The following is a 115,343-nucleotide window of genomic DNA, read 5'->3' on the forward strand; positions in this document are numbered from 1 at the left end:
GATGCTATTTTTGCAAAAGCAGCTTGTTTGATCACCTTATTCCGATTTTGAACAAGCAAGGGTATAATAATATCGTGTATGGCGTGATTGCGGACGACATGAATGAATTCCGTCCGGGGATGAAAGCGGCGAAAGAAAAAAATATTCGTGGTCCGTTGCAGGAAGCGAACTTATTTAAGGAAGAAATAAGAGAGCTGTCCCGTAGTTTTGATTTACCGACGTGGGATAAACCATCCTTTGCCTGCTTGTCTTCCCGCATTGCCTACGGTGAAACGATCACAAAAGAAAAGCTGACAAAAGTGGAAAAGGCAGAGGCCTATCTAAAATCGTTATCAATTCGGCAAGTACGAGTACGGACGCATGGAGATACGGCCCGTATTGAAGTGGAGCCTGGGGATATGCTACGTGTACTTGAGTATCACGCGGCCATAGCCAAAAGACTGCAGCAATTCGGCTATAAATATGTGTCACTCGATCTTGTTGGCTATACAAGCGGCAGCATGAACAAAGCACTAGAAAAGGATGAACAACATGTCTAAAGAATACGTTATAGGACTGGATATCGGCACGACCAGTGTCAAAGCAGTCGTCTTTGACCGATGCGGAAAAGTGACTGCCGAATCCGAACAGTTAACTAAATCATTTTATCCGCAGCCAAACCACGTTGAGCAGGATCCAGAAGCACTTACATCCGCTTCTGTTTTCGTTTTAAAAGATGCGATTCAAAAAGCGGGTGTGACGCCAGATCAAGTGGCGGGTATCGGCTTTTCATGCGCGATGCATTCCCTTATTTGTGTTGATGAAAACGGCCGGGCGCTGTCACGCGCCATTATTTGGGCGGACGGACGCGGCAGTGATCAAGCAGAACGTCTGATAAGTGAGAATGGGATGGCACTATATGAAAAAACAGGTACGCCCATTCATCCGATGTCTCCCCTTGTCAAGCTTCTGTGGATGAATGAAACGGGTTACGAACCGTTCCAGAGAGCGGCTTATTTTATGTCTGTAAAAGAATATTTGCTTTTGCAATGGTTTGGCAAGCGCATTGTCGATTATTCGATGGCTTCTGCTACTGGTTTGTTCAATGGTGAAACACTCGATTGGGACGTGGAAATTCTTGAATTAGTGAACGTGAAAAAAGAGCAGTTGTCGCGTCCTGTGCCTCCGACAGAAATATTGAAAGGCTTAAATAAAATCATTGCCGACTACATCGGTATACCTGAAGATATTCCATTTGTCATTGGTGCAGCGGACGGACAGCTTGCCAACCTTGGCAGCGGGGCCATTTTGCCAGGCGAGGTGGCGATCACTGCCGGCACAAGTGGAGCAGTCCGTCAGTGGGCGAATGGGTTCCGTGCAAATGAAAAACATGAAACGTTTTGCTACATGTTTACAGAAGAAACATCGATCATTGGCGGTCCGACAAATAACGGTGGGATCGCGCTTGAATGGCTAAAAAACTTGTTAAACTATCAAGGAACGTACGAAGAGTTTACGAAAGAAGCGGGACGCGTCGGACCGGGTGCAGATGGCATTCTATTCCTGCCATACATTAATGGCGAGCGGGCACCGCTTTGGAATCAACACGCACGCGGGAACTTTTTTGGAATGTCTATTACGCATCAGAAAGAACATTTCGTTCGCGCGGTACTAGAAGGAATTACATTTAATTTATATCAAATTAGCGAGGCGCTTGAACGTTTGGCAGGTCCTTCTGAGAAGATTTATGTAAACGGGGGTCTTGCACGGTCGCCGATCTGGCTTCAAATGATGGCTGACGTATTTGGGAAAAATATTTATGTATCTGAAAGCCACCATAATGCAGCCTGGGGAGCAGCCTGGACAGCGCTTGTAGCAGTCGGAGAAGCTGATTCCTTTGAAGACATTAAGAACAACTTGCCGATGGGTGAAGTAATTGTACCAAATGTAGAGAACCATAAAGTGTATCAGGACATTTACGAAAAGTACGTACGACTCGCTGCGGATGTAACGAAGTATTTCTAAAAAAGGTGTGTGGTCCAAATAATCGATCGTATTTTAGAACAGGTCCAGAATGGGACGTTAACGGCAGCAGAAGCAAAGGAAAAGCTGTCAACGTATGAAAACTTAGGATTCGTGAAAATTGACCACCATCGGAAAAACAGACAGGGATTTCCGGAAATTGTATTTGGTGAAGGGAAGTCAGCTGAACAGATTTTAACGATTGTCGAGTCACTCCGGGCGCGTAATGACTCTGTGCTCGTGACGCGCATTTCGCCTGAGAAAGCAGCATTTGTGCTCCAGAAATGCCCGGAGTTTGAATATAATGAAATCGCAAAGACGCTTGCCTGGACGGAAGAAAAGCCGAGAACAAATGGATACATAGCGATTGTGTGCGCAGGCACATCCGATTTATCGGTAGCCGAAGAAGCAGCCGTGACAGCTGAAACGCTTGGCGTCAATGTTCGGCGTATTTACGATGTCGGAGTGGCCGGACTGCACCGTCTGCTTGATAATATTGAAGAAATTCAAAACGCAGACGTCTCTGTTTGTGTCGCCGGCATGGAAGGCGCGTTGCCGAGCGTGCTCGGTGGACTTGTCACAAATCCAATTATTGCGGTGCCGACAAGTGTCGGTTACGGAGCGAACTTTAACGGTTTATCCGCTCTTTTATCGATGCTCAATTCATGCGCGTCAGGTGTTAGTGTTGTGAACATAGACAATGGATTTGGAGCGGCTTATAACGCCGTGCTTATTCACCGCCTGGCGCATAAAGGGGAGAAATAATATGACGACACTTTATTTTGACTGCTTCTCTGGCATGAGTGGAGACATGGTCATCGGTGCGCTCCTTGATGCGGGCGCTGATCCAGTAAAAATGGAAGCTGAATTAAAGAAACTGCAAATGGAAGAAGAATATACATTATCGTGGAAAAAAGTTGTGAAAAATGGCATTACGGCGACAAAGTTTGATGTGAAGTTGACAGCTGAAATTAGTCATAGCCACGCACATGATCACGACCACACACACAGTCATGATCACAGCCATGACCACGATCATACGCATAGCCATGACCACAGCCACGATCACGAACATACGCATAGTCATCATCATTCACATGATCAACACCATCATCACGCCCACCGCTCGTACAAGGATATTGTCGAGATGATTAAAGTGGCGGGCTTTAATGAAGAGGTTACACGTATGTCACTTGCGATTTTTAAAAAGATTGGTGAAGCAGAAGGGCACATTCATAGTATGCCGCTTGAAAAAGTTCATTTTCATGAAGTCGGTGCGGTCGATTCAATTATCGATATTATTGGCGCAGCGATTCTCATTGATCAGATGGGTATCACATCGATTAAATCGTCGCCGATACCTGTAGGCACGGGCAACATTCAAATTGATCATGGCGTCTATCCGGTTCCTGCTCCTGCGACACTCGAAATGTTAAAAGGGGTGCCAATCGCAAAAAGTGATATTCGTTTCGAGTTGACAACACCGACGGGCGCCGCGATCGCATCTGTTCTCGCAGATGCGTTTTGTTCGATGCCATCGATGACGATCGATGCGATCGGTTATGGCGCTGGGACAAAAACATTTAAAGATCACCCGAATGTATTGCGTGTAGTCATTGGAAAAGAATAATTCAGATGACTAATCAGCGTCCTCCAGATCAGGAGCATATCGATGATCAAATGGTTAAAATGGAAGTGAATCTTGACGATATTTCAGGTGAATGGCTCGGTTACGTAATGGAGTTGTTATTTGAGGCGGGCGCGAATGATGTCTACTACACGCCTATCTTTATGAAAAAGAATCGTCCGGGTGTGCTGCTTCAGTTGCTTTGTTCAAGCGGTTCAGTCGAGAAAATGAAGGACATTTTATTTACTGAAACGACGACACTCGGTGTGCGTTATTATCCATTGATGGTACACCGGCTCGAGCGGGCGTTTATAAAAGTGGAGACGCCGTGGGGACCGGTGACGGTAAAAGAAGGTTCTCATAACGGAGAGACGGTACAGCGAGCGCCAGAGTTTGACGAGTGCCGGCGAATTGCTGAGGAACAAGGAATTCCACTCAAGCGTGTGTACGAGGAAGTGTGGAAGCGTCTTGGCGGGAAGTACGGTTGAAAATACTTTGAAGCAATTCAAAGAAATTTTAAACTAACATAAAAGAGGGTCGTGTCCTAAACGTCGGTGAATAATTGACTGGGGCAGCCCTGTTTTTTTGTTTGAAAAGATATTTTAGTCTTTTTTATGATGAGTTCGTCGCGAAAATGAAACGTTCACGGCTACAATCATCTTATCCAGAATGATGAGGCTCTCTTTAGAAGGTGCATAGGATTGAATTATATGTCGGATACTTATTGAATGGTGAATGGGGCTTATTTTAAATGTACCTTGTATGAGGTTCTATTTTATTTAGGTTTTTTGAATTGAAAGAAAGAGGGGCACTAAATGAATGATCAACAGTTGGCTAAGAAAATCCTTCAACACGTTGGGGGAGAGCAAAATGTGTCGAGTCTTCACCCCAGTGCAACACAGTTAGGAATTGAGGTGAAAGACAAGACAAAAGCAAATAAATCCGCATTGGAAAATATGAAAGCCATTATAAATGTAGAAGAAAGCAACGAACAATTTCAAATAAAAATTGAGGGCTCCGTCGAAGATCTTTATAAAGAAATCAAAAAATTAGGGGACTTTACGAACGATTCTACTTCAGAAGAGAAAGAAAAAGAGTCGATGATGTCAAAGATTTTAGGAATAATCTCAGGAAGTTTTGCCCCTATACTAGGTGTGCTTGCTGGGTCCGGGCTGTTAAAAGCATTATTAACTGTTTTAACTATGTTAGGATGGATGTCTACTGAAAGCAGTACATATGCGATTTTGTCTGCTGCGGGACATGCCATTTTTTATTTCCTGCCTATATTTCTCGGGATTACGCTTTCCATTAAACTCGGTGCCAGTCCATATGTCGGTGGAACCATTGGTGCAGCACTTTTGGAGCCGAGCTTTACGAATTTAGCAGCGAATGGAGCGAAAAGCGTAGATTTCTTAGGGATTCCTGTTGTGTTAATGAGCTATTCTTCTACAGTTTTCCCAATCTTCATTGCTGTTGCTATTTATGCAGTATTAGATAAATTCTTGAAAAAGGTTATTTATAAAGACATTCAAATGTTTGTGAATCCGATGATCTCATTACTCATTATTGTTCCGTTAACGGTGCTCATTTTCGGTCCTTTTGGTGTGTATGTCGGAGAGGCAATCGGCGCAGGTATCGAATTCCTAAGCTCAAAAAGCGGTCTTTTAACAGGAGCAGTGTTAGGAAGCGCTTGGACCTTTCTTACTATTATGGGGCTTCACTGGGCGATTATCCCTATCGCCATTGCTAATCTTGCCATTGGTGAAGACCCTATCATCGGGATGGCAGCGGCAGCGCCATTTGCTCAAATCGGGATGGCACTCGGAATTTTCTTGAAAACAAAAGATAAAGATTTAAAAGGTCTTTCTGCAACGGCGATTTTGCCAAGTGTACTGGCAGGTACGACAGAATTGATCAACTATGGGATCATCTTACGCTATAAACGAACGATGCTTTATGTAGCGATTGCAGGAGCTGTAGGCGGCGCTATTAATGGCAGCTTGGGAGTAAAAATGACCGTATTTTCTTTTCCAAGTTTATTGACGATCCCTGCATTTTCGCCGATGTTACAATATGTAATCGGTATCGCAGTTGCCTTAGTTTTAGGAATGGTTCTTACGTATATATTCGGATATGAAGATAAAAACGAAAAAGCTTCTTCAAAAGTAAAGTTCGACACAGATCAGATTAGTGTGGAAAGGGAAACGATTGGAAGTCCGTTAAGTGGGGAAATCATTCCGTTATACAAGATCAGTGAGCCGCTTTTCGCTACACAAACAGTAGGGAAAGGGATTGCGATTGAACCAGAGAAAGGTGAGGTCGTTTCACCAATGGACGGGGTCGTCACCACCTTATTTCCAACAGAACATGCGATTGGAATCACATCAGAGGGTGGTGCAGAAATTTTAATTAATATCGGGATTGACACAGTGAATCTGAAAGGACAATTTTTTACCTCTCATGTCAAACAAGGGGATAAAGTGCGGCAAGGTGACTTGCTTATTGAATTTGATATTGAAAAAATTAAAGCTGCCGGGTATCAAGTGACAACACCGGTTGTGATCACGAATACAAGTCAATACCTTGATGTTGTAAAGACAAAGAATTCATTTGTAAGCGCTAAAGACGATTTATTAACAGTCGTTGTATAGTACACAAGGAGAACTCAAATCCTGCCGGCTTTGTAGCAGGATTTTTGCAAGGTTTAGTCATGGATTGAAAAATCAAAAAGAAGAAAGATTTTATATTGACAAAAAGAAAATAGGATGATAAGCTATCTTTAATTAGTTTGTTTAGTACATAAACTAACTAGCTGATTAAAAAAACCACACACATATTATATCTTTTCCTCCTCGAAGATCAAGTTTTCAGAAAGGAGGAAAAAGATTAGAGCGTTTTGAAAACGCATACTAATGCCGATAAAATGAAATGGCTGTTCCACCGGTAGAATAAAATAAAGAGAGTGTCCCTACCTCGTCAGTGACAACTGACGAGGTAGGGACACTCTTCTTTTTCGCCGTTATGACCAAGGTGACTTGCTTAAGAGACAGATTTTTATCTGACATGAACGAGCAGTAAGACCTAGGCTTCAACATATTACAAAGAAATTTCACTTTATTATACGGTTCGATCGTTTCGCCAATCACTCGGTGTCTGTCCGGTTATTTTTTTAAAAACACGTGCAAAATAAGAAGCGTCTTCAAATCCGACAGCACCGGCAATCCAGTCGATTGATGAATGCTCTTTTTTCAGCAGCCGCTTCGCTTCCTTGATGCGCAGATGCTGAAGATAAGCGGTCATCGTCATATTGGTTTCTTTTTTGAATTGGCGAGCAAGATGAGAGGGATGGGTACGTAGCGAATCCGCAATTGCCTGTGCATCAAATGGATCTTTCAAATGAACATGTAAATACCGAAGTGCTCGTTGAATGAACTGGGAGTAGCGAGACAGCTCATTTTCTTTCACAAGTGTACAATACTCAGCGCCCATCGACTCACTGAGCTTCGTCAAAGCATTGATACTGTCAATTCGTTCAATGGCGAGTGCGAATTTTTCCGATAATTGATGTAGTAAAAAAGGAGGTACACCGCCCCGCTCCGCTGCAATCCGGAAAGTTGTATTTAAAATGATCATCATATTTTTTGTTGCACGCACAGGACGGTTGGGGAACCGCTCGGAGAAATCGAATAAAATCCCGCTTTCTTTTCTGATTTCAAGCAGTTTTTGGGCATTCCCGTGTTCAATTGCATGCATCATGTCATTATTCAGCTCATAGCGCAAATTCACCAGTTCCACATTGGCAGACTCTGCAAATAAATCAGCCGTTTGATTAGGAATGTCATGATGTTCAATAAATGAAATCGGTGCTTGCCGTAAAGACCGGACCTGATGCAGGATGTTGGCCAAACTTTGCTGTTTCGGTCTGCTCATCAGCGGCAGATCGCGGATGAACGTTTCATCTAGCTGAAAGGACGTACGTAATGTAGAGAGGTCGGGCATCTCGATGAGAAAAGGTCCGGCGATTATCGCCGTCTCATCATCGAAAATATTTGCCGCAAAGGTGAGTCTGGCTGCGTTTGTATGAAAGTGACAGCGCTCCGGATGTTGAAAAGCGGCTTCGCTCAACAAACGAAAGGATTGAGTCTGTAAGGGAATGGGTCCTCCCGAAGGCACATGGGGTTCGTGTGACGTCACCACTATCCCAGAACGCTCGACTGCAAATACATTCATATTCGTTAAATGAAATAATGTCATAAGGGCGGAAGATAAACGGACTGGCGGCTGTCTCATATTTTCCCTCTTTCTTTTTTATGAACAGGTGTTAATCGTGTCCTTATAAAGCAATTATAGTCCTATTTATAAAAAGAGAAAAGTCATATGATCTAAATGTAATCACTTACAAAAGGAGTGCTGAAAACATGTTATATCCAATCATCACAGATACGAGAAGCATTATTGACCTTAACGGTATCTGGAATTTTAAATTAGATACAGGCAATGGCCTTGAAGAAAAATGGTATGAAAATGTATTGACAGACACGATGAATATGGCTGTGCCATCTTCTTATAACGATATTGGCGTAACAGCGGAAATCCGCAATCATGTCGGATGGGTGTGGTACGAGCGTGAATTTACCGTACCATCTATTTTTTCATCCGAACGTATTGTGCTTCGTTTCGGATCCGCGACACATCAAGCAAAAGTATATGTAAACGGCGAACTCGTTGTGGAACATTCTGGCGGATTTATGCCGTTTGAAGCGGATCTTAAAGGATATTTGCAAAGCGGAAAAAACCGTTTGACTGTCGCAGTAGATAACATTCTTGATGAAACAACGCTTCCGGTTGGAAAATATGTGGAACGCGATGTGCCAGGTGTCGGCAAAGTGATCCGCAATCAGCCGAACTTTGACTTTTTCAACTATGCAGGTCTCCATCGTCCGGTGAAAATTTATACAACACCAAACACGTATGTACAAGACGTAACAGTCGTGCCAAATATCGACGGTGCTGTTCAGTACAAAATCGACGTAGCAGGAGAAGCTGATGTGAAAGTAAGCGCGGTGGATGAAGAAGGTGTCATCGTAGCGGAAGCATTCGGTGCAGAAGGAACGATCCAGATTCCAGACGTAAAACTGTGGGAGCCGATGAACGCATACTTGTACACATTTAAAGTAGAGCTGACAAAAGACGGCAGCACTGTGGATGTATATGAACAGCCAGTCGGCGTTCGCTCGGTGGAAGTAAAAGACAGCCAATTCCTCATCAACAATAAACCGTTTTATTTCAAAGGATTTGGTAAACATGAAGACACAGCCGTTCATGGCAGAGGATTTGATGAAGCGGTTAACGTAATGGACTTTGAATTGATGAAATGGATCGGTGCCAACTCATTTCGTACTGCTCATTATCCGTACTCTGAAGAAATTATGCGTCTTGCGGACCGTGAAGGCATTGTCGTGATTGATGAGACTCCAGCTGTCGGCGTTCATTTAAACTTTGCGGCAACATTGTTTGGTGCCAGTGAAAAACGCAACACATGGGAACACATCGGGACTCACGAACAGCATCGTCAAGTGATTCAAGAACTCGTTGCCCGCGATAAAAATCATCCATGCGTCGTCATGTGGTCTGTAGCTAATGAACCGGCATCTGAAGAAGAAGGAGCACGCGAATACTTTGAACCGCTCGTTCAATTAACAAGAGAATGTGATCCACAAAAACGTCCAGTCACCATTGTTACACATTTATGGTCCACACCGGACACATGCCACATCGCTGAAATTGTGGATGTACTCGCATTGAATCGTTACTACGGCTGGTACGTAGAAGCAGGCGAGTGGGACATCGTCAAAGCACAGCTGCGTGAAGAATTTGACGGCTGGTTGAAACGCTGCCCGGGCAAACCAATCATGTTCACTGAATACGGTGCTGACACCGTTGCCGGCTTGCATGATGTTGCACCGGTTATGTTTACGGAAGAATTCCAGGTTGAATACTACCGCGCTAATCACGAAGTTTTTGACGAATACAAAGAATTCATCGGAGAACAAGTATGGAACTTCGCCGACTTCGCTACAAGCCAGGGCGTTATGCGTGTACAAGGCAACAAAAAAGGGATTTTCACACGTGATCGTAAACCAAAAGCATCTGCACATGAACTCCGCCAGCGCTGGACAGAAATTCCAGACTTCGGATATAAATCGAAATAAGCAAAACCCATATATAAAGAGCGCACTGCAAAACACTTATATGTAAAGGAAGCATCCGAAAGAATAAGGTCTCTTTCGGGTGTTTTTCTTTTGATCTTTTCATAGTAAGCTATTAATAATATACAAAAAGAAAGCACCATTAGATAACTTTCAGTAAAATATAGACAGATTGCAGTCGTGTAATTACTGCTTTTTTTAATGTACTAAAATAGTTTAAATGAAAGGATGTTGTTTGGTGAGAATGTCGACTGTCTTAATTACTGCCTATGCAAAAGCACCTCAAAATACAAGCATGTACGAGAATTATAAATATGTGGGTATAGTACTTGAAATTCATAAAGAGAGCCACATCATTATTAATGCAGAGTTTACGTTCGTAACGAATCTTGCACAAGACTTTTTTAAACGGATGATTGTTGGCTACGATTTCAGTAAAGATATTAGCCCACTCATTGAAGAGATTGCGAACGATTATTTGGCACCGTCCCAGCAAGCCGTAATCGTTGCCTTAAAAGTCGCTCATCAGCGATATAAAGATCGTTTGGAAGTAAGAAAACAAAAGGATTAGGTAACAACGACCATACAGAAAAAAAGCTTCCCCATTAAAGGGAAGCTTTATAAATGGCTTCATATTTCTCAGCTGCAGCTAAATGAGAGTATTCATCTTCAATTTTCTTTCGGGCAGCGGCTGCAAACTGCTTGCCTTTTTCTGGATTGTCGAGCAAATCAATCATTGCGTCAGACAATTCTTCTACATTTTTCTCCGCTACGAGCAATCCATCAACACCGTGATTGACGATTTCTTTCAATCCGCCAACTGCACACGCAATTAAAGGAGAGCCGGAGCCCATTGCTTCAAGTGCTGAAATCGATGTCGCTTCTTCCACGCCTTCTGAATATACACTTGGCACTAATACAACGTCCGCTAGCGCATAATATTCTTTAATGACGTGATGAGGGATCGCGCCTAACAATTCAACGCTCGCACCAATGCCGCGTTCAGCGATTAATTTTTTCATTTCATCCATCGCTTCACCCGTTCCTGCATAAATAAGCTTCGCATTCGGGTATTTCTCAAGCACGGCAGGCAAAGATAAAATCGGGTAAATGACCCCATTTTTCTTCGTTAAACGGCGCGGGACAAAAAACACAGGCGCATCAGCCGGCACATGATGCTTCCCGCGATAAGCTAATTTATTTTCCGCATCCGGTTTAAAATCATCGACATTAATAAAATTACGAATCGCCGTTCCCTCGATGCCTGCTTCACGCTTCACATAATCTTTAATACGTGTATCGACTGTAATGATCGAGCGCGTTTTTCGGTACGCTTCAATTTCCTGAGCAAGCAAAAACGTCTCTTCCGGGCTGCCTTTTAAAATATTCCCAGCCGATAACGCTTCATATGTCAAATAGCCATGAACCGTTGACACAACAGGAAGTCCTGCATCAAGTGCCGCGAATGTCGCATACACTTCCTGTGCATTCACGATGTCATAATTTTTCTCTTTTTGCGCTTCCATCAGCTTTTGAAGCATTTTCTTGCGCTGCTTCAAGCCGTATACAAATCCTTTTCCTTTTGACACTTTATTCATTAAAAAGCCCGGTCCGCGCACAGCTGCTTTTTGTTGAAATTCTGGAATATCGGTAAACGATAAAATATCGACTTCGTGTCCGCGTGCTTCAAGCCCGGCTTTCAGCGTCGCCACGTGCACAGACAGCCCGCCCGTATGCGGATAATGGTACACCGTTGCAAGCAAAATCTTCATTCCGACATCTCCCTACATGAAATACTTTTTCAGTAATTCAATATTTTCAATCGCTTCATCCCGCATAACCGCCGCATTCTCAGCAACTTTCGTACTCAACTCGGCCCGGTTATTCAATACATAACGCGTATTTTCGACCAATTGATCCCGGTCAAGATCTTCTAAACGGAACGAATACTCCCACATTCCGCTCCGCTTTAATAAACTTTCCACCTTTTTATCATAACTGATTCCGACGTGTGGAACCGCTGTGAGCGCCGAGAAAATTAACGAATGCAAACGTAAACCAACCGTTGCTGCGCATCCTCCGATAAAGTTCAAATACTGATTTGGCGTAAAATCACCCGCTAGTAAATGACACAGGGGTGCGTTCTTCATCTTTTGAAGCACCCGCTTCGATGCGTCCACGTCGTGATGACCTTCCATCGGCACAAATACAGGCGTCACACCATCGCTCTCGATCAATTCATCAAGTGCAGATGCAAGCTTGTCCTCATAATCACTATGTTCAAACCATGGTCGAACGGACACAGCGAGGAGCTTTTCACTGCCTGTCAAATTCAAACTTTGCAAACATGCTTGATCTTCTTTTTTCTGAAAAGCAAACACGATATCTGCGGTCACAACCGTTTTCGGGCGAGTGACGCCAAGATCATGAAGATAGTCCTTTGAATATTGGTCGCGCACAGTAATGAAGTCCGCTTTGTTCGCGAAACGTCTCATTAAAAACTTGCCCCATGAGGACGTGACAGGACCGATGCCTTGCGAGAAAAACATAACGCGTGCGCCACATATTTTCGCGAGCATGGCGATGATTAAATAGTAGGGAAGAGGGCCGAACAAAAACTTCGTCGGATACGTATCCTGTAATAATCCGCCGCCGCCGGAAATTAAGACATCCGCATTCCGGAGCACTTTTATTTTTTCTTTGTTTTCACGCCGCCACGCACGGTACACGGTTTTTACATTGTGCGCGCGTGCTGTTTGTTCAGGTGATAGGGAAAATACTGTTATATCAATATTGGGAACTTCTGAACGTAAATTATCGACAATCGACTCAAGGATCGCTTCATCCCCAGTGTTGCCAAGTCCGTAAAAACCGGAAATCACTACTTTCAAACGGATAATCCTCCTAGTTTGTACTTGAAAACTAACCTTCATTTTATCACCGAAACGTGGCGTATTCAAATCGAATTTGCTATACTATGAAAAGCTATTGAAGAAAAGAGAGGGTCCTTAGAGATGCAGAAAATATGTATTATTGGATTAGGATATATCGGACTGCCCACTGCAGCCGTCTTTGCCCGCGCCGGTTATGATGTTGTCGGTGTGGACATAAATGCACAAGTGATTGAGCTGTTAAACAAAGGTGAAATTATAATAGAAGAAAACGGTTTACCAGAAGTCGTGAAAGAAGCAGTTGAATCTGGTAAATTGCGTGCAGCACTCGCACCGGAAGCAGCGGATGCGTTTATCATTGCCGTGCCGACACCGGTTCATGAAGATCATAGAGCGAATGTTGACTACGTTGTGAGCGCAGTGAAACAAATTGTGCCACACGTGAAAAAAGGCGATGTCATCATCGTTGAATCGACGATCCCGCCGCGGACAATTGATGACGTTGTTGCACCGATTTTTAAAGAAGCCGGCTTTGATCCGGAAAAAGACATTCATCTGGCACATTGTCCGGAACGCGTATTGCCAGGCCGCATTTTGATCGAGCTCGTTGAAAATGCGCGCATTGTCGGTGGTCTTACTCCTGAGGCCGCTGAAAAAGCGGCAGACGTCTACCGCCGCGTTGTGACAGGTGATATTTTAGTAACCGAAGCGGTGACGGCTGAAATGTCGAAGCTAATGGAAAATACATTCCGCGATGTAAACATTGCGCTTGCGAATGAATTGTCAAAAATTTGCGGTGCACTCGGCGTTGATGCGCATAAAGTAATCGAACTTGCGAACCGCCACCCGCGTGTGAATTTGCACCAGCCGGGTCCAGGCGTTGGCGGGCACTGCTTGGCCGTCGATCCGTATTTTATCGTGGAAAAAGCGCCAGAAGAAGCGCAAATAATTAAATTGTCACGTGACATTAATAACTCGATGCCAGATTACGTCGTCGATCAAGTGCTGCGCATGACGGGCGATATTGAAAAGCCAACTGTTGCGCTGTTTGGTTTAACGTATAAAGGAAACATCGATGACGTCCGTGAAAGTCCAGCCATCGAAATCGTTGAAAAAATGATCGAGAACCCGCGCTTTGACGTGCGCGTCCACGATCCACACGTCCGCGGGGAACAAGTCAAATTCCCGCTCGTTTCATTTAAAGATGCAATCGCAGGCGCCCATTTAGTCGTTGTGCTCGCGGATCATAATGAATTTAAAGAATTGAACAAAGAAACATTAGTCACCTCAATGGCCCGTCCAGTCGTGTTTGATACGAAAAACTGCACAGGCTTAAGCAGCGAAAGTGGCCTAACTGTACACAAAATCGGTGACCTACGCGGTTTGTAAATGTTCGGAAGCTGAGTAAAACAACTCGCAAACGGAGTAAATGATCAATGAAAAAGGTGAGATAAACGGTGAAAAAGGAACAATATTTAGGTGTGTCGGTATCGCCGCTCACGTATGATCAAATTATCAGAGATATGAAGACACGCATCCAAGCAGGCGAACAGTCGACGGTCATCGCTGTTAACCCTGAAAAAGTGATGACCGCAAGACGCGATCCGCTCGTCAAAGACCTTATTAACAATTCAACGTACCAGATCGCAGACGGCGTCGGTATGATCATTGCCGCTAAATTAAAAAAAGGTCAGCTGACAGAACGGGTGACAGGCGTTGATATGATGGGACGCATTCTTGAGATGGCAGCGGCCGAAAACCTCGGTGTCTTTTTCTATGGCGCGAAAGAAGCGACAGTGAAGAAAGCCAAAGAAAATCTAGAGGCCACGATTCCAGAATTACGCGTCGTCGGATATGAAAATGGCTACGTAAAAGATCAGGACGCTCTTCTCGAAAAAATTCGTGAGTCCGGTGCGCACATCATTTTTGTTGCCCTCGGCAGCCCGCGCCAAGAACTATGGATTCGTGAAAATATGCCGAAATTGCCAAAAGTAAAAGTATTTCAAGGCGTCGGCGGCAGCTTCGATGTATACTCTGGTAACGTACAGCGCGCACCGGAGCTTTATCGGAAAGCCGGGCTTGAATGGCTGTACCGGCTTATGAAAGAACCGAAACGTCTGAAACGTCAAATGGCGTTGCCGAAATTTCTTGCAGCAGTCATCATGTCGCGGGAGGACAAAAAATGAAGGTGCTTCATTTAATTAGCGGCGGCGAAACAGGCGGGTCGCGTAAACACGTTATTACGCTGCTTGAACAATTTGAGCCGTCGGAAGTGACGCTTGCCGTTTTTCAAGAAGGTGCACTCGCAGAAGAAGCGCGTGCAGCTGGTATTCGTACTGAACTGTTCGCGCAAAAATCACGCTACGATCTATCCGTTCTAAGAAGACTTGCGAATTTTATTCAAGCGGAGCAGTTTGACATTTTGCATTCGCACGGCCCGCGCGCTAACCTGTTTGGCATTTATTTGAAGAAAAAAACGGGCATTCGCTGGGTGACGACTGTTCATAGCGATCCCGCGCTTGATTTTGTAAAAGGCGGAGTCAAAGGCACGATTTTTACAAAATTAAGCATGTACGCGATCCGGCAAATGGATCATTATTTCGCTGTATCAGACCGTTTTAAACAAAACTTAGTCTCGCTCGGGATTTCAGCTGAGAAGGTACAGACTGTATATAATGGGATTCATTTTACGGAAGAACCAGCTGAATCCGCCCTGCTGCATGTGCCGGATCACGAATTTGTCATCGCGATGGTGGCAAGACTTCACCCGATTAAAGGACATGAAATCGTGTTTGACGCTTTACGCCAGTTAGAAATGAAGCCTCACGTCCTTTTAATAGGAGATGGGCCGATTGAAGACGAACTGCACGCGAAAGCGCAAGACTTGCGAGAACACGTTCACTTTTTAGGCTTCCGGAAAGATGTCGCGAATATATATGCGGCGTCCGATGTAGCTTTGCTCGCATCGTACAGCGAAAGCTTTCCGCTCGCGCTGCTCGAAGCGGCGAACGAACGAATTCCGCTCATTTCGACTGATGTCGGAGGTGTGGGCGAGTTGATCACACCGGGCGAAACGGGCTGGATCATCCCAACAGGCGACGCACATGCACTCGCCGCCGCCATTCGCGGAGCGATGCAAGCAGATGTAAAATTGATGGGCGAAAAATTGTACGAACATGCTTCAAATAACTTTTCATTAGACCAACTTCATAAAGCAACGAAAGAAGTATACGTTAAAATCGCGTCCCGTTAACCGGCACGCGATTTTTTGTTGTGGAAACGGAGTATAAGGTTTGGAAGCTGAGTAAAACGATTATAAAATGAGTAACGCTCCGATAAATAAAATCCAATTTATGGATTGTCACAAAATTTTAATAAAAAAAATAAACATCACACATAAGGCAACTGAGATAAACATAGACTTGATTTATTGTGTTTTTAAGGTTGTTTTTGTTACAGCAGAAACCAAAATTTAATGCTTTTTAAACGGTTTCGAACTTAGTAAAGGCGCCTTTTGCTACAAAAATGACAAAATAAAAAAGCAAAATCCTTTAATTTTATCTAGTATATGGTATATAATGAATAAGCTGTTGAACAAATAATCTACTTTAACCGTTTTTTGCTAATAGTTTTACATATATTTTTCATAATGATAACAAACATTACGTTTCTAATAAATTATGGAAATATACAAAAAAAGGTTGAAAAAATTACTTTGTTTGATAGAATATTACTTGAGTTGTAATCCTGTTAAATTCTCCTTGTCTTACATAATGATTCATCCAGTGAGAAATTCGACCAGGTACTCGTATTATGTTTTACGGAACGATTGGCCACAAGCTGATCGGTTTCAAATATAAAAAAACCTTTACAAAACGGGAGGAACTTATTACATGGCTTACCAACCAAAGTCTTATCGTAAATTCGTTGCTACAGCAGCAACAGCTACACTCGTAGCATCAGCAGTAACTCCTGCTTTCGCAGCGTCATTCACAGATGTGGGTGATCGTTATAAAGAAGCAGTAGACTACTTAGTAGCAAATAACCTTACTCAAGGTGTTAGCGAAACTCAATTTGGTGTTGACCAACAAATCAAGCGTGTTGACTTCGCAGTTATGGTAGCGAAAGCTGTTCTTACACAAGAACAAATCGACAACGCGAAAGATTCTGGCTTCACTGATGTTCCAGATCGCGGTGTGAAATATGTAAACGCGCTTAAAGAAGCAGGCATTGCTAACGGTAAATCAGATACACGTTTTGGCGCAAGTGATGAAATCACTCGTGGTGAAGCAGCGTTAATGTTTGCAAAAGCTTATAAAATTACAGGCAACACTGCAAACATTGCATTCTCAGATGTGTCTGAGCGTTACGCAGCTGCAGTTGCTGCACTTGTTGACAACAAAATTACATCAGGTAAAACACCGACTAAATTCGGTACAACTGATCCAATTAAACGCGGCGAGTTTGCTATTTTCCTACACAAATTAGAAACTCTTAAAGTAGATCCAGAACAAACTGCGAAAAAAATCACGAACGTAAAAGCAATCAACGATACAAAAATCGAACTCACTTTTGACGGTGCATTTAATGCTGACATTGCGGATGAAATCGAAAAAGACCCTACACGCATTGTTGTGTTCCACGGTGGACAAACAGCAAACAGCGATGCCGATACTGTCATCAAATCATCATTCATTAGCTTCAATGCTGACCGTACAGGCGCATCTGTTATTTTATCTGATGACGTTGCGACAGTTGAAGCAGGTATCGCGTACACAGTTGCTTTGATGGATGGTACGGATAACGAGGTTGCAGATGTTGTTCTTAAATCTGAACCGACTGTATTAAAAGCAGGCGCAGACAAACCAACAGTTGAAGTAAACAAAGACCAAGATAAATTTGTTCTTAACTTCAAAAAGAAAATGAGCAGCGCTGCACTTGATCTTGATAACTACACTCTTTATGATGAAAATGATAAAGAATTGGGTCTGCTATCAGACTTCGCAGATGAAGCATCTAAGTGGGTTGACTCTACTGAAAAAACAGCAGTTGAGTTCAAAATTGCACCAGATAAATTACTAGCGGGTAAAACATATAAAGTAAAAGTGGATGTAGCTGTTGAAACAGATAAAGGCGATGCGCTTTCTAGCAGCCAACGTACAATTACAGTAAAAACACCTACTGTTTCTGAAGCTCAACCAGTAGCGAAAGTAGCGCGTATTGTTGATGACAGCATCGTTGTTACATTCGATCAAGATTTAACTGAAGGACTTGTGAGTTTTAATACGAGCTTATTCACAATTAAGAGCCCTACTGGTAAAACACTTACAATCGGAGATGGCTTAGAAGCTGTGGGAAATGAATTAATTATTCCTATTGCACAAGGTCCGAACGATATTGTGTTAGATAAAGATCTAACGTATACAATTGATTTCCCGGCAAATGTTGTTTCAAATGAAGTATTCACAAATGCAACAAACAAAGAAGTAAAAGGTCTTAAAGCTGTTGCTCAAAAAGACGTTGAAGTGAAAAGCGTTAAAGCTGAACTTGTACGTCAATCAGATGAGAAAACAAAAGCAGATCTACTTCTTACATTTGATCAACGTGTAAACTTGGCTACACTTGATACAGATGGAGTGAAGATTGAAGAGTCTGGTAAAGTCTACACACTTCAAGCAGGTGCAGATATCGAAATCTATTCTGGTGATACATCAGGTAAAACAATCAAAATTAAAGATGTTCAAGCAGCATTTGATAATGACTTCACACCTGAATCTGGAGAAACGTACACAGTTGTTATCGAAACTGGAACGGTTCAAACAGATGCTGGTGCTGGTTCGAAAGTCAACCGTGTTAAACTTAAAGCTAGTTTGACAGGTGTTGACGTTGTCGCTCCTAAGATCGACAAAGTAACAGTTGAATCTGCAGAGAAGATCGTTGTTGAGTTTGACCAAGCTATCGATGCGAAAAACTTGAAAGCATCTGATATCAAAGTTCTAGGTTTTGAAAAATACCGTGGTGGACGTTTTGAAGAACTTACTCTTCAAGGTTCTACACAACTTAAATTCAGTGCAAGCGGTGATACATTAACAATCACACCTGCTGACAGCTCTGTGAAATTCCAAACGGGTGCTGGCGATGATGCACTTGCTCTCGTAAAAATTGCAGGGGCTGCAATTAAAGGCACGAATGGCGTTGTTGCAGAAGATGAACTTTTACTTGGAGATGTATCTGACTTCATCGATAACGCTGCGCCAATCATGATCGGTGCAGATGCAATCGTACCAGATGGCCTTACTGTTACTTACAGTGAACCAGTTGAGTTCGACAGTGCTGACGCTGCTAGCGCTGGAAGCCAGTACACTGTAGAAGGTGCAGAACGTGACTCTTACGGTACAACTGCAACAGCAGCTGACAATGAAGTATCTGTAACATTCAAAGATGATGTATTCGAAGATGGTGAAGATTACTCTCAAACAAAAGTAATCTACAAACGTAATTCTACATCTGCTGTACAAGATACTGACGGTAACGAGCAAGCAAATGCAACTCTTACTGGTGTATCTAACTCTAACTAATAAAGCAAAATGCTGCTTTATAAGCTGAGTGATTCAGTAGCATAAAGGGAAATGCCCGGTGAAGTTAAACTTCACCGGGCATTTTGTTATATTCAAAGGGAAACCTCGTAGAAAGCGTCTGCTACTCTCTACTATCTTTATCAAACAAATGTTTAGAAAGCATTATGGAGCTGACCTGTAAAAAAGAGACTTAGAAAAAGGCATCTACAATGCTTGATTGCCAAATTTGATTGGCGCCAGGTCATTTAATGAATGGAGAGGTCTTTGAATCTTCTTTGCTTTAGCGATAGTGAAAGAATTCGATGAAGCAATATTTTTTGGCTACATTTGAAAAGGCACATGTAGTTTACCCTATAAGAAACATAAAATATTCAGATCATTTATGAATTTATAACTATTTCAATTTTCCTAGTATTAAGATGTGAATATAGATTAAATATATCTTTTTAACTAGTAAAAGAGACCTTATTTAGATTTCTGTTTTCAAAATAAATAAATAGAAAGAATCATAAACTTTATGCTAAAAAGTAGTGTTAAAAAGATAATTAGTCTTTTTCTCATGACACTTTTATTCGTCCAATTATTGCCGATATACTCAGCTGCAGAAGGATTTTTAGATGTGATAACAAATAAAGAAGAGATCAACAAGCTAGTAGAATCAGGCATCATCCGGAATTACCCGGATAACACATTCAAACCGAATCAGATTATTACAAGGGAACAAGGAGTTGCGGTTAGTTTAACGGCAGGCTTCATACCTGCACAAAGTTATACGGAGGAATTAGGTTTAGGCCTAATCATGATTCTATGTATCGTTCTGATATATATAAGATCAAAGTTTAGTTATCCGCTTAACGAATTGACTTACTCAGCTTCCGCTGTACCAACAAAAAAAGCAATCTAGCAATGCCCGCTGAATTCTTTTTGACAATTATCAATAGAGTAAGAGCAGGAAAAAGCAAAAACATATAGAATAAGTAAATCTGATAAAATATTAAAAATATTGTAAAGAATTTCAATAGTTGTGTAAAGTAGGATTGATTTGTTGGCAAAAATTATGTATGATTTTAGTAACATACTAGCAGGAAGATTTTTCTTAAGGAAACCTGCACAATAAATTGAAGAGGTGACAATATTGGTGAAAAAGTATCCATTTAGCAGCAAAGCAGTAAAAGCCATGATCGCAGCAACAGTTGCATTTACACCAATCGCAACAACAGCCATTGTGTTTGACGCGAATAAAGTTGAAGCAGCATACGTTCAAAACACAGCTCATTTCAACAGTGTCCCGTCTTTTGAAAAATATGCACAATCGATTGAAGAAGAAGCGAATGTGAGCACGGAAGTTCGAGACGCTTTAGAAGCGATGGATGATGCAGAATGGGAAGCAGCTCTTGCGCCAGTCCTTGTTGATGCAACCGATGATCAAAAGAAAGCCGTTGTGGGCTTGGTTCGATTACAAGTAAACTTGTATACAGGTACATATGAAAAGGGACAGCTACAAACATTCATCAAGGAAAATAAGGAATTTTTTGGAGATGAATCAACATCAAAATATTTAACGTATTTGCAAAAGGTAGAAGAAGCTGTCTACACTGAAGTAAAGGCGAATCAAGATGAATTTATTCAAAATCCAACTGTCGAACTCTTTCAAACGCTTGTAGACGCTATACGTTCAACGGATCATGCCGGCATCAAAGCGTCCATTGAAGGCGCCATTGTGTTGTCAAACGCTACGATTGCTGAGACCGTGACAAACATTGAGAATGAATTAATCCAAGGAACCGTAACGAAAGCGGACTGGAAAACTGCTGTCGTCAGTTCAGGACTTGCTTGGATGAAACTATACGGGATTGAAAAGAATCCTGGTGGCGGCGGTGGCGGTGGCGGCACACCAGGCGAAGGCGAAGGCGGAGGTACCGTAACACCTGGTCCTGGCGGTGATGTCACTGTAACACCGGAGACCGTTCAAAACGGCACACAAGTAACAGCAATCATTTCAAGTGAGCTTCAAACACGAATTCTTGCGAGCATTAAAACTCAAGCAGCTGAAATTACGATCAAACTGCCAAAAGCGGAGCCTGGTCAAACCGTATCACTTGATATCCCGGCACCACTCGTTGATGCCATTGAAGCAAAAGCGCCAAAAGCGACGATCGTTGTTGTTGGCGATGGTGCAACGTATTACTTGCCAGTAGCGGAAATAGATACAGTAGCGATCGCGGCAGATCTTGGTACAACAGTAGCAGAACTGACATTCCGTGTATCGATCAATCCGGTTCCATCTGCACAAGCGATTCAAATTACACAATTGCTGCAGTCTCGTGGTGTTAACGTTGTAGCATCCATCGTGGATATTAAGCTTGAAGCAGTTGTTGGCGACAAAGTTTATCCAATTAAGAGCCTTGGCAACGTATATGTGAAGCGTTCATTCGGCTTGAATAAAAAAGTAAAAACAAACAACACAACAGGTGCTGTATTGGAAAATGACGGCACATACCGTACACTTCCGACAAAATTTAAAACAGTGAATGGACAGCAACATGCATTTGTCAGCTCATTGACAAACTCTATTTACACAGTGGTAGAGAGCGATATTACATTCCCTGACGTAAATAACGGAAAAAACTGGGCAGAAGCCTACATTGAAACATTAGCGTCAAAATACATCATTTCCGGTACAACAGCGGGCACATATAAAGGCGACGAGTACATGACGCGTGCGCAATTCGCGGTGCTCTTAAGCCGTGCGCTTGGCTTGCCTAGCGAGCAATACGATAACCGCTTTAAAGACGTTAAAGGCGATGAGTGGTTCAATACGAATGGTGCTTTAATGTCTGCTGTTAAACAAGGCATCATTGCTGGTAAAAAAGACGGCACATTTGCACCAAACGACCGCATTACACGCGCTGAATCAGCAGCGATGATCGGCCGTGCGCTTAACCTTAAAATGATTAAATTTGATGCTGCTAAATTGGATAAAAATAAAAAATTAGCAGATTTCAAAGATGCGAAAGCAATCGGTGCGTCAACACGCGAAGAAGTATTGAAAGTGTACCAAGCTGGTATCATGTCCGGTACAGGAAAAGGCACATTTAATCCGAATGAATTCACAAAACGCGACCAAATGGCCCGTATCCTTGCTGAATTCCTGATCAAAGCGGAATTAATGGAAGCCATTACTAAATAAGAACGGCATCTTGAAGGTCTGATCCATGCAACAGCTGGATCAGATCTTCCCTATTACATAAAACTACATTCGACTCATAAAAAATCCTACCACAGAAAAATGGAGACTGCCCCCTGTTGTTGAGACAGGGATCAAAACACTTTTTAAACAACCAGTTGTCGGTATTGTACCGGCGACTGGTTGTTTAGTTTCGTTTGAATACGGATATTGTTAAAGATGATCGAGGTAGAACGATTCAGACTGTAGTGAGGAATGAAACGATTCGATGGGGGCATTATCAGCGGGCGTTCCTTTACGAGACATGCTCATGCCTTTTTCCTTGATGGGTTTTGATACGCTTTTGACGTGTAAACCGAACCTTGATCACTATACAATATACATCCTTTGGGCAAAGGGGATAACTGGCTTAGTGTGTCTAAAACAAAATCTATATCTTGACAGTTTAAAGGCCGTAACAACGGAAACTTCGACCCGCTTGCCAATGCAACGCGTGCCGAAACAAGCGTCATGCTTTACCGGATTTTGATTAAATAAGAAAGGAGGGGCTGTCTCAAATTGAGACAGCCCCTCTTGTTAAAGAATACGCCCAAAAAAAGTGTCTCAGGCTTCTTCTTTTAGCTTGAGATACTCTTTTTTTATTTATTGAAAAAACAGCATATCATCTCGGTAGTTTTGCTTTAAGTCTTTTTCCAGAAAGTTAAGAAACCGGATAATGAGAGTGGACGCTTCTGCTCTTGTCATCGTTTGATTTGAATTGAAACGATTTCTGCCATCTCCATGAATCAAACCAATTTCGGTCGCAACATATACACTGTCTTTTGCCCAATACGGGATTGTATTGTTATCGGCATAGTTCGTTTGATAACCAGGATTTGGTGCGCGCTCTTCTAATCCTAAGGCGCGGACAAGAATGGCGACTGCTTGAGCTCGAGTTAGCGAGCTTTTAGGCATAAACTTACTGGCAGTGACTCCTTTAATGACTCCTTTTTGAAAAGCACTTTCAATGTACAAATAATTAGGATCAAGGGGATCTAAGTCTGTAAAGATCGCTTTTTTAGGTGCGCGTTGCTTTTTTGGCTGTTCAAGTACACGGATGTCGGCTGACTTTAACACCCCAACGGTAAACTCGTATCGATTCATCGGAGTATTTGGTGAAAAAAATTGGCTCGATTCATCAAACACACCAAGAGAATACAAGCGTTCAATGTTGTCTTTTGCCCAATGCCCAGTTAAATCACGAAATTTAGGCACAATGAGACGTTCAATGATCGGAAGCATTTCTTCGTTTAAATGAACAGTTCCGGTTTTGCTTTTGCCGCTTCCATTAGGGATATCATACGAATACTCGCCAATCATATTTTGCTGACTGATGACGGAATGACCCCCAGTAAAGCTGGATAAGGAAGGATCATGCGGCTCATATTTCAACACTTTTGTTTTGCTGTCTGATACTTTACTTGTGATAAAGGATTTCCCTAGGCTGGATTCAATTTCATAATCGATAATCTGCGTCTCCGTAGCACCCCAGAAGTTTTCATACCCGACATTGCGGCCGCTGAAATGCACGGTAATCTTGTCGTTCGTCTTGGTTTTATATATTTTTCTGCCAACTACATTTCCAGAGTAATAGTCAGAGGCAGGGCGATTGTCTATGATCGTACCTTGGGACAATTGATAATCATCTAATGTATAGGTTACATTCTCTATAGTTATGTTCTCCGAATAACTTTTCACAGATGTTTGGGAAGTTGTCTGCCCTTTGTCTGTCCGCTCTTCCAAATTTGTTACATAAGCAATACTGCGCGATAGTTTATTTCCGCCATTTGTTAAAGTAAAGCGATACGTTTTTGTTAATTGGCTTTTTTGTACCTGTTCAGTTATCGTCACTTTTCCGCTAAATTTAACTGGGTTGCCGGATAAAAAGACGTACTCTTCATACGTATATTCGTTACGAACACCGCCATTAAAATCTGGAGATGCCGCCTCAACGGAAGATAGTATAAAGAGGGAGATAAAAAGTGCACTAATATAGATCCATAGATTTTTTGATAAACGTGTCCAGACTTTTTTCATATCCATTTCCTTTCACTCACACTCTATTATTTTTCTTCGATAAAGGATTTAAACCGGCTTAGCTAAATGCGGCATGTAAACCATGCGTTTATATGCCACACTTTTCTCTTCTATTAATTTACGAAGAGAATCCGTCCTTTTACTTTGGATTCATGGAGAATGTAGAGCCGTTCACCCGTTTTCAACTCATCTGCATCAATAATTTTGCCATCCCGAATAATGGTAGTTTGTTTAATATTCATGCTGTTGATTCTCCCGACGTCCTCCCATACGCCGCTTTGCCACTGACTGACATTACGAACGATAACCGCTGTAGGTTTACCCATCTCATATTGAGCAAATCCATCAAATCGCCCTACTGACACAATTTGAGCGGGCGAGCTGCTTGTTCCAACGATGTGAGCCCCAATGATGGTGTTATTCGCTACATAAAAGTATCCATATTCTTCAACGTGATTTATCAATTCGTTTTGTTGAGGAACGATGGTTAACACTGAACTCTTGAAATCTTCGACAGCAACAGTATCATTGCTAAAGGAAAGTTTGGATACCGTTGAGTTTTGCCAGTAATTATTAGACAGCAGCTTCGCATGTTTCAGCGAAAGCTGGTAGCCATTGGTGCTGCTGATTTGACCAAAATAGATCGAGTGGTTTGTTAAGTTCGGACTTTGGAAGCCATCATTTGTTACGTGTACTACATTCGCGTATTGACTTTTTTGAGCACCGTCCGTTACGACAAAAGCTGTTCCCCCAAGCTGTACTTGTAAACTTTTCTCATCTACTATTCTTCCATTCCGAATAAGAATAGTCCCATCATGGTAAGGGATAAGTCCGGCAGTTTTTAAATTCAGCCAATTCGAAGAAAGATTCACTGAGGTCATCGGTTCATAAAACGTGCGTTCATTATTTCGTTTAATGACCATTTTCTGAATAACTTCTTGGCCGAATTGGCTCACGGTCACAAAATAAATGTCATGATTTTTATAGAAATGAAAGCGGTCATGCTTGATGGGCTGGTTCCCTACATATATAGGTGTTTTCGTTGAGTAGGTATAACTGGTATTTCCAGAAGGGGTGGTTGGCTGCCACTTCCCATCTCGGAATACCCGTTCATTTTTTATAATAAGTTTATTTCGAATCGTATCAATTTGATGGATCGTCCCCTTATAGAGATGTTCAACTTTCATTCCTTGTGTATTGATCTCGATTGAACTTATGTAATTAGTGTTGTATTCCATAAATGTAAGCTTGACCCGGTCTCCTTCATACAAAACGCTCAGGTCTGTGAGTGTGGTTCCTTTAAAGATTTCTGTTTCATTATTTAGATAGTAGGTTTTCGATTGTCCATCATCGAGCCGGATCGAAAGGAAGGCACCATTTGGGTCAATGTGATTCACAGTTCCTGTTATGACTCTATCCCGGTGTTCGATTTCTGCGGGGAACTCACCGGATTGTCCACGAAGCTCTTTAACACGGCGCAAGTTCACATCCGCCTCTACTTCCATCCCTGGTTTAAAGGCATCAATGGTTGTGGGAAGAGTATCAACTGTTAACTTAGTAAATTGGTCGATGGCCATTGTAATGGTTCGGCCTTGCTCATTCATAATTGTAATGTTTTTTAGCCTTTTTTCTGTTGTTTCATCATCCAGCTGCACCTCTTCATAAGTCACATCTACAAACGTCCCATTCATAACCGAATTGGCTTCAGCTCGGTCAGCCGCAAATAATCCTAGAAATAGTAAAAAAATAAAAGTGAACAAAAACGAATGATATTTTAACACATATGACGCCTCCGCTATAAATTATTTTACTAGTAATATAAACCTACATAAGTAATGGGTTTATAGGTGTTATATCGTCCTGTATTATCCAAATGTTAAGCATTAATTCTCTTATTTATTCAATAACGTTTTTGTTGCTACTTGTTTATCTGATAGCGATTCAGAACTAGAGAAAGAATTGTCTACATTAGAAAGTGATGAAGATTTAAAAAGCCGGCTTGAAGCAGGAGAAGGGATTGAAAGTGCTATGGTTCAAGTGGTAGAAGGAGACGAAAATGTGGTCAATGTGGATATTCAGCTTAGTGCTGATCAAACGATGACTGCGGACGAAGTAATTGAAAAATATAGCAGTGTCATTAAAGAAAAATATCCGGATCAAAAAGTAGATCTAATCATTGCGAAGGATGACAAGTTGTTAAAACAAACTACATTAAAATAAAGGAAGAGCAGGAAGCCACTAAAAGGGGTTGCCTGCTCTTTTGTTTTTGAAGGAAAAATAATTAGCCAGCATTAGTTAATCTGAGTATTTATTTTCATATTGCGCATAGGTTTATACAAGGTACTATTACTACTTTATAGGAAGAGGGGAGTTATGTGGGTGTTAAGTTGATTAAAATTTCTGTTGTGTATTTAGTCATTGGTGTACTGCTTGGTTATTACATGTCCATCGCTCATGATTATCAGCTTACGGGTGTTCATGTGCACATCAATCTTTTCGGTTGGACGGCGCTGACTCTTATCGGTATTTTATATCATTTATTCCCGGCGCTTACTTCGAACGGTTTGGCGAAAACACATTTCTGGCTTCATAACATCGGTCTTCCGATTATGATGATTGCTTTGTTTCTGATCCTCACGATTGGGGAAAGCACTGTGCTGACCACGAGTGTCGCTACCGGAGCCACGTTAACAGTTCTTGCTATTTTCACTTTTGCGGTAAATGTATTGAAAAATTTAAGAGCTTGAATGAAGAAAACAGTCCGGCTTCAGCCGGACTGCTTTTTTATGTGTATGCAGAAAATTATCCGTGGTGCTTCGCTTCATATTCTTCACGAATCGTATCGTAAAAATGGGCGAATGTAACACTAATATACGGAACGATCCAGAGGAAACCAATCCCGAGTGTAACCAGACCAAGCAAGAACCAGCCGATAAACGTCAGCCCGAGAACGAAGGCTTCTCCTTTATGGCCATCCATCATTTTGCGTGACTCTGTAATCACTTGCAGCGGTGACAATTCTGGACGATCGCGTAAAATGTAAAACGTCATCATGTAAGAAAACGATTTTATGATACCAGGAACAATGAATAGCAACGTCCATAATAGGAGGAATAGTCCTTGTAAGAATGAAACGAAAATCGTTTTAGCAAAGATCGTTTGAAACGGATGGATCAAATGGCCAAAACGAATGTCTTTCCCGCGTGACAGATCAATCCATGCCCAAATTAATCCAACCGACATCGGAGTGAGCAGCCAAGTTGCAAGGATCACAGCGATATCTCTCCATGAAAAGTCGTATTCATTCGGATTAAAAATGAAATCAGGTAATGTGAAAATAATAGTCGTAACGACGAACAATCCAATCGCAATCAGCCAATTGCCTTTCAATGAATCGCGTGCCTTTGCCCGCAGTTTACTGTAGTACATGTGTAATCACCTCCCTCTATACTCTTTTATACGTGACGAGGCTGGAAAAGATTCATCCAATGAGAAACTTACGTAATAATACGTCTAAAGAAAGACGTTTTGCAAAAACAAGAAGTAACGCTTGATATATCTAAACCGAGATATTCGAAGAGAAGCAACGGCCGGTTATTATTTGACGGCGGTGACGTTACAGCTGAATTTCCCAGGGAATATAATGCAGGCTCTTCTTATTCATATAATGAAAGTGAACATTTTCGGATGCTGACGGTCGACCTGGGGGACATGAGTATGTACTTTTTTGCTTACACTAGGCCGGTAGATGAGACACCGGACGATTTTACGGCAAATGATTCGATGGAAACATTGATCGAACACACGAAAGAATTCGGTGAAATTGGGCTAGTCATCCGGTATCGAATCGATGCGAATGATGACAGCTAGATAAAAACGTTTGAGCAAACGATTTATAATGATAGATCACAAATCAATATTGGTCTCATGTTCGATTCAAGAGAGACATACACTCAGTATAAATCCTAGTACTTCGACTTTACGTCTTCCATTAAAAAAGAAACTAGTAGAAAAGCCCATTCTATATTGATGCGTGTAAAAGGAGAGGGAATTTTGAACTTTTGTAGACAATGCGGGCATAAACTAGACGATACCACTTTGAAGTTCTGTCCATCATGCGGTATGTCCTTTCATCCAGATCCAACAAAGACGAATCATAAACCGGTACCACCCGTCACACGTGCAAAGGCATCGACGCAAAAAAGCAAAGGGAAGCAGCTTGCTTCACTATTGATCATTTGGCTTGTTGTGGCAGGATCTGTTTTCGTCTGGTACGGAAAAAAACAAACGGATCCGATGAATCAAGTGGAAGCATTTGAAGAAGCGGCAGCTCAAAAGGATGGAAAAGCCATGGCGGCCTTACTCACCCCGGCGGTTAAAGAGATGAAGATCACGGATGATACCGGCCAGCAGCTTGTCGACTATTTAAATGAAAATCCAGATGTGAAAGAGGAGATGGTCAAGCTTTTTAAAGAGCAGGCCGTGACAAAGCGCACGGCGGATATTCCGGAAGAGCATCCACAGCTTATATTGAAAAAGGGAGAAAAGAAATGGTTTTTCTTTGACACATATCAATATGAAGTGCAGCCATATTATGCGAATATCCATGTGAATTTTAAAGGAACGGCCATCACGCTGGACGGTAAATCGTACGGGACAACAAAAGAAGATGAAGCTGTCATCAAAGCAGGGCCGTTTGCGCCGGGTGCGTATATGCTTGTCGCCGATTACAAAGGCGAATACGGGAAGGAAAAAACAGAGATGACGATTGATTTTTATGAATCGCTTTCTGCAGAAGCCTCATTTTATGTTGAAATGACTGGCAATGGTGTCGCGGTTACGTCGAACAGGCCAGAAGCCATTTTGTATGTTAACGGGGAGAGTACAGGCAAAACGATTAGAGAAATGAGAAAATACGGTCCAGTAAAACGGGATGGATCCGTTAAATTGTCTGCTGTGTATGACTATCCATTTGGTTCGGGAAACGCGGAGCCGGTTCAGGTAAAAGATCAGGAGAAGATTCACTTTGACATACATCCTGATCGACAAGATGTATATGAAGGACTGCGGAAAACGATTGTTGACCATACGTATGAATGGATTCAAGCTTTTGAAAATCAAGACACGTCTTATCTTACGCACGTTCAAGATGATGATTATTTTGCGCGGCAACGGGGCTATTACAACGAACTTTCCAGTGAAGGAAAGCAATGGACAGGTTCGTTTAATTATCTTCGTTTTGATCTTGATTCACTGGTCATATCAGAAGAAAACGGCATCACGTATGCGTCCGTTGATGCAGAAGTAAATATTACGGGAAGAGCGTATAGCGCCTCTTCGTATGAAGGTGATTATATTGATGATAGTTCGGACTTTTGGACGTATGGATTGAAGTACGATGAAACAGCGGAGAACTGGTACATTGTCAATACGACGAAAATAGACGGGTTGTCAGGCAGCAATATCGAAACCACTCGATAAAAAGAAGACAGTGGAGGGGACAAAATGAAATGCAATCAGTGTGGACATGAGCAGGCGAGCGGGAAATTTTGCGGCAACTGCGGTACATCAATGGAAGTAACAGCAGCAGACCAGCCAATTGCTACAGAAACAACGCCAGCGAACGAATCTGTCCACCGGGAAGAACCGAATATGCACGTGGAGAAAGTGAAGAACCGCTCCAGGCAATATTGGGATTATTTTGTACAATATATAAAAAAACCTTCTCTCGTTTTCGGACACGGCGAAAGGGAATTTATAAACGGACTTATTTCAATGGCGATTCTCGCCATTTTAATCGGATTGACGGGTTATACGATGACACGCAATTTCACGGAAGGCATGGGCGAGCTCTTGGGGAGTGACTATTATACGGGTCCAGGCTTTTCCTCTATCTTGAGCAGCGGTGTGATTTTTACGGTGCTGTTTACTGTCTGTGCGCTGTTTGTCCTATTTTTGACCAACTGCTTTTTCGGATCAGGGCATTCAGTTAAAGAAATAACCGGTGTGTATGGTGTTCACCTGCTCCCCTCTATTACACTAATGGCTTTTTCACTCTTATTGGTTTTATTGAAAGCATATGTGTACAGCAGTGTATTAATGGGCTTGTCTCTTAGCTTAGCACTAGTTGTCATGCCGCTTTATTTAATCAGTGCGTTGTTAACTAAGAAATCGAACGTCCTCGACCCGCTGTACGGCTATTTTCTTTATATTATTTTCTCGGTTATATTGTTTGCGATCATTGTTGGTATGTTGGCTGATTCTGCAATGGGAGAGGCGTTAAACGAATTGTTTTATATGTAACACGAAAGAAAAACAGCGCCCCCTCTCGAGCGCTGTTTTTCTATTGGATAGGTAAATGGGAATTTTTCTTACTGACCAGTAAGAAAATCAGATCGGCGCGGCCGGGCTGATTCGTTGTGAGCGAATCGGTGAAAATAGGTGTGAACCCAAAGTATCCTGCCCTGTCATTCTTATCTGGAAAGAACCTTGACGATTGTAAAAATTTGTCGTATGTTGTAGATTGGTCAAATCACTTGCAGAGGAGGATATTTTTGGACAATAGAAACTTAGTTTATCCGAAAGAAACGATTTATTTTATTATATGCTGTATGGTCAGCATCGGGCTGTATATTGCCGCTGCATTTTCGATCATCTTTCTTCTTATTAGTATAGGTCTCTTTCTTATCTCTTTATTTTTTCATGCTGTCTCAATCGGTTCGATTCGTGGCAATGGGGTGCGGGTAAGTGAGCGGCAGTTTCCAGATGTGTATGAGCGCATTCAAGCGCTATCAGATGATATGAGATTACCCCGTGTGCCGGATGTATTCATTTTGCAATCAGGCGGTGCACTTAATGCATTTGCGACACGTTTCTTTGGCCGAAATGTCGTCGTTCTTTATTCAGAAGTGTTTGAACTGGCCCGTCAAAAAGGCGATAAAGAGCTTGAATTCATTATCGCCCACGAACTAGCACATGTGAAACGCCGTCACATCTGGAAAAACTGGCTGACACTGCCAGCGATGTGGGTGCCATTCCTCGGTGAAGCATATTCGCGAGCCGCTGAATACACATGTGACCGGCACGCTGCTTATTACACAAATGATGGACAAGCCGCAAAAAATGCGTTAACGATTTTAGGCATTGGTAAAGTCCTTTACCGTGAAGTGAATGAAGATGCGTACTTGCAACAAATTCAGCAAGAATCCAATCTGTTCGTCTGGCTGAGCGAGAAGTGGTCTACACACCCAAATCTGCCAAAACGCATTCAGCACGTCGGCCAATTTATGAGAATAGCAGATACACCAACCTATCAAGCTAATAAAGGTAAGATTATCGGCGGCGTTATCGTGCTGTTCCTTGCTGCGGGCCTGTTGTACGGTGGAATTGCAGCAGGATTTGGGTATGCGCTGACGAAAATGGAATCATCGGATCTCTTTGCTTCATTGATGGCATCAGACGATTACATGCTTCAAGACGAAGAAATGACGTATGATGACAGCGAAAGTGAAGTAACAAACTACACCGATTTAATGGATGCTGCTTCTGTCGGTGACATGGAAAAAGTCACACAGCTTCTGGATAGTGGCGCTGCCATTGATGAACAAGATAGTGAAGGTACACCGGCGCTCCATTACGCTATTTACAATTCCCAATATGAAGTGGTTGAGCAGTTATTAAAGAAAAAGGCGGATCCGAATAGTGAAGACTCAACCGGCTATACACCTTTATTTCTTGCATATGACTATAGCGATACGAAAATGGCAGAGTTACTAATGAAATATGGGGCTGATCCGGATCAGGAAGACATGTATGGCGATACGCCGAGAGATCTTGCTGAACAAGATGGAAACAAGCAATTTCTGACTATTTATAATCAACAATGACTTCACACCTTGCTTACAAGCAAGGTGTTTTTTGCATAAAAGGGATTATTATCACTTAAATCTATTTACTTGTATCCAATTAAGTTATATATTGTAAGTGATATAAATAAAAAGGTTTAGGAGGATAGACTATGAGGAAAATGTTAATATTGATGTTGACTTTTCTTTTGTTGATCACACTCATTCCTGCAAAGCAGGCTGAAGCAAGTACCGGACATCACACGGTTAATGTCAAAACAACATTAAACGTGCGTGAAAATCCAAGCCCGAGAGCAAAAGTAGTCGGTTCTCTTAAAAATGGGGCAGTCGTGTATGTCTATAATACAGAACCCGGCGGCTGGTCAAAAATCAAATACAACAACAAAGCGGGTTATGTGGCATCGGGTTATTTAACGCCGAATGGATCATCTTCATCGGACAACTCCGGCGGCGAGAAAGCAACGGTCACAGCATCTCCAAGCTTAAATGTAAGAGCGAATCCGAGCCCGAAAGCCAAAATAATTGGCTCATTGAAAAAAGGAGCAATAGTATACATATACGGAACGGAGCCAGGCGGCTGGTCAAAAATCATGTATAATGGCCGATACGCGTATGTGGCATCAAGCTATCTGAAAAAAGAAGCACAAGACTCCACCTACTATTCTTATGAGGGGTATGCTTCCGCTGACGCGAATAACTTAAACGTACGGGCGACTGCGAGCAAAAAGGGGAAAGTGATCGGCCAAGTTAATAGAGGATATGAGTTTTACGTTTATGGCACAATGTCGAACGGATGGGCAGAGGTCGATTACAACGGACGGACAGCTTATGTCGCAACAGAATATTTATACTTTTACTAAAAAAACAATCCGCCATGCATTTACTGCAAGGCGGGTTCATCTCATCTTGTCATAAACATTTGTGTAAAATAGGACCCATAGTCGCCGCCTTCTACGTAACCAATTCCGATTTCAGTAAAATCCGGATTCAGTATGTTTTGACGGTGGCCGAGGCTGTTCATCCAGCTGTTCATGACACGTATGGCCGTAGCTTGTCCGGCGGCGATATTTTCTCCGGCAGACGTATAATCAAGACCGAAGTCATCCATCATTTTAAACGGTGATCCGTATGTAGGCGAAGTGTGATCAAAGTAATCAAGATCCCGCATATCTTTTGATTTCACGCGTGCCACATGGGAAAGATCGTTGGCTAGCTTAAGAGGCTGCACACCAGCGTTAATCCGTTCGTTATTTACAAGAAGGAAAATTTGCTGTTCGGTCGCATTGGATGTGAAATGCGGGTCGATATCATAAATGGGTTGATGTTCCGGCTCTTGGCCAGGACCGATGAAATTATCAATGTTGAGCATGAATATGGCCATCTGTCCGCGCGTTACAATGCCATCAGGGTTATATTTATTATGTCCAACTCCGGATGTTAGTCCGTTTGCAGCAAGAGCATGAATATAGATGGCATCCGGATGAGTACTAGGTACATCTGAAAAAGGCTTGTCCGGCGTACCGTTCAGTGCTAAAGCTTTCACAACGGTTCGAGCCATTTCAGCGCGTGTCAATGGACGGTTTGGATAAAAACGTTCGCTCAAATCAAATACACCGTTATTTACATAGTAGGCAATGTACGGGTAAGCGGCTTGCTTCGGCGACAAGTCTTTAAAGGGCAGCTCTATCTGATCGTTTACGTCAATTCCATGTACTCGTCCAACGAAGATCGCGCTTTGAGCACGTGTCACCGGTTCGTTTTGTCGGAATGTACCGTCCGGGAACCCAGAAATTGAATCTCTTTCTAGTAATTCTTCAACAGCTGTATAGGCTTTCTCATTCGGATAAACATCGGGAAACGAAGCAGCTTCTGTTGTTGGAGCCAGCAAGGAACCTGTTAAAAGAATGGTCATCGTCATAGAAAAAATATGCCTTCTTTTTTTCATCTATACTCTCCTTTACCATTATTTTCTTTTACTATATCATAAGATTAATGCTAAAAAACTCGATTTCTGGGAAAAGAATAATGAAGGTAAAGAGGAAGAGGTGATTTTCTTTGACAAAACTATTAATTGATGCAGACGGATGCCCTGTTGTTGACATTGCGTGTGAAACGGCGAAAAAGTTTGACCTGCCCGTCATCTTAATTTGCGATACAGCACATGAAATGTCACGCCCCGGAGCGGAAACGATTATCGTCTCAAAAGGAATGGACGCGGTCGATTTTGTTCTCGTGAACCGCGTGCAAAAAGGAGATATCGTTGTGACGCAGGATTACGGACTGGCGGCGATGGTGCTCGCCAAACAAGGTCTCGCTATCGACCAAAACGGCAGGCAGTATACCCCGGGAAATATTGATCAACTATTATTAAGCCGCCATACAGCGAAAAAGATCCGGCAGGCGGGCGGTCGTTTGAAAGGGCCAAAGAAACGCAGAAAAGAAGACGATGCAAAGTTTGAACAAAGTTTAACGTTCATGCTTTCTGACAATTAGTAAAAGTAACCTTACGAGGGTTTTGAAGGATTTCAGTAGGGTAAATGTAGGAGTACTATTTGTGTCTTTCGGTATTTGTAGTGACTGGTCAGTCTATGGGAAAATAAAAGAGTAATTAACAAATATTATTTCATTTGGAGGAATCATATAAATGGCTTATCAATCAAAATCATATCGTAAATTCATCGCGACAGCGGCAACAGCAACGCTTGTGGCATCAGCTGTTACACCAGCGTTTGCGGCTGGATTTACAGATGTATCCGATCGTTACAAAGAAGCGGTTGATTATTTAGTAGAGCAAGAGATTACAAACGGAATCAGTGAAACGAAATATGGCACAGCCCAAACGATTACACGTGTAGATGCAGCTGTATTGATCGCAAAAGCACTTGATCTTAATGTAGAAAATGCGAAAGATGCCGGATTCACAGATGTACCAAGCCGTGCTGTATCATACGTGAATGCATTGAAACAAGAAGGTATTATTAACGGGAAAACAGCGACAACATTTGGCTCATCGCAAAACATTACACGCGGCGAAATGGCGCTTATTATTGCTAGAGCATATGACTTGGAAGGCAACAAAGCCAACTTAGCCTTTACAGATGTATCGGATCGTTATGACGAAGCCGTTGCAGCACTTGTTGACAACAAAGTGACATTTGGTAAAACGGAAACGAAATTTGGTACGAACGATTCCGTCACACGTGGTGAATTTGCTCTCTTCCTTTACCGTTTAGCGACACCTGAAGAAGTTCAGGCTCCAGCTGTAGCAAAAGTGGAATCCGTAAACGCAAAACAAGTCGTGATCACATTCAACACAGCATTGAATAAAGAGGCAGCGGTACAAAAAACGCTTTATACAGTGAATGGTGCAAACCCAATAGCGGTGAAATTATCTAATGATCAAAAATCAATCACTCTTACATACGCTGACAGCATTGAAGCAACAGACGGCGTCGTTGTCGTTAATCCGATTACAACCGAGCAAAAAGATGAAAATGGAGCGGCGCTGAAAACAGCGAAGTATACATCCGTTTTCACATATAAAGATACGGTGAAACCTGTCGTAACGGATACATCTTATACGAATGGTGTAATCACGCTTACGTTCTCTGAAGAAATCGGAACGAAACCAACTGTTGTTCGCGTAAACGGTACCCCAGTGACAGGAGATTCAGTCAGCATCGATTCATCCAATAAAACAGAAGTAAACATTGCGAGTGATCTATCTGCAGGTTCATCTGCATCATTATACGTAGCGGGTGCGACAGATACAGCAGATGCGGCAAATGAAATGGAACTATACAACGGTTTCGTATCAGCACCGACAGCAGATACGAATAAACCGCATGTGACAGACGTACAAGTAACAGGCCAAAACAAAGCGAAAATTACGCTAAGCGAATCTGTTACGGAAGCGGAAATTAATGCAACGGTACAGCGCAGCGCGGACCAAACAGCAGTGAAACTTGTGAAAGATGCGGCAGATACGAGCGGTAAAACGTATACGTTAACCGTTGATTTAAATGGTGCTGCTGCAGGCGATGGCATTTTCGCTGGTTCATCTGTGAGCGAAACGTTCACATTATACATTCAAAAAGATGCAATGACAGATCGTTCTGGTTTGAAAAATGATCTATACAGCACACCGCTTACATTTAAGAAAGATACACAAGCACCATCACTTGTTTCTTCAAAGGTAACAGCCGGTAACAAAAAATTGGCCTTTACATTTGATGAAGCTGTGACAGTGAGCGGTTCTATTAACGCGATCGATGTCCGCAACGAAGACGGTGTGAAATTCACAGCGATTGCGGCTGAAACATCTTTGACAGAAGATAAAAAGACGTTCGAAGTTGACATTAAATCAGGAGACGCAGCAATAGACGCAGGTACGTATGCCGTCACTCTTCCTGCTAATTTCTTCTCGGATGCGTATGGAAATAAAACCGGTGCTGTGACAGACAAATTCACAGTAGGAACATCAACAAATGAAGATACGGAAAAACCGACAGCAACTGTTAAAACAACAGGCAAAAATGAGTTTACCGTGACGTATAATGAAGAAGTAACATCTTCAGCGATTAAGTTGTCTAACTACCGTCTTGACGGCCAGGCGCTCCCTAGTAAAACGGATATTTATTTTAAAGACTCTTCGAAAAAAGAAGTGGTCATTACACTTCCGGAAGGATCCGTGAATATCGGTGATCAAACAACTGGCGCACCGGCTGTACTCGGAGTTTCAGGTGTTGCGGATAAAGCAGGAAACGTCAGCACAGCCGAACACTTCGTCGTAACCGTGAAAGACAATACGCCAGCTACTGTAACGGGTGTAGAAGTATATGGAACGACCGTCGTCGTTGAATTCTCCGACGCAATTGAACTACCAGCTGCGCCAACAGATGCCAACGATGTATTAGACGTAACCGTTAATGGAACAGCCGCGGAAGCACAAAACATGACAGCTGTTGCTGGAAATGTGAAGGCATTACAATTTACACTAGCATCAGCTCCAGCAGCGAAACCAGTTGTAAAAGTAAAAGAGGGCCAAGAAGCATTGAAAGATGCGAATGGTGTCATCGTAAAATAATAGTTTAGAAGCTGAGTAACTCACCGCTCCATAATCTAGACAACAAAAAAGCAGCCATCCTAATCAAAGGATGGTTGCTTTTTATTTACATGCCTGTTACTTTGCTAAGCAACTCGCTGCGGCGGCTTTCTTTCATTGCTTCATAATCTGCTTTATATTGATTCGCATGAGATTCACTGAAGCCATTTGCTTTTAGCTCGCTTGTAAGGCCCGTGTATAACGAGTTAAAGGCAGCATCTGTTTTAGATTCAACGTTCGCAGCGGCACCGTTGTATTTTTGATAAAAATAAGCGGGATTAACCGTTTCACCGGCTGCTTTTTTCTCTACATATTCGCCTTTCGCCTGGCTAATTAACGAGCCAAGCTGTGAATCTACTTGACCTTCTAAACTTTGAAAGGAAGAATCATAGCGGGATTTAATCGCATCGACCGTCATCCCGGCAGGTGCCTCGTTCGTACCACCTGTTTCACCGTTCGATCCTGAACCAGAACCGGCATCCGTATTACCAGATCCATCAGAACCGGTACCTGTACTACCAGTGCCACCGTTAGAAGAAGCGGGATCACTAGAACTCGAACCGCCATTATTTTTACCGCCTGTCCCTGTTGATACGGCAGCCGCATATTCCGGCGAAGCAAACCAATCATCAGGACTCATAACGGATCCATCTTCTAATAGAAAGTTGCCGTCTTTATCAACAATGACAAGGCCTTCTTCATCTTTTTGCGCGCCTTCTGGGATCGGTGTTCCCTCAGGGTAGGCAATCGAATAAGGAGAATCAATAATTTCATCTACTTTTTCATCTGCTACATCGTATGTCTTAACCTTCGTAAAATAGTACAAAGTACCTCCCCCGATTAGGGCGAGAAATAAAACAACAATGAGTGCTATTTTAATAAACTTTCTCAACCGTACCAGCCTCCATCAATGAAATTGAATTACTTGCATTATAGCATGAATCATCTGCAAATTATGTATAAAATGTGGGAATTAAAGGCTGTTATTCATTAACAATTGAAAAACGTTGTTAAAAATGGCAATCTCCTGTGATATAATGTCAAAGACTATTTCACATTACAGGAGGCTTTATATGGAAGAAACTATCAGCCTGAAGGAACTGGCGGAAACACTGAAAAAACGGCTGAAATTGATCGTGCTTATTACGATCGCAGCAGCGCTTATTAGCGGACTTATCAGTTACTTTCTATTAACGCCAATCTATCAAACGTCGACTCAGTTGCTTGTGAATCAGACAAAAACGGAGCAACAAGTGTACAACACAGGCGAAGTACAGACGAACCTTCAACTTATCAGCACGTACAACGTCATCATGAAATCACCGGCTATTTTAGACAAAGTATCAGAAAATCTGGCACTTAATCTATCAGCCGCACAGCTTTCTTCTAAAATAACCGTTCAAAGTGAACAAGATTCACAAGTCGTCAATATTACTGTGCAAGATGAAGACCCTGGTATCGCTGCGGACATCGCCAACGAAACAGCGCGCGTATTCCAAGCAGAGATCGTCAATATTATGAATGTCGACAACGTTAGCATTCTTGCACCAGCCGAAGTAAAAGAAAACATGTCTCCCGTAAAACCACAGCCAATGCTGAATATCGCAATCGCCATTGTCGTCGGTTTAATGGCAGGTGTTGGCCTTGCGTTCTTACTAGAATACTTGGATAACACCGTGAAAACAGAACAAGACGTAGAGAAGTTACTCGGTCTACCTGTTCTTGGCAGTGTCACGACAATCGAGATAAAGGAAGGACCATCATCTAAACCATCTTCACAAAAAAAACAAGCAGTAAGAGGTGAAACGATTGGCTCTTAAAGGGAAAAAGAAAACACCGGCAGCACCAGGTTCTGCGAAACGGAAACTCATTACATATACCGATCCGAAATCACCTATCTCCGAACAATACCGGACGATCCGGACGAACATATTATTTTCATCTGTCGACCAGTCGCTTCGCTCCATTCTTGTTACATCAACGAGCCCGGGAGAAGGGAAATCGACAACGATCGCGAATCTCGCGGTCGTCTTCGCCAATCAAGGCAAAAAAGTACTGCTCGTTGATGCGGATATGCGCAAGCCAACGATGCACTACACATTCGGCCTTCAAAACACATTCGGCTTAACGAATATTTTAACGAAACAAACAACGTTGGATGCAACTGCGGTGCAGTCAGACATTGAAAACCTATCTATTTTAACATCAGGCCCGATTCCACCAAATCCAGCTGAACTGCTAGGTTCGGTCTCAATGAAAGAATTTCTTGAAAATTCACTAGAAAAATATGATTTCGTGTTATTCGATACACCACCCGTTCTTGCCGTGACAGATGCGCAAGTGCTCGCTAATCAATGCGATGGAACAATCCTCGTCGTGAACAGCGGCAAAACGGAAATTGAAGGTGTGCAAAAAGCGAAAGACTTGCTGCAGTCCGTCAAAGCGAAGCTGCTCGGTGTCGTCTTAAACAACCGCACGATGAAAGATTCCAGTTATTACTATTATTACGGAAAAGAATGACAATTATTTCATTTGTGTAAATTTTCTAAAAAATGCTACAATATACCAAAATCCTATGATATAATCAGTCTACATTAGAATGGGGGGTTGCGATCATCATGGTTGATCTTCACAGTCACATTTTGTCAGGATTAGACGACGGAGCGGCGGACATAGTCGAAAGTATTGAAATGGCGAAACAGGCGGAGAAGGAAGGCATTCGAATGATTGTCGCAACGCCTCATCATCAAAACGGACAGTATAAAAATGAAAAAGCGGCTGTGGAAGCAGCTGTTTTAACCTTGAATAAACATCTGTACGAATCGAGTATTGATGTCACGATCTATGCGGGCCAGGAAGTACGCATGTATGGGGAATTGTTGGAAGATTATGAAAATAATAAGCTGTTGCCTGTTGGCCAATCAACGTGTATGCTGATTGAGTTCCCATCGAATGGGATTCCGGCGTTTGCGGAACAGGTACTGTTTGACATGCAATTACACGGAATTACCCCGATTATCGTGCACCCGGAGCGCAATATAGCGATCAGTGAAAACCCGGACAAGCTGTACAAGCTTATTAAAAACGGTGCGCTTTCACAAATTACCGCAGCATCTATTAACGGTCAATTTGGTAAAAAGATCAAACATTTATCCATGCAGCTTATCGAAGCAAACTTAACACACTTTATCGCATCAGACGCACACAACACGACAACACGTGCTTTCGGGCTTAGGCAGGCATACGACGCAATCGATCCTGATTACGCCGAATACTTTAAAGAAAACGCGGAAATCGTATTAAACGGAGGCTACATCGCGAAAGAACAACCACACCACGTTGCCCACAAAAAGAAATTCCTTGGTCTATTTTGATTCACTCGTTCAATTCATGACAAGTACGTTAAAAAGAAAACGGTAATGTCTCCTCACCGCTATCAATGGAGGCACTCGGTCACACTGTGGGTTCAGCAAGACAGGCCTGAACCTTAGACGCATCCGTCGTCAATAGTGTGGTGTGAGGGCGGGTTAGATGCCCGATTTATTATTACACACAAACCATATGGAAAAGACAGCTAATAAAAGCGCATTCATAATATGTGTGTTTTTATTAGCTGTTTTTTGTTTTCTATCTATTATATGAAAGAGGTGGAGCGTATTGGCGTATCAAAAAAGAATGTCCTTTTTAATCGGACTTGATTCAGCCATCGTTTTATTTTCCATTTATATCGGCTACTTTATTTTGCATCCGTACATGAATATATACAGTCCAAGCACACTATTGATCAGTTCCATTGCGCTGATTGCCAGCCACCATTTCTTTGCAGGGATTTACCGGCTTTATCATAAAGCATGGGAATACGCCAGTGTTCGGGAACTGATTGCCATCGCCAAAGCGGTCACGTTTTCCGTTTCAGTGACAGCGGTCGTCCAGCTCGCTGCGTTTCAAGATGTTTATGTTCGTGTGCTTCTCGTTACGTGGATGCTGCACATATTGCTCATCGGCGGTTCCAGGTTTTCGTGGAGAGTATACCGCGACCGATACATACGCAAAAGTCACGACGAAAGAAAGCGGACGATGATCGTCGGCGCCGGATCAGGCGGTTCTATGGTCGTCCGTCAGCTGTTAACGAATGAAGCAGAATTTGAACCGATTCTTTTTGTCGACGATGACCCGAACAAACTGCGCCTTGAAATTCACGGTCTCACCGTTGAAGGCACGACACGTAACATTCCATTGCTCGTGAAAGAACACGATATCGATCACGTTATCATTGCGATTCCGTCACTGAAGCGCCAGCAGATTAATCACATTTACGAGCAGTGCGCCAAAACAGATGCGAAAGTGCAAATCATGCCGCTTATTGAAGATGTCATCACAGGAAAACTGTCTGTCAGTAGCCTTCGCGACGTTGCGGTAGAAGACTTACTCGGCCGTGATCCCATTGAACTCGACATTGAATCGATCGCAGAAAAGATTACGAGCAAAACGGTGCTCGTCACCGGAGCAGGTGGCTCGATCGGCTCAGAAATTTGCCGGCAAATTAGCATTTTTAAGCCGAACAAGCTCGTCCTGGTCGGCCACGGTGAAAACAGCATTTACCAGATTGATATGGAAATGCGCAACAGTCACGGAGATTCGATTGAAATTGTCCCAGTGATCGCAGACGTTCAAGACCGCGAGCGCATGTTTGACGTACTCGGTACGCATCGTCCGGACGTCGTCTACCATGCAGCTGCACATAAACATGTGCCACTCATGGAATACAACCCGAAAGAAGCGGTCAAAAACAACATTTTCGGCACGAAAAACACAGCCGAAGCAGCTGCTGCAGCAGGCGTGAAACGATTCGTACTCGTCTCAACCGACAAAGCGGTGAACCCGACGAACGTCATGGGCGCCACAAAACGCGTCGCCGAAATGGTTATCCAGCAGCTCGACCGCGAATCCGAAACAACATTCACAGCCGTCCGATTCGGCAACGTACTCGGCTCACGCGGTTCGGTCATCCCGCTCTTCAAAAAGCAAATCGAAGCAGGCGGACCGCTTACGGTCACACACGAAGACATGACAAGATACTTCATGACGATCCCAGAAGCATCGAGACTCGTCATCCAGTCAAGCGCACTCGCACGCGGTGGAGAAATCTTCGTCCTCGACATGGGCGAACCCGTCAAAATTGTCGACCTCGCCCGCAACTTAATCCGACTATCCGGATATACAGAGGACGAAATTGAAATCAAATTCTCAGGACTCAGACCAGGTGAAAAAATGTTTGAAGAATTACTTAACGAGAATGAAGTGCATCCAGAACAAATTTTTCCGAAGATTCATATTGGGAAAGCAGGGCTTGTGGAAGGAGAAATCCTTTGGCGGTTTATTAGCAGTCTGCCGAATAAAGAAGCAGATTTGTTGAAAGCGCAGTTGATTGAGATTGCGAATACAAAAGAGAGCTTGAGGAAAATAATGAAAAAAGCTATTATTTAAAGAAAAGGTTGAATAATTAGATTAATTAATGAAATTTATATTATGTAGTAGAAAAAATAATGAATTAAGAATATCAATTTAATTGGCCAATAATAGATAATAATATCCAAAAGTTAAGCGAAAACATTAAAGTTAAAGGTGAAAACTTGATATGGGAACATTAAGAAATACATTATTATTGATACTTATATTATCTTTATGCAGTAAGGGTATTGGATTTTTAAGAGACTTAATGATAACAAATTATGTCGGTTTTAATGCGAAAACTGATGCAATCTTCGTATCTATTTCTATTGTTACATTAATTTTTTCGGTTTTTAATACTACAATAAGAACGACTTTTTCGCCTTTATTTTCTTCTCGATATTTGAAAGAAAAAGCTGCTGTTCTCGAGGAATATAATAATATTCAAAATCTTTTTTTACTGCCTTTTATAATAATAAGTTTAACAGTTTATCTATTCCCGGGATTTATAATCAGTATTTTTACACCAGGTTTAAATGAAGATTCATTCAGTTATTCAGTCAACTTTTTAAAAATATTATCATTCATGTTAATATTTTATGGATTTTATTATTTATCAACAGGGTTTTTACAATCGATCAAAATATACAAAACAGTCGAGATAGGCACAATAATTAATAATTTTACTATTATAGCTTGTATAGCAATATTTTTTCAAAAATATAATATTTATTCTGTGGTAATTGGGTATGTAATAGGCTCGATCTTACAATTTATGTATGCACAGTGGGTCCTTAGAAAAAAAACAAACATAAAGTTCAAACCCAAAATAAGGTTTCGAGACAAAAACTTTAATGAATATATCAGTACATCGAAATATATTGTGTTTGGAAGTTTAGTAACACAATTAACTGTGATTTCAGATAAATTTGTTGCTTCTTTTTTTGATGCAGGAAGTATTACGGCTTTACATTATGCATCTACTGTAAAAAATTTGCCTTTGAATATTGTGATTTTAGTAGTCACAAATGTTCTATTTACCAATTTGTCTATTTTAAAAGAAGAATCGAAAGAAAAATTTGATAAGTTAATTACTTTACAAGTAAAATATTTATTATATTTAATATGTCCTATAATAGTCATTTTTATTTGCTATAGTGAAGAGTTAATCCGCTTACTTTTTTATAGAGGAGCATTCACTGAGCAAGGGATAGAAATGACTTCTCAAGCCCTAGTAGCCTATGCGATAGGGTTGTTTTTTTGGGTAATAAAAGAAGTATATACCAAAGCCGCGTATGCTTCTAAAAATATAAAAATCCCTTTCTATACTTCGATTTTGTCCTTGTTTATTAATTTAATTTTTAATGTAATATTGGGTTATTTTTTAGGGCATATAGGGATTGCTCTTGCTACTTCGCTTAGTATAGCAGTTAATTGTTTTTTTCTAATGAATAAATTGGAAAAAAACGGTATAGTAGAGAATAAAAAAGAAATGCTAACTATAACAATGAAAAATATTATATTTTTATTTATAGTGATCTTTTTTATAAATATATTAGACGAATTCTTGTTTTTCCACTTTGACTATATGATAAGAATAATAATTGGATCAATTATTATTTTCCTAATTTATATTAGTTGTGCCAAACTTTTGGGGATAGAAATTAATAAATTTATGAGGGGCAAGTAGAATGGATATAATTAATAAACTCTATTTAAATTTTTTGAAAAAAATTGATCGAAAAAAATATGCTTCATTAGTATACAGTCAAAGAATTAATCATTTAATAAAACAAGGGGTAAAGATAGGTGAAAACTGTCGAATAGAAAATGCGAAATTTGGTTCTGAACCATATTTAATTACTATAGGAAATCATGTAACCATTGGAGCCAATGTACAATTTGTAACACATGATGGTGGGGTGTGGGTTTTAAGGGATAAATACCCTGATATTGATTGCTTTGGAAGAATAGAAATAAAAGATAACTCTTTTATAGGTATAAATGCCATTATCATGCCAGGAGTTACAATTGGTAAAAATACTATAATAGCTGCGGGTTCGATTGTTACAAAAGACGTAAATGATAATACAATTGTTGCGGGAATTCCTGCTAAACAAATTAACAATATTTCGAATTATGAAAACAAAGTATTAAATAGTTGTTTGAAGACTAAATCAATGAATTATAAAGAAAAAAGAGAATATTTATTAAAGCACTTTGAAATCTAGGAGGCAATGAAAATTGTTTAATAAAATACTTATGTTTTATAAAGAAGCAAAGATTAAAAAGGCAAAAAAAGAAGGATTAATAGTCGGAGAGAAAACTAGAATTTTAGGTATCCCTCATTTTGGAAGTGAGCCTTATTTAATTCGCATTGGTAAGCGATGTACTATAACTAGCGGCGTGAAATTTATAACTCATGATGGAGGTACTTGGGTATTCAGGGAATGGTCAGAATATAAAGACGTGAAAAAATATGGGAAAATTCAGATCGGGGATAATTGTTTTATTGGAGTAAATTCCATTATTATGCCTAACGTTGTTATTGGAGATAACAGTATTATTGGAGCAGGTTCAATAGTAACTAAAAGCTTCCCAAACAATAGTGTCGTAGCGGGTGTTCCTGCAAAATTTATTATGAGTTTAGAAGAATATATGGAAAAATCCAAACTCCATGCTACACCAATAAAAATTAATGGTCCTGCAAAAAAACAAAAACTTATAGAAATATTTTGGGGAGAATAAAAAATGAAAATAGTCATGTTGATTTCCAGTTTTTACCCATTAATGGGGGGAGCAGAGGTTCAAGTTAGGAGGTTAAGTAATCATTTAATAAAGAAAGGTCATCAAGTTACAATTGTTACGAGGTGGCATGAGGGATTAAAAACTAGAGAAAATATTGACGAAATAGAAATTATTAGATTGAAAGTTTCAAAAAATTCTAAAATAGCTCCCTTAATTTACCTGTATAAATCTTTGGTGTATATTGGTAAGAACAAAAAAAATATAGATATTTTACATTCACATTCATTAAGAAGCACAGCGTTAAGTGCTGCTTTCGGAAAGCTTTTATTCAATATTCCAGCTATTTCGAAGATTGCTGGAGGCGGTAATGAGCTCGGATGTGAAGCTAAAAGATTATATCATCAAAACATAGTAGGTAAAGCAAGAATTAATTTTCTTACACATTATTTAGATGCATATATCTCAATTAGCAAAGCGATTAAAAAAGATTTACAAGAAATTAATGTTCCCACGCATAAAATTAAGTTCATACCGAATGGTATTAATATAGATCTAAAATCAAAAAATAGCGACGATAAACCGTTAGAACTACTTGAAGTGGAATCGAGAAAAAACCTATTTTTATTTGCAGGTAGATTTGAAAAGATAAAGGGTTTGGATGTTTTACTACAGGCTTGGAAAAATACATCTCCAGAATTTAAAGATAATAATCAATTAATTTTACTTGGAGAGGGAAAAATGGATATTCAGCCATTTTTAAATGATCCTTCTATTTTATTAATAGGTAGAGTGGATAATGTTTCTAGTTATATGAAATACTCTGATTTTTTTCTTTTACCATCTCGATATGAAGGTATTTCTAACGCACTATTAGAAGCGGTGGTTCATAAATTATATGTAATAGCTACTCCAGTAGGCGGAACTACGGATATTATTGATGAATCTAAAGGAATGATTATTGAAAAAGAAAATGCAACAAAATTAAGTGAGGGGTTGCATTTGGCATCTAAATTAAAGGATGAACAAAGAAAAGAAACTACGGATAGTGCATTTTCATATGTAAAAGAATACTATGATTTTTTGAATGTTACTAAAGAATATGAAAAGTTATACAGTAATCTTATAAATAAAAAACTATAGAGTTTATTTGGAGGAGGAAATGAAAAAAACAAATGTAATCAAAACATCTTTGGTTTTGATATTAATTTCTATATTTTTTTTATTAAATAAATTATTTTTCGAAGGCACTAATTTATTTATTATTATAATGATCGAGTTTATTCTTATTTTATTATGTCTTATTTTTATTATAAACAGAGATCATATGGGTAAAATCCCTTTCTGGATGACAATTACTTCAATTATTTTTTTTATTATTAAATCATTGTATTCATATCAAACGTATAAAACGATTATTTCGCCTTTCCCGGACAGTTTTAAATATTTAAGTAATCTTAATGTTTTATTGAATAACAATATAATTAATTTTAATGAAATACAGAATATTACAGGGACTTCTCAACTTTTTTATTATTACATTATGTATTCTACAATAAAGATATTTAATTCTCAGATAGCCCTTTATCTTATTAACAATTTATTTTTTAGTATTTCATGTCTTTTATTTTTTCAAATTATCCAAAAAAAATTCAACTTAAAAATTGCATATATAACTTTTTTAATAAGTTTATTCAGTTTGAATTTTTTAGTTTTTACGTCAAACATTTTGAAAGATAGTTTGGTAATATTTCTTGTTATTTTAACAATGTACTTGTATGAATTTTTTTCAAAAAGAGTATATTACTTGATTTTTATTACAATTTCATTTCTTATCATTACAAGAATTTACGCAGGATTTGCTATTCTTTTAGCCCTTTCGATTGATATGATGGTGGTTAAGTATAGTCATATCAATTATATGAAAAAATTACTGTTGTTTTTAGGAGGCATAAGCTTTCTTTACATAATTTTCAATTACACACTACTTGCAGAATATTTAACATTAAGTAAAGAGTTCGTATCTAATTATTCTTTATTTCAGAGTATAATTTCAGTTCCTACTGGAATTATATATATGTTTTTCGCACCTTTCCCATGGGGGATTTTCTCAGGGAATATAACAATTTATTCTATTATTCAAATTGACTCTGCATTCGCAATGATTTTCAGCCTGGGTTTATTACTTTTTTTCTATAAAATATTAAAATTTAAAGAGTTAAGACTTAAAATTTATATTTATCTTGTACCAATCATAGTACATTCATTGGCGCTAGGATTGGCTTATGAAGGCGGCTCTACAAGACAAAGAGCAGGAGTTTATTTTTTTATTATATTATTTTTTGTAGTTGGTATATTTTACAAACCGAATTCCGAAGAAAATTCTAAGTGTGTGTGTTAATTGGCAGGGGTTAGATTGTGTTTTCTATCTTAAGGAGGTGGTAAGAGAGTTGCCGAAAAAGAAAGTAGTCCATATTATAGTAGGACTTAATGTTGGTGGAGCAGAAACAATGCTTTTCAAACTCTTAAAAAATGCAGATAGAAAAAAGTATGAGTTTAAAGTTATATCTATGATGGATGAAGGTATTTTTGGGGGCAGAATAAAAGAATTGGGAATTCCAGTTCATTCTTTAGGAATGAAAAAAGGGATACCTAATCCTATAGCTATTAAAAGAGCCAAGTCTATTGTTAAAGATGCAGATATTTTGCAAACTTGGATGTATCATGCAGATCTATTTGGATTTTTGATTAGAAGTCGTAGCCGCTCTCAAAAACTTATTTGGGGTATACGACATTCAAATCTTGATAAAGATGCTAACAAAAAAATGCTTCTATATGTTGCTCGATTAAATGCTGCTCTTTCTAAATATGTAAATTTGATTATTAGCTGCTCTAAGACTGCTTCCATTGTGCATGGAAATTATGGTTATGATACTAGTAAAATGCTTACTATTCCAAATGGTTTTGAATTGGATACTTTTTATAAATATGTTGATGCGAAAAGCGCTCTGGCATTAGAATTGCAAATGCCACTGGCCCCCCCTTTAATAGCACATGTAGGCAGGTGGGAAGTTCAAAAGGATTACCCCAATTTAATACAATCTATTAAGTTTATTCATCAGAAAAGACCAGAAGCAATCTTTTTATTGTGTGGAAAAGGAATAGATGCGGAAAACAAGGAACTTCGTGAGTTGATGGAGTTAAATGGAGTCAATAAAAATGTTTTTTTACTAGGGCGTCGAGAGGATATACCAAAAATTCTTTCAGCAGCCGATCTTCTAATTTCATCTTCTTTAGGAGAAGGTTTTTCTAATGTCATTGGAGAAGCAATGGCGTGTGAAACTCCTTGTGTTGTTACAGATGTCTGGGATTCCGCCTATATTGTAGGTTCGCATGGTTTAGTAGTTCCTCCCCAAAACGCTGAGATGTTAGCAGAAGCAGTAATCAATTTTTTAAATAAGACTGCTGAAGAGAAAGCTGCAATTGGTCAACAGGCTAGACAACGAGTAATAAGTGAATTTGATATAAATAAAGTTGTAAAGAAATTTGAAGAACAATATGAAATAAAGTGAGGTAAAATTAAATGAAGATTTTAGTAACAGGTGCAGCAGGCTTTATAGGCTCTCACCTATCAAAGAAACTGTTAGATAATGGTTATTCAGTTATAGGCATCGATAACTTAAACGATTATTACGATGTTAACTTAAAACATTCACGCCTTTCTTTTTTAGAAAATGAAAATTTTTCTTTTGAGAAAGCGAATTTAGAAGATCGCGATGCGGTCAATTCGATTTTTGAGAAGTATCAGCCGGATGCAGTTATTAATTTGGCTGCACAAGCAGGAGTTCGTTACAGTTTAGAAAATCCGCATGCTTATATTGATTCTAATATTGTAGGATTCACTAATATATTAGAAGCGTGCCGTCATAATAAAGTAGGTCAATTGATTTATGCATCTTCTAGTTCCGTATATGGTGCGAATACGAACCTGCCATTTTCAGTTCATGATAATATTGACCATCCAATCAGCTTATATGCGGCTACTAAGAAAGCGAATGAATTAATGGCTCATACATACAGTCACTTGTTTGGTTTGCCGACAACAGGACTTCGTTTCTTTACGGTGTATGGTCCATGGGGTCGCCCTGATATGGCATTATTTTTATTTACAAAAGCCATTATTAAGGGTGAACCGATTAAAGTGTTTAACAATGGTGAAATGATGCGTGACTTTACATATGTGGATGACATTGTGGAAAGTATTTACCGCCTTGTTCAACGTAAACCAGAACCAAATCCTAATTGGGATGGTAATGCGCCTGATCCAGGAACAAGTTATGCACCATATAAAATTTATAATATCGGGAATAACAGCCCAGTTAACTTAATGGACTTTATAGGAGCAATTGAAGAAAAACTAGGTATCGAAGCGAAGAAGGATTTTATGCCGTTACAAGCTGGTGATGTGCCAGCAACGTATGCAAATGTAGATGATTTATATCGTGATATTGATTTTAAACCGCAGACGTCTATTAAAGATGGTGTTGGTAAGTTTGTAGATTGGTATATTAACTATTACGGGGTGAAGTTATAATGGATCGTAAAATTGGTGTTGTAGGATTAGGTTATGTAGGACTACCGGTTGCAGTGGCTTTCGGGCAAGAACATGATATTGTTGGCTTTGATATTAACCAGCATCGTATTGAAACACTTCTACAAGGTGTTGACTACACAAATGAAGTAACGAGTGAAGAGTTACAGGAAGCAAATATTATGTTTACGAGTAATCCATCCAGCCTAGCTGAGGTGGATTTTATTATCGTTGCTGTTCCGACTCCGATTAATGAGCATAAGCAGCCAGACTTAACACCGCTTCTTAAAGCATCGGAAACAGTCGGCGCAAACTTGCAGAAGGGCACAATTGTTGTTTATGAATCAACTGTTTATCCTGGAGCAACTGAAGAAGAATGTATCCCGATTTTAGAAGCAAAATCAGGATTGAAGGCTGGAGAAGACTTTTTTGTCGGCTATTCACCGGAACGCATTAATCCTGGGGATAAAGAACATACATTTACAACGATCAAGAAAGTGGTATCGGGCCAAAATGATGAAATCCTTGAAATTGTAGCGGATGTCTATAGTTCCGTTGTGAAAGCAGGGGTTCATAAAGCGAGTTCAATTAAAGTAGCAGAAGCAGCGAAAGTAATTGAAAACACGCAGCGTGATGTGAATATTGCGCTTATGAATGAGTTAGCTCTTATCTTTGATCGACTTGAAATTGATACATCGGAAGTGTTGAAAGCAGCGGGTACGAAGTGGAACTTTTTGAACTTTACGCCGGGACTCGTTGGTGGTCATTGTATTGGTGTGGATCCGTACTATTTAACACACAAGGCGGAATCAGTAGGGCACCATCCAGAGGTTATCTTAGCAGGTCGCCGAATTAACGATAATATGGGTAGCTTTATAGCAACATCACTTGTGAAGAAGATGATTCATAATAATCTTCAAGTACAGGGTGCGAAGGTAACAGTGCTTGGTTTGACATTTAAAGAAAACGTTCCGGATTTGCGTAACTCAAAGGTTATTGATGTGATTCGTGAACTGCAGGAGTTCGGAATAGATGTACAAATCACGGATGCACAGGCGGATAGCAAAGAAGCAGAAGAAGAGTATGGTGTTCGTTTAGTTGACTACGCTCAACTTGAAGCGGCTGATGCTGTTGTATTTGCGGTTTCTCATAGAGAGTATATTGAATCTGGCTGGGGTCAATTTGAGCGCTTATTGAAAAACGGAAAAGGTATCGTTGTTGATATTAAGAGCGCACTTGATCAATCAACTTGCCCGGATGGCATTGATCTTTGGAGATTATAAAATGGCGTCAAAAAAGATTTTGCAAATTTGCGCTATTGATTTAAGTGTAGATGCGCTTTTAAAGCCGCTTATTCTAAGGTCTATGTACGAAGGGTATGAAGTTCATAATGCCTGCACAGACACAGGAAGATTTGAACGGCTACGTCAGGAAGGATTAACGATGATTGATATTAAAATCGATCGGGAAATTAGTCCTTTAAAAAATATAAAATCGATTATTCACTTATATAAATTAATGAAAAAAGAAAAATATGATATTGTGCACGTGCATACGCCCATAGCAGCATTGCTTGGGCGTATTGCGGCTAAACTTGCTGGTGTTGAGAATATTATTTATACAGCTCATGGATTTTATTTTCATGATGAAATGTCTGCCAAGCAATATACACTATTCTATAATATTGAGAAATATGCCGCACACTTTATGACAGATTGGTTGCTTTTACAGAGCAAGGAAGATTATGAGCTTGCCTTAAAAGATCGGTTTGTTTCAGAGGAACGTACGATTCATTTAAGTAATGGTGTTAACATCACAAATAAGTTCAATATGAAGTTGTATTCATCAAAAAGATTGGCTGATTTGCGTCAAATGTTGCAGATAGAAGAAAATGACTTCGTTTTTGCGTTTATTGGACGACTTGTTAAAGAAAAAGGTGTTTTTGAATTACTGGAGGCTTTTTCAAAATTAGCTGAAGAGCAAAAAAATGTGAAGTTACTTATGATTGGCGGCTTGCTGGAAAGTGAACGGGATCAAGACAGCTATCAAAAGCTGGAAAGCTATTTAGAAAACGATCAAATTCTTCCTTTAGGTTTTCGTAAAGATATTCCAGATCTTTTAGCGATAAGTGATACATTTATCCTTCCATCCTATCGAGAAGGATTGCCACGCTCTATTATTGAAGCGATGGCTATGAAGAAGCCGATTATTGCGACAAACATAAGAGGCTGCCGAGAAGAAGTATTTGATAACATTAATGGATATTTGATAGAGAAAGAAAAAGTTGAACCATTGTATGAAGCGATGAGAAAGCTAAGCATCGAACCTCAGTTAGCTACTAAAATGGGGATCGAGAGCAGACGATTAGCAGAAGAGCTTTTTGATGAAGAAAAAGTGCTAGAGAAACAACAACAATTATTTGCAAAATTGACTGGAATGAAGAGTGAGTTAAATGAAAAGGTTATTTGATTTTATATGTTCGCTAGTGGGTATTATACTTCTTTCACCAATTATTCTAGTTACTGCTGTGTTGATTCGATTAAAGTTAGGTTCACCAATTGTCTTTAAACAACAACGCCCTGGCTTACATGGCAAGCCTTTTTTTGTTTATAAATTCCGGACGATGACGGATGAGCGGGATGAAAATGGTGAATTGCTGGCGGATTCAGTTCGACTAACGCCATTTGGTCAGCTGCTCCGTAAATTGAGTTTGGATGAGCTGCCGCAGTTGTTTAATGTATTGAAAGGTGATATTAGTCTTGTTGGCCCACGACCACTTTTAATGGAATATTTGAATCTGTATACACCAGAGCAAGCCCGCCGTCATGAGGTTCGTCCTGGTATTACAGGATGGGCACAGGTAAATGGTCGTAATGCAATTTCATGGGAAGATAAATTTAAGCTGGATGTATGGTATGTCGATAACCGAACGTTCTGGCTAGACATTAAGATTTTGTTTATGACGGTGCAAAAAGTATTTAAGTCTGAAGGAATTAGTCAAGCAGGACATGTAACGATCGAGAAATTTGCCGGTTCGAAAGGCGCTGATAACGAGTGAAACCGATTGTCATAATTGGTGAAGGCGGCCATAGTAAAGTGGTGCAGGACATTATTGCGGCAGAGGGAGTTTATCGGGTGATTGCGGTTCTAGATGATAAATATGCTGAGGTATTTGAGAAGGACCATGTTTTAATTGGTCCTATTTCTTATGCAGAAAAGCTGAATGAAGAAACGGATGCTGTTTTTGTGATAGCGATTGGGAATAATCAAGTTCGCGAAAAGATTGCTAGAATGTTGTTTAAAGCAGGAGCTGTGTTTAAAGCAGTCGTTCATCCTTTTTCCTCAGTTAGTCCATCTGCACGTCTTGGTGCGGGTACTGTTGTGATGGCAGGAAGTGTGATTAATGCGGATGCAGTGATCGGGGAGCATGCGATTATTAATTCTGGTGCTGTCGTGGAGCATGATAATCAAATTGGTAATTTCGCACATGTTTCACCAGGTGCTGTATTGACCGGAAATGTTTGTGTTGGTACTGGCGCTCATATTGGTGCCGGTGCGACAGTAATTCCAGGAAAGACAGTTGGCGAGTGGTCGGTTGTTGGTGCTGGTACAGTAGTAATTAATGATATTGTAGATGATGTAACGGTTATTGGTGTGCCAGCGAAAATAATGAAAAAATAATACATGGAGGAGTGATTATATGTCTCAACAACCAAGAATTTATTTGTCCTCACCGCATATGAGTGGGAAAGAGCAGAGTTATATTAACGATGCGTTTGAAACGAACTGGATTGCGCCGCTTGGTCCGAATGTGGATGGATTTGAGCGTGAAATTGCGACGTATACGGGTGTGGCGGATGCGGCAGCGGTGAGCTCAGGAACAGCAGCAATTCATCTGGCACTTCGATTGTTAGATGTACAGGCCGGCGATACAGTATTTTGTTCGAGTTTGACATTTGTTGCGAGTGCAAATCCGATTGTTTATGAGGGTGCTGTGCCGGTTTTTATCGATTCAGAGCCTGAGACGTGGAATATGTCGCCGGACGCTTTAGAGCGAGCTTTACAAGATGCTGAAGTGTTACCGAAAGCAGTGATCGTGGTGAACTTGTATGGGCAGAGTGCGAAGATGGATGAGATTATGGCGATTTGTGATCGTTACGGTGTGCCGGTCATTGAAGATGCGGCGGAATCGCTTGGTGCAGAGTATAAAGGTAAGAAAAGCGGTTCGTTCGGAAAGTTTAATGTGTTTTCGTTTAACGGGAATAAAATTATTACGACGTCGGGCGGTGGAATGCTTGTGTCGAATGATGAGGAAGCGTTGCGTAAAGCTCGTTTCTTAGCGACACAGGCACGTGATCCAGCCCCGCATTATCAGCACAGTGAATTAGGTTATAATTACCGGATGAGCAATATATTAGCGGGTGTAGGTCGGGCGCAATTGGAAGTGCTAGATGAGCGTGTGAATGCGCGCCGTGCGGTGTTTGATCGGTATGTGAAGGCGTTTGGTAATGTGGAAGGGTTTGATTTTATGCCGGAGCTGGAAGGTTTCAAACATAACCGCTGGCTGACGACGCTGACGATTGATCGAGAGAAGGTCGGGTTTACACCTATGGAGCTGATTGATACATTGTCTGCTGAGAACATAGAGGCACGTCCTGTTTGGAAGCCATTGCACTTGCAGCCGCTGTTTGAAGGGGCGAAGTATTATACACATGCAGAAGGAAACAGTGTGTCGGATGAGTTGTTTGAGAATGGCGTTTGTTTGCCGTCGGGATCAAATATGACGGTGGAGCAGCAGCAACGTGTGATTCATTTTATTGGTGAGATGTTGAAGAAGAAATCATTGCAGGTTTAAAAAAACCTCAGCCGGTTGGACCGGCTGAGGTTTTTTTAGGTAGTTTTTCTTTAGTACAGTGATTTAAAAAAGTGCCTCGTAGTTAAGAGAGATCGTTGTTTATTTAAATCTGATATTTCACATTTCATAATCTAACAAGTTCAAATTAATGAATGAAAGTTTTCAACATGACGGTGTCCATTCAACCCGCTCACGTAGGTGTTGTTTCATCAAATGGAATGAGAATAATACCAAAGTTTTGATCAGCTCTCTGCTTGAAATACTTGTGTTACTGTGAAGGAACAAATTCTTCTTATTCAAGTACAGCTTTCTTGCAACATCGGGACTAGAAGCGGTTGTTTCACAGTACATAGATTAAACCTGACGAGCTAAATGATGATACCTTTAACCGTTTGTTGGATAAACTAACCGACATTGATATCTCGATCAACTCAGCATGGAGACTTCGTATGAACTCATGAAATAGAATGGTTATACTACATTTAAGCCAATACACAAATACAACCATTTACTCCGTTCAAAGAGTGTAAAGAGCAGGATGGGCCTTACTATTCGGCGAAATATTTTCTGTTAACGTATCTAATCATACATGGAGACTGAACGCTATCGGAAAAATGTCCTCGTTTTTTGCCTTGCTAGGCCCTTCTTTTCTTTTTGTTATCACTATAAAAAGGATAGCCTATTCTTTTACTAAATCAGTTAAGATTAGGAGGAGAAATATGTTTGAAAATCGAAACAGAATACTAATTGCTCTTATAAGTCTAATAATAACTGGGATGATTATCGGGAGTATGTTTATAAAATTACATAGAGACTCTGAACAATCCAAGAGTAAATTTACAAGCAGTAGTAGGAATATTGAATCATTTGAAGATATCATAAATGATAGTATTGATGATACTGATCGGATTCAAAAAACCATAGACTTTGTGAATAAAAAAGGTGGAGGTGTCGTTACTTTTCCAAAAGGTATTTATTTAATTGACGCGGAGATTTCATTAAAACTTAAAGATAACATTACTTTAAAATTTGAAAAGGGTGCTATATTAAAAGCACTACCTAATAACGCGGAAAGTTATGAAATAGTAAAGATTCATGATGTAGAGAATGTTTCTTTGCTAGGAGATATAACAATAATAGGAGAGAGAAAGGAACATATAGGTAAAACCGGAGAATGGGGATTTGGGATTAGTATTAGGGGAGCGGAAAATATCACGATTGAAAATCCATTTATAAAAGATTGTTGGGGAGATGGAATTTACATAGGTGCCACGACAAAGAAAAAGTATAGCAAGAGAGTCACAATTATTAATCCTCTCATTGAAAATAATCGAAGACAAGGGATTTCGGTAATATCTGCTGTAGATTTAACGATCATTAGTCCTAAGCTGTTAAATACAAATGGTACATCTCCTCAAGGAGGTATAGACTTTGAGCCAAATAGTGAAAATGACATGATGAGTAATATCAAACTTATAAATCCTGAAACAGAGGGGAACCTTGGTGGTGGAGTTATTATATCCTTAAAAAAACTCCAACAATCTGATAAATTTGCGGATATTGAGATTATCAATAGTCAAGGAATTCAAGACGGATTAGATATAAGAGATATGAAAAATATAAAAGGTACTGTTATTATAGATAACAAAGAAAGGTTATTACAATTAAACTAATCCTGTTATTTAGCTACATAAGCAATAAACGAAAAATCGAGTAATGAAAGTTGTCAATATCGACTTACTTTTTCTCATTTATGCCGAAATAAAATTCCCCATTTTCGTCGTTCAACTGGATGGTGCAACTAGGAAAACCTTGGTTCTTTCTTGTCTTTCATGCGGTATGAATCGCATTAAATGTTAAAGGTGACTGGATGATTGAAGAAGGCGCTCTAGAATCGCGGTAGCCAGCACATCGTCCCCGAAAACTAAGATACAATTTGTTAGAGGTCAAGACCAAGGCTCCTTGTAATCGCACTTTTCATCGAGCCAATCATGAATTTGTGTTCCCGTTAGATCAGATGCTTCTTAAGCCAGATAAGAATCGTTTCCCGATAGGGATCTAATTTCTTTTCACGCGTTTCTAGAGTAGCAATCCAATCCTTCATTTCCTCAGGTATCATTTTCAAATACTTTTTGACCGTATTTCTAGCCAAAGAAAATTTCATCGCTCTCTATAGACTACTTTTCAATATAAAGGAGAGCTTTTTTTGAGCAATGAGTGGTCAGTTAAATATATTTTTGGAAAACTACTTACTCTAGTTTATCGTTTACAAAGGGATCATCGTGATGCTGCTAGTATGTGTTTTCATGATTGCTGGAAGAGGTCTTTTGGTCGTTGATGAAGAGCCGAAAAAGTTAGATGTAACATTGCCTTAAGTGGGGATACAGGCCGTCTTGAGAAAGCCGCTGCTTTATATAAGGAAGGCTTATTCAGACTATGTCATGCTTTCGATTGCAAGTGAAGAGGGGCTACGTACACAGCAGGCTATTGTATTAGGAATATCGGATGCTGCATTGCTTCTTGAAGAGGAAGCAACGAGTACGTATACGAATGCTGTTTATACGAAAGAATTGATGGAAACACATGGTTTACGGTCGGCTATTGTTGTTTCCTCGGATTATCATATGCGACGAGTGAAGTTGATTTTTGACCGGGTGTATAAAGATAGCGGGATTGAGTTAACGTATGTGACATCACAGAGGAATGATCAAATGTGGTACAAGGATAGAGCGAATGTCTGGTACACTTTCACTGAATTTGTGAAGATCCCGGCGTATGCTTTGAGATTATATAAGTTCATTGATATTGAATAGGATTGGGTTAGGGATTTTACATAAGTTAAGAGAAGGTTTTTTTTAGAACGTTCAAATGTGTTTTTCGCTCGGCCGGGTGAAAAATACATTTGTGATGCTGCTATGATTATGATTCAAAATTAGACAAATAAATGTTTTTTGTAAAGAGGTTTGAGTGTGTAAGCTAACATATGTTCAACGAGTTCTCGATCTGCTTGATCATTAATTTCAAGCCAGAAGATGGTTGGATTTTTCTGTTCCATTGACTGAAAATACTGAATTCTTTTTGAACGAGTATTTTCGATGTTTAGTTTGTTGTAATGGCTTTTGATTCGTTTGAAGAGAGGTGCACCTTTCCCGATGTACAGGATTTCGTCGTTCGCGCTTTTGAATAGGTAGATGCCGGCTGTTGTGCCGAGTTGATTTTGAATGAAGTCAGGGGTGTTGGCCGTTTTCGTATAAGGCATGTTAATGGAATTCCAAGACGCTGGATCAAAAGCGTAGCCTTTTTCTTTTAAAAGTGCCTCAATTTTGTTGATCATGATTTGGTGGCCCCCTTTTTCACTATTTAAACAGTACTACATTATTCGACATATCATTCCGTTTTCCTCTTTGAAGCAGGACGATTTTAGTGGGAATTTGGTGCTTGTTAGTAATGGAGACGAAGTCCTTTTTCTGAAGGGGGAAGGTATGGTCCAAATTCCCTTGTTTTCCAAAATATTTCGTTTATAATGAAAAGAAAAAGGGGCGCTTCGATGAAAAAGAGCAGCATTTTCGTGTTCATAACGGTCGTCATTGCTTTCGGCTTGTTAATTTCAGGTTTTGTCTCGTATCAGAGCAAGTTGGACAAGATTGAACGTGAAGCGTGGGCCAGTCAAGACTTAAAACAGGCTCAACAGGAACAAGAAAGCGTTTTATTAGAGGAATTGGATCCTCGTACACATCCTAAGCAATCGGTATTGGATTTTTTACGTTATCAATCTTTAGTAAACGATGAAGTGACGATCTCATTGCTTGGAGGCGATAGTATAGCGGGTGTTGAAGAATCGTTATTACAAAACAAGCTGCAATCATTTGATCCAGTATTTAAAACGGTTACGGTTCACAATTATGGCTTTGAAAGATATTCCACTTCCGATTTAGTAAAAGCGGACAAGCATTTAATCGTCGTCAATGATCAGCCAGACTTGGTCCTATTTGAAACGTCGCTCATCGCTAATCAAAAAGAAGAAGTGTACTATGATCAAACGGACGCAGATATTCAAACGATTATGTCTGATATGACAAGCAAACTTCCGAATACTCGTTTTCTGATTATCTCACCGAATCCAACAGCGGATGACGATAGGGGCGAGAATAATCCGATGGGCTATACACGTCAAGGATATTTAGATCATACGAAGGCCTTTATAGCAGACTCTAAATGGGAATACTTCGATGTGAATGCGGGCATGAAAATGAAATTAGAGGAAGAACATCGAAGTGTAGCAGACATTTTGGCTGATGATATTCATTTGAATGAAGAAGGATACGCGATGTGGAGTGACGTTCTGTTTGATTATTTTGGGCGTGCTCATCCATAATAGGTAAGAATGACAAATAGCCCCGATGCTATTTGTCATTTTTTTTTATGCAAAAAAGAGTAACTATATTAAATAAAGGGTATAGAATTGAAAGCGTTTTCAAATAGTATCTAAACGGATTAAGAAAGGGTGATGGCTATGAATGAAACAAAACAAATGGAGATGTCTATCGATAAACCGTATGAAGAGAACGAGAGAAAAAATGGTTTAAAGGCAGTGACGTTTATTCAAAAAATGATCATTACATGGCACAAACATCATTATTTAAAGTATCAATACTTAGAAGAAGGGTGTATTAATAAAGAAGTTAGAAAGGAACTTGAAGGAAAGAAAGTCTATCATTATGAAAAATACGTTAAAATCTTATAGCCAAACAGCAAATAGCCCCGGCGTACCGGGGCTTTCAACCATTTAATCGTTTCGCTTTTCGAGCATTCGTGCTTCCACTTTTTTATAGACGATAAGTCCGTTCAGGAAATAGGCGTCTTCAAGATTACATTCTTGCTGGAATGGATCGTGAAAGTCGTATAGATGGGAAAGTGCCCGTCCATGTTTATAGAGCCATATTTCGCGCGAATTGAATGCGATGTCAATAATGAAGCGGTGAGTCCGTTTCTCCAAGTAATAACAAAAGCCGGTTTCGTTGAAAATGGCTTTCGGAATGTGATTTCGGATTCGCGCACCCAATGCGTATTTAGATTTTGAATAATGAACGTATTCGTCCGCATCTAGTATCCAGATCGGGTGTACGCCGGCCAGTACATATTGATCTTGGTGCTCGTACCATGTTTTAAGCGGCATTTTCTCTTCTAGATAGATGAAGACCGAGATGGTTCCATTCGGATGCAGGACGCGAAAATCGCGTCCTATTTGTAATTGTGCGTTCGGAAACTGTTTCTTGAGCCAGCTAAATAAAGCATGCTTGCTCATTCGGTGTCGCCGAATTGTTCTTGTAGTTGTTTAATAGCTGCCATTTGCCACTTTCGGACGGCGGCGGGTGTGACGTTTTCACGCCGTGCGATGTCTGGGTTTGTGAGTCCTTCGATAATGGATAAGTCAAACCAACGTTTTGCTCGCCCGCTTAAATGATCACCGTGCGCTTTTGTCATGGCAATCGTGTCAGGGGTCGGGGCAGGGTCAATACCTTCAAATAGAACGGGTTCGCCGGTCAGGACGGTTTCGTCACTGAAGGCTGCATCTTTCGTCAGGGCGTTCAGGATGCGCCCTTGAATGTACGAGTAAGCGTAAGGTGGAAAGGCACCTTTTGCGCTGTCGAACTTTGTGTGTGCTTCCCATAGGGCGATCAAGCCTATTTGATGATAGTCTTCTTTGTTTTTGTAAATGTGCAGTTTGTTCATGATGCGGTGGATCATCGGCGTGTACTGCGTTGCTAGTTGGTCAAATTGCATGATTACATTCCAATCTGACTAGCGCGCCAGGCGGTATATTACCCGGGTTACATTGAATATATAGGTTAATAGACTTGTGTGTAAATACCTTGTAATTATGGTTTAATTACCTAATTTAATAGGAAAAAAGTTTATTTGGATTATAATTGGAAGCGAAAGCGGAGGTTGGTATAATAGTAGAGGTCAGTTTGTATTTGGGTGTTTGGAAGCGGTTTCTTTTGGTGTAGAGAAGGTTTTATAGATGATTGTTAATGTATTGTAAAATTTATGGATGGACGACAGTTAGCGAGATTAGTAGCAAAAAATAGTGCTGATAGCGATATTGTGAAGTCGGGTAGATTTTTTTACGCGTTTGGAATAAACTATGACATAAGCTCTCTTGTATAGTATAAAAGGATGGATTTACTGAATAAGGGCATATTTTTGAAAGCGTTTTCATATATTATCTAAAATGCTATGAAAGGGTGATGGCAATGAATGATACGAAACAAATGGTGATGTCTATTAATCAACCGTATGAAGAGGGAGAAAATGATTTAAAGACAGTAACGTTTATTCAAAAATGTAGCATTGCATGGCACAAATATCACTATCTCAAGTATCAATATTTAGAAGAAGGTTGTATTAATAAAAAAATTAAAAAAGAACTTGAAGAAAAGAAGATCCATCATTATAAAAAATACACGGACATTTCATAGCGAAACGATCGATAAACCTCCTGGCGTGCCAGGGGGTTTTAATCGATCCATTTTCTCGTGCGCTTAAGTAATTACGATGTTTTTTTGTTGATTTTTATGCTAGTTTAATAAAAACGTTGTTGGCGGCGTATTCGGTATGGAAGTCGTACAGGAAGTCATTATTGAAGGTCATAATGCAATGTCAGATCAAGCTGAAGCCATTATTACGGAAGGTTTAGCAAAAGTGGAAGCAGCAGCAAAAAGTTTATCAGCCGTAACGGCTTAATGATTATTAAATAATAGCCCTCTTTCAGGTCTGTTCGAAATGCAGTAAAATCTGAATGTTAGATTTTACTGCATTTTTGTATTAATCTGTTTTAAAATTAAAATGATGATCGGTATGCTTAGGTGATAAATGATAATAAAGTTGTTTAAAAATTGATGAACAAATGGCGATAGAGTCAGTTATTCTCTTTGATAATCTTTCGGTAAAGAAAATCCCCTTCCTACAATATCCGAAGCGTTTAAAAAGATAACGAAAGAATCGGTGTCATGCCTCTGTATTAACTCTTTTAGATAAACAGCTTCTGATTGTTCGACCACGCTAAACAGCAATGCTTTTCTTTGATTCGAAAATCCTCCTTCCGACCACACTCTGGTAAAACCTCTATTGATCTCGTTCCGGATCAGATTTGTTACTTGTTGCTCATTTTCCGTAATAATTAATACAAGCTTAGAAGAGGAAGAACGAAGTTGTACTACATCTATGACTTTACTTCCGATAAAAATTGAAATCATTGCATAAAGAGCGAGCTCTAAGTCAAAGGCAATCATCGCAAAAATCACAACACAGCCATCAATCATTAGCTGTGCAAAACCACTTGATAATCCTGTGTATTTTTTAATGAGCTGACCGATAATAGTCGTACCGCCGGTGGAACCGTTCCCTCGAAAGACCAAGCCAAGACCTGTACCCAAGAGTATTCCCCCGTATATCGAGGAAAGCATAGGATCTTTTACTGCAAAAGGTAAGTAAGAGGTTATCCAAACAAATAAAGGAAGTGACGTAGTTCCCACAAACGTTTTAACACCAAAATCTTTTCCTAAAAGGAAATATCCAAGAAAAAAGATAGGAATATTAATACTCCATTGAACCAAAGCAGGCGTCCATCCATACAGACTATAAAGAATCGTGCTTATTCCGGAGACCCCTCCTGCTGCTAAAAGAGCTGGTAATAAAAAGAGATTAAACGACAGTCCGACAAAAAAAGTGCCAAGTACAATTAAACTATAAGATCGTAATTCTTTTTTTGTGTTCATATATATGTCCTTTCTATGTAATACAACAAAAAATGGTATACTTTCATATTTTCTTTTAATGACAAATACTAACGCTAAATATACAGTATCGTCAATTAATTTTTAAACATTTTTTAAATTTATTGAATTAAAATATTTAGTTCGTCATTCGAAAATTGAACGACATAATGATTTTTAAACAACTTTACTGTAACTAGACATTAGTAGTTTCTTCATATCCTTTTCTGCAAATTATTCCATTCTAACCGACCATGCCGTTGTGAAACTTCCTTCAATGAATTGTAAAATTTTTCTATTATAACAGGAAATAGGTAAATTAGAGTGGTGTATGTAGGTCATATTCATTCCTTTTTTTAGAAAATTAAGAAATGTTGTTTCATTTTCGGTACTTATGTCGTATTATAGAAGATATAATACAAATTGTACGAACGGGCAAAATCATTGAAAAGTGATGACGCAAAACTAGAGGGGCTAAGGTCTTAAAGACTATGTCAGCCAGTTACCGAATACGGGACCTCCGTACGGTTTAGTAAAGAGGGGGAGTAAAAAGTGATTATAGCAAACGCAAGAGGAAATGAGTCGAAAAGAGTCAGTTTTATTCAAAAACTGCTTGTTAAATGGCATAAAGATCAATATGTAAAGTATCGCTATCTAGAAGCAGGCTGTATGAATGAAGAAGTCAAAACGGGCCTAAGAACGAGAAAAATGTATCATTACAAAAAATCTAAGAACATGTTATAAAGTGCTTCTTCAGGAAGTGCTTTTTTTTATTGTCATTGAAAAAGTGGAGATCGTCCAAATAAAGCAAAGAACGCTGGCTGCGCGCCGGCGTTCTTTTACGTTTCTTCTTTATGGTGAAACGGGCATTTTCCTTTGATCGGTTCGATGTCGTCGCCGATGAAAAATTGCTTCCACTCGTTATGGTCTGGGTCGCCGAAGTGGCTAATGTCCGGATGCTTTGGGAGTTGATCCCATTTCTCAACGCGTTCCCGTACTTTTTCACGGGACATGATGCCGCCTTTTTCTGTTCCCTTCAGCCCTTCGAAAATTTTGCGGGGCTGAAATCCGAGTACCATGGAATTGCCGAGATGCCGGGTTTTTCGCTGCTTATAGGCCGGTGCATTGCCGAAGACGAAGATCGGTTCGCCGTTAAAATGAAAGTCCCACAAAAAATGTTCAGGGTTTTTCGGGCTTTCTGTTGGCCACTCTTTGTCATCTTGTTCATGCACGTATTGGAGGATGTCCCAAAATTGCGTTCTGTATTGTTCGAGTGATCCTTCGCGTTCAAAAGGTTCGACGAAAACGAAGAGGCCGTGCCTGATAAAAGGGGGTTTTTGAAAAAGGGCTAGAAAGTTCTCCAGTGCATGAGGCAAATTAGACCAGTCTTTTTGTGTAATGTACGCATAGCGCAGTTCTCCTTTACGTTCCCCATTCATGCCGAAATAACAGGGGAATGTCGGATCGGTCACAGTTTGATGAAACGTCTCATATTCTTGCTTAAGCCAATCAGGCAAATCTTCACGAGTGTTCATCTCTTCTTTCGTCAATAAAGCCATCTTTGTTTTCAGCAATCCATTCTCGCCTCCAGTACATTCCAATCATATCATAACTACATGCAGTACATTACCCATTCGGAAGTGGATTGAAACCGAATTATCCGTATAAAACAAAATAAGTGTGGGCATATTGAGGATAAAAGAAAAGGGCGAACTATTATGAAGAAAGATGAATACATTAATATGGATGAATATCATGAGGATGGCCATTTCTTTATAGGATTAACGTGGGCAACAGTGTTAAGCGTTCCATTGTGGATTTCATTTTTTGGATGGATCAAATTAGTGGGCCACTTTTTGTAAGAGAGTAGCGGGGAGAAATGTTACTTTTTTAATTAGGAGGTACGATGAATGCCACTCTATCATATGAAAGAAATTTGGACGCCATTAAAATGGATGGGGATTAAAATCTATAAGTCTTACGGTGAAGGTGAAGGATATTATATGAAATTTCGTGATCAACATAGAAAGAAAATTGGGTTTTAGATAAAGAAGAAAGAGGATACGAACAATATAATCTTTACGAGAACGGGCAGGCAGCTGCTCGTTTTTTTGTGCTCAAATGATGAAAAAGGGGGAACGGCATTGTCGTATATGCCGTTCGTTTATTCAACCGGTGTAAAATTGGACGTTTGAGCGCGGAAGGGCAAAGTAGATGTAGGTATAGTTTTTAAAATGAAACAGTGATTTGCGTTTTTTCTTCTGGAAGTAAACACGGTATGCGTTGCCAAGGTCTTCGAAGCCGACGTAGTGGAATTGTTGATCTACGCTGAACTCACGGGCAGCTGCTTCAACATCTGTTTCATTATGAACGTCAAAATCAGGTCGGCTGTAGTCGATGACAGACGGGTGTTCATTAATGGATTCAAGAAAAAACAGCATATCTTCATCTCCTTTTTCAAATAAATCTCATTATAGAATATAGAGTGTTACACTATCGTTACACTCGGATTTTAAAGTAAAGAAAAAGGCCATTCCTTGACTGGTGAGCAAAGGAATAGCCTTGTAATCATTATTGGAGCGGTCCGTGGGTGATGGTGGTCAGGGCTTCGTTGATTTCAAATAGTTTTGCATGTACGTTTGTGATGCCGAAGCCGTTTAGGCGTTTTGTATGCATAGTTAAGTAGTTTTCGGCATCCGTTTTTGTTTCGAACATGTAGATGCCGCCTGCTTCATTCGTTTCTCTGTTTTCTGTCCATATTTTCCACATGAATCCTTTTTCGTCATTAATGCTTTTCGCCAGATCGGAAAAAGCAGCAGCCATTTCGTCTCCGAACGGTCCTTCATGTTTAAAGTCAACCTGTAGTACGTAAGCCATTTGTCATTACCCCTTTATTGTTTTTTTAATATACGTTTCCCCGAGAATTTCGTTAAGCTCATATGAATCAGCTGAAAGTTCTTTTTGAATAAATGATGGAATATCTGTTTGATCGATATCGTACAGGACTTCTATTTCTTTTGAAAATAATAGGCCTTCTTTTTCGAGAAGTGATGAAAGGGCAGGGATTGACCGCGTTTGAAGCGGCTCTGCTGCTGAAAGAGCTTGCTTAAGGCCTTGTACGTAATAGTCAAGCGGTCGTGCACCGACGATTTTGATGCCTTTGTTTTCTTCGTTGACTAGGATGATGGTCGGGAATCCGCGGACGCCGAGTTGCCTTACGAGCGCAAAGTCTTGCTGTAATAGTTGTTCGCCGGCTTCACTGTTCGCTTCTTTAACGATTGTTTCTCCGTCAAGCTTCATTTGATTCAAGATGTCGATTAAGACCGGTTCATCCGCGATGTTTTGATTGAAAGCAAATACGGCTTCTCTCGCCCGGCGTAAAAAGGTGTTCGCAAGCTGAGGGTCTTTTTGCTGGACGATTTTGAATACCCGTGAAGGCGGGTACGATGAATGGACAGGATTTTCAAGCCATACGGAACCGTCAATCGGCATGCGCGAATGTTCACCGACTTCTCTCCAGTGCGCGGCGACATCTGCAGGACCGGAAATGCCGTTTGCGACGTCAGCGAAGCCTTCCCACGTTTCGAGCAGTCCGCCCATCACGGTTTGGACATTGAAATACTGTCCGTATTGTTTTTCAAATCGGCGTAAAACGGGTTCGAGTGCCCAGCAGTGGGAGCAAATCGGGTCTGTTATATAATAAAGAGTCACTTTTTTTTCGGGTTGGTTTAGATCGATCATTTCCATCGCCACATCGCTAGCATCGCCACATATGCCTGTTTCTACATCACAAATCATCTTATTTTTCGTCATATTCAGTTCCTCTTTTCTTTCTCTTTATTTGTATTGAAGTGCCCATTGTTGAACGGGTTTGAGCGCAGCTGTCAATGCCTGGCCTTTTTCGGTTAATTCATATGAAATGGTTACAGGGGTACCAATTGTCACTTTTTTTTCGATCAATCCGTATTCGGCGAGCTCAGATAGTTTTAAAGACAGGGCTCTAGGCGTAATATCTGTCAGGTCTCTTTTGATTTCGGAAAAATGGGCTGTTCCATTGGGACAAAGAGACAAATAATGAATGATGAGCCCATTCCACTTTTTCCCTAGTATTTCAAATGAATATTGTAAGTATGGACAAATTTCCACGGATGACACCTCGCTTATAAATAAAGTATATATCATATAAAAAATATATCAAGTATAAAAAGTATATTAATTTATTGGAAAGGAATAGAAGGTCTTTTGCCATAAAACACATACAGGAAAATCGATTTAGCCATGATATGTTATGATAATAATAGAATTTTTTGTCAAATTGGAGGGTTTCGTTTGATAGAGTTGCGTGAGGCAAGAAAGGTGTATCGATCAGGAAGCGGGAAAGATGAGATTTTACGCGGCATTGATTTGCTTGTCGAGAAAGGTGAGTATGTGGCGATTATGGGGAAGTCCGGTTCTGGGAAAAGTACGCTGCTGAATTTACTTGGTGCGCTTGATGTGTTAGATGCGGGTGAGTATGAATTAGCGGGGAAGTCTGTGCATGAAATGAGGCAGGGACGTCGTGCTGCGCTTCGCAATGAAGAAATTGGCTTCGTGTTTCAGCATTTTCAGCTTATCCCGAATTTGTCTGTCTATCAAAATGTGCTGCTACCGCTCGTGTATGGCAAGAAGCGGCTCGGGAAAAAGAGATCACGTGTGCTCAGTCTTCTTGATGAAGTAGGTTTGCTAGATAAGAAGAATCAAAAGCCGGCCCGCTTATCAGGCGGCGAGAAGCAGCGTGTCGCGATTGCACGAGCACTTGTGAATGAACCGGGCTTAATTCTGGCCGATGAACCGACGGGAAGTTTAGATGAAGAGACGACGGAAAGTGTGTTGAATTTGTTTGATCGTGTACATAAGCAAGGAACGACGATTATGATGATTACGCATGATCATGATGTGGCAAAGCGGGCCGATCGTATTTTGCGTTTGCAAAATGGGGTGCTCATATGAAGTTGATCACGGCGTTTAAACTTGCGTGCTTCGGATTATGGTCGAATCGCTTTCGAGTGCTGTCGGCGATGATGGGTGTTGTGATTGGCATGTTTGCGGTCATTGTACTTACATCGATTGCCATTGGTGTGAAAGATACGCTGCTGAAGCAGATGGGCAGTCTCGGCGCGGAGCAAATTCTCGTCATGCCAGGCCGTGTGCTTGATACAGCCGGTGGACAGAAAGATTTTTTAAGTGGGCTGACGAGTGTGCCAAGTACGTTAACGTATGAAGATGCAGAAGCGGTTGCACAGGTGCCGAATGTGAAATCGGTGACACCGCAGCTTGAAACGGTGACCGTTGCGAAGTATGGGGAGAAAAGCGTGCAATCCGTTCTCGTTGGCAGTACGGATCAATATAGCCGCGTTCAGCATGCGGATCTGTCGGAAGGACGCTTTTTTACGAAGGAAGAGCAGGATCAAAAAGCAAAGGTTGTCGTTCTTGGAAGCAATATTCATGAGGCACTGCTCGGTTTGAATACAGAGCCGGCTGAAGGCGGCGTCACGGAACCGACTGAAACGAAACCGGAGTCTTGGTGGAAGCGCGTGTTGAATTCATTGCAGGCAGGCGTTGTTTCGGCTGAAGAAGTTTCGTTAGTCGGGAAGACGTTGACAATCAATGAGAATGAATTCAAGGTGATTGGTGTACTGGCGCCAAATGCGGCGCTCGGGTCGAGTACGGATAATAATATTGTCATGCCGATTGAGACGGCGCTTCAAACGACAGATATGAAAAATTTGAATAAGATGGTCGTGGAGGCGTCAAGCATCGATGTCATTGATGAAGTGGATGGCGCCGTCTTTTCAACGATTAAAGCGAACCATCAGGAAATCGATTTTAGTGTCGTGAAGCAGGATCAAATGTTGGGCGCGCTCGATAATGTGACGTCGATTTTGCAGGTGATGCTTTTCGGAATTACGGTGACGGCGCTGTTAATTAGCGGAACGGGCATTATGAATGTGATGGTCATGTCGGTACGGGAGCGGACGCGTGAAATCGGGATTCGCAAGGCGCTCGGCGCGACGACATTTGAAGTGATGGGGCAGTTTTTCTTTGAGACGTTGTTGCTTTGTTTTATCGGCGGCGCGGTTGGGATTGGTCTCGGGTACGGGTTTATTGAACTGTGGAATAGTCAAGTGGATATATTCGCGCTCGTGCTGCCCATTTGGGCAGTGAAGCTGGCATTGTACTCGTCGCTTGTGATTGGCGGATTGTTCGGCATTTATCCGGCGTTGAAAGCAGCGCGGATGAATCCGAGTAAAGCATTACGGTTTGAGTAATGAGATCGCTAAAATGCCGTATTCAGATGAATGGACAATTTTGGATTTGTGCGTTATTCTTTTTAAACGAAGACGAAGCCCGCCGTATGTTTAGCGGGCTGTTTCGGTTAGAGGTGGTTTTTTGAAAAGGATAGTGAGAGTGGGCATTTTGCTTTTGATCGGAGCGGTCATTTTTCATTTTTCTTCGCAAACGTACGATCAGCAGTCGCTTGTGCCGCTTCTCAGGCGGGTGCTGCCGGGCGAGCCGTTTGCCGGTGTTTTATCACATGTGCAAGTGTCGTACTGGGACTCGATTATTTCGGTAGAGACGAAAGGGTATTATTATTTTGTAGAGTTTTTGATTCGAAAGTTTGCGCACTTGTTTTTATTCGGGTGTTTAGCGATGGCGCTTTTTAGTGTGATGATGCTGGCGAGGCCAAGGCACATATGGCCGGTTGTGCTGTTTTCCTTGATGGGAACGGGTATATATGCGGTGCTGGATGAGTATCATCAGATGTTGACAGGAGGGCGGACACCGCTTTTAAAAGATGTGGTGCTCGATATGATGGGGGCGACGGCGGCCCTTTCATTGTACGTGCCTCTGTTTTTGTGGGGGATGAAGCAGAAATAAAAAAGGTATGCTCTCATCTCCAGTGTGATGCTGAAGAGGGAACATACCTTTTTTCGTTCACTCGTTCCTCTTTATTTCATCAAAGATGGAATCCACGTTGAAAGAGGCGGGAAGAACGAGATGATGAGTACATCGAGTATTAAAATCAGAATGAGCGGGATAACGGCTTTCCCGATTTTAACAATCGATAGTTTGGTCAGTTGGGAAACGACGAACAAATCAATACCGACCGGCGGTGTAACTAAGCCGATGGCAAGGTTACATACCATGATGACACCGAAGTGAACAGGATCGATACCTAATGTGACCGCTGTACTTAACAATAATGGAACAAAGATGAGAATCGCGGCGCCTCCATCGAGGAACATGCCAGCGATAAATAAAATAATGTTTACGATAATTAAGAAGACGTACTTGTTCGTAACAAAATCTGAAATCAACGCGTAAACCATATCAGGAACGCCCGTGATGCTAATGAAGAAGCCGAATAAACCAGCCGTTCCAATAACAATCATGATGATGGCGCTGCTAATGGCAGAATTTCGAAGCGTTTCGATCAATTGTTTCATCGTAATTTCACGGTAAACGACGAAACCGATGATGAATGAATAGACAACGGCGACAACGGATGCTTCTGTCGGTGTGAAGATACCGCTGTAAATACCACCTAAAACGATGATCGGCATTAATAAAGCGAGAATAGCTGCTTTAAACGTTGTCCATACTTCAGCAGGCGCTTTACGCTCTTCACCGACATAACCACGCCGGTTGGCGATAATATACGCACTGATGAGAAGGGAGAGTGTAATAAGTAAACCAGGCATGATACCGGCTAAAAAGAGATCACCGATGGACACTTCTGCTGCTACCCCATACAAGATCATGGAAATACTTGGCGGGATAATAACACCAAGAGCACCTGCAACGGCCTGGTTGGCAGCTGCATATTCCACATGATAGCCTCTGGCGAGCATAGCAGGAATAAGGATGGAACCGATGGCCGCTGTTGTCGCCGCTCCTGATCCGGAAATGGCTGCAAAAAACATCGATGTGACGATGGCGACCATGGCAAGTCCGCCTGTAAAATGTCCTACTAGTGAACTAGCAAAGTTTACGAGACGTTTTGAGATTCCGCCTGCTCCCATTAAGTTTCCAGCGAGGATAAAAAATGGAATGGCCATTAAAGGAAACGAGTTAAGCGCGACGAAAATCCTTTGAGGAACAACGTCTAGTGGCAAAGAATCGTGCATCCAGATTCCAGCAACTGTAGATAATCCGAGTGAAAAAGCAATCGGTACACTTAAAAACAGGAGAACGAATAAGGAAATAAAAAATATAGGAAGCATGTTCTCACTCCTTTCTTCCTATGAACTCTTCAAAAATACATGTGATGGAGTTCAAGAAAAATAGTATTCCTCCAATAGGAAGGGAAAGATAAATGATAAACATTGAAATTCCAGTTCCCGGAGCAATTTGATTGGAAAACTTTTGGGCAAGGTCTAAACCGTATACAATTAAGATGACATAAAAAATCATTGAAATGAGATGAGTGAGAATCACGATCCATTTTCTTATTTTTTCATTAAGCAATTCCGGTACAACTTCGACGGCTAGCAGTCTTCCATTTCGCAAAGCGAGAGAAGCACCGATTAAGACGACGTAAATCATGAGAAAGCGGGAAAGTTCCTCAGACCAAGCAAGAGATGAACCGAAAACATAGCGGGCGATGACTTGCCAGAAGATAAGTGCCGTCATGACCGCCATCATTAACGCAACTAGATAGCCACACAATTTATTAAATACATCGTTTACTCGTATATAGCCATGCATAATGTTTTTCATTTTCTCAACTCCTTAATAAAGAAGGGGGGATAATGACAGATTCATTATCACCCTTCTAGCAGTTCTAATTAATATTCGAAGTTCCGTACTCGATCAATCATTTCTTCTCCAATTTGTGGTGCCCATTTCTCGTAGACAGGTTCTACTTTTGCTTTAAATGATTCTCTGTCCGGCTCTGTAATGACAACGCCTTCTTTTTGAATGAATTCAGCGGCTTCTGCTACTTTATCTTGGTTCGCTTGGCGGCCGATCGGTTCAGCATATTCAGCTGCTTTTAAAACGGCTTCTTGCTGATCCGGTGTCAAGCCATCAAAAATGCCTTTTGAAATCGCAATTGGTGCTGGAGAAAACCGGTCTTCGATTAACGCAACGTGACTTTGAACTTCATAAATTTTGGATGTTTGAATCGTTGCTAGTGAGTTAGAGTGCCCATCGATTACACCTTGTTGAAGGCCCGTAAATACTTCTGTCCACGCCATAGGTGTCGGGTCTGCTCCAAATGCTTTCCACGTATCGATTTGTACTTCATTTTCCTGTACACGCACTTTCAAGCCTTTTACATCTTTTACGGAGTTAATTGCATTGTTGGATGATGTAGCAACGAAACCGTTTTCGACCCACCCAAGAACTTTAACTTGTGCTGCATCTTCAAACTTTTGTGAGAGTTCATCGCCGATTTCACCGTCTAAAACAGCGTACGCATGCTCGCGGTTGTCAAGCAAGAATGGCAAGTCAAACATGTTAAATTCAGTTACCCAGTTACCCATAGGACCGGCAGAGATAATTCCCATGTCGAGCGAGTTAATCCCCATTAATTCGAAGACTTCACGCTCGCCGCCTAATGAATTATTGTAGTGAATTTTGACAGACATTTGATCATCTGTTAAATTTTCTAATTCTTCTTTAAAAGCTTTTGCTGTAACATCAAATTTTGCGCCTTCTGGTTCAGGAATACTTAAATCTAGTACGATTTGTTTACCAGTGTCTTTCTCGCTTTCATTTGCACTATCAGAAGAAGCGCCACAGCCTGCAAGTCCTAATGATAAGGCCGCTGCTAAAGATGTTACTTTCAATAATTTTTTCATGATAAATCCCCCTTGTTTGTTATGAATGTGGATACACAATGACTTTTAAGCTCCCACTTCGATTTGTGTGGGCTTGATGCATCGCAGCTTGAATTTCGTCAAGCGGATAACTGTCCGTTAATACGTGCTGTATTTGGCTGCCGATCGATGTAAGCAAATCAATCGCCAGTGGATAAGTATTTGTATAGCGATAAACAGAATACAAATTAATTTCATTTTGAAGCATTAACGTCACGTTAAGAGGTACGGCATCTGTTGGCGGGAAGCCAATTACAACGATCGAACCGCCGCGTTTTGTCAATTCAGGAGTAGATTGCAGCGCTTTCGTGTTACCAGACGTCTCAATGACGAGATCAGCGCCAAGTCCTGCTGTCAGCTGTTTTACCTCATCTAAAATAGACTGTTTTGAAATATCAATGGCTTTTGTCGCACCGAGTTTAAGGGCGGCTTCAAGTCGGAGCGTTTCCATATCGCTCACAATAATTTCTTTTGCGCCAAAGGCTTTTGCAGCGATAACGGTCATTAATCCGACCGGCCCCATTCCAGAAATCACAACGGTATCGCCCGTTTTCAAATGGCCACGCTTCACGGCATGAATGCCGACTGACAGTGGTTCTGCTAAGGTAGCGTTTTCATAAGAAAGCACATCAGGGATAGCGAATAAAAAATCTTCCCGGTGTTTTAAGTATTGAACGAAAGCTCCTTTAACCGGCGGTGTTGATAAAAACTGTACGTCCGGACAAAGATTATAGCGGCCTTCCCGGCACCAAGAGCAAGTCATACAGGCAACACCAGGTTCGATGGCTACTCGGTCGCCTAGGCTAAAGCGGGTTACTTCATCTCCTACAGCAACGACAATTCCTGCGCATTCATGACCTTGAATGTGGGGATATTGAACTTCACGTTTTCCGATTCGACCATGAGCATAGTAATGAACGTCTGAGCCGCAAATCCCAACGGCCATTACTTGGACTAGCACATCTTTGCCTGTCACGTGCGGGACGGGTGCGTTTGCTACATTGACTTGCAGCGGCTTTTCAAGATACGCGACTTTCATCGTTTCCGGTATCGTGAATGACTGTTTACATGTTTCTTCTGTTTTACACATAAGGCAACTCCTATCTTTAAGGTAAGCGGTTACTTTGAGTTGAATAAATAATTAAGCGTTGTGACTTAGGAGCACTTTCCCACATTGTTTTTGTTCACAAAGTTCAAAGGCATTCTTCCACTCTGTAAGAGGAAGTTTATGCGTAATGATCGGTGCAAGGTTGATTTTTTTCTGTTCAAGAATGTTCATAACCCGCTCCCACGTCGTCATCGAGTGAGCAAGTGAACCGAATACTTGAAGTTGTTTATAAAGAACAGTATCAAAGTCTAACGTTATTTCTTTTCCTGCAATACCGACTTGAATATGTTTCCCGCGTTGTTTCAATGCGGAAAGACAACTTGAAACAGATGGACCTGCTCCTGCACATTCAACCGTTACATCGACACCTTTTCCATTCGTCTCTTTTAGGACGATCGCTTGTAAATCTTCATTGATTACATCGACAACGATGTCAGCGCCAAGTTCTTTTGCCAGTTCAAGGCGAGTGGCATCTGCTGACGTTCCAGCGACAATGATTTTACAGCCTTTCATCGCTAGTAAAGAGAGGCAAATTAATCCAATTGGTCCAGGGCCAGAAAGTAAAACCGTGTCACCGACTTGAATCGTCGTCAGTTCTTCGATGGCTTGAACAGCACAAGCAAGTGGTTCTGACAAGGCTGCTTCTTCAAGACTCACGCTATCTGGTATTTTGTAGACCATGTCTTCTCGAACGACCGTATATTTTGTGAAACTACCATTTACACCGTGCCCCATTCCCCGGCGATCTTTGCAAAACATATAATAACCGGTTTGACAATATTCGCAAGAACCGCATGTGACAGCTGTTGAACCGAGGACGGCCACCCGGTCACCCGTTTTTACTTTTGTGACGTTTTTCCCAACTTCTGCAATAACACCGGAAAACTCATGGCCCATAATAACAGGCGGATAACTTTTAAATGTCTCATGGTATATATGCAAATCGGTACCGCAAATACCGGTATAGGCAACATCTATTTTCACACCATCATCTGGGCATTCGGGCTCAGGAACAGTTAGCAATTCAACATTTCCAACTCCATATTTCGTTTTAAGTAGTGCGTCCATAGTAACCCCCTAAGTCATATATCGAATTTGGTAAAGCGCTTTACTGAACTGATTAGTCCGATTATAAAAAAGATTGTGCAGAAAAGTCAAACAGTTTTTTAAAAAAACTTTTTTCTTTTCATATTTCGATAAATGCGATGGCGTTTACGTCTATTTTTTAAAATTGACAAATCTACTAAAGAATGATAGTTATTTTCATTAAGCAAACATCACTTATTGACAGAAAGAGAGCACTGACTATGAAGCCAACCATTTATGACGTCGCGAGCAAAGCAAATGTTTCAATAGCAACTGTTTCAAAAGTGTTAAATAATTCAGGAAGGATCAGTGATGAGACAAGGAAACGTGTGTTGAAAGTGATCGAACAGTTGAACTATCAGCCGAGTATGATGGCGACGGCGTTAACAGGAAAAAGTACATATACAATTGGACTACTTATACCCGATATGGCCAATCCGTTTTTTGGTGAACTGGCGAGAAATATTGAAGACAGGGGCCATGAACTCGGCTATAATTTGCTCATTTGTAGTACAGATTACCAGCCGGCTAAAGAACAAAACTACATCGAGTTATTAAAACGAAAAAGTGTTGACGGTATTATTTTAGCTTCTGGATTTGAACAGACTTCTGAAGTGGATAAACTCGTTAAAGAAAAGTTTCCGGTAACGATTGTCGCACGTGACTTTCCTTCAACGTATGTGAATTCCGTGTCGTTAGATGATTTTCAGGGGGGGTATGAAGCAACGTCGTACTTAATTCAATTAGGCCATCGACAGATTGCGATTATTGCAAGGGATGTATGGAGTAACCGTGAACGGATGAGAGGGTACAAAAAAGCGCTTGAAGATCATGGTTTAGAGGAATACGCCATGTTTACATTTGTGGAGAAATCAACTGTTGAGTGGGGGAAAAAAGTGGCGGAGGAATATTTGCGTTCTGAGAAACCGCCTACGGCTATCTTCGCTTGCAATGATCTGTTAGCGAGTGGTGCTATCCAAGCTGCTCGGACCTTACACCTTCACGTTCCAGATGATGTATCCATTATCGGTTTTGATAATACAATCATCGCGACGCTTGTCGATCCGCAGCTGACAACAATGGCTCAGCCGATTAGAGCCATGGGGCGCGAAGTAATGGATTTGATGGTAGGAGAGATCAAAAAAGAAGAGCAATCTAAAAGGCGAATTGTCCTTAGTCCGACTTTGATTAAACGAGGATCCACGGCCAAATTGAACAAATGATCAATAAAAAAAGGGGGTGAATTTACTCGAGCAGTTCGCAAGTAAACTCATCCCAAGAAATGAAAGCGTTGACTAAAAAGTCTTTAGAAAATTAAAAAAAGTGTTTATTTTTTCTTTAAGATTGATTATAGTGTTAGGTAAGCGGTTACCCAAAACAATTTTGTTGAAGGTTTATTTTTTTTATTAATGGTTAAGCGCTTTACCTAATAATGAAAATGTATAGAAGTAAAAAAGGAGGATTATACAATGTCAGCACAACTTGATTTTGCAGAAATAAAGCAATTAAAACAAAAGGCAGCCGAGGCGAGAAGGCTTGTTGTAGAAACCGTCCATCATGCTGGAGCTGGTCATATTGGCGGCCCCCTTTCGGCTATTGATATGCTAGTGAGTTTGTATTTTGACGTCATGAATATTAATCCAAGCGATTCTAAGTGGGAAGATCGGGATCGTTTCGTTCTTTCAAAAGGACATTCAGCGATTGCTTTATATACGGTTCTTGCAAAGCGTGGTTATTTCCCAATTGAGGAATTAAGCACATTTGACGAAATTAATTCCCGTTTGCAAGCACATCCAGATATGAATTTGCTGCCGGGTCTTGATATGTCATCTGGATCACTCGGACAAGGTATTTCAGCAGCTGTCGGTATGGCGCTTGGTGCGAAACAGCTAGGGAAAGCATTTTATACGTATTGTATGATCGGCGATGGCGAGTCACAGGAAGGTCAAGTGTGGGAAGCAGCCGATATTGCGGTGAAATACAAGTTGGATAATTTAATTGTATTGATGGATTTCAACCAGTTGCAGCAGTTTGGCTGGGATGGGACAGATGGACGAGAAAGAGAACGTCCTGTTACATCACCTGCTGAGCGCTTTAAAGCATTTGGCTGGCACACGATTTCTGCCAACGGACATGATTTTCAGCAAATCATTGATGCTTGTAACGAAGCGAAAGAAGTAAAAGGCAAGCCAACAATGATCATTGCCGAAACGATCAAAGGAAAAGGCGTAAGTTTTATGGAGAATCAATATCTCTGGCATTCTAAAATTCCGACTGCGGAAGAATTAAAAATAGCTTCACAAGAATTAATGGCGGGGGTGTAAAAAATGAGCCAATTGTTGCAAGTGGGAGAAAAAGCATCGATGCGTGATGTCTTTGGAGAAGCGTTATTAAACATTACGAAAAAAGATACAAAAGCAGTCGTGTTAGATGGAGACTTAGCGAATTCAACGAAAACGGATATAGTAGCGAAAGGAAATGCAGCTCAGTTCCTGCAAATGGGGATTGCTGAACAAAACATGATGGGCGTAGCGGCCGGCCTTGCTTCTGTAGGTCTTCAACCGTGGGTGTGCACATTCGCTTCTTTTATTACGAAAAGAGCACTGGATCAAATTACGGTATCAGTCGCTCAGCCTAAATTAAATGTGAAAATGATCGGTGCTTACAGCGGGCTGTTAACGGGCTGCACGGGGAAGACGCACCAAGGTGTGGAAGATGTGGCCATTATGCGCAGTATCCCGAATATGGTTGTCCTTGCACCAGCAGACGGAGTGGAGTTAATTCAAATGATGGAGTTTGCTCATCAATATGACGGACCTGTTTACATTCGTCTGGCACGGGATGAGCAGCAGCAAATCTTTGACGCAGAAACACATAGGTTTGAATTAGGAAAAGGCTTGTTTGTAAAAGAAGGTGGCGATCTCACGATTATCACCACGGGTACACAAACGGAACGCTCAGTAGAAGCGGCTCGTTTGTTAGAAGAACAAGGCATTAACGCATCTGTTTTGCATATGCCGTCGATCAAGCCACTTGATCAGGAGGCAATTGTGAAGGCCGCCCGTGAAACGGGAGCGATTGTCGTTGCGGAAGAGCATAACATTATTGGTGGACTGGGCAGTGCTGTCGCTGAAATTCTCGGTGAACAATATCCAACACCGATGATTCGGGTCGGTGTGCAAGATCGCAACACAGAATCAGGCAAGAATGAAGAGCTCCTGAAAAAATACAACATTACACCTGCTGACATGGTTGAGAAGGCGAAAGAAGTATTGAGCCGGAAAAGGTAAGTTTTGCATGCAAGCAAATTCATGACAAATAAAAAGATGAGGAGCGTGAACACGATGTCTGAAACTACAAATAAACAACAGTTGTTCATAAATGGAGAATGGGTGGAAGGATCTACCTATACGAAACTAACTTCTCCTTATAGCGAAAAAGAGATTGCTCAGATTCCTTCTGCGAATGATGAAGAAATTGACAATGCGATTGAAGCAGCATTCCAAGCTAAAGCCGTTATGGCAAAGATGCCGGCTCATCAGCGTGCTTCTATTTTGGAAAAAGTTGCCGTGTTACTTGAGGAACGTGGAGACGAGGCAGCGACGATTCTTGCGAAAGAAGCAGCGAAGCCTTTCGTGTATGCAAAAGCGGAAGTAAGCCGAACGGTTCAAACGTACAAATTCGCGGCAGAAGAAGCGAAAAGACTTCATGGTGAAATGATTCCGATGGACGCTGCTATAGGAGGAGAAAACAGAATCGCTTATACAACGCATGAGCCTATTGGCGTTATCGGTGCGATTACACCATTTAATTTCCCGCTCAATTTAGTTGCGCATAAGCTTGGCCCTGCGATTGCGGCGGGAAATACAGTTGTGCTGAAACCAGCTAGTCAAACGCCATTGACATCGTACTTTACCGCAAAGTTGTTTGAAGACGCGGGACTGCCTGCAGGTGCGTTAAACGTCATTACAGGCGGAGGAAGAGTCGTTGGCGATAAAATTGTGACAGATGAACGCGTGAACATGGTTACGTTTACAGGAAGCCCAGGTGTGGGGATTGGCATTCGGAATAAAGCAGGACTTAAACGGGTAACGTTAGAGCTGGGGTCAAATTCCGCTGTCATCATCGATAAAGATGTCAATATTGATAAGATTATTGACCGGTGCATTATGGGTGCTTTCTCAAACCAAGGACAAGTATGTATTTCATTGCAGCGCGTGTATGCACATGAAGATGTGTATGACTCATTCGTTGAGAAGTTTGTTGAAGCGACGAAAAAGTTGACGCTTGGCGACCCGCTCGATCCAGAAACAGAAGTATCTGCTTTAATTACGCCGGGAGATGTAGAGCGCGCGCTCAGCTGGATTCATGAAGCGAAGCAAGGCGGCGCTACGATTGCGGCAGGTGGCGAATCGGAAGGCCATATTCTTCATCCGACGGTCATTTTAGACGCTGACTCAAACCTGAAAGTATCTTGCCAGGAAGTTTTTGCACCGATCGTTGTCATTAACAAAGTGAAGACAGTTGAAGAAGCCATTGATCTTGTTAATGATTCACGCTTCGGACTGCAAGCAGGAATTTACACAGAAAACGTGCATACAGCATTTGATGCGGCAGACGCATTGCATGTAGGCGGCGTTTTAATTAACGATATCCCTACTTTCCGCGTGGATCATATGCCGTACGGCGGTGTGAAAGAAAGTGGATCTGGCCGTGAAGGGATTAAATATGCGGTCGAAGAAATGACCGAAATGAAACTCGTTATTTTTAATCGTAACTAAAAAAGAAAGCCGGGCGGGATCATTTTAAATCCCCGCCCGTCTCTCTCTTTTTAGAAGCATAGTTTGTTATCATAATTGAAGGAGTGAGCGGTTTGGTGAAAGAATATAAAATTGCTGTCATAGCTGGAGATGGAATTGGCCCTGAAGTGATTGATGAAGGGATCAACGTTTTGAATGAAGTAGCCAAGGTGGATGGCGACATCGCTTTTGACTTTACTCATTTCCCATGGGGCTGTGAATACTACGCTGAAACGGGAAAAATGATGGACGATGATGGGATGGAAAAGCTGAAAGAATTTGACGCGATTTATTTAGGCGCTGTTGGATTCCCAGGTGTTCCGGATCATATTTCTCTTTGGGATCTCCTTTTGAAAATTAGAAAAGGATTCGATCAATATATTAATATTCGGCCGATTACATTATTGAATGGCGCTCCTTGTCCGCTTGAAGGCGTCAAAAGAGAAGAGATTGATATGCTGTTTATTCGTGAAAACAGTGAAGGTGAATATGCAGGAGCAGGAGACTGGCTGTTTAAAGGAAAACCTGAGGAAGTCGTCTTGCAGACAGGCGTGTTTTCTAGAAAAGGAACGGAGCGGGTGATCCGTTATGCGTTTGAAGAAGCGAGAAAAATGAACAAATCGCTGACGAGTATTAGTAAAGGGAATGCGTTAAACTACTCCATGGTATTTTGGGATCAAATTTTTGATGAAGTAAGCAAAGAGTACCCAGATGTACAAACATATTCCTACCTCGTCGATGCAGCGAGCATGTTAATGATTAAAGATCCGAAACGATTTGAAGTCGTCGTTACATCTAACTTGTTCGGAGACATTTTAACGGATTTAGGTGCAGCGATTGCCGGAGGACTTGGGCTGGCTGCTGGAGCAAATATTAACCCGGAACGAGACTATCCGTCTATGTTTGAACCGATTCATGGCTCTGCACCAGACATTGCAGGCGAAGGTATTGCCAATCCACTTGCTTCTATTTGGTCCGCAAGTCAAATGTTCGACTACTTCCACCGTCCTGATTTAGGTGCGCGCGTGTTAAAAGCGATTGAAGACGTATTGACAGAAAAAGAATACGTAACACCTGATTTAGGAGGAAATGCTTCTACTTCTGAAGTGGGCGCACGTGTCATTCATTATTTGAAAGGATAAGTGAACGAATCATGAGTTTACAAAACCAAACATTTTTTTCCACGTTACCGACAGAAGTTAAATTTGGGATGCATATTACTCAAAAAGAGTTAGCGAAAGACATTCGTGCAACAGGAAATCAAAAGGTTTTTATCGCAACAGATAAAGGCCTTTTGGAAGCCGGTGTTGTAGATGAAGTGACAACTGTTTTGGAAAAAGAAGGTTTAGACTATGTCATGTTTTCAGATATTGAGCCAAATCCTTATGCGGAAACCATCATGAAGGGATTAGCTGCTTATCAAGAAAACGGCTGTGATATGATTCTCGCTGTCGGTGGAGGAAGCGCAATCGATTTCGGAAAAGCGGTCGGTGTTATGGTCAATAATCCTGGACACATTCTTGATTATCGCCGCGGCAAAAAAACGGTTACGAAGCCGCTTCCTGCATTGTTTGTAATCTCGACGACAGTAGGAACCGGTTCTGAGGTAACGGCTGTTTCTGTCGTCACAGACCCGACCGTTAGCAGAAAATATATAGTGGCGTCTCCCTATTTATTGCCAAAAACAGCATATATCGATCCAACGTTGACGTTGAATTTGCCGCGTCAGCACGTCGCTGCTACTGGAATTGATGCGCTTGTGCATGCGATGGAAGCGTATACGTCGATGAACTCAACACCGATTGCGGATGGACTCGCTTTACAGGCTGTCCGAATGATTAAAGAATACTTGCCCCATACATATGCGCATCCGGATGATTATGAAGCGAGAAGTCAAGTTCATTTAGCCAGTACAATGGCAGGAATGGCTTTCGGGCTGGCAGGATTAGGGCTCGTACATTCTTGCTCCCATCCGATGTCTGCTGTTTATCACGTGCCGCACGGGGTCGCCAATGCTATTATTCTTCCGTATGTCATTGAATATAATGTCATTTCGAATTACAAAAAATACGCGGATCTCGCCTGCATTTTTGACGAACAACTCGTTATGGAAAGGAAAGAAAAGGCTGCGGATCAATTAGCTGCCCTTATTAAGAAATTTACTGCATCCGTGGATATTCCAGAAGACTTCAGCTTTTTAGGCATTGATGTAGATGAAGATGTCATTGACCGACTTGCCAATGATGCAATGGATGATAAAGGAACGATTCCAGTTAATCCGCGAAAAGTCTATAAAGAAGATGTCGTGAACATCTATAAACGAGTTTTGCCAATGACAAAAAAGGAAGCGTATTCATAATTGGCTAAGTGAAGCAGATGTGAGACTCGTGTGTCAAAATGGAGGGAGTAATACGTGCAAAATCAACAGGTCGGGGTGATCGGTTCTGGAACGATGGGGACAGACATTGCACAATTGATTGTCAGTCAACATGTAGACGTTATTTTAGTTGATACAAATAAAGAAGCATTGAACCGGGCAAAGGAAAAAATGCGGAAGCAGCTTCAATTTTTACATGAGCACCATTTCATCGAAGAAGCAGCAGATAGCATCATCGCACGTATCCACTTTAGTGAACAGATGCAAGATGTAAAGCATTGTTGGCTCGTAATCGAAGCGGTGCCTGAAAAGAAGGAATTAAAACAGCAAATTTTTAAAGAGCTGGAAGCGGTCTGTCATTCGGACGTGATCTTCGCTACGAATACGTCAGGCATTACGGTCAGTTCGATTGCAAAAGAATTGACGTATCCTGAACGCCTTGTAGGGATGCACTTTTTCATGCCGGCTTCGATTATTCCGTTAGTAGAAGTGATTAAAGGAAATGACGCTTCTGAGCCCGTTTTAGAACAAGTAATGCACTTTTTGAAAAAGATAGGGAAACAGCCTGTTCTGATTCAAAAGGAAGTTCCCGGGTTTATCGGCAACCGCATTCAACATGCAATTGCTCGGGAAGCAATTTCGCTTCTAGAAAGCGGAGTCGCTTCAGCAGAAGACATAGATACGGTCGTTCGGTATAGTTTAGGAATTCGTTTGCTTATCACAGGTCCTTTAGAACAAAGAGATTGGAATGGCCTCGATGTCCATTTAGATATCGCTTCCTATTTATATAAAGATTTAGAAAATAGAACGACCCCGTCTCCTCTTTTGGAAGAGAAAGTGTATAAAGGCGACATTGGCGTAAAAAGTAAGCAGGGATTTTATAATTGGGAAGAGGAGAATATTTCCTCTATTCAATTAAGAAAAAATATTGAATTACTAGAGCTAACCAAGTGGTTAGAAAGAAAAGAACAGGAAAATAAGAAATCTAGTTCAGCGTCGGTGACCAATTTGAACTCGTCAGATAACGTTTGAAGATCGGTTATAAAGTAACCCACCGCTGAGGCTGGGGTGGGGGCATTATGCCTCCTTTTTCTTCATTAATGCTTTTCGCCACATCAGAAATCGTTCGGCATTTATTCAGTGTTGAAAGCAGCGCGGATGAATCCGAGTACAGCCCTGTGATTTACTTGAGGGTATTATAGTAAAAAAACGACTTCAATGGCTAGATGTTTAGCACTTTTGAAGTCGTTCTTTTTATGAAATAAATGGCCTTACTGGAACCATCCCAATGGAACTAACACGAGTGAAGGGAACAGGGTAAGCAAAAATAGAACAATGACTTCTGCGATTAAAAATGGCATGACGCCTTTCATAATGTCATCCATCCCTATTTTCCCGACCCCGGCGGCGACATTTAGGACAGTTCCTACCGGTGGAGTTAATAATCCAATACAGTTATTCAAAACAAACAGCACACCGAAGTAGATCGGATTAATACCCGCGTATTCGACTATCGGCATGAGCACAGGTGTTAAAATTAAGATTGTCGGCGTTACGTCCATTGCTGATCCGACAATCAGCACAATGATGTTGATAATAATGAGCAAAAGCAGTGGGTTGTCCATAAACGGATCTAAAAGTTCCGTTAGTTGGCCCGGAATGTTTGCTACAGTAATGAGCCAGCTTGATACCATGGCGGCAGCTGCCAAAAGCATGACGACACTTGTTGTTTTCGCCGCGGCTACGATTACATGGTAAAGTTGGGCGAATTTGAGCTCCCGGTAAATGACAAGCCCAACAAACAAAGCGTAAAAGGCCGCAACGGCTGCTGCTTCTGTTGGGGTAAATACCCCGCCCCGCAAACCGCCGATAATAATCAGTGGCAGAAGCAATGCCCAAATGGCCGCACGGGTGGCACTTAATTTTTCTTTTATCGTTGTACGCGGCGGCGTTTCGACTGTGCTTTTTCTCGTGATAAAAGTCCACGTGATCGTCAATGCGACCGCAAGCATAAGACCCGGCACAATTCCAGCCATAAATAACTGTGAAATAGACACACCGGCGGTTACGCCAAATACGATCATTGGAATACTCGGCGGAATGATCGGAGCGATAATGCCTCCTGCTGCAATTAAACCGGCTGAACGGCTTCGATCGTAGCCCGCTTTTGCCATCATTGGAATAAGAATAGCGCCAAGTGCTGCTGTATCGGCGACGGCTGATCCGGACAAGCCCGCAAACAGGACGCTTGCGAGAATCGCCACGTATCCAAGTCCTCCGCGAATATGCCCTACGTAGGCCATGGCAAATTCAATGATTCGTTTGGAAATTCCGCCAGCGTTCATTAATTCTCCAGCAAGAATAAAGAACGGAATGGCCATAAGAGGGAAATTATCAGCTCCATCAATTAAGTTAGAAGCTAAAATTTGTGTATCGAAATTGCCCATTGTTAACATTAAAATAATCGCACTCATTAAAAGGGCAAAGGCAATAGGGATTCCAAGAGCCATTGCACCAAGTAATGAGAGAACAAAGATGCTTAATGTCATTTTTTCATCCCTCCCTTATCTGTTCCGCCGTTCTCAAGTTCCATCTGCTCCACGAGTTCTTCGGAATCCGTTGTCATGATTAACTGGCTGACGTCGATTTTCTTAAAAATAACTCGGTATAAATTCACTAAAATAATAATGGCCATGCTTACACTCATAATGCAGCCAAAGACGTAAATGTACGCATAAGGCATGCCGATAGCCGGAGAGGATTGATCCACATTCAGTAACGTTAATTTCCAGCTGCCGTTAAAAACGAGTACAAGCGTAATAAGGATGAAGACGTTGCTGATGATATACACAATTTTTTTTCCGGTTACCGGTAATTTTTTGACAAGTGAATCGACACCTAAATGTTCGTTGTCTTTTAATGCTAGGATGGCGCCTAAGAAAATGAGCCAAATAAACAAAAAGCGGGACACTTCTTCTGACCAGGTAATCCCGGAATTAAACACATAACGCATCACAACGTTTCCAAACACAAAGATAGCCATTAATGAAAGGCACAGCGCGATAATAAATTTTAAAAAGGCATCAACCTTTTGAGATAATACTTTCAATAAAGACCTCTCCTTCTAAAAATTGAGAGAGGGGCTCACACGTAAACCCCGCTTCTCTGCTTCATAATTAATTAGCTTCAGCCTTGATTTTTTCAACCATTTCTTTTGCCCAAGGAAATTCTTTGTAGTTTTCTTCATAGATCGGTTGAACTGCATCTGACATTTGTTTTTTAAACTTTTCGTTTGGCGTAACGAACTTCATGCCGTTTTCCATAAGGAATTTCTTGTCTGCTTCATAGCTCTCATTTGAAAGTTCCCATTCATAATCAGAGTAGGCTTTCGATGCTTCTTCTATCACTTTCTTTTGATCAGCAGATAACTTGTCCCAGAATTTCTGATTGACGATCAGAACATTTGGCGAAAAGCCATGACGAGATTCTAAAATGTGAGATTGTACTTCATATAAACCGGAAGATCGTACGACCCCGATTGGGTTATCCTGTCCATCGACTACGTTTTGTTCGAGTGCCGTAAAGACTTCCGAAAGCGGCATTGGAGACACGTTGGCGCCCAATTGCTGACCCACTTTTACGAAAATCGGTGTATTAGGCATACGAAGTCTAAGTCCTTTGAAATCCTTCATGCTTGCTACTTCTTGATTAGAGGAAACCATTCTGAATCCATTTGCACTCCATGTTAGTGCATGAACACCATGCTTCTCTGATAGTTCATCTGTTAACTCTTTTCCGATCGGGCCATCTAACACTTTTTTAGCATGTTCCATATCATTTAATAAGAAAGGCCATTCGATGACGCCCATTTTGGGAACGTCCGCTTGCATGATCATACCAGGAAGACCCATTTCGATCGTGCCGTTACGAACGGCTGTGTAAAATTCTTTTTCGCCGCCAAGTTTGTTATTATCGAAAATTTCTACTTTTAACGTTCCACCTGAATTTTCTTCAATTAATGGTTTGAATTTTTCACGCAAAGCAATGTTTTGCGGATGATCTTCTGCGTAGAAGTTTGCGACTTTGATGGTGTATGTTTCTTCTTTGCTATCCCCGCCATCTGATGATTTTTCGGAATCGCTTCCGCATGCTGCTAAAACGATCATTGCAATAGAAAGTAGTAACGTAATCGTCCATTTTTTCATTTTATTTAACTCCCTTATCATGTTTTATTTTATAACGTAATCATTGCTTTTATTGTGTTTGAATCCGGTTTCATAAACGATTCAAATTTTTGAGTGATTTGGTCGAATGGTGTTTTCGACGTGATGAATGCATCTGTATCGATATTTCCCTCTTTGATGGATTGGATGACATATTCAAAATCGTCTCTTGTGGCGTTTCGGCTTGAGAGCAATGTTAATTCTCTCTTATGAAACTCTGGATCTGGGAAAGAAACGTCTGCTTGAACGAGTCCAACATAAATAAGACGGCCGCCGTGAGCAACCATTTTGTAGGCGTTGCTCATGGAATTTGCATTTCCCGTAACATCAAAGACAGCGCTTGCAAATTCACCATTTGTAATATTCATCATTTCTTCCTGTGCATTACTTGAAGCGACGTTAACAGTGTAATCGACACCTGCCCATTCACGGCAAAAATTCAGACGTTGCTCATTCATATCAAGTGCAATCACTTTAGCTCCTGCGAGTTTAGCAAATTTCATTACCCCTAACCCGATAGGTCCTGCTCCAATGACAATGACAAATTCTTCTTTTTGAATATCTGCCCGCTTAACAGCGTGGGCACCAATGCTGAAGCATTCAACTGTTGCCGTCTGGTCTGCTGTAATATCATTTGTTTTCATCAGGTGGGTGATAGGGACAACCATGTATTCTTGCATGCCGCCGTCTGCGTGAACGCCGAGTACCTTAAGGCCCGTGCAGCAGTTTGGCTTTCCGTTCCGGCAGGCAATACATTTTCCACATTCCAGATAAGGAATGATGGTTACTTGATCACCAGCGATGAGATTTTGCGAATTGGCTTGAATGGTGACAATTTCACCTGCTAATTCATGCCCTAACACACGCGGATAACTGAAGAAAGGCTGGCGTCCCCGGTATGCATGAAAATCAGTTCCACAAATGCCAATTCGACTGATACGGATCAATGCTTCTCCTTCTTTGGCGGAAGGAATCTCGGTTTCATTCATAATAAATTGATCGGGCTGCTGACAAACTAGACTTTTCATAATCTTATCTCCTCTTTTTCTTTAATAAGCAAAAGGTACGGTGAGTGAAACCGATTCCAATTACTTATAATGATGGCGCTTTTTTTTGTGATTTTAAAAACATGTGAAATGTAACATTTCACATGTCAAGCATACAATCATCTCTTTTCATCGTCAATACTTTTTTAAAATCTTCAGAAAAATGGTGTGAATAAACGTATTTAATAGCGTAGTTGCACGGTTTTATGTTTGATTAGAATAATCAGAAATTGACGAATTATCGTTTATTCTTTATAATTTTGTTAAATGTTACATATATAGAAAAGGAGGCACTCCATTTGTCTGGTGAAATTGAAACTTCACTTTTAACGAAACAAGTCTACGATGTGCTTAAAGGGAAAATCATTGGAAGGAAATATAACCCAGGCGAAAAGCTGGATATTAATAAAATAGCAGATGAATTTGGAGTGAGCCGATCTCCAGTAAAAGATGCAATTAATCAACTTGTCCATGAAGGGCTGATTGAGATCATTCCTCGCAAAGGAACGTATGTAACAGAGCTGAACTTGACTGATTTTATTGAAGTTCTTGATGCTCGATTAATGATTGAAATGTGGGCTGCGCAAAAAATAATTCAGACCGTTACGGATGAACAAATGGACGAATGGGAACAAATTGTCGAGGAAATGGATTCATTATTAGACGTAACTCCATTTCCTTTCGAACTGTATGTAGATTTAGATATGAAATTTCATAGAACGTTAGTGCAATGGGCGGCGAATAAAAAAGTTCAGGAAGTGTATTCTTCTTTAAATACGCACGTTGCATTATCGCGACTTGTACATGCGACTTCGTTTGAAAGCACATTGAAAAGACATAAAGATCACCAGTGTTTGTGTGAAGCGATGAGAGAGCGTGACTTACCTAGTTTTCTAGGGAAAATAAAACTTCATATCAACAGTTTGAAAAAAGAATTGAAAAAACAGTGGGATGAAGGTTTGCAAGATGGAATATAAATTAATGATGACTGAGGTTTCACGTTACATATGATTTTTCTATCGCGCCCGAAGTAAATGTGGCCAGTGGTATTGTTTTCGTTATATATGCCTCTTCTTTTGTGGCGGATGAAGAGGAACTTAGGTGAAAAGCGCCAATTTCCATTGAGAGTTGTTTTGAGAGTCAGGAAAATCTGGCTTTTAAAACAGCTCTTTCTTTTTTTCTATTTTCAAGCAACACGCTGATGGGTGCTCCTTCATGAGGCGGTGCGCCAATGTGCCAAGAGCTTGTGGCAGATGAATAGTTCATTGGTCATAAAAATCAACCTCTTTTCGTTAGGTTTTTATCATGATAGCATGAAAAGAAACGGACTTTGATTGAAGCGCTGGCGGGGTTGATCAGCTGCGCTCGGTCATTTTTGAAAAGGGGTTGAAGGATGTGCTAACGTTAGATCAAACGATTCAAGAGGCGTTGATTTTCATTACGGAGCGAAATGCGGAGTCGGCAGCGATTATGGACCAAGACAAAACGGTTGGGATGATTACGCTTGAGGAGATTCGTGTGGCGATTCAGAACGGCCATGTGTTGATGCCGCTTCGGACATTTTTTCAGCAGCCGTTTTTACAGGAGTTTCTCCAGGAGCAGGAGTCCGACATGTTTCGTGAGATGCTCGTAAGCAAGATGTTTTCCGATATGATCAACTCGTTGTATGACGGTGTGTACATTACAGACGGGTACGGGTTTACGGTAAAGGTGAATACGGCATATGAGCGGATTACTGGTATTTCATCGGAGAAAATAATTGGTCTTCACATGAATGATATGGAGAAAGCGGGCTATATTTCGAAGTCGGTGTCGGTTCAGGTTATTCAGGAGAAAAAAGCGATGACACGTATGCAGGAGCTGGCGAATGGACGGAAAGTTATCGTGTCGGCTAGTCCGGTGTTTGATCAAGAACAAACGATTTTGTATGTCGTCAGCAGTGTGCGTGATATTACTGAGTTGATTCAGCTGAAGCTTGAGAATGATGAATTAAAAGAAAACAAGGCAGAGAGTGAAACGGAGACGAACGGGGCAGAAGACTTTCCATTTATAGTAGGGGATCTAAAAGCGAAGCGTTTGATGCGAAAGGTTGCCAAAACGAATGTAACGGTTTGTTTGACGGGTGAGAGTGGTGTTGGGAAAACGATGTCGGCTTCATACATTCACAGGCACTCGCTTCGAACAGGGAATCCATTTATTGAAGTAAACTGTGGGGCGCTTCCGGCGAATTTAATTGAAGCAGAGTTGTTCGGTTACGTAGGCGGGGCCTTTACGGGAGCGCTTTCGAAAGGGAAAAAGGGACTGATTGAAATGGCGAATAGAGGGACCCTTTTTTTGGATGAAATTGGGGATATGCCGCTTGAATTACAGGTGAAGCTTTTGAAAGTGCTCGACGATTTTTCGTTTACGCCAGTCGGTTCAACAGTGCCGAGAAAAGTTGATATCCGGGTCATCGCAGCGACGAATCAGCCACTGGAAGAGCTCGTTAAAAAAGGTGTATTTCGTGAGGATTTGTATTACCGGCTAACCGTTGTCCCGATGTGTATTCCACCGCTGCGAGAGCGGAAAAAAGAAATTCCCGGCCTGCTATCGTATTATTTGGAGCAGTTTAATGCTACTTATCAAGAAGCTGTCATGTTGTCAGCGGACGCGTTTGATGAGTTGTGTGAATACAGGTGGCCAGGCAATATTCGTGAGTTGAAAAACGTCATCGAACATTTAGTGGTGACAGCTTCTTCGGCGCAGGTGGACGTAGAACAGCTTCCGGCGAAAATCCAGCGGGAGCCTACTCAGGAATTTTCATTGGATGGTCAAATCATTCCGCTGAAAAAAGCGACGGATCAGGTTGAGCGGCATTTAATTGAAAAAGCAATGCGCATACATAAAACGACAAGAAAAGCGGCGGAAGCTTTGCAAGTTAGCCAGTCTACTATTGTGGCGAAAATGAAAGGCTGGTCTTCCTCTGATTAGAATTCTAATCAAAAAAGGTGATTTTGAGTATTATTTAAATCAAGTAAATGGCTAAATCCTTCTTTTTACGCTTTTTTCTTATTGGCACGGAACTTGCAATAAGAATAAGGAGAAGAAAAAAGGAGGATTTTTTATGACTATTTCTACGTTTAAGATTGCCAATAAATTAATTACTGGTGAAGGTGCAACCGGACAGTTGAAAGTGGAAGCGGAACGGTTAGGAATGACGAACCCGCTCATTGTCACAGATCATATTATTCAACAGACAGGGATGCTTAATAACATTCAAGGAATTTTGGAAGGGCTTACGTGCGGCGTATTTTTAGAAGTGAAGCCTGAGCCAGAATTTTATGTGGTGGAAGAGTGCCGAAAAGCGTTTCAAACAGGCGGACATGATGGGCTGATTGCAATTGGCGGCGGGAGCGCGATGGATACAGCCAAAGCAGTTTCAGGGTATGCGAATTATACAGGTGCACTTGTCGATCTCGTCGGCACTGATCACGTGAAGCAGAAGGGATGTCCGCTCATTGTGATTCCAACGACGGCAGGTACCGGTTCTGAAGTGACAAATATTTCGATCTTGTCTGATAAAGAAGAGCAAGTGAAGAAAGGAATTGTAAGCGATTACCTATTGCCGGATGTGGCAATTGTTTCACCGGAAATGACATTGACGATGCCAGCCGGTGTTACAGCAGCCAGCGGGATTGATGCACTTGTCCATGCGATTGAAGCATACATATCTGTTCATGCGTCACCGATTACGGATGCGTTAGCAATAGGCGCGATGAAAATGATTGCGGTGAACTTGCCAAAAGCATATGCAAATCCAGACAATGTGCAGGCGCGTGAGCAAATGGCGACAGCAAGCCTTATGGCGGGCATGGCGTTTGGCAATGCAGGTGTTGGTGCTGTCCATGCATTGGCGTATCCGCTTGGCGGCCGGTTTCATATTCCGCATGGTGTAAGCAATGCTCTCCTATTGCCATATGTCATGGAGTGGAATAAAATCGCCTGCCTAGAGCGTTTTAGAGATGTGGCCGCGGCGCTTGGTGAAAAAGTAGATGAGGCGACAGATAATGAAGCAGCAGAAAAAGCCATTGCCGCCATGAGCAGGCTTTGTAAAGCAGTACGCATCCCGGACGGCTTGCAGGAGCTCGGCATTAAAGAAACGGATTTAGAGGACATGGCTGAAGATGCGAGTAAAATTGACCGCTTGTTGAAAAATAATCCAAGACGCTTAAGTAAAGCGGATATTTTGGCAATTTATCAAGCAGCATATCAAGGAGGAAAAACGAAATGAAATGGCAAAATCGAGCATATGGAGAGGAATCTCCTTACATCCCACTAGGACCGTTTAAGCTGCGGCTCCCGTTTATTCATTATCGATTTGAGTGGCCCGATTATGTGCAAGGATTATTAATGTGTGCAGTCGATCTTGCAGCGATTCCATTGCTAATAGAATTACTAGGGATGCCGTTTGAAGCAGCACTTGCGGTTGTTATGATCAATGGACTTTTTTATTTGACGCATCATTTACTTGGTGATCCCGTTGTTCCAGGCTGGATTACACCCGCCATTCCATTAATTATGGTGTATGTTTCTCAGTTTCCGGCAGATGAACGGGTGCATGCGTTAGTCGCTTTTCAGCTGACACTCGGTTTGTTTTCCGTTTTTCTTGGCGTGACAGGGCTTGCTAGTAAAGTCGTCAATCTTGTACCAAGTGCAATTAAAGCAGGGATTATTATGGGCGCCGGTATTGCTGCCGTTATATCTATTTTTCAAGTGGGCGGCCGTTTTGAATCATTTCCGTGGACGATTTCAATTGCAGTCGGGATTGCGTTTTATTTAATATTCTCAAGACATTTCCAAGTATTAAAACAGAAAAATAAGTTATGGGGAACCATTGGAAAACTAGGTATTTTTCCAATCATTATTTTAGCCGTTGTGATCGCTCCTTTATTTGGCGAGGCGCCGTGGCCAACGATTGAATGGGGTTTTTCAAAACCTGATTTTTCTACATTATGGAATGAATATACCGTATTCGGTCTTGGCATGCCGCCGCTTCTTTTGTTTATAAGCGGATTGCCAACTGTTTTGGCAACGTATATTGTGTTGTTTGGCGATATTTTGCAAAGTAAAGCGATTATTGATGAAGCAGATGACATTCGACAAGATGAAAAAGTCGACTATAATCCAAACCGCGCGCATTTAATTTTTGGTGCGAGAAATTCAATCATGAGTATCATCGGTCCAGATGTGACAATGTCCGGTCCAATGTGGTCGGCCATGCAAGTAGTTGTGGTAGAGCGTTATAAAGAAGGAAGAAAAGTCATGGACTCCATTTTCGGAGGCTCGGGTTCATTCCGTTGGGGCACGAATACGGGATTACTATTATTGCCGATTGTCAGTCTAGTAGAACCTATTTTAGGTGTTGCACTTGCATTGACATTATTGATTCAAGGATATGTAAGCGTACGGATTGGTATTATGGAAGCAAAAAGCCAGCGTGATCTTGGAATTGCTGGTATTATAGCGGCAGTGTTAGCGATTAAAGGTGCTGCCTGGGCTTTTGCGATCGGCATCATTTTATGTTTCTTAATTTACGGCAAAAAGTTCTTTGTCGGCGAAAATGACGGTACGTTTGCGAAAGATGTAGAAAAAGAAGCGTAATAAAGGAGAGAAAATGATGAAAGCATGGAACATGTATATTGATGGACAATGGGTAGACGCGGAAGAGAGAATCGATGTGGCTAATCCGGCGACGCTTGAAGTTATCGCGACTGTACCGAAAGCGAAAGAAAAGGAAGCGCAAGCGGCTGTTGATGCGGCAAGTGCGGCATTGCCGGATTGGGCGGCTAAAACAGCAGCAGAACGAAGTGCATTGTTAATGAATTGGTTTCATTTAATAGATGAGCAAAAAGAAGAGATTGGACGAATTATGACGACAGAGCAAGGGAAACCATTGAAAGAAGCGATCGGCGAAGTGGGTTATGCGAACAGCTTTATTTCGTGGTATGCAGAAGAAGGAAAGCGGATTTACGGAGAAACGGTTCCAGCATCCGCTCCGAATAAACGGATTTTCGTTACGAAGCAGCCAGTTGGTGTCGTTGCGGCCATTACGCCGTGGAATTTTCCAGCAGCGATGATGACACGGAAAGTGGGTCCTGCGCTGGCAGCGGGATGTACAGTCGTTGTGAAGCCGTCAGAACTAACGCCTCTTACGGCTTATAAATTGGCGGAGCTTGCGGAAGAAGCAGGCATTCCGAAAGGTGTCATCAATGTGATTACGGGTGACGCGGCGGCGATTGGTGAAACGTGGATGACTGACAGCCGCGTTCGTAAAATTTCGTTTACGGGGTCTACAAATGTCGGGAAGTTATTGATGCGCCAGGCAGCCGATACGATGAAAAAAGTATCACTAGAGCTTGGCGGCCATGCACCGTTTATCGTCACGGAAAATGCAGATCTCGATAAAGCAGTCGAAGGATTGATGGGGTCTAAATACCGGAATGCAGGACAAACATGTGTCTGCGCGAATCGCGTGTATGTGCATGAGTCGGTTGAAGCGGAGTTTGTGGAAAAACTGAAGGCATCGGTTGGTCAGTTATCGGTTGGCAACGGGCTGGATGAAGGTGTTGAAATCGGACCGCTCATTAACGAAGCAGCTGTCGATAAAGTGAAAAAACAGTTGAAAGACGCCATATCAAAAGGAGCCCTGCTTGAAACTGGCGGAGAAGCATTGTCCAGTGAGAAAGGTTACTTCATTACACCAGCTGTGTTAACGAATGTATCAGACGACATGGAATGCATGATTGAAGAAACGTTCGGACCGCTTGCACCGGTAACAACATACAAAACGACTGAAGAAGTAATTAAGCGCGCCAACAACTCACCATACGGACTGGCAGCGTACGTCTTTTCGCAAAATATATCGGAAGCGATCACCATATCAGAAGGACTTGAATACGGTATCGTTGGATTAAACGATGGACTTCCATCCGTTGCCCAAGCCCCATTTGGCGGAATGAAAGAAAGTGGACTTGGCCGGGAAGGCGGGCACTGGGGAATAGAAGAATATTTGGAAGTGAAGTATATTTCACTCGGGCTTTAACAGGGTATACTGATTGTTCCGCGAATCTTTAATCAAAATGAGATTATCTTTTCTGACTTCAGCTCTTTTGCTGAAGTCTTTTTTTAGTTCAACTGTATAATAAAGATTAAATATAAGCTGACGCTTTATATATAGGAAGAGGGGGATGTACCATGATCATAAAAGGGCATGAGGTGCGGGGCAGTGTACTCGATGAGGAGACGAGATGTGCGCATTATCATCAGGAAATTGACCGGATTGCGATTAAGTTTTATTGTTGCGAGACGTATTATCCGTGCCATCAATGTCATGAGGAAGATGGCTGTGGCGAGGTGCAGGTATGGCCGAAAGAGAAGTGGGAGGAAAAAGCGGTGTTGTGCGGAGGCTGCGGTCATGAGCTGACGGTTCGGGAATATTTAGCGTGTGAGTCCGCTTGTCCGAGCTGTGGCGTAGCGTTTAATCCGGGCTGCCGTTTACATAAGCATTTTTATTTTGAATCGTAAGCGGTCATGAAAGGGAGCTCCCATATTGACCAAATAATACGACCATGATATTGTACAATAGTTAATAAAGTTACTAAACAAATATACGTGTTAAATGATCAATCATTTAACACGTATATTGGTGCTACTATTTTTATAAAATGTGTTACTAGATGAAAAATTGAAGTGAGATAGAGGTGGACGTATGCGAGATTCAGAATTAAAAAGATTTGGCGTTTCAATGGATCGTCACTTGCTTCGGAAGTTTGACCAATTAGTCAGTCAGAGGGGATATGAAAATCGTTCAGAAGCCGTTCGAGATCTTGTCCGTGATGCACTTATTCAACAATCATGGGAAGATCATGAACATATTGTGGCAGGAAGTATTCTTTTATTTTATAACCATCATCAGCGGAATTTACTCGAAGAAATGACCAACATTCAACATAGTATGCACGATTTAATCATTGCAACGACACACTTCCATTTAGATCATGATAGCTGCTTAGAGCTGATCGTTGTAAAAGGGAAAGTGAAAGATATCCAGCAGCTCAACCATAAGCTGACGAGTTTAAAAGGCGTAGATTATGGCAAGTTTACCGTGGCACCAGTAGAGCAAATATAATGATGAAGGAGTCAGATACATGAGTAAGAAATTTTTTGGACTCATCGCAATAGCTGTTTTCGCTTTTTCTATTATGTTAGCAGGTTGTTCACAATCTAAATCTAGTCAACCTAATGTGGAAAATAAAAAGGATGAGCTTGTGTTAGCGGTTGGAGGAGAGCCTGATACTGGGTTTGATCCAACGACTGGTTGGGGACGTTACGGCTCACCGCTTTTCCAAAGTACACTGTTAAAAAGGGATAATGAACTTAACATTGTCAATGACTTAGCCACTAGTTATAACGTGAGTGAAGATGGAAAGGTCTGGACAGTCACTTTGCGTGAAGATGTGAAATTTTCGGATGGACAACCATTAACAGCAGCAGATGTAAAATTCACGTTTGAAACAGCACTGAAAAATGGATCAGTTGTTGATCTGAATGTACTGGAGAAAGTGGAAGCAAAGGATGAGTACACCGTAACATTTACGTTAAAAGAAGCGCAATCAACATTTGTTAACTCTTTCGTTGCCACAGGGATTGTCCCTAAACATGCTTACGGAGAAGATTATGCAGAAAACCCGGTTGGTTCAGGCCCTTATCAGCTCGTTCAGTGGGACAAGGGGCAGCAGCTTATTGTACAGGCGAACCCTGAATATTATGATCAAAAGCCTTCTTTTCAAAAGATGACCTTTTTATTTTTAAGTGAGGATGCTGCGTTTGCTGCTGCTCAAGCAGGAAATGTTGATGTTGCGGCTATCCCAGCTGCATTTAGTCAACAACAAGTACCTGGTATGCGGTTAGAAGCAGTCAAAACGGTTGACAATCGTGGAATTGTGTTTCCATACGTAAAATCAGGTAATGTGACTGAAGATGGTTTACCAATTGGTAACGATGTGACGGCTGATCCAGCGATTCGTCATGCTATTAATATCGCGATTGATAGAGAAGCACTTATTGACGGTGTGTTAGAAGGATACGGATCACCCGCTTATACGTCAGTAGATGGTTTACCTTGGTGGAATCCTGAAACGGTCTTTAAAGATGCCGATCTAGATGGGGCTAAAAAGATGTTAAAGGATTCAGGCTGGAAAGATACAGACGGTGACGGAACGTTGGAGAAAGGCTCTTTGAAAGCGGAGTTTACTTTATATTACCCAGCGGACGATGCAATAAGACAATCGCTCTCCATAGCTGTTGCGGATATGATCAAACCACTAGGTATTAACATAACAATAGAGGGTGAAAGCTGGGATACGATCGAACAGAAGATGTATTCAAACGCTGTACTCATGGGTTGGGGAAGTCATGACCCGCATGAAATGTATAACGTATATAGCAGCAAATTTGCAGGAGTAGAGTACTATAACACAGGTTTTTATGAAAATAAAAAAGTAGATGACTATTTTGAAAAGGCGCTTCGTGCTGCGAATGAAACAGAAGCAATGGCGTTTTGGAAAAAAGCGCAATGGGATGGAACGACTGGATTAAGTGCAAAAGGGGACGCTCCATGGGCATGGTTAGTGAACATTGACCACTTGTACTTAGTGAAAGACGGTCTGGATATCGGGAAACAAAGAATCCATCCACATGGGCATGGTTGGCCTGTGACAAACAATATTGAAGATTGGAAATGGACTGAGTAACGTGCGCAAAGGGCTAAATAGACATATTGGAATCTTTCTTTTACTGAAAAGTGTACGAATGGCGACATTATTAGTCGCCATTTGTTTCATTTCCTTTCTATTAATAAAGAATTCTCCCATTGATCCAATTCAAGCGTATATCGGTGCGGATCTGTTGAAGGTAGGACCGGAACAGCGAGAAAAGATTGCTGAGTATTGGGGACTCGATCAACCGGTCATGGTACAGTTTTTCAATTGGGGCTCTGCTTTGCTTACAGGTGATTTAGGAACGTCAATGATTTACCGCCGTCCCGTTGCTGAGATTATTAGTGAACGTTTTTTAAATTCTTTCGTTTTAATGATCACAGCGTGGTTATTATCCGGAATCATCGGGTTTGCCATGGGCGTTATTTCAGCGATGAAAAAGGATACGTGGGTGGACAAATTCATTAAATGGTATTGTTATACTTTGGCATCCACTCCGACCTTTTGGCTCGGACTTCTCATGCTCATTGTTTTTGCCGTATGGTTAGGGTGGTTTCCGATCGGCTTAGGGGTTCCAGCTGGCGTTCTTGCAGAAGATGTCACAATAGCCGATCGAATTAATCATCTGATCCTTCCAGCGATTACTCTTAGTGTTGTCGGTGTTGCGAATGTAGCTTTACATACGCGTCAGAAGTTGATCGATGTTCTGGCTAGTGATTACGTGTTGTTCGCGAGGGCAAGAGGAGAATACGGTTTTGGTTTGTTTTGGCGGCATGGATTACGGAATGTAGCTTTGCCAGCGATCACTTTACAATTTGCTGCTTTTAGTGAATTGTTTGGCGGGGCCGTGCTTGCTGAACAAGTATTTTCTTACCCGGGTCTTGGACAAGCTACCGTAGAAGCAGGACTACGAGGAGATGTTCCGCTTTTATTAGGATTAGTTATATGCAGTGCACTATTTGTTTTTATTGGGAACTTAATCGCTGATTTGATTTATTACGTGTTAGATCCGAGAATAAGAGAGGGGCGAATGATTTGAATGCGGCCCTTAACATAAAAAAGAGAAAGAATGCTCGAAAATATTTTAATAGAAGGAAACGGACATTGATCGTGACCGTTATCGCTGTTATTTTCTTACTAAGCATTGTTGTTGGCCGTTTTTTATTAGATGAAGGAAGAATTGCCACGAACTTAACGATACGAAATGCTCCCCCTTCATTTGATCATCTTTTTGGTACCGATTGGTTAGGCAGAGATATGTTTACACGTACCATTATGGGGCTTTCGTTAAGTATGGGAGTAGGATTGATTGGAGCAATTGGCAGCGCGTCGATTGCTCTTATCCTTGGTATGGCCGCAGCTACAATGGGGAAAATGGTCGATCGGATGATATCATGGCTCATTGATCTTTTTCTTAGTGTACCGCACCTCGTCACGCTCATTTTGATTGCCTTTACATTAGGGGGAGGATTTAAAGGGATTGTTATCGGAATTGCCCTCACCCATTGGCCGAGTCTTGCTCGTGTTATTCGGGCAGAAGTCATGCAAATTCGTTCAGCTGAATTTGTACAAGTGTCTCAGAAGATGGGGAAATCTCGATGGTTTATTGCTGTTCAACACATTTTTCCGCATTTAATCCCGCAAGTGTTAGTCGGCTTCTTATTATTGTTTCCACATGCGATCTTACATGAAGCGGCTGTGACCTTTTTAGGTTTAGGGTTATCGCCCCACGAACCAGCTATTGGGATTATTTTGTCAGAATCGATGAAGTACTTGTCTTCAGGTATGTGGTGGCTCGCCTTTTTTCCAGGTCTTTGTTTGCTTATTGTCGTTCGGACATTTGATACGATTGGCGAAAATCTCCGAATGCTCATTGATCCAACGAGAGCTCACGATTAATTAAATATGCGATGTTTATTTTTAAAAAGGAGTAATATATATGTCTATTCTTGAAGTAGAAGACTTATCCATCTCTTTTAAACAATATACAAGAGGTCTAAAACAAAAACATCATCATGTTATCACGAGTTTAAATGTCACTCTGGAGGCAGGTGAAATACTTGCCGTAGTGGGAGCAAGCGGTTCGGGGAAAAGTTTGCTGGCTCATGCTATCTTAGGGATCCTACCGAGTAATGCGAGCATGAGCGGGACGATTAAATATGCAGGAGATGAACTTACGGCTGCTCGGCAAATGGCATTAAGAGGCAAAGAAATTGCACTCGTCCCACAATCCGTCAACTATTTAGACCCGCTTATGCGCGTTGGGGCTCAAGTCCGTACGTCTGTTAAACAGGGCGATGCCGCTCTGGCACAACGTAAGGTCTTTGAACGATATCATTTACAATCAGATGTTGAGAACATGTACCCGTTTCAATTGTCTGGAGGAATGGCGAGAAGAACACTTTTATCAACAGCGATGGTAAGTGAGGCAAACGTGATTATTGCAGATGAACCGACCCCGGGACTTGATCCGGTGGTCATATTAGAAGCTCTTCATGACTTTAGGGAGCTTGCAGACAATGGTTGTGCGGTCATGCTCATAACTCATGATATTGAATCTGCCCTAAAAATTGCCGATAAAATTGCCGTATTTTATGCAGGTACAACGGTTGAAGTCGCACCAGTGGATGACTTTTTTGGGAATGGTGAAGCGTTACGGCATCCGTATAGTAAAGCGTTATGGAGAGCGCTGCCGCAAAATGATTTTGTTCCGATCCGAGGCTCGCAGCCCCATCCGAGTGCTTTGCCAGCTGGCTGCTTATTTGAACCGCGATGTGAAAAGGTTACACTTGAGTGTAGACAGGCACGACCCGAGATGCGAAACCTTCGTAATGGAATGGTGAGGTGTATCCATGCAACTTGAGGCAAAAGATGTCGGGTTTCGTTATGGGAATGGACCGTGGTTGTTTCGAGGGGTCAATGTAACCGTAGAGCCAGGGGAAATCGTTGGCCTCACTGGACCGAGTGGATGCGGGAAAACCTCTTTCTGCAAAGTTTTAGCAGGCTATGAGAAACCTGTGGAAGGAAGCATTACTGTTAATCACTCTTTATTGCCGAAGAACGTCTATCATCCTGTGCAACTCGTCTTTCAACATCCAGAAAAAGCAATTAACCCAAGGTGGAAGATGATAAAGACTCTTCGTGAAGGAGGGCCGCTTGATCAGGAGCTGCTCGAATCCTTAGGCATTGAACGGGAATGGCTAACGCGTTGGCCAAATGAACTGTCTGGAGGAGAATTGCAGCGGTTTTGTGTGGCTCGAGCATTGGGAAAAGGGACGCGTTTTCTCATTGCTGATGAAATGACAACGATGCTTGACGCCATCACACAAGCTCAAATTTGGCATGTCGTTCTGGAAATGGCTAAAAAGAGAGGGATGGGCGTACTCATTGTCAGCCATGAAGCGAAACTCATTCAAAGACTTTGTCATCGAGTCATTGAGTTTCATCCTGCTAATGCATGATAACATGGTAAATGTTCTATATAATCATTGTTTGAATAATGTAAAAGATCATGTATTTTCTGAAAATAACTGAAACTTTTTTTACGATTGTACGTAAAAATAAGGAGAGGTGATTGAGAGGAGAAAAACGATGATGTTGACATTATTCTTCTTTTTATTTCTACCACTTCAAGCGCTCGCTGTCACACGATTACCGATGTAAAGATCGATGCGCACATGCAAGAAAATGGACAGGATGCCGTCCGAGCGAGAACTGTATACATATTCATTTGACGGTGAATTCAATGGAATTACCCGGGAAATTATTCCGAAAGAGGAGGGAATGTGATGAAAGTATTTATCGGTTCGATCCTTGTCCTTTTGCTGATTGGCGCTGGCATTTGGCTTATGCTGTCGCCGTCATTTAAAAAAGTAGGGGAAACGGCCAGTAAAGTGAAAGATAATTTAAAGGAGGGTTCACACGATGGGGGACGTGAAAAAGATGAATAGAGGAAGGAACAAAAAGGTAATCGGTGGTTCGATCGTCGCAATCGCTCTTATTTTAGGCATTGCCTTACTTACCTTGTTTATTGAAAAAATTCCGAACGGCTATGTTGGTGTTGTATATAGTCCGAATGGTGGTGTGCAGGATGAAACACTTGGTCAAGGCTGGCATCTTGTCGGTTTATTTGACAAAGTAACCGTATATCCAATACGGATGCAGACGGTTAATTATACAGATATTCAAGTCGCTACGTCAGACGGGAAAAGTGTAACCGTTGATTTTGCTTACAACTACAGTATTGAACCGGATAAAGTCGTTGATGTGTTTAATAAATTTGGCCCGATACCAGTCGAGCAAATTGAAGAATCGTATTTGCGCACACGTCTTTGGGATGCAGGACGTAAAGGCATTGCAAAATACTCGGTTATCGATACGTACGGTGAAAAATCATCTGAAGCTGCTGTTGGTGTACAAAACTTATTTTCCGATGACATTAAAGAACTCGGTTTCGTCGTCGATAACTTGACGCTCGGTGTGCCGAAGCCGGATGAGTCAACGCAAGCGGCGATTAATAAACGGGTAGAAGCAGCACAGGAACTTGAGCGGAAACAGATTGAGTTGAAGATTGCGGAAGCCGAAGCACAGAAAAAGAAAATTGAAGCGCAAGGTATATCTGACTACAATAAAATCATTAAAGAATCCATTTCACCTGAAGTCATTCAAAATAAATGGATCGAAAAATGGGACGGTGTCATGCCAAAAGCAACTGGCTCAAATCAGTTGATCGAAATTCCGATTGATGATGCAGGTACCGCTGCGAGTGCTGGGCAGTAATGAAATGATCGAATCTCTATTTTAAAAGCCTTCTGCGGGATGCAGAAGGCTTATTTTAATTGTTATTTGCATATTGTACAATGCCGTCCGCAAGAAGATTCATGACGTTTGTTAAATAAGCAGGATCGGATAACTTTTGATCTTCTTCCACATTTGTCATAAAACCGATTTCAGGCAAGATGACTGGTACTTTAGACCAATTGAATCCAGACATGTCATCCCGGTAAAAAATACCGGTCTGATGAAGCGGGATGTCAGCGGAAACGGCTTGAATGACGTGATTGGCCGCTAATTCACTATCCGCAAAAATGGCGCTCGTATACGAATTTTCTTTTGCTGGAATTAGAACGGAAAACCCGCTCGTTGCCGGATTTTCTGAACCGTCCGCGTGCAGCCGAACGAATAAATCCGCTTCATTGTCATTGGCAACAGCTGCCCGCTCACTATTGCTCATATCAACGTCATTCGTTGTCCGTGTCAAAATCACTTTCATGTCTCTTGCTTCAAGCGCTGATTTTAACAGTTCAGCGGCTTCTAGATTTAATACATATTCCGGCTTTTTCGTGACAATACCTGTCGTGCCGCCCGTTACTTTATATTTCGTTTCAGCTGCGCCCGGTCCGATCGGTTCTTGATCAAGATTCGCTTTCGCCTGATGGCCGGGGTCAATGACGACGAGAAATGGATCAGCAGCAGGAACAGGTACGGGCTCAGGTTCAGGAATACCGACGGCTTGCGTTACGACAGTTTCTTTTTCCAGAGCGGCAGGCTCAATAGACTCAAGTTCCGTCTTAGAGACAGGTTCTTCTTTTACGATCGCTGCGGGTGGTTTAATTGTTTCCGGTTCTCCGGTATCAAAGCTGTTTAAAAGCCCTTGCGATGACTGCGAATCAATGAAAAGAAGCCCGGCTGATACGATCAAAGCGATAAGGACGAGAATCCAGGCACCCCGCTGTTTATTCATACGATTTAATGAACTCCACATTCGCTTTTTCAATCGACGATAAACTGCCGTCATAATACGGATTCGGGCTGTACCAAGACTGGCTGCTAAAATAGTTTTGCAGATCATTGGACTCGAAAATGTATCCGTAGCGTGCATAAATTTCGTTTCGTGCAAGGCGAAGCTGACTGCTGGACATGCCATATAAATCGCTATCTGCAAGGTACGCATAATCACTATGCGGCAAAATGTAGTAGCTTCCGCTTGAAGCAACAGGTACTTCGCGGATCACTTCTTTAATCACGGTTTTTTCGGTTACTTCCTTCTCTTTTTCTTTCTCTTCTTTTTTCGGTTCAGCGGTATCAAGTGCTAATGCCGTTTCTCGTTCTGCGCCGCCGAGTATGACTTCTTCTACGTCTTCTTTTTTGCCGCTATCGGTTGTGCTCACTCCTTTTACCGTATACAAGCCGGCAAGATAAGGGCCGAATTCGCGCGATTCACTCGCTGCATCAATCGTACCGAGTTCACTGTTGTTTAACGTAACCACTGTTTTTATGCCTGTAGATTCCACGGTTAAAAAGTTACCCGGTGTATCGATTACGTGCTGATGAATGATGCCGTATTTTTTGCCTTCCTGTTTCACTGTAAACAATGGGCTGTCCAGCGATTCATTCGATAGAGAGCGTTCAATTTCTGACAGCAAAGATGGATTTTTATCAAGTAAAGCAAAAAGAGCATCCAGTGTCTGGTCATTCACTTTTAGACGCGAATCAGTAGGCATAATGACATTCTTTAGCGTACTCTTATCTTTTTCAGCGAGCGCTGTTGTGAACTGTTCTACTACTGCTTCTTCACTGTACTTTTTTGACATCATTTGATAGCCAGTAAACAATGCAATCGCGATAACGGCAGCGAATGCAAGCAAGAGCGGCATCATTTTGGAACCGGTTTTCTTTCCGCCCGTCTTTCTAGATGTCTTTTTTGACAAATCAGCCCCGCATTCTGAACAAAAAGATTGGCCTGCTTCACTGGCATGACCGCAAACACCACATTTAGACATGATTCAATCTCCTTATAAATTAATACTTTTATACTAATGAATTATATAAAATTTTACAATCTAATTTTTGGATTAGGGTGTTTTGTCATGAAAAAGTGACATTGCTAGCGCATCCATTTTTTCTTTACCAACCTAATGGTAAACTGAAAAAAACGAATAAAGGATTGTTAAATAGATGCTTCTACTAAAAGATGTTCGGAAAAGTAAAGGAAATAATGTGTTTTTTTCTTCTTTCAATTTGTCGGTTTCATCCGGTGAAATAACGGCGATTCAGTGCGGTCATGAGCTACGACAGGAATTAATGAAGATTTTGATCGGGGTGTCCGGTTTGTCCGATGGAGAGATACATATAAATGAAATGAAAATCGTACCGGGTCAAAAAAAATTGTTCCATCAAATCGGTACGGTTTATATACAAGATACACTGTATGAACGGTTGTCGGTCATCGATAATTTGCGGTTTTTTCAGCGGCTTTATGATGGACATGTGAATCTGGATGAACTGATCGCTTTATTCGGTCTAGAAAAAAAGAAAAATGTACGGATTGAAAAGTTGTCGCAATCTGAAAAGGTACGCGTGTTCACGGCAAAAGCGCTCGTTCATGATCCGGATTTGCTTGTACTTGAAGAACCGTTTCAATCGATTGATCTTGAAAGCAAGCATATTATTCAGCGGGCGGTAGAATCGTTTGCGACACGGGGAAAAACGGTGCTCATTTTGGCGAGTTATTTAGAAAATGCGATGGCGCTCACCGACTGCGTCTATGTTTTGAACGAGCACGGGTTGAAACAAATAGAGATTCAGTTGGAAGAAGAGACGGAAATGGAAGCAGTCGAAGAAGAGCGGACGGAAAAACCGGTCATTGTACCGAAATCGGTTCAGATGAAGATTCCGTCAAAGCTTGAGGATAAGCTTGTGTTATTTGATCCGGATGAAATTGATTATGTGGAGAGTATGGAAGGCGCGGCGCAGCTTTATGTGCAAGGGGACCTGTTTCCATGTGCGCTCAGTCTCGCGGATCTTGAGGACAGGCTTGAGCCGTTCGGCTTTTTCCGGTGCCATCGGTCGTACATTGTGCATTTGTCGAAGGTGCGTGAGGTGGTGACGTGGACAAGAAATAGTTACAGTCTCGTGCTCAATAATTCAGAGAAAAGTTCGATTCCATTGTCGAAAGGGAAACTAGCAGCATTAAAAGAGAAAATGGCCATTTAATGTGCTCCATATAGAGCAAAATATACTCCATTCGGGGTTGGTATGATGCTTTTCACCTTGATATTACAGCGTTTATGAGAATATCAAGATATAGTGGAAACACGATCAGCGAAGGGAGCAATTGAGCATGGAAAATGTCATTGAGGTACGAAATCTCGTTCATTATTTCGGGAAAAAGAGTGTATTAAAAGGGCTTCATTTTGAGGTGGAAAAGGGAGAAACATTCGGATTTTTAGGACCGAGTGGATCAGGGAAGACGACAACGATTAAAATTTTAACGTCGCAGCTGATTGGGTCAAAAGGAGAGATTCGGATTTTCGGTCAGCCGCAAGCGGATTTAAAACGAATCGGTATTTTAACAGATAACAGCGGGTTGTACGATCGCTTGACGGTGTATGATAACTTAGTGTTGTTTTGCGATTTGTACGGGACGGACCGGGCACGTATTTCGGATGTGCTGGATGAAGTGAATCTAGCAGCGGAAGGGAAAACGGTCGTGAAAAAGCTGTCAAAAGGAATGAAGCAGCGGGTGACGCTTGCCCGGGCGATTTTACATAAGCCAGATTTGTTGTTTTTGGATGAACCGACATCCGCACTCGATCCAGTCAACCGGACGCGTATTCATACCATTTTACGGCGATTGAATGCGGAAGGGACAACGATCTTTTTGACGACGCATGACATGCAGGAAGCGGAAGAACTATGCCACCGTGTTGCATTTTTGAACGCCGGGGAGATAAAAGCGATGAATTCACCGCAGGCGCTTCGTCTTCATTATTCAGACGAGTCGATTTCTCTTCATTTAAAGGAAAATAAAACAGTTGTTGTGGAACGGAATGAAGCGGGCGCGGCGCAAATTCAGGACTATATCGCGAATGGGGAACTACTGGCGATTCATTCAAACGAGCCAACACTTGGCGACATTTTTATGCAGCTAACAGGGAGGGATTTAGTATGAATGGGTCAATGAAGCGTGTCGGGGCAATTTTCGTCAAAGACTGGAAAGATTTAAAGCGTAATTCGTATGTATTGTTTACGGTGTTTATGCCGGTTGTGTTTGCGGCTATTTTAGGACGAATGGGGGTGGAGAATCCAGGCATGCATATGTTTCCGGTCAATATGGCGCTCGTCATGTGTGCTGCATTCGTACAGGCATCGATGATAGCGGAAGAAAAGGAGAAAAATACATTGCGCGGGTTAATGCTGTCACCGGCTTCAACACTTGATATTTTCATTGGGAAAAGTGTGCTGACAGGTGCTGTGACGATCGTTGTTATCATTCTATCGATCTGGTTGAGTGAAGTTCAATTAACAGGCATTGCGCCGCTTTCAATCGCGATTTTGCTCTCTCTCATTGCGTATATTTCAATTGGAACCATTATTGGTCTTTTATCGAGAAATGTAATGGAAACGGGGATTGTTGGCATGCCGGTTTTGGTCGTGTTCCTTGGTAGCAGCTTCATTATGCAAATTGTTGAGAATGAATTTATTAAGAAGGTGTTATCGTATTTGCCAAATGAACAGCTGTCTAGCATGGCTGTGCAGTTGCACGGCGGCGCGGCGTTTGGCGAAGTGGCCTCACACTTGGCAGTCATTGCGGTGTGGGCCGTCGCGTCCATAGCATTGACAGTCGTGATGTATAAAAAAAGTGCGGCGGACAAATGATTATGAGCCTGGCCAACGTGCCGGGCTCTTTATTTCGCTGGGAAAATGAAGTTTCACTATATAATTCTCTGAAAATTGATGGTGGATTTCTATTCTTTTTATGGTAAAATCAAGTAAGACTATCTTTTTTTAGATGAATAAAATAAAAAATCAGGGAGCCTTATCTATGAAAAAATGTATTATGTCGCTGTTCGCTTTATTTATCGTAATTGGACTTATTCAACCGGCTCAAGCAGCAGGGGGGACGACGTTTTATGACGGAGTGAAGGTGACGCATGCAGATGGGGGCACCGATCAGCCGTTTGCAAAAAATGAGAAATTAATAATTGATCTAGCCTGGTCATATAAAGGCAGTCAGCCAGCTGCGATGACGCTTCCGGACACATTTAAGGTAAAGGAAGATGTGCAAAAAGCGTTGACGACGAAAGATGGAACGAATGTCGGAATGGTAAAAGTAGATGCAGAGACTAGAGTCATCACGGTTGCATTCGCGAATGTATCAGCCATTGAATCTGGTACTTCGGGGAAGATTTTTATCCCTGTTGTTTTCAATGAAGCGGTCGTTACAGCGGCAAGCACGTATAAAGCGGCGTTTAACATTGGACAGGCAGCGCCGGTTGTCGTGAGCATGACAGTAGAGAATAAGGCAGAAGTAGGCACAGGAGCGTTGAAAATCGTGGCCATTGACGCGTTAACGAAAGAAAAGGTGGCAGGTTCAGCGTTCACCGTTGTGAATAGTGATGGAAAAGTCGTGGCGTCCCTCACGACAAACAGCGCGGGTGAAGCGACAGTACCGAGTCTTCCGTATGGCACGTATATAGTGACGCAAACGGCTGCACAGGCAGGATATGCAGTGCCAGCGGATCCATGGAAAGTAGAGATAAATGAAGCCGTTGTTATGAAAGAAGTGACGCATGCGAAGGTAGCCGGTTTAACGGGCGGCTTAACGATTACAGCGGTTGAAAAAGGAACGAAGACACCGATTACAGCGGCGGAATTTGAGCTGAAATCAGAAAATGGTCTATTTTCAAAGACGGTTGTAACGGATGAGAAAGGCACTGCTCTGTTGACGGGACTTGCTTATGGCACGTACACGTTGAAACAGACGAAAACAGCAGCCGATTTTGTATTGCCAACGGAAACATGGGATGTGGTGATCGGCCGTCAGACGCCGCTTGAGAAAACGATAGAAAATCAATTAATCAACGAATATGGTACTCTTTCGATTAAGAAAACAGACGAAAAATCAGGCGATGCGTTAAAAGGTGCTGAGTTCTCACTTTATTATTATACGGGTGATGAGAAGCTTGTCGCAAAAGTTGTGACGGATTATAAAGGAACCGCCGAGTTTGAAAATTTAGTGGCAGGCAAATATACGCTGGAAGAAACGAAAGCACCGACTGGCTATACACGTTCGTCGGAAAAGACCGTTGTGACGATTAAAAGCGGTGAAACGGTTGAGCTAACGTTTAAAAATGCGAAATCATCAACGACTGGAGCTGCGACAACGACGAGTGGTACGAAGTCAGTAGATACATTACCGAGAACAGGTGATGAATCATCGATGATGTATATGCTTGGCGTTATATTGCTAGTAGCGGGCGCGTACATGTTTATGAAAAAAGGGAAGCGTGCGTAAGCAAGGCGATGTTGAGAAAAGTCATTGCGGTCATCTGTATCATAGCAGCGGGGGTGTTAATTGCGGCCCCATTTTTGAAGTACGAACTGCTAGAAGCGAATACGGAAAAGTATGAAGCTGTGCAGTTATCGCCGGAAGAAATTCAGGAAAATAATGAACTGCCGGCCGAGTTTAATATGGAAGTGATTGAGCCGCCATCTGTTTTAGATACGGTGACGAAAGACGTTGAAGTGGAAAAGTCCGCGATTGTTGGGCAAATGGAGATTCCATCTGTTAATCTCAGTTTGCCCATTTTAAAAGGAACAACGAATGAGAATTTGCTTGTCGGGGCAACGACGATGCGGGAAGATCAGTGGATGGGACTTGGCAATTATACGCTCGCAGGTCATCATATGAAGAGAGATACACTGCTTTTCAGCCCGATTTTGCGTGTGGAAAAAGGGGCGCTCATTACGGTAACGGATTTAACATACGAGTATATATATGAAGTGACAGAACTTGAAGTCGTTCATGAAGCCCGTGTTGATATTCTAGACAATACGATTGACCCGGTCATCACGCTCGTCACATGTTATACGCCCGATGAACCCGAAAAGCGATTTATCGTGCACGGTAAACTGATAAAAACAGAAGAGTATGAATAAAAAGAGCAGCATCGAAAGCCATGTGATTAGGCTTTTGATGCTGCTTTTTTGCGTTCAATATTAGTGTGCCGAGTAGGCTGCTTTTTGTGAAGTGCCGAATGTGTTGTATTGTACAGTATAAAAACTTTCTAAGTCGCTCATGACAAGCACCGTACCGCCTGTTGTCGAAGCTGTCTTTGCACCGGCGTCCGTGAGACGTTTTAAGACGGATGAGTCGGCGAAATTTGCGCCTGTTCCGTGAGAAGCGACGGCATAAAGCGGTGCGACTTCGTCAACGAACGACTGTGTTGTCGCTGCTGAGCCCCCATGCTGTGATACTTTTAACACGTCTGCGCTCAAATTGTAGTCCGCGACAAGTTTGTTTTCAACCGATGCACTCGCGTCAGACATAAGCAAAAAGCGGACGTCGCCATGTGTTAACTCAAGAACGATTGATCCGTCGTCTGCATTTTGTGCTCCGCTGTTTGCATTTAACACATGAACGGGAGTGGATGAATCAGCTGAAATGTCGCTGTTTACTTTTGCTTGTGTAAGCGTCAAGCCAGCTGCTTTTGAAGCGTTCGTGTAATCGGTATATTCTTGCGATGTACTTTTCAAGCCAGAGTCAATGATGCGGTGGACGTTGAAGTTTTTAAGTACGTAATCCGCGCCGCCGATATGTTCAGGATCGGGCTGTGTGGCGACGAATGTATGAATGTCTTCGATGCCCATCAAATCGAGTTCTGCTGCAATCGATTCGTCATCCGGACCAGCATCAATGAGCATAACTTCGCCGTTCGGGAATGTGACGAGTGTAGCGTCACCGTGTCCGACGTTTAGAAATTCAACAGATAAGGAGTCAGCGGGTGTGGAGAAAAGTGCCCGTGACAGAAATGCCGCGAATTGTCCACGCGTGACGGCATTGTTCGGTTTGAATGTGCCATCTTCATAGCCGTATGTGATGCCAGCGGCAACGATATTTTGGATATATGGATAAGCGGCAGAAGTTTTGGATACGTCCGCAAAATCAACGTTTGCTGTTTCAGTTAAACCGAATGCTTTTGCTAAAATAATGGCCATTTGTCCGCGTGTAACCGTTTGTCCTGGGCGAAATGTGCCATCTGGGAAGCCGGAAATGATTCCTTCTTCTACAGCGGACTCGATGTAGCCGGATGCTGTATTGGATGTGTTGACGTCAGAAAAAGATGTTTTCCGTTTCGTCCCGTCCAGTTCGAATGTTTTACCGATTAAAATAGCGGCTTGCGCGCGTGTTACCGCCTGGTCAGGTTTAAATGTGCCGTCCGGAAAACCGGTAATAATTTCGGCGTCTGATAAAAAGTCAATATCGTCAAAAAAACGATGTGAGTTAGGCACATCTTTAAAAGAAGCGGCCTGTGCAAACGGGGAAAAAAGACTGAATGTGATGATGAAACTAAGAAAAACGGACAGTGATTTTTTCAATTATGAATCTCCTTTCGGGTATTAAAGGTACGTATAAGAAATTGCTAGACAATCAAATGGGATATAAATGCTTGTGTTTTAAAGAGAAATGATTCCTGCATAGATCTATATTGGGGTATTTTTCTTCCCTTGTAAACTTTTTTATGGAAGATGTTGCATTTTTTTAGAAATACCGTATTATATATATTAATACAGTTAGTACGGTTTGCGCAGAAAGGATGTGGGACGATGTTTACGATAGATACGAGAAGCCGGGTGCCGATTTACGAGCAGCTGACTGAGAAGCTGAAAGAGCTGATTATTCGTGAGGTGATGAAAGAAGATGAACAGCTGCCGTCAGTTAGGTCGCTGGCACAGGATTTGACGATTAATCCGAATACGATTCAAAAGGCGTACCGGGAGTTGGAGCGTGAAGGCTACATTTATTCCATTCCAGGCAAAGGAAGCTTTGTGTCGCCGGTCAAAAACGAGATTAATAGGGAGCGAATGGAGATGTTGAAAAAAGAGCTCGAGCGTATTGTTGGAGAAATTTTGTTTTTAGGTGTACCGAAAGATGAAGTTATTCGAATCATTAACACGATGAAGGAACCGGAAAGGGGCAGCGACGATGATTAAGGTAGATAATGTATCGAAGCGATTTGGCCGCTTTGATGCGGTGAAGGATGTAAACGTTCATGTGAAAAAAGGTTCCATTTATGGATTGCTCGGGTCAAACGGTGCCGGGAAAACGACGCTGCTGAAAATCATATCAGGCATCATTCGGGCGGATCAGGGGGTGCCAACGATTGAAGGCGAATCTATTTTTGAAGCGCCGGACGTGAAAAAGCGGGTGTTGTTCATTCCTGATCAGCCATACTTTTTTCATCAGACGTCGCTTATGCAGATGGCTTCGTTTTATGAAGCGGTGTATGACCAGTGGAATGGTGAGCGGTTTCATCAGCTGTATGAGCATTTTGCACTTAATCCGAATGCATTGCTTTCGCGAATGTCAAAAGGGATGCAGCGGCAGGCGGCGTTTATTTTAACACTATCAGCGATGCCGGATGCGCTTATTTTGGATGAGCCGTTTGACGGGCTCGATCCGGTCGTGCGCCAGCAAGTGAAAAACTTACTGATTCAAGATGTGAGCAGCCGTGAGATGACTGTGCTTGTGTCGTCTCATAACTTGCGGGAGATGGAAGATTTTTGTGACGCGGTCGGCGTGATGCATAAAGGCGGTCTCCTGTATGAGCGTGATCTAGAAGAATTGAAAACGGACATCAGCAAGCTGCAGGTGGCGTTTAAAAAAATGCCGGACGAATCGTTTTTGGCAGGGATGGATGTTGTACATTATGAGAAACGCGGCCGTGTGCTGACATGTATCGTACGCGGGACGGAAGACGAGATTGACCGTTATGTCCGTTCGTATGAGCCGGCCATTTATGATGTGCTGCCGCTTACGCTGGAAGAGATTTTTACGTATGAAATGGGGAGTGTCGGCTATGAAATCCGGAATCTTATCGTTTAATAAAGGGCTGTTCATGCAGCATTCACGCTCCGTATTATGGATTAGTATTTTCTTTTTGTTATCGCAAGTAATCTTGCTCCCGCTCGGGTTGATGATGGTGCTGCGTGATGAACGGGAGTATGAGTATTTTCTGCAGACAGATTATCGCAATGTGCTGTTCGCATTTACATACGCGTTTCAGTACTTGTCGTATCTTGTGTTTCCAGTAATAACGGGGATTGTATTGACTAGTTATATGACGAAGAAAGGTTCGTCTGACTTTATGCATAGCTTGCCGTTTAAACGAGGTACGCAGCTTATGCACGTTTATGCATCCGGCATCGTCTCACTTGCCGTACCGATTTTGATTAATGCGGTTCTATTGCTTATGATACGGTCGTTTATTAAGCCGCTTACCTATTCAATCGGACATTTGTTTGAATGGCTCGGTGTATCACTCTTTATTACCCTTTTTATGTTTATTGTGACGGTCATGATCGGATTGTTTATCGGACCGGCTTTGCTGCAAGGCATTATGGTGTATGGCATTCTCGTGCTGCCAGCAGGGTTAATTAGCGTAACGTTGTACAATGCACGTTACTTTGTGAACGGCCTGGCGGTTGATTCGTATACGTCGAAAGTGATGACGGATGGCATCTTTTTAATCCGTGCCGGTGAGTATGTGAATCGGCCATTTAGTGGGATAGAGTGGGCAATTTATCTCGTGCTTGCGGCCGTGATTGTTGCTGTTTCTTTTTATGTATACAAAGTACGGCCGGCAGAAGCGGTGGATGAAGCGATTGTGTTCCCGTTTTTCCGATGGGCATTCATTTTCGTCTTAACGTATGCGGCGATGTTGATCGGTGGATTGTACTTTAGTCAGTTTTTGGGCGGATCACTTACGTGGACGATTATTGGTTATGTGATCGGCGCGTTTGCTGGCTACACATTGCTGCAAATGATCGTTCAAAAATCATTGCGTCTTGTCTGGCCGTGGAAAGGATTCGTGTTTTATGTACTCGCTATTCTCGTGCTGCTTATTCCAGGCACAATTGCAGCAAAAGCGTATGAAAAAGCGATTCCCGAAGCGAAAGAAGTGGAAAAAGTGTATATCGGTGATAGTGGAGAACCGTTTGAAAACGTATTTTACACAGGAGTAGAAGAATTGAAAAAAACAGATGCTGGCTTCATGAAAGGGGCCGATTCGATCAATGAAGTGCGGAGTATTCATGCGCAGTTAATTGATGCTGGAGTCGGTGTATCTGATTATGAAGGGTATCAGGTTTCAGTTACATACGGGTTGAAAGACGGAAGCCGTATGCAGCGTCAGTATACAGTATCAATGGATGAACTGGGGCGTATAACAGAGGATCTCCGGAAAAATGTTGAATTTATTAAAGCGTCGAATCCTCTTTTTGCGATCGCGACGCCGGAGAAAATGACGTACTTGAGCGGGTATGACAGCACGACAGGCAGACAACTCGCCAATGTGGCGGGAAAAGAAGATATTGAAGCGATCCGATCAGCAATGGAAAAAGATACATTGTCCGGAGAGGCGGATCAGTTTAGTCTGAATGGTGGGGCGAGCGCTGGTACGATTGAATTCTGGATCGGGAAAGAAAATCAGATGCAAGTTTCAGTCAATGTGAATCTGGATGATGAACATACGATTCAAGCCATTCGTGAGCATGTTCCTGGAGGTGAGTCCTTTGCTTCTGCCACTAACGTGGAAAAAGCGTTCATTGTGACAGCAGAAACGGAAGAACAGAAAAAAGAGTTGTCGGATTTTATCTGGCCGGATAATGGAGATGAGCCAAAATGGAGCGACATGCCGCTTCCGTACGAGCAGGTAAATGATACAGCTAAGATTAAACAGCTGCTTGATCCTGCAGGCTTGACAGAAGATAGCAGCCGTCTGCTCGTCTTGAAATGGCAAGAAAACGGTCATATCGGTTATACCGTTTCGGTCGTTGGGTTAAAAGAATAAGAAAATAGGGGCTGTTCCTAGTCGGTTTTCACCGACTTTTGGAACAGTCCCTTCTTTTTTTCATCAGTATATTCTCTTTTGAACATACGATTGGATATATTAACGTGCCATACACTGCGTCATAGACTTAGAGAAGTAACAATCAACAAAGAACTAGTTCTATAGAAATATTTTTGTTTTTAAGAAGCAGGAGTTATAGAGGATGTGCACGAATATATATGGACATTGAAGGGGTACAACGAACCGAATCGTTGATACTACATTTTTCAGAGGGGGAATTACGTTGTTTAAAAAGTTAATAGGAGGGTTACTCTTTCTTCTGCTTATTGGCCCGGGAGCTGCAGTGTACGCTCAAGATAATGGTTTTGCGGAAGGAAATACCTCTAAAAGTAGCGGGAATTACGGAAATGGATTAACAACCGGAGAATTATCAGGTGTTTTGGACACGGACCAAAAAGTGACGGATTTTATTAATAAAAATCGAATGCAATTTGGCGTTCAAAATAAAACGGAGAAATTAAAATTAACAAAGAAAACAACAAATAAAGAAACGAATAAAAAGCATTATTTATACCAATTAACTCACAAAGGAATTCCTGTTTACGGAAGCTATGCGCAAGTGCATCTCAATGCTCAAAACAAAGTGTATGCTTTGGACAATGATGTAGAGATAAAAGATATCAATCTACCTACCTCTCCAAATCTCAGCGGGTCAGAAGCGATTGCTAACTTAACAGCTGCAGTGGAGAAGGAATTGGGGAAAAAGATTGAACTAGAATCCAGTAACGAAATGGTGCAAATAAAAGAACCAAGCGCGAAATTAATTATTTATCCTTCAAATGGCAAAGATTATTTGGTTTACGAAACGAAAATTAGCTTTTTAAAACCAACGATCGGAGAATGGGTCGGCTTTGTGGATGCCCATACAGGCCAAATCATTGAAAAGTATAATGCGCTGAAAGATGCGAATGCAACTGTACCTAGTAAAGAAAAGAAAGCGCCTTTAAGCTATCCGTACACTGTTGAAAAAGGTGAAGGGGACAGTAATAATGGCGGGGTTAAAGAATTAAATATTGTGAAAGAAAACGGATGGTATTACTTGTTGGACACAACGAATCCAATGGCTAATGATGGAGCCATTGTCACTCGTGATGAGTTCAGCCGGGAGATTGTTTCCAGCGATTCTTCTCATTTTAATGATAAGCATGCTGTAGATGCTCATTACAACGCTGACATCGTATATGATTATTATAAAGAAGAATTCGACCGCGA

109 protein-coding genes, 2 pseudogenes and 1 riboswitch (2 of these 112 running past the window's edge) are annotated in these 115,343 nt (G+C 41.6%); of the genes and pseudogenes, 81 read left to right on the top strand and 30 right to left on the bottom strand.

The window, feature by feature from the left end:
• The 6 genes from larE to AWH49_RS17000 all read left to right on the top strand — a co-directional run.
• Window positions 1-539, top strand: the 3' portion of a protein-coding gene (larE, locus tag AWH49_RS16975) for an ATP-dependent sacrificial sulfur transferase LarE (protein WP_034287416.1). It extends 280 nt beyond the left edge of the window; 539 of the gene's 819 nt are visible here — the last part of the coding sequence; its start codon lies beyond the left edge, outside the window; its stop codon occupies window positions 537-539.
• On the top strand, window positions 532-2,004 hold the full coding sequence (locus tag AWH49_RS16980) for a gluconokinase (RefSeq protein WP_063966656.1): 1,473 nt from the start codon (window positions 532-534) through the stop codon (window positions 2,002-2,004). The genes larE and AWH49_RS16980 overlap by 8 nt, the downstream gene beginning before the upstream one ends.
• An 18-nt stretch (window positions 2,005-2,022) precedes the next feature.
• Entirely contained in the window at window positions 2,023-2,766 is a 744-nt protein-coding gene (gene larB / locus AWH49_RS16985) for a nickel pincer cofactor biosynthesis protein LarB (RefSeq protein ID WP_063966807.1), read from the top strand.
• A gap of 1 nt (window position 2,767) precedes the next feature.
• The gene (gene larC / locus AWH49_RS21055) at window positions 2,768-3,631 is read left to right on the top strand and encodes a nickel pincer cofactor biosynthesis protein LarC (protein ID WP_063966657.1); all 864 of its coding nucleotides are present in this window, start codon (window positions 2,768-2,770) and stop codon (window positions 3,629-3,631) included.
• A gap of 5 nt (window positions 3,632-3,636) precedes the next feature.
• The gene (larC2, locus tag AWH49_RS21060; RefSeq protein ID WP_063966658.1) at window positions 3,637-4,116 is read left to right on the top strand and encodes a nickel pincer cofactor biosynthesis protein LarC2; all 480 of its coding nucleotides are present in this window, start codon (window positions 3,637-3,639) and stop codon (window positions 4,114-4,116) included.
• 327 nt (window positions 4,117-4,443) lie between these two features.
• A complete protein-coding gene (locus AWH49_RS17000) occupies window positions 4,444-6,279 on the top strand; it encodes a beta-glucoside-specific PTS transporter subunit IIABC (protein ID WP_063966659.1) in 1,836 nt (611 codons plus the stop codon).
• Window positions 6,280-6,745: 466 nt separating this feature from the next.
• Here the strand turns inward: AWH49_RS17000 and AWH49_RS17005 are convergent, their stop codons facing one another.
• Window positions 6,746-7,918 (bottom strand): AraC family transcriptional regulator, encoded by a 1,173-nt coding sequence (locus AWH49_RS17005; RefSeq protein ID WP_063966660.1) that lies wholly within the window; start codon window positions 7,916-7,918, stop codon window positions 6,746-6,748.
• 128 nt (window positions 7,919-8,046) lie between these two features.
• On the opposite strand from AWH49_RS17005, the gene uidA reads away from it, so the two are divergent.
• Window positions 8,047-9,840 carry a beta-glucuronidase gene (gene uidA / locus AWH49_RS17010; RefSeq protein WP_063966661.1) on the top strand — a complete coding sequence of 598 codons (1,794 nt, stop codon included), beginning with the start codon at window positions 8,047-8,049 and terminating at the stop codon, window positions 9,838-9,840.
• 241 nt (window positions 9,841-10,081) lie between these two features.
• Entirely contained in the window at window positions 10,082-10,408 is a 327-nt protein-coding gene (locus AWH49_RS17015; protein ID WP_063966808.1) for a DUF3870 domain-containing protein, read from the top strand.
• Window positions 10,409-10,442: 34 nt separating this feature from the next.
• Here AWH49_RS17015 and AWH49_RS17020 read toward each other — a convergent pair whose 3' ends face one another.
• Complete coding sequence (locus tag AWH49_RS17020) at window positions 10,443-11,609, bottom strand: glycosyltransferase family 4 protein (RefSeq protein ID WP_034287399.1); 1,167 nt, start codon at window positions 11,607-11,609, stop codon at window positions 10,443-10,445.
• 12 nt (window positions 11,610-11,621) lie between these two features.
• Entirely contained in the window at window positions 11,622-12,728 is a 1,107-nt protein-coding gene (gene csaB / locus AWH49_RS17025; RefSeq protein WP_063966662.1) for a polysaccharide pyruvyl transferase CsaB, read from the bottom strand.
• A 123-nt stretch (window positions 12,729-12,851) separates the two neighbouring features.
• Between csaB and AWH49_RS17030 the strand changes: the two genes are divergently transcribed.
• From AWH49_RS17030 to AWH49_RS17055, 6 genes are all read left to right on the top strand, one after another.
• Complete coding sequence (locus AWH49_RS17030; protein WP_063966663.1) at window positions 12,852-14,117, top strand: nucleotide sugar dehydrogenase; 1,266 nt, start codon at window positions 12,852-12,854, stop codon at window positions 14,115-14,117.
• 68 nt (window positions 14,118-14,185) lie between these two features.
• A complete protein-coding gene (locus tag AWH49_RS17035; protein ID WP_063966664.1) occupies window positions 14,186-14,914 on the top strand; it encodes a WecB/TagA/CpsF family glycosyltransferase in 729 nt (242 codons plus the stop codon).
• Window positions 14,911-15,981: a glycosyltransferase family 4 protein gene (locus AWH49_RS17040; RefSeq protein ID WP_063966665.1), complete on the top strand. Its 1,071-nt coding sequence runs from the start codon at window positions 14,911-14,913 to the stop codon at window positions 15,979-15,981. The genes AWH49_RS17035 and AWH49_RS17040 overlap by 4 nt, the downstream gene beginning before the upstream one ends.
• Before the next feature lie 640 nt (window positions 15,982-16,621).
• Window positions 16,622-19,306, top strand: coding sequence for an S-layer homology domain-containing protein (locus AWH49_RS17045; protein ID WP_063966666.1), 2,685 nt, complete (start codon window positions 16,622-16,624; stop codon window positions 19,304-19,306).
• A gap of 559 nt (window positions 19,307-19,865) precedes the next feature.
• Window positions 19,866-20,210, top strand: coding sequence for an S-layer homology domain-containing protein (locus tag AWH49_RS21410; protein WP_425305721.1), 345 nt, complete (start codon window positions 19,866-19,868; stop codon window positions 20,208-20,210).
• 234 nt (window positions 20,211-20,444) lie between these two features.
• Window positions 20,445-22,496 (top strand): S-layer homology domain-containing protein, encoded by a 2,052-nt coding sequence (locus AWH49_RS17055; RefSeq protein ID WP_157723771.1) that lies wholly within the window; start codon window positions 20,445-20,447, stop codon window positions 22,494-22,496.
• 143 nt (window positions 22,497-22,639) lie between these two features.
• Here the strand turns inward: AWH49_RS17055 and AWH49_RS19620 are convergent.
• From AWH49_RS19620 to AWH49_RS17070, 3 genes and pseudogenes are all read right to left on the bottom strand, one after another.
• Window positions 22,640-22,933 (bottom strand): annotated as a pseudogene (locus AWH49_RS19620) (transposase); the annotation flags it as partial.
• A 202-nt stretch (window positions 22,934-23,135) separates the two neighbouring features.
• A complete protein-coding gene (locus tag AWH49_RS17065; protein WP_244886904.1) occupies window positions 23,136-24,575 on the bottom strand; it encodes an S-layer homology domain-containing protein in 1,440 nt (479 codons plus the stop codon).
• Between the two features lie 107 nt (window positions 24,576-24,682).
• The gene (locus AWH49_RS17070) at window positions 24,683-26,350 is read right to left on the bottom strand and encodes a hypothetical protein (protein WP_063966671.1); all 1,668 of its coding nucleotides are present in this window, start codon (window positions 26,348-26,350) and stop codon (window positions 24,683-24,685) included.
• 178 nt (window positions 26,351-26,528) lie between these two features.
• Here AWH49_RS17070 and AWH49_RS17075 point away from each other — a divergent pair, with 178 nt between their 5' ends.
• The gene (locus AWH49_RS17075) at window positions 26,529-26,789 is read left to right on the top strand and encodes a hypothetical protein (protein ID WP_063966672.1); all 261 of its coding nucleotides are present in this window, start codon (window positions 26,529-26,531) and stop codon (window positions 26,787-26,789) included.
• 155 nt (window positions 26,790-26,944) lie between these two features.
• Window positions 26,945-27,316 (top strand): hypothetical protein, encoded by a 372-nt coding sequence (locus tag AWH49_RS17080; RefSeq protein ID WP_018394802.1) that lies wholly within the window; start codon window positions 26,945-26,947, stop codon window positions 27,314-27,316.
• Between the two features lie 55 nt (window positions 27,317-27,371).
• On the opposite strand, the gene AWH49_RS17085 is transcribed toward AWH49_RS17080, so the two are convergent.
• Window positions 27,372-27,998, bottom strand: a complete 627-nt coding sequence (locus AWH49_RS17085; protein ID WP_063966673.1) for a DUF975 family protein — start codon at window positions 27,996-27,998, stop codon at window positions 27,372-27,374.
• A gap of 99 nt (window positions 27,999-28,097) precedes the next feature.
• On the opposite strand from AWH49_RS17085, the gene AWH49_RS17090 reads away from it, so the two are divergent.
• From AWH49_RS17090 to AWH49_RS17110, 5 genes are all read left to right on the top strand, one after another.
• Window positions 28,098-28,439 carry a hypothetical protein gene (locus AWH49_RS17090; protein WP_063966674.1) on the top strand — a complete coding sequence of 114 codons (342 nt, stop codon included), beginning with the start codon at window positions 28,098-28,100 and terminating at the stop codon, window positions 28,437-28,439.
• A 183-nt stretch (window positions 28,440-28,622) separates the two neighbouring features.
• Window positions 28,623-30,050, top strand: coding sequence for a zinc ribbon domain-containing protein (locus AWH49_RS17095; RefSeq protein ID WP_157723772.1), 1,428 nt, complete (start codon window positions 28,623-28,625; stop codon window positions 30,048-30,050).
• Window positions 30,051-30,074: 24 nt separating this feature from the next.
• Complete coding sequence (locus tag AWH49_RS17100) at window positions 30,075-30,872, top strand: CHY zinc finger protein (RefSeq protein WP_063966676.1); 798 nt, start codon at window positions 30,075-30,077, stop codon at window positions 30,870-30,872.
• Between the two features lie 251 nt (window positions 30,873-31,123).
• Window positions 31,124-32,455, top strand: coding sequence for a M48 family metallopeptidase (locus AWH49_RS17105; RefSeq protein WP_244886906.1), 1,332 nt, complete (start codon window positions 31,124-31,126; stop codon window positions 32,453-32,455).
• Between the two features lie 131 nt (window positions 32,456-32,586).
• Window positions 32,587-33,294, top strand: coding sequence for an SH3 domain-containing protein (locus AWH49_RS17110; RefSeq protein WP_063966677.1), 708 nt, complete (start codon window positions 32,587-32,589; stop codon window positions 33,292-33,294).
• Window positions 33,295-33,335: 41 nt separating this feature from the next.
• On the opposite strand, the gene AWH49_RS17115 is transcribed toward AWH49_RS17110, so the two are convergent.
• Window positions 33,336-34,379 carry an S-layer homology domain-containing protein gene (locus AWH49_RS17115; protein WP_063966678.1) on the bottom strand — a complete coding sequence of 348 codons (1,044 nt, stop codon included), beginning with the start codon at window positions 34,377-34,379 and terminating at the stop codon, window positions 33,336-33,338.
• Between the two features lie 110 nt (window positions 34,380-34,489).
• Here AWH49_RS17115 and AWH49_RS17120 point away from each other — a divergent pair, with 110 nt between their 5' ends.
• Window positions 34,490-34,927: a YaiI/YqxD family protein gene (locus AWH49_RS17120; protein WP_063966679.1), complete on the top strand. Its 438-nt coding sequence runs from the start codon at window positions 34,490-34,492 to the stop codon at window positions 34,925-34,927.
• Between the two features lie 151 nt (window positions 34,928-35,078).
• Window positions 35,079-37,520 carry an S-layer homology domain-containing protein gene (locus tag AWH49_RS17125; protein ID WP_063966680.1) on the top strand — a complete coding sequence of 814 codons (2,442 nt, stop codon included), beginning with the start codon at window positions 35,079-35,081 and terminating at the stop codon, window positions 37,518-37,520.
• Window positions 37,521-37,605: 85 nt separating this feature from the next.
• Here the strand turns inward: AWH49_RS17125 and AWH49_RS17130 are convergent, their stop codons facing one another.
• Entirely contained in the window at window positions 37,606-38,430 is an 825-nt protein-coding gene (locus AWH49_RS17130; RefSeq protein ID WP_063966681.1) for a hypothetical protein, read from the bottom strand.
• 181 nt (window positions 38,431-38,611) lie between these two features.
• Between AWH49_RS17130 and AWH49_RS17135 the strand changes: the two genes are divergently transcribed.
• From AWH49_RS17135 to AWH49_RS17220, 18 genes are all read left to right on the top strand, one after another.
• Window positions 38,612-39,358, top strand: a complete 747-nt coding sequence (locus tag AWH49_RS17135) for a YveK family protein (protein WP_063966682.1) — start codon at window positions 38,612-38,614, stop codon at window positions 39,356-39,358.
• On the top strand, window positions 39,348-40,058 hold the full coding sequence (locus AWH49_RS17140) for a CpsD/CapB family tyrosine-protein kinase (protein WP_063966683.1): 711 nt from the start codon (window positions 39,348-39,350) through the stop codon (window positions 40,056-40,058). Before AWH49_RS17135 ends, AWH49_RS17140 begins: the two co-directional genes overlap by 11 nt.
• 98 nt (window positions 40,059-40,156) lie before the next feature.
• The gene (locus AWH49_RS17145; protein WP_063966684.1) at window positions 40,157-40,912 is read left to right on the top strand and encodes a tyrosine-protein phosphatase; all 756 of its coding nucleotides are present in this window, start codon (window positions 40,157-40,159) and stop codon (window positions 40,910-40,912) included.
• A gap of 283 nt (window positions 40,913-41,195) precedes the next feature.
• Window positions 41,196-43,025 (top strand): polysaccharide biosynthesis protein, encoded by a 1,830-nt coding sequence (locus tag AWH49_RS17150; protein ID WP_063966685.1) that lies wholly within the window; start codon window positions 41,196-41,198, stop codon window positions 43,023-43,025.
• 151 nt (window positions 43,026-43,176) lie between these two features.
• Window positions 43,177-44,679, top strand: a complete 1,503-nt coding sequence (gene murJ, locus AWH49_RS17155) for a murein biosynthesis integral membrane protein MurJ (RefSeq protein WP_063966686.1) — start codon at window positions 43,177-43,179, stop codon at window positions 44,677-44,679.
• Window position 44,680: 1 nt separating this feature from the next.
• Window positions 44,681-45,220: an acyltransferase gene (locus AWH49_RS17160; protein ID WP_063966687.1), complete on the top strand. Its 540-nt coding sequence runs from the start codon at window positions 44,681-44,683 to the stop codon at window positions 45,218-45,220.
• Between the two features lie 13 nt (window positions 45,221-45,233).
• Window positions 45,234-45,737, top strand: coding sequence for an acyltransferase (locus AWH49_RS17165; RefSeq protein WP_211268413.1), 504 nt, complete (start codon window positions 45,234-45,236; stop codon window positions 45,735-45,737).
• Between the two features lie 3 nt (window positions 45,738-45,740).
• Window positions 45,741-46,877, top strand: coding sequence for a glycosyltransferase family 4 protein (locus AWH49_RS17170; protein WP_063966688.1), 1,137 nt, complete (start codon window positions 45,741-45,743; stop codon window positions 46,875-46,877).
• A gap of 19 nt (window positions 46,878-46,896) precedes the next feature.
• Window positions 46,897-48,135 carry a hypothetical protein gene (locus AWH49_RS17175; RefSeq protein ID WP_063966689.1) on the top strand — a complete coding sequence of 413 codons (1,239 nt, stop codon included), beginning with the start codon at window positions 46,897-46,899 and terminating at the stop codon, window positions 48,133-48,135.
• A 49-nt stretch (window positions 48,136-48,184) separates the two neighbouring features.
• Window positions 48,185-49,306, top strand: coding sequence for a glycosyltransferase (locus tag AWH49_RS17180; protein ID WP_082862926.1), 1,122 nt, complete (start codon window positions 48,185-48,187; stop codon window positions 49,304-49,306).
• An 11-nt stretch (window positions 49,307-49,317) separates the two neighbouring features.
• Complete coding sequence (locus AWH49_RS17185; protein ID WP_063966690.1) at window positions 49,318-50,328, top strand: NAD-dependent epimerase; 1,011 nt, start codon at window positions 49,318-49,320, stop codon at window positions 50,326-50,328.
• Window positions 50,328-51,608, top strand: coding sequence for a nucleotide sugar dehydrogenase (locus AWH49_RS17190; protein ID WP_063966691.1), 1,281 nt, complete (start codon window positions 50,328-50,330; stop codon window positions 51,606-51,608). Before AWH49_RS17185 ends, AWH49_RS17190 begins: the two co-directional genes overlap by 1 nt.
• Window position 51,609: 1 nt before the next feature.
• The gene (locus tag AWH49_RS17195; RefSeq protein ID WP_063966692.1) at window positions 51,610-52,794 is read left to right on the top strand and encodes a glycosyltransferase family 4 protein; all 1,185 of its coding nucleotides are present in this window, start codon (window positions 51,610-51,612) and stop codon (window positions 52,792-52,794) included.
• The gene (locus AWH49_RS17200; protein ID WP_063966693.1) at window positions 52,778-53,383 is read left to right on the top strand and encodes a sugar transferase; all 606 of its coding nucleotides are present in this window, start codon (window positions 52,778-52,780) and stop codon (window positions 53,381-53,383) included. Before AWH49_RS17195 ends, AWH49_RS17200 begins: the two co-directional genes overlap by 17 nt.
• Window positions 53,380-54,006, top strand: a complete 627-nt coding sequence (locus AWH49_RS17205) for an acetyltransferase (RefSeq protein WP_063966694.1) — start codon at window positions 53,380-53,382, stop codon at window positions 54,004-54,006. Before AWH49_RS17200 ends, AWH49_RS17205 begins: the two co-directional genes overlap by 4 nt.
• Before the next feature lie 19 nt (window positions 54,007-54,025).
• The gene (locus tag AWH49_RS17210; protein ID WP_063966695.1) at window positions 54,026-55,180 is read left to right on the top strand and encodes a DegT/DnrJ/EryC1/StrS family aminotransferase; all 1,155 of its coding nucleotides are present in this window, start codon (window positions 54,026-54,028) and stop codon (window positions 55,178-55,180) included.
• A gap of 719 nt (window positions 55,181-55,899) precedes the next feature.
• Entirely contained in the window at window positions 55,900-56,853 is a 954-nt protein-coding gene (locus tag AWH49_RS17215; RefSeq protein ID WP_063966696.1) for a right-handed parallel beta-helix repeat-containing protein, read from the top strand.
• Between the two features lie 720 nt (window positions 56,854-57,573).
• Complete coding sequence (locus AWH49_RS17220; RefSeq protein ID WP_082862927.1) at window positions 57,574-57,993, top strand: YdcF family protein; 420 nt, start codon at window positions 57,574-57,576, stop codon at window positions 57,991-57,993.
• Window positions 57,994-58,112: 119 nt separating this feature from the next.
• On the opposite strand, the gene AWH49_RS17225 is transcribed toward AWH49_RS17220, so the two are convergent.
• Window positions 58,113-58,514, bottom strand: coding sequence for a GIY-YIG nuclease family protein (locus AWH49_RS17225; protein WP_063966697.1), 402 nt, complete (start codon window positions 58,512-58,514; stop codon window positions 58,113-58,115).
• A gap of 213 nt (window positions 58,515-58,727) precedes the next feature.
• Here AWH49_RS17225 and AWH49_RS17230 point away from each other — a divergent pair, with 213 nt between their 5' ends.
• Complete coding sequence (locus tag AWH49_RS17230; RefSeq protein ID WP_063966698.1) at window positions 58,728-59,555, top strand: SGNH/GDSL hydrolase family protein; 828 nt, start codon at window positions 58,728-58,730, stop codon at window positions 59,553-59,555.
• A 138-nt stretch (window positions 59,556-59,693) separates the two neighbouring features.
• Window positions 59,694-59,924 (top strand): hypothetical protein, encoded by a 231-nt coding sequence (locus AWH49_RS17235; RefSeq protein WP_063966699.1) that lies wholly within the window; start codon window positions 59,694-59,696, stop codon window positions 59,922-59,924.
• Window positions 59,925-59,966: 42 nt separating this feature from the next.
• Here AWH49_RS17235 and AWH49_RS17240 read toward each other — a convergent pair whose 3' ends face one another.
• Window positions 59,967-60,485: a hypothetical protein gene (locus tag AWH49_RS17240; RefSeq protein WP_063966700.1), complete on the bottom strand. Its 519-nt coding sequence runs from the start codon at window positions 60,483-60,485 to the stop codon at window positions 59,967-59,969.
• Window positions 60,482-60,964: a sigma-70 family RNA polymerase sigma factor gene (locus AWH49_RS17245; protein ID WP_063966701.1), complete on the bottom strand. Its 483-nt coding sequence runs from the start codon at window positions 60,962-60,964 to the stop codon at window positions 60,482-60,484. Before AWH49_RS17245 ends, AWH49_RS17240 begins: the two co-directional genes overlap by 4 nt.
• A gap of 473 nt (window positions 60,965-61,437) precedes the next feature.
• On the opposite strand from AWH49_RS17245, the gene AWH49_RS17250 reads away from it, so the two are divergent.
• Window positions 61,438-61,662: a hypothetical protein gene (locus AWH49_RS17250; RefSeq protein ID WP_063966702.1), complete on the top strand. Its 225-nt coding sequence runs from the start codon at window positions 61,438-61,440 to the stop codon at window positions 61,660-61,662.
• Between the two features lie 109 nt (window positions 61,663-61,771).
• A pseudogene (locus AWH49_RS19625) lies at window positions 61,772-61,927 on the top strand (FMN-dependent NADH-azoreductase); the annotation flags it as partial.
• 179 nt (window positions 61,928-62,106) lie between these two features.
• On the opposite strand, the gene AWH49_RS17255 reads toward AWH49_RS19625, so the two are convergent.
• Complete coding sequence (locus tag AWH49_RS17255) at window positions 62,107-62,961, bottom strand: YitT family protein (protein WP_063966703.1); 855 nt, start codon at window positions 62,959-62,961, stop codon at window positions 62,107-62,109.
• Window positions 62,962-63,382: 421 nt separating this feature from the next.
• A riboswitch (cyclic di-GMP riboswitch) is annotated at window positions 63,383-63,468 on the top strand.
• A gap of 42 nt (window positions 63,469-63,510) precedes the next feature.
• Here AWH49_RS17255 and AWH49_RS17260 point away from each other — a divergent pair.
• On the top strand, window positions 63,511-63,702 hold the full coding sequence (locus AWH49_RS17260) for a hypothetical protein (RefSeq protein ID WP_063966704.1): 192 nt from the start codon (window positions 63,511-63,513) through the stop codon (window positions 63,700-63,702).
• A 95-nt stretch (window positions 63,703-63,797) separates the two neighbouring features.
• On the opposite strand, the gene AWH49_RS17265 is transcribed toward AWH49_RS17260, so the two are convergent.
• Window positions 63,798-64,517, bottom strand: a complete 720-nt coding sequence (locus tag AWH49_RS17265) for a YqcI/YcgG family protein (protein WP_034286960.1) — start codon at window positions 64,515-64,517, stop codon at window positions 63,798-63,800.
• 159 nt (window positions 64,518-64,676) lie between these two features.
• Here AWH49_RS17265 and AWH49_RS20465 point away from each other — a divergent pair, with 159 nt between their 5' ends.
• Both AWH49_RS20465 and AWH49_RS21065 read left to right on the top strand, forming a co-directional pair.
• Entirely contained in the window at window positions 64,677-64,820 is a 144-nt protein-coding gene (locus AWH49_RS20465; protein ID WP_169816011.1) for a hypothetical protein, read from the top strand.
• 48 nt (window positions 64,821-64,868) lie between these two features.
• Window positions 64,869-65,003, top strand: a complete 135-nt coding sequence (locus AWH49_RS21065) for a hypothetical protein (protein WP_280512842.1) — start codon at window positions 64,869-64,871, stop codon at window positions 65,001-65,003.
• 123 nt (window positions 65,004-65,126) lie between these two features.
• On the opposite strand, the gene AWH49_RS17270 is transcribed toward AWH49_RS21065, so the two are convergent.
• From AWH49_RS17270 to AWH49_RS17285, 4 genes are all read right to left on the bottom strand, one after another.
• The gene (locus AWH49_RS17270; RefSeq protein WP_018394751.1) at window positions 65,127-65,399 is read right to left on the bottom strand and encodes a hypothetical protein; all 273 of its coding nucleotides are present in this window, start codon (window positions 65,397-65,399) and stop codon (window positions 65,127-65,129) included.
• A gap of 130 nt (window positions 65,400-65,529) precedes the next feature.
• Window positions 65,530-65,835 (bottom strand): monooxygenase, encoded by a 306-nt coding sequence (locus AWH49_RS17275; RefSeq protein ID WP_063966705.1) that lies wholly within the window; start codon window positions 65,833-65,835, stop codon window positions 65,530-65,532.
• Between the two features lie 6 nt (window positions 65,836-65,841).
• Window positions 65,842-66,771 carry a DsbA family protein gene (locus AWH49_RS17280; RefSeq protein ID WP_063966706.1) on the bottom strand — a complete coding sequence of 310 codons (930 nt, stop codon included), beginning with the start codon at window positions 66,769-66,771 and terminating at the stop codon, window positions 65,842-65,844.
• A gap of 24 nt (window positions 66,772-66,795) precedes the next feature.
• Window positions 66,796-67,104, bottom strand: coding sequence for a winged helix-turn-helix transcriptional regulator (locus AWH49_RS17285; RefSeq protein WP_063966707.1), 309 nt, complete (start codon window positions 67,102-67,104; stop codon window positions 66,796-66,798).
• Between the two features lie 183 nt (window positions 67,105-67,287).
• Here AWH49_RS17285 and AWH49_RS17290 point away from each other — a divergent pair, with 183 nt between their 5' ends.
• The 3 genes from AWH49_RS17290 (at window position 67,288) to AWH49_RS17300 (ending at window position 69,876) form a co-directional block, all read left to right on the top strand.
• On the top strand, window positions 67,288-67,947 hold the full coding sequence (locus AWH49_RS17290) for an ABC transporter ATP-binding protein (RefSeq protein ID WP_063966708.1): 660 nt from the start codon (window positions 67,288-67,290) through the stop codon (window positions 67,945-67,947).
• Window positions 67,944-69,266 carry an ABC transporter permease gene (locus tag AWH49_RS17295; protein WP_018394746.1) on the top strand — a complete coding sequence of 441 codons (1,323 nt, stop codon included), beginning with the start codon at window positions 67,944-67,946 and terminating at the stop codon, window positions 69,264-69,266. The genes AWH49_RS17290 and AWH49_RS17295 overlap by 4 nt, the downstream gene beginning before the upstream one ends.
• A gap of 121 nt (window positions 69,267-69,387) precedes the next feature.
• A complete protein-coding gene (locus AWH49_RS17300; RefSeq protein WP_063966709.1) occupies window positions 69,388-69,876 on the top strand; it encodes a VanZ family protein in 489 nt (162 codons plus the stop codon).
• A gap of 71 nt (window positions 69,877-69,947) precedes the next feature.
• On the opposite strand, the gene AWH49_RS17305 is transcribed toward AWH49_RS17300, so the two are convergent.
• From AWH49_RS17305 to AWH49_RS17325, 5 genes are all read right to left on the bottom strand, one after another.
• The gene (locus AWH49_RS17305; RefSeq protein WP_063966710.1) at window positions 69,948-71,222 is read right to left on the bottom strand and encodes a TRAP transporter large permease; all 1,275 of its coding nucleotides are present in this window, start codon (window positions 71,220-71,222) and stop codon (window positions 69,948-69,950) included.
• Window positions 71,223-71,226: 4 nt separating this feature from the next.
• Window positions 71,227-71,718 (bottom strand): TRAP transporter small permease, encoded by a 492-nt coding sequence (locus AWH49_RS17310; protein ID WP_063966711.1) that lies wholly within the window; start codon window positions 71,716-71,718, stop codon window positions 71,227-71,229.
• Between the two features lie 68 nt (window positions 71,719-71,786).
• A complete protein-coding gene (gene dctP / locus AWH49_RS17315) occupies window positions 71,787-72,803 on the bottom strand; it encodes a TRAP transporter substrate-binding protein DctP (protein WP_034286711.1) in 1,017 nt (338 codons plus the stop codon).
• 19 nt (window positions 72,804-72,822) lie between these two features.
• On the bottom strand, window positions 72,823-73,911 hold the full coding sequence (locus tag AWH49_RS17320) for an NAD(P)-dependent alcohol dehydrogenase (RefSeq protein WP_063966712.1): 1,089 nt from the start codon (window positions 73,909-73,911) through the stop codon (window positions 72,823-72,825).
• Window positions 73,912-73,962: 51 nt separating this feature from the next.
• On the bottom strand, window positions 73,963-74,997 hold the full coding sequence (locus tag AWH49_RS17325; protein ID WP_063966713.1) for a zinc-dependent alcohol dehydrogenase: 1,035 nt from the start codon (window positions 74,995-74,997) through the stop codon (window positions 73,963-73,965).
• A 239-nt stretch (window positions 74,998-75,236) separates the two neighbouring features.
• Between AWH49_RS17325 and AWH49_RS17330 the strand changes: the two genes are divergently transcribed.
• The 7 genes from AWH49_RS17330 to AWH49_RS17360 all read left to right on the top strand — a co-directional run bounded on the left by AWH49_RS17330 (window position 75,237) and on the right by AWH49_RS17360 (window position 83,223).
• Window positions 75,237-76,238: a LacI family DNA-binding transcriptional regulator gene (locus AWH49_RS17330; protein WP_063966714.1), complete on the top strand. Its 1,002-nt coding sequence runs from the start codon at window positions 75,237-75,239 to the stop codon at window positions 76,236-76,238.
• Between the two features lie 246 nt (window positions 76,239-76,484).
• Window positions 76,485-77,339, top strand: a complete 855-nt coding sequence (locus AWH49_RS17335; RefSeq protein WP_063966715.1) for a transketolase — start codon at window positions 76,485-76,487, stop codon at window positions 77,337-77,339.
• A gap of 3 nt (window positions 77,340-77,342) precedes the next feature.
• Complete coding sequence (locus AWH49_RS17340; protein ID WP_063966716.1) at window positions 77,343-78,305, top strand: transketolase family protein; 963 nt, start codon at window positions 77,343-77,345, stop codon at window positions 78,303-78,305.
• A gap of 54 nt (window positions 78,306-78,359) precedes the next feature.
• Window positions 78,360-79,796 carry an aldehyde dehydrogenase family protein gene (locus AWH49_RS17345; protein WP_063966717.1) on the top strand — a complete coding sequence of 479 codons (1,437 nt, stop codon included), beginning with the start codon at window positions 78,360-78,362 and terminating at the stop codon, window positions 79,794-79,796.
• Window positions 79,797-79,891: 95 nt separating this feature from the next.
• The gene (locus AWH49_RS17350) at window positions 79,892-80,956 is read left to right on the top strand and encodes a tartrate dehydrogenase (RefSeq protein ID WP_280512843.1); all 1,065 of its coding nucleotides are present in this window, start codon (window positions 79,892-79,894) and stop codon (window positions 80,954-80,956) included.
• A gap of 11 nt (window positions 80,957-80,967) precedes the next feature.
• Window positions 80,968-82,173, top strand: coding sequence for an iron-containing alcohol dehydrogenase family protein (locus AWH49_RS17355; protein ID WP_063966719.1), 1,206 nt, complete (start codon window positions 80,968-80,970; stop codon window positions 82,171-82,173).
• Between the two features lie 54 nt (window positions 82,174-82,227).
• Window positions 82,228-83,223, top strand: a complete 996-nt coding sequence (locus tag AWH49_RS17360; RefSeq protein WP_082862929.1) for a 3-hydroxyacyl-CoA dehydrogenase NAD-binding domain-containing protein — start codon at window positions 82,228-82,230, stop codon at window positions 83,221-83,223.
• Between the two features lie 239 nt (window positions 83,224-83,462).
• Here AWH49_RS17360 and AWH49_RS17365 read toward each other — a convergent pair whose 3' ends face one another.
• The 4 genes from AWH49_RS17365 to AWH49_RS17380 form a co-directional block, all read right to left on the bottom strand.
• Window positions 83,463-84,740: a TRAP transporter large permease gene (locus AWH49_RS17365; RefSeq protein WP_063966720.1), complete on the bottom strand. Its 1,278-nt coding sequence runs from the start codon at window positions 84,738-84,740 to the stop codon at window positions 83,463-83,465.
• Entirely contained in the window at window positions 84,737-85,300 is a 564-nt protein-coding gene (locus AWH49_RS17370) for a TRAP transporter small permease (protein WP_063966721.1), read from the bottom strand. Before AWH49_RS17370 ends, AWH49_RS17365 begins: the two co-directional genes overlap by 4 nt.
• A 67-nt stretch (window positions 85,301-85,367) precedes the next feature.
• The gene (locus tag AWH49_RS17375) at window positions 85,368-86,396 is read right to left on the bottom strand and encodes a TRAP transporter substrate-binding protein (RefSeq protein ID WP_063966722.1); all 1,029 of its coding nucleotides are present in this window, start codon (window positions 86,394-86,396) and stop codon (window positions 85,368-85,370) included.
• A 29-nt stretch (window positions 86,397-86,425) separates the two neighbouring features.
• Window positions 86,426-87,442: a zinc-binding alcohol dehydrogenase family protein gene (locus tag AWH49_RS17380; RefSeq protein WP_063966723.1), complete on the bottom strand. Its 1,017-nt coding sequence runs from the start codon at window positions 87,440-87,442 to the stop codon at window positions 86,426-86,428.
• A 317-nt stretch (window positions 87,443-87,759) separates the two neighbouring features.
• Here AWH49_RS17380 and AWH49_RS17385 point away from each other — a divergent pair, with 317 nt between their 5' ends.
• The 14 genes from AWH49_RS17385 (at window position 87,760) to AWH49_RS17445 (ending at window position 101,994) form a co-directional block, all read left to right on the top strand.
• The gene (locus tag AWH49_RS17385; protein ID WP_034286698.1) at window positions 87,760-88,437 is read left to right on the top strand and encodes a GntR family transcriptional regulator; all 678 of its coding nucleotides are present in this window, start codon (window positions 87,760-87,762) and stop codon (window positions 88,435-88,437) included.
• Window positions 88,438-88,855: 418 nt separating this feature from the next.
• Window positions 88,856-90,430, top strand: coding sequence for a sigma 54-interacting transcriptional regulator (locus AWH49_RS17390; RefSeq protein WP_082862930.1), 1,575 nt, complete (start codon window positions 88,856-88,858; stop codon window positions 90,428-90,430).
• Window positions 90,431-90,563: 133 nt separating this feature from the next.
• Entirely contained in the window at window positions 90,564-91,730 is a 1,167-nt protein-coding gene (locus AWH49_RS17395) for an iron-containing alcohol dehydrogenase (protein WP_063966724.1), read from the top strand.
• The gene (locus tag AWH49_RS17400; RefSeq protein WP_063966725.1) at window positions 91,727-93,100 is read left to right on the top strand and encodes a hypothetical protein; all 1,374 of its coding nucleotides are present in this window, start codon (window positions 91,727-91,729) and stop codon (window positions 93,098-93,100) included. Before AWH49_RS17395 ends, AWH49_RS17400 begins: the two co-directional genes overlap by 4 nt.
• Before the next feature lie 16 nt (window positions 93,101-93,116).
• On the top strand, window positions 93,117-94,541 hold the full coding sequence (locus tag AWH49_RS17405) for an NAD-dependent succinate-semialdehyde dehydrogenase (protein ID WP_063966726.1): 1,425 nt from the start codon (window positions 93,117-93,119) through the stop codon (window positions 94,539-94,541).
• Window positions 94,542-94,693: 152 nt separating this feature from the next.
• Window positions 94,694-95,023, top strand: coding sequence for a CHY zinc finger protein (locus AWH49_RS17410; RefSeq protein ID WP_034286694.1), 330 nt, complete (start codon window positions 94,694-94,696; stop codon window positions 95,021-95,023).
• 184 nt (window positions 95,024-95,207) lie between these two features.
• A complete protein-coding gene (gene nikR, locus AWH49_RS17415) occupies window positions 95,208-95,627 on the top strand; it encodes a nickel-responsive transcriptional regulator NikR (RefSeq protein WP_063966727.1) in 420 nt (139 codons plus the stop codon).
• Between the two features lie 19 nt (window positions 95,628-95,646).
• The gene (locus AWH49_RS17420) at window positions 95,647-97,251 is read left to right on the top strand and encodes an ABC transporter substrate-binding protein (RefSeq protein ID WP_063966728.1); all 1,605 of its coding nucleotides are present in this window, start codon (window positions 95,647-95,649) and stop codon (window positions 97,249-97,251) included.
• Window positions 97,252-97,276: 25 nt separating this feature from the next.
• The gene (locus tag AWH49_RS17425; protein WP_280512846.1) at window positions 97,277-98,254 is read left to right on the top strand and encodes an ABC transporter permease; all 978 of its coding nucleotides are present in this window, start codon (window positions 97,277-97,279) and stop codon (window positions 98,252-98,254) included.
• Window positions 98,251-99,114 carry an ABC transporter permease gene (locus AWH49_RS17430; protein ID WP_063966729.1) on the top strand — a complete coding sequence of 288 codons (864 nt, stop codon included), beginning with the start codon at window positions 98,251-98,253 and terminating at the stop codon, window positions 99,112-99,114. Before AWH49_RS17425 ends, AWH49_RS17430 begins: the two co-directional genes overlap by 4 nt.
• Before the next feature lie 40 nt (window positions 99,115-99,154).
• Window positions 99,155-100,078 (top strand): ABC transporter ATP-binding protein, encoded by a 924-nt coding sequence (locus AWH49_RS17435; RefSeq protein ID WP_063966730.1) that lies wholly within the window; start codon window positions 99,155-99,157, stop codon window positions 100,076-100,078.
• A complete protein-coding gene (locus AWH49_RS17440; RefSeq protein WP_063966731.1) occupies window positions 100,068-100,676 on the top strand; it encodes an ABC transporter ATP-binding protein in 609 nt (202 codons plus the stop codon). Before AWH49_RS17435 ends, AWH49_RS17440 begins: the two co-directional genes overlap by 11 nt.
• 327 nt (window positions 100,677-101,003) lie before the next feature.
• Window positions 101,004-101,165: a hypothetical protein gene (locus AWH49_RS20470; RefSeq protein WP_169816013.1), complete on the top strand. Its 162-nt coding sequence runs from the start codon at window positions 101,004-101,006 to the stop codon at window positions 101,163-101,165.
• Complete coding sequence (locus AWH49_RS17445) at window positions 101,140-101,994, top strand: prohibitin family protein (protein WP_063966732.1); 855 nt, start codon at window positions 101,140-101,142, stop codon at window positions 101,992-101,994. Before AWH49_RS20470 ends, AWH49_RS17445 begins: the two co-directional genes overlap by 26 nt.
• A 55-nt stretch (window positions 101,995-102,049) precedes the next feature.
• On the opposite strand, the gene AWH49_RS17450 is transcribed toward AWH49_RS17445, so the two are convergent.
• Both AWH49_RS17450 and AWH49_RS17455 read right to left on the bottom strand, forming a co-directional pair.
• Window positions 102,050-102,958 (bottom strand): N-acetylmuramoyl-L-alanine amidase, encoded by a 909-nt coding sequence (locus AWH49_RS17450; protein ID WP_063966733.1) that lies wholly within the window; start codon window positions 102,956-102,958, stop codon window positions 102,050-102,052.
• Window positions 102,951-103,997 carry a YARHG domain-containing protein gene (locus AWH49_RS17455; protein ID WP_063966734.1) on the bottom strand — a complete coding sequence of 349 codons (1,047 nt, stop codon included), beginning with the start codon at window positions 103,995-103,997 and terminating at the stop codon, window positions 102,951-102,953. Before AWH49_RS17455 ends, AWH49_RS17450 begins: the two co-directional genes overlap by 8 nt.
• Before the next feature lie 175 nt (window positions 103,998-104,172).
• Here AWH49_RS17455 and AWH49_RS17460 point away from each other — a divergent pair, with 175 nt between their 5' ends.
• The 5 genes from AWH49_RS17460 (at window position 104,173) to AWH49_RS17480 (ending at window position 109,158) form a co-directional block, all read left to right on the top strand.
• Window positions 104,173-105,210: a LytTR family transcriptional regulator DNA-binding domain-containing protein gene (locus AWH49_RS17460; protein ID WP_063966735.1), complete on the top strand. Its 1,038-nt coding sequence runs from the start codon at window positions 104,173-104,175 to the stop codon at window positions 105,208-105,210.
• A 127-nt stretch (window positions 105,211-105,337) separates the two neighbouring features.
• The gene (locus AWH49_RS17465; RefSeq protein WP_063966736.1) at window positions 105,338-106,168 is read left to right on the top strand and encodes an ABC transporter ATP-binding protein; all 831 of its coding nucleotides are present in this window, start codon (window positions 105,338-105,340) and stop codon (window positions 106,166-106,168) included.
• Window positions 106,165-106,875 (top strand): ABC transporter permease, encoded by a 711-nt coding sequence (locus AWH49_RS17470; protein WP_063966737.1) that lies wholly within the window; start codon window positions 106,165-106,167, stop codon window positions 106,873-106,875. The genes AWH49_RS17465 and AWH49_RS17470 overlap by 4 nt, the downstream gene beginning before the upstream one ends.
• Before the next feature lie 166 nt (window positions 106,876-107,041).
• A complete protein-coding gene (locus AWH49_RS17475) occupies window positions 107,042-108,514 on the top strand; it encodes an LPXTG cell wall anchor domain-containing protein (RefSeq protein ID WP_063966738.1) in 1,473 nt (490 codons plus the stop codon).
• 8 nt (window positions 108,515-108,522) lie between these two features.
• On the top strand, window positions 108,523-109,158 hold the full coding sequence (locus AWH49_RS17480) for a class A sortase (protein WP_063966739.1): 636 nt from the start codon (window positions 108,523-108,525) through the stop codon (window positions 109,156-109,158).
• Window positions 109,159-109,218: 60 nt separating this feature from the next.
• On the opposite strand, the gene AWH49_RS17485 is transcribed toward AWH49_RS17480, so the two are convergent.
• Window positions 109,219-110,598 carry an S-layer homology domain-containing protein gene (locus tag AWH49_RS17485; RefSeq protein WP_063966740.1) on the bottom strand — a complete coding sequence of 460 codons (1,380 nt, stop codon included), beginning with the start codon at window positions 110,596-110,598 and terminating at the stop codon, window positions 109,219-109,221.
• Between the two features lie 228 nt (window positions 110,599-110,826).
• Between AWH49_RS17485 and AWH49_RS17490 the strand changes: the two genes are divergently transcribed.
• The 4 genes from AWH49_RS17490 to AWH49_RS17505 form a co-directional block, all read left to right on the top strand.
• Window positions 110,827-111,213 (top strand): GntR family transcriptional regulator, encoded by a 387-nt coding sequence (locus AWH49_RS17490; RefSeq protein WP_018394711.1) that lies wholly within the window; start codon window positions 110,827-110,829, stop codon window positions 111,211-111,213.
• Window positions 111,206-112,105, top strand: a complete 900-nt coding sequence (locus tag AWH49_RS17495; RefSeq protein ID WP_063966741.1) for an ABC transporter ATP-binding protein — start codon at window positions 111,206-111,208, stop codon at window positions 112,103-112,105. Before AWH49_RS17490 ends, AWH49_RS17495 begins: the two co-directional genes overlap by 8 nt.
• Window positions 112,080-114,071, top strand: a complete 1,992-nt coding sequence (locus AWH49_RS17500) for an ABC transporter permease (protein WP_063966742.1) — start codon at window positions 112,080-112,082, stop codon at window positions 114,069-114,071. Before AWH49_RS17495 ends, AWH49_RS17500 begins: the two co-directional genes overlap by 26 nt.
• A 283-nt stretch (window positions 114,072-114,354) precedes the next feature.
• Window positions 114,355-115,343, top strand: partial view of an Ig-like domain-containing protein gene (locus tag AWH49_RS17505; protein ID WP_063966743.1) — the beginning only. 3,187 nt of this gene lie beyond the right edge of the window; the window shows 989 of its 4,176 coding nt (coding positions 1-989); its start codon is at window positions 114,355-114,357; its stop codon lies off the right edge, out of view.

It is taken from the genome of Domibacillus aminovorans, from assembly GCF_001643235.1.
In the GTDB taxonomy this organism is placed as follows: Bacteria; Bacillota; Bacilli; order Bacillales; family Domibacillaceae; genus Domibacillus; species Domibacillus aminovorans.

Coding starts and splice junctions, on each gene's coding strand:
- AWH49_RS17400 (WP_063966725.1), top strand. CDS start 91,727: ATGAAATGGCAAAATCGAGCATATGGAGAGGAATCTCCTTACATCCCA.
- AWH49_RS17210 (WP_063966695.1), top strand. CDS start 54,026: ATGTCTCAACAACCAAGAATTTATTTGTCCTCACCGCATATGAGTGGG.
- AWH49_RS17295 (WP_018394746.1), top strand. CDS start 67,944: ATGAAGTTGATCACGGCGTTTAAACTTGCGTGCTTCGGATTATGGTCG.
- AWH49_RS17240 (WP_063966700.1), bottom strand. CDS start 60,485: ATGAGCAAGCATGCTTTATTTAGCTGGCTCAAGAAACAGTTTCCGAAC.
- AWH49_RS17170 (WP_063966688.1), top strand. CDS start 45,741: ATGAAAATAGTCATGTTGATTTCCAGTTTTTACCCATTAATGGGGGGA.
- AWH49_RS17045 (WP_063966666.1), top strand. CDS start 16,622: ATGGCTTACCAACCAAAGTCTTATCGTAAATTCGTTGCTACAGCAGCA.
- AWH49_RS17435 (WP_063966730.1), top strand. CDS start 99,155: ATGTCTATTCTTGAAGTAGAAGACTTATCCATCTCTTTTAAACAATAT.
- AWH49_RS21410 (WP_425305721.1), top strand. CDS start 19,866: ATGACACTTTTATTCGTCCAATTATTGCCGATATACTCAGCTGCAGAA.
- murJ (WP_063966686.1), top strand. CDS start 43,177: ATGGGAACATTAAGAAATACATTATTATTGATACTTATATTATCTTTA.
- AWH49_RS17475 (WP_063966738.1), top strand. CDS start 107,042: ATGAAAAAATGTATTATGTCGCTGTTCGCTTTATTTATCGTAATTGGA.
- AWH49_RS17190 (WP_063966691.1), top strand. CDS start 50,328: ATGGATCGTAAAATTGGTGTTGTAGGATTAGGTTATGTAGGACTACCG.
- AWH49_RS17500 (WP_063966742.1), top strand. CDS start 112,080: ATGAAATCCGGAATCTTATCGTTTAATAAAGGGCTGTTCATGCAGCAT.
- AWH49_RS17320 (WP_063966712.1), bottom strand. CDS start 73,911: ATGTGTAAAACAGAAGAAACATGTAAACAGTCATTCACGATACCGGAA.
- AWH49_RS21065 (WP_280512842.1), top strand. CDS start 64,869: ATGCCACTCTATCATATGAAAGAAATTTGGACGCCATTAAAATGGATG.
- AWH49_RS17175 (WP_063966689.1), top strand. CDS start 46,897: ATGAAAAAAACAAATGTAATCAAAACATCTTTGGTTTTGATATTAATT.
- AWH49_RS17330 (WP_063966714.1), top strand. CDS start 75,237: ATGAAGCCAACCATTTATGACGTCGCGAGCAAAGCAAATGTTTCAATA.
- AWH49_RS17235 (WP_063966699.1), top strand. CDS start 59,694: ATGAATGAAACAAAACAAATGGAGATGTCTATCGATAAACCGTATGAA.
- AWH49_RS17440 (WP_063966731.1), top strand. CDS start 100,068: ATGCAACTTGAGGCAAAAGATGTCGGGTTTCGTTATGGGAATGGACCG.
- AWH49_RS17335 (WP_063966715.1), top strand. CDS start 76,485: ATGTCAGCACAACTTGATTTTGCAGAAATAAAGCAATTAAAACAAAAG.
- AWH49_RS17160 (WP_063966687.1), top strand. CDS start 44,681: ATGGATATAATTAATAAACTCTATTTAAATTTTTTGAAAAAAATTGAT.
- AWH49_RS17445 (WP_063966732.1), top strand. CDS start 101,140: ATGGGGGACGTGAAAAAGATGAATAGAGGAAGGAACAAAAAGGTAATC.
- AWH49_RS17115 (WP_063966678.1), bottom strand. CDS start 34,379: ATGAAAAAAAGAAGGCATATTTTTTCTATGACGATGACCATTCTTTTA.
- AWH49_RS17085 (WP_063966673.1), bottom strand. CDS start 27,998: ATGTACTACAGTAAACTGCGGGCAAAGGCACGCGATTCATTGAAAGGC.
- AWH49_RS17245 (WP_063966701.1), bottom strand. CDS start 60,964: ATGCAATTTGACCAACTAGCAACGCAGTACACGCCGATGATCCACCGC.
- nikR (WP_063966727.1), top strand. CDS start 95,208: ATGCGAGATTCAGAATTAAAAAGATTTGGCGTTTCAATGGATCGTCAC.
- AWH49_RS17195 (WP_063966692.1), top strand. CDS start 51,610: ATGGCGTCAAAAAAGATTTTGCAAATTTGCGCTATTGATTTAAGTGTA.
- AWH49_RS17110 (WP_063966677.1), top strand. CDS start 32,587: ATGAGGAAAATGTTAATATTGATGTTGACTTTTCTTTTGTTGATCACA.
- AWH49_RS17375 (WP_063966722.1), bottom strand. CDS start 86,396: ATGAAAAAATGGACGATTACGTTACTACTTTCTATTGCAATGATCGTT.
- AWH49_RS17065 (WP_244886904.1), bottom strand. CDS start 24,575: ATGGATATGAAAAAAGTCTGGACACGTTTATCAAAAAATCTATGGATC.
- AWH49_RS17005 (WP_063966660.1), bottom strand. CDS start 7,918: ATGAGACAGCCGCCAGTCCGTTTATCTTCCGCCCTTATGACATTATTT.
- AWH49_RS17450 (WP_063966733.1), bottom strand. CDS start 102,958: ATGAATAAACAGCGGGGTGCCTGGATTCTCGTCCTTATCGCTTTGATC.
- AWH49_RS17280 (WP_063966706.1), bottom strand. CDS start 66,771: ATGACGAAAAATAAGATGATTTGTGATGTAGAAACAGGCATATGTGGC.
- AWH49_RS17030 (WP_063966663.1), top strand. CDS start 12,852: ATGCAGAAAATATGTATTATTGGATTAGGATATATCGGACTGCCCACT.
- AWH49_RS17250 (WP_063966702.1), top strand. CDS start 61,438: ATGAATGATACGAAACAAATGGTGATGTCTATTAATCAACCGTATGAA.
- AWH49_RS17040 (WP_063966665.1), top strand. CDS start 14,911: ATGAAGGTGCTTCATTTAATTAGCGGCGGCGAAACAGGCGGGTCGCGT.
- AWH49_RS17465 (WP_063966736.1), top strand. CDS start 105,338: ATGGAAAATGTCATTGAGGTACGAAATCTCGTTCATTATTTCGGGAAA.
- AWH49_RS17145 (WP_063966684.1), top strand. CDS start 40,157: ATGGTTGATCTTCACAGTCACATTTTGTCAGGATTAGACGACGGAGCG.
- AWH49_RS17215 (WP_063966696.1), top strand. CDS start 55,900: ATGTTTGAAAATCGAAACAGAATACTAATTGCTCTTATAAGTCTAATA.
- AWH49_RS17395 (WP_063966724.1), top strand. CDS start 90,564: ATGACTATTTCTACGTTTAAGATTGCCAATAAATTAATTACTGGTGAA.
- larC2 (WP_063966658.1), top strand. CDS start 3,637: ATGACTAATCAGCGTCCTCCAGATCAGGAGCATATCGATGATCAAATG.
- AWH49_RS17470 (WP_063966737.1), top strand. CDS start 106,165: ATGAATGGGTCAATGAAGCGTGTCGGGGCAATTTTCGTCAAAGACTGG.
- AWH49_RS17255 (WP_063966703.1), bottom strand. CDS start 62,961: ATGAACACAAAAAAAGAATTACGATCTTATAGTTTAATTGTACTTGGC.
- AWH49_RS17305 (WP_063966710.1), bottom strand. CDS start 71,222: ATGCTTCCTATATTTTTTATTTCCTTATTCGTTCTCCTGTTTTTAAGT.
- AWH49_RS17015 (WP_063966808.1), top strand. CDS start 10,082: ATGTCGACTGTCTTAATTACTGCCTATGCAAAAGCACCTCAAAATACA.
- AWH49_RS17020 (WP_034287399.1), bottom strand. CDS start 11,609: ATGAAGATTTTGCTTGCAACGGTGTACCATTATCCGCATACGGGCGGG.
- AWH49_RS17275 (WP_063966705.1), bottom strand. CDS start 65,835: ATGGCTTACGTACTACAGGTTGACTTTAAACATGAAGGACCGTTCGGA.
- AWH49_RS20465 (WP_169816011.1), top strand. CDS start 64,677: ATGAAGAAAGATGAATACATTAATATGGATGAATATCATGAGGATGGC.
- AWH49_RS17490 (WP_018394711.1), top strand. CDS start 110,827: ATGTTTACGATAGATACGAGAAGCCGGGTGCCGATTTACGAGCAGCTG.
- AWH49_RS17100 (WP_063966676.1), top strand. CDS start 30,075: ATGAAATGCAATCAGTGTGGACATGAGCAGGCGAGCGGGAAATTTTGC.
- AWH49_RS17455 (WP_063966734.1), bottom strand. CDS start 103,997: ATGTCTAAATGTGGTGTTTGCGGTCATGCCAGTGAAGCAGGCCAATCT.
- AWH49_RS17340 (WP_063966716.1), top strand. CDS start 77,343: ATGAGCCAATTGTTGCAAGTGGGAGAAAAAGCATCGATGCGTGATGTC.
- AWH49_RS17495 (WP_063966741.1), top strand. CDS start 111,206: ATGATTAAGGTAGATAATGTATCGAAGCGATTTGGCCGCTTTGATGCG.
- uidA (WP_063966661.1), top strand. CDS start 8,047: ATGTTATATCCAATCATCACAGATACGAGAAGCATTATTGACCTTAAC.
- AWH49_RS17310 (WP_063966711.1), bottom strand. CDS start 71,718: ATGAAAAACATTATGCATGGCTATATACGAGTAAACGATGTATTTAAT.
- AWH49_RS17135 (WP_063966682.1), top strand. CDS start 38,612: ATGGAAGAAACTATCAGCCTGAAGGAACTGGCGGAAACACTGAAAAAA.
- AWH49_RS17125 (WP_063966680.1), top strand. CDS start 35,079: ATGGCTTATCAATCAAAATCATATCGTAAATTCATCGCGACAGCGGCA.
- AWH49_RS17225 (WP_063966697.1), bottom strand. CDS start 58,514: ATGATCAACAAAATTGAGGCACTTTTAAAAGAAAAAGGCTACGCTTTT.
- AWH49_RS17365 (WP_063966720.1), bottom strand. CDS start 84,740: ATGACATTAAGCATCTTTGTTCTCTCATTACTTGGTGCAATGGCTCTT.
- AWH49_RS17480 (WP_063966739.1), top strand. CDS start 108,523: ATGTTGAGAAAAGTCATTGCGGTCATCTGTATCATAGCAGCGGGGGTG.
- AWH49_RS17000 (WP_063966659.1), top strand. CDS start 4,444: ATGAATGATCAACAGTTGGCTAAGAAAATCCTTCAACACGTTGGGGGA.
- AWH49_RS16980 (WP_063966656.1), top strand. CDS start 532: ATGTCTAAAGAATACGTTATAGGACTGGATATCGGCACGACCAGTGTC.
- AWH49_RS17200 (WP_063966693.1), top strand. CDS start 52,778: ATGAAAAGGTTATTTGATTTTATATGTTCGCTAGTGGGTATTATACTT.
- dctP (WP_034286711.1), bottom strand. CDS start 72,803: ATGAAAAAATTATTGAAAGTAACATCTTTAGCAGCGGCCTTATCATTA.
- AWH49_RS17405 (WP_063966726.1), top strand. CDS start 93,117: ATGAAAGCATGGAACATGTATATTGATGGACAATGGGTAGACGCGGAA.
- AWH49_RS20470 (WP_169816013.1), top strand. CDS start 101,004: ATGAAAGTATTTATCGGTTCGATCCTTGTCCTTTTGCTGATTGGCGCT.
- AWH49_RS17265 (WP_034286960.1), bottom strand. CDS start 64,517: ATGGCTTTATTGACGAAAGAAGAGATGAACACTCGTGAAGATTTGCCT.
- AWH49_RS17230 (WP_063966698.1), top strand. CDS start 58,728: ATGAAAAAGAGCAGCATTTTCGTGTTCATAACGGTCGTCATTGCTTTC.
- AWH49_RS17410 (WP_034286694.1), top strand. CDS start 94,694: ATGATCATAAAAGGGCATGAGGTGCGGGGCAGTGTACTCGATGAGGAG.
- AWH49_RS17380 (WP_063966723.1), bottom strand. CDS start 87,442: ATGAAAAGTCTAGTTTGTCAGCAGCCCGATCAATTTATTATGAATGAA.
- larC (WP_063966657.1), top strand. CDS start 2,768: ATGACGACACTTTATTTTGACTGCTTCTCTGGCATGAGTGGAGACATG.
- AWH49_RS17345 (WP_063966717.1), top strand. CDS start 78,360: ATGTCTGAAACTACAAATAAACAACAGTTGTTCATAAATGGAGAATGG.
- AWH49_RS17185 (WP_063966690.1), top strand. CDS start 49,318: ATGAAGATTTTAGTAACAGGTGCAGCAGGCTTTATAGGCTCTCACCTA.
- AWH49_RS17355 (WP_063966719.1), top strand. CDS start 80,968: ATGAGTTTACAAAACCAAACATTTTTTTCCACGTTACCGACAGAAGTT.
- AWH49_RS17325 (WP_063966713.1), bottom strand. CDS start 74,997: ATGGACGCACTACTTAAAACGAAATATGGAGTTGGAAATGTTGAATTG.
- AWH49_RS17270 (WP_018394751.1), bottom strand. CDS start 65,399: ATGCTGTTTTTTCTTGAATCCATTAATGAACACCCGTCTGTCATCGAC.
- AWH49_RS17460 (WP_063966735.1), top strand. CDS start 104,173: ATGCTTCTACTAAAAGATGTTCGGAAAAGTAAAGGAAATAATGTGTTT.
- AWH49_RS17420 (WP_063966728.1), top strand. CDS start 95,647: ATGAGTAAGAAATTTTTTGGACTCATCGCAATAGCTGTTTTCGCTTTT.